We start from the raw sequence: 81,820 nt of genomic DNA, 5'->3' as shown, positions 1-81,820 counted from the left end.
TCATTACTGTTGTATGTCTTATGATTTAAATCATAAAGAATTGCTGGTCATATATTTTCTTGCTCTGTTTAATTTTCAAAGACCAAATTTCATTCATCACCTTTTAGCGACTTATTTATCTTACCATCATTATTTTTTGTTGTCAACATATTTTTTAAATATTTTAAAATGTTTTTAATATTTTTTTTATATTTAAATTATGTTGTGATGGTTTGTCGCACTCACAATTTGTATCAGCGACGTGTTTTATAATATCATGTTTTTCAATAAGTTTTTATTGTTAAATTACAATACTATGAATATATTCTTATATTCATAGCTTTTTCTACTAATTTCTTCTCTTTTCTATATATGACACACTAGGCATTGTGTTTATGCATATACAGTATATACCCAAATTATCTATATATTAAAATAGTCTAGAAACTTTTATTTAGTTTCTAGACTATCTAATTATATTATATTCTATTCTTCTAAGTTTTCTTCTTCATCAGCTCTTTCTAATAACTCATCTAAGCTATTATCATTAACTTCAGTTGACTCATTAGCATTTACATCAGTTGATTCATCATTAACTTCAGTATCTTCTTCTTTTTCACTAGCTGGTATTTTTGCTATAGCTACAACTTGCTCTTCTTCTAGAGTTCTCATTAGTGTAACACCCATAGTAGATCTACTTGTTACTGATATATCAGAAACATTTATTCTTATAGCTACACCACTACTATTTATAAGCATAAGTTCATTATCTGGTTTACATATAGTAGCTCCGGCAAGTTTTCCTGTCTTTTCAGCTATTTTATATGTTATAAGTCCCATACCACCTCTATTTTGAAGTTTATATTCAGTGATAGGTGTTCTCTTTCCAAATCCATTTTCACTTATTACAAGAACATCTTCTTCTGGTACAGCTATATCCATACATATAGCTATATCTTCATCCCTTAATGTTATTGCTTTAACTCCTGAAGCTGTTCTTCCCATTGGTCTTACATCTTTTTCGCTAAATTTAATTGCATATCCATTTTTAGTCACGATTATTATATGAGCATCTCCATAAGTTACCTTAACTCTTAATAGCTCATCACCTTCTCTAAGGTTTAATGCTATTAATCCATTTTTTCTTAGATTCTTAAAATCACTCAATGGAGTTTTCTTTACTATACCATGCTTAGTTGCCATAAATAGATATCCTTCTTGATTCATATCCTTTATAGCTAATACTGTTTCTATTTTTTCATCTTGTTCTACAGGTATTAAATTTATTAAATTAGTACCCTTAGCTGTTCTTCCTGCATCAGGTATTTCATATCCTCTTAATTTATAAGCTTTTCCCTTATTACTAAAGAATAATATATCTGAATGAGTAGATGTAATAAAGACATGTTCTACAAAGTCATCTTCCTTTGTAGTCATTGCTTGTATTCCCTTACCACCTCTTTTTTGAGCTGAGTAAGTATCTGCTGCTATTCTTTTTATATAACCGCTATGAGTTAATGTTATAACTACTTCAGACTCTTGTATTAAGTCTTCTATATCTATTTCATTTGCATTTTTTTCTATAGCAGTTCTTCTTTCATCACCATATCTATTCTTTATTTCTATTAACTCTTCTTTAATAACCTCTAATAATCTTATTTCACTACCTAATATTTCATTTAAGTAATCTATAAGCTTCATAAGTTCATTAAACTCTTCATCTATTTTATCTCTTTCTAAACCTGTAAGTCTTCTAAGTTTCATTTCCAAAATAGCTTGAGCTTGTTTTTCTGATAAAGCAAATTTTTCTATAAGTGTATTTTTAGCTATTTCTGAAGTTTTTGAACCTCTTATAATACTTATAACCTCATCTATATTATCTAAAGCTATTTTTAAACCCTCTAATATGTGAGCTCTTTCCTGTGCCTTATTTAATTCGAAAACAGTTCTTCTTGTAATAACTTCTTTTTGGAAAGTTATATAATATTCTAGGATTTGTTTTAAATTTAGAACTTGTGGCTCATTATCAACTAATGCAAGCATTATAACACCAAATGTATCTTGCATTTTTGTATGTTTGTATAGAGTATTTAAAACAACGCTAGGCGTAGCATCCTTTTTTAATTCTATAACTATTCTCATACCATCTCTATCAGATTCATCTCTCAGATCTGATATACCCACTATCTTTTTATCTTTAACTAAATCAGCTATATTTTCTACTAATCTAGCCTTGTTAACTTGATATGGTATTTCAGTTACAATTATTCTATGCCTACCTCTTTCATCTTCTTCAATTTCAGCCTTTGCTCTAGTTACAATTCTTCCTCTACCAGTTTCATATGCTTCCCTTATACCGTTAGTTCCCATTATTATTCCTGCAGTCGGAAAATCAGGTCCTTTTATATACGTCATTAAATCTAAAACTGTAGCTTCTGGATTGTCTATAAGCATTATAGTTCCATCTATTATCTCTCCTAGATTGTGAGGAGGTATATTAGTAGCCATACCAACAGCTATACCTGAAGATCCATTTACTAAAATATTAGGGAATCTTGAAGGTAATACTACAGGTTCTTCCTCTTCACCATCAAAGTTAGGAATAAAATCAACAGTATTCTTATTTATATCTCTTAACATTTCAACAGAAATTTTATTCATTTTTGCTTCTGTATATCTCATTGCCGCAGCAGAATCACCATCAACCGAACCGAAGTTACCATGACCATCTACAAGCATACATCTCATTGAAAAGTCTTGAGCCATTCTAACTAAAGCATCATAAACTGATGTATCACCATGTGGATGGTATTTACCTAAAACTTCTCCAACTATTCTTGCACATTTTCTATAGCCCTTATCGGGTCCTAAATTTAATTCTTGCATAGCATATAGAATTCTTCTATGAACTGGTTTTAATCCATCTCTTACATCAGGTAGTGCTCTACCTACTATAACGCTCATAGCATAATCTATATAACATTTTTTCATTTCATTTTTTATATCTACGGGTATAATCTTTCCCTCGTTTAAGCTCATCAACATCACCTCATAATTAGTACTAAATATCTAAGTTACTAACCTTCTTAGCGTTTTCTGTTATAAATTCTCTTCTTGGTTCAACTTTATCACCCATAAGGATAGTAAATATTTCATCTGCCGCCATGGCATCTTCAATAGTTGCCTTTAATAATATTCTATTTTCTGGATCCATTGTAGTATCCCAAAGTTGGGATGCATTCATTTCTCCAAGACCTTTATATCTTTGTATATTTACACTACTATCTTTTCCACCAAATTCAGAAAGGACAGTTTCTAACTCCTTATCAGAGTAAGTATATTGTTCTCTTTTTCCCTTTGAAACTTTATATAGTGGTGGTTGTGCTATAAATACATGCCCTTGTTCTACAAGATCTCTCATATATCTATAGAAAAATGTTAATAAAAGAGTTCTTATATGAGCACCATCAACATCAGCATCTGTCATTATAATTATTCTATTATATCTTATCTTCTCTATATCAAATTCATTACCTATACCAGCTCCTATAGCTGTTATAAGTGATCTTATAGTATCTGAATTAAGTATTTTATCAAGTCTTTGTTTTTCAACATTCATTATTTTACCTCTTAACGGTAAAATTGCTTGAAACTTTCTATCTCTCCCTTGCTTAGCTGAACCCCCCGCAGAATCACCTTCGACTATGTATATTTCACATTCCATAGGATCCTTAGATGAACAATCTGCAAGTTTTCCTGGTAATGAACTTCTCTCTAAAACTGATTTTCTAGTAAGTTCTCTAGCTTTTCTCGCTGCATCCCTAGCTCTCGCTGCAAGTAACGCCTTTTCTATTACTATTTTCCCAACACCAGGGTTTTCTTCTAAAAACACTGCTATACCTTCACCAGCTATACTATCAACAGCACTTCTAACCTCTGTATTACCAAGTTTTGTTTTTGTTTGTCCCTCAAATTGAGGATCTGTTATCTTTACAGATACAACAGCTGTTAAACCTTCTCTAATATCATCACCTGAAAGATTTTTATCAGTTTCCTTTAAGTGATTATACCTTTTAGCATAATCATTTATAACTCTAGTTAAAGCTGTTTTAAATCCTACTAAATGGGTACCACCTTCAACAGTATCTATATTATTAGCAAAAGAAAATAAATTTTCATTATAGCCATCATTGTACTGAAGTGAGACTTCTACTGTTATATCATCTTTAACTCCTTCAACATATATAGGCTCTTCATGAAGTATTTCTTTATTTCTATTTAAATAACTAACAAAAGACTTTATTCCGCCTTCATAAAGATATTTTTGATCTTTACCATTTCTCTCATCGTAAAGTTCTATATTTATTCCTTTATTTAAAAAAGCAAGTTCCCTTAATCTATTTGAAAGTATCTCAAAGTCATACTCTAATTCTTCAAAAATTTCAGAATCAGGCTTAAAGTGAACCTTAGTTCCATGTCCATCACTTTCACTTATCTTATTAAGACCTGATGTAACATTTCCTCTTTCATATGTCTGTTTCCAAATATAACCTTCTCTAGCTACTATTACCTCACATTGTTCTGAAAGTGCATTAACAACAGATGCACCAACACCATGAAGACCACCTGAAACCTTATAGCCTCCACCTCCAAATTTTCCACCCGCATGTAATATAGTCATTATAACTTCTACTGCTGGCTTTCCCATTTTAGGATGCATACCTACAGGCATACCTCTACCATTATCTTCAACAGTAACTGAATTATCTTGATGTATATATACTTTAATACTATCACAATAACCCGCTAATGCTTCATCAATACTATTATCTACTATTTCATAAACTAAATGATGAAGACCTCTTGAACTAGTACTTCCAATATACATACCTGGTCTTTTTCTTACGGCCTCAAGACCTTCAAGTACTTGTATTTGACTTTCATCATAGCTTTGTTTATTTTGTTCCAACATGTAACTCCTCCTATACTAAAAATACATTTTATTTAATCCCTAAAAAACCACCTTAATTAAAGTTAAATATTGGACTTCTTTAAAGATTATAATTAATATCAGTACGCTTTGTTAAAGTGGATGAAGAAATTGGAGATAGATAAATCTTGCTCATTTTATTTACTTCAGCTATAACAAATGACTTAGGTTGTTCTTTAGTTATTCTTTCGACAAAACCATCTTCTTCCGCCATTCTTAAAAATTGAATAGTATCTGAACTATACATTGTCGTTTGAAGATCAAATATACCAATAACATCTTTTATTGGTACTACTACGTTTTCTCCTAAATGTAAAAACATATTTATACCTCCCTTAGTGTTTATTTAATAAATCCATCCCTTACTCTAAAAACCTTTGAATTCTCATCTAAATAATCAGTTAGATCTTCTATTCCTGTACAAGTAATTACAGTTTGAATATTTTGAATTGAGCTTAGTATGTATCTTTTTCTACTAAAGTCAAGTTCTGATAATACATCATCTAATAATAAAACAGGATATTCTCCTGTAAGCTCCTTAATTATTCTAAGTGATGCAAATTTTATAGTTAAAACAGCAGTTCTTTGTTGTCCTTGAGAACCAAAGCTTTTTGCATCTATTGAATTTATAAGTATATTGAAATCATCTCGATGTGGACCTATAGATGTTATTTTTTTATCTAAGTCTTTTTTTCTATTCTGCTCTAATAATAAAATCATAGATTCTTTTATATTTTCTAAATCTTTTACAGTGGAAATATATTTAAATTCTATTTTTTCTTTTGAAGAAGTAATATCTTCATGAACCTTACTTCCATGATTATTCAGATTCTTTATATATTCTAATCTTGCTTTTATTATGTATTCAGCAAAATTTACTAGCTGACTATCATAAATATCAAGCATAGATAAATCTAAATTTTTAGTTTTTAGCATTGTATTTCTTTCTGCTAATACTTTATTATACTGAACTAAATTGTAATAATATTTTTTATTTAGTTGGCAAAGTTCCATGTCTAGAAACTTTCTCCTGAATCCTGGAGACTCTTTTACTATTCTTAAGTCTTCAGGCGAAAACATAACCACATTAAAGGTTCCAACTAACTCTCCAATTTTACTAATCTTTATAGAGTTTATTTTTATGGCTTTTTTACCATCCTTTAATATGGTTATATCTATTTTTTTATCTAATCTTTCTTTACCTATACTTAAACTTATAAATGATTTTTCTTTATCCCAAGATATTAATTCTTTATCTCTAGTAGTTCTATGTGATTTTGCAAAACCACAGTAATATATAGACTCTAAAATATTTGTTTTTCCTTGAGCATTATCTCCCATAAAAACATTCACATTCTTACAAAAGTTAATGTTAAGAGTTTCATAATTCCTATAATTAATTAATTGCAAACTTTTAATATACATAAAAAACACCTATATTAATTATAACACACTATCATGTATTCATGTTTATGTATTTAATTAAATTACTTTATAAATTTCTCCATTGAACTCAACACTATCTCCATGCCTTATCTTTTTTCCTCTTTGAGTACAAACCTCACCATTAACAAGCACTTCTCCATCTTGTATAAACATCTTAGCTTCTGATCCCATTCCTACAGCTCCGCACCATTTTAAAAAAGAATCTAATTTTATAAATTCAGTATTTATTTTAATTTCTTCCATTCTTGTAGAATATCCTTTCTTGTTTTAATTCAATTTAATTACAGCAAAGTGAATAAATCACCTTGCTGATTAATATATAACTATAAACATTCTAATATTTTCTATTATATCCAAAAAATTATTTTTTATTTAACAAGTCTAACAGGAAGTACAAGATATTTACTATTCTCGGCATTTTTATTTTTTATGATACAAGGTGAAATCGAACTTGTTAGTTCCATTTCAACTTCTCCATCTTCCATATTTTTAAGAACATCTAGAAGATATTTTGAGTTAAATGCAATTTGCATTCCTTCTCCTTGCATATTTGCAGAAACTTCTTCTCTTACTTTTCCCAATTGAGAATTAGATGTGATAACTATAGCATCATCATTTATATCAAACTTTATAAGATTAGAGTTTCCGTCCTTCGCCATAAGTGAAGCTCTTTCAATACCATTTTGGATTGCTTGTTTGTCTACTGTTACTAATAATTTATAATCTTGAGGAAGTAATGCATTATATTTTATAAATTCTCCTTCAAGAAGTCTAGAAATAACCTTAGTATTTCCAAGATTAAATAGAATATGGTTTGTAGTAAAGGTTATACTTACTACACATTCATTATCTTCTAATATTTTAGCTACTTCATTAAGGGTTTTGCCTGGTATTACAGCATTTATAGTATTATTAGTATCTATTAATTCGCTTTTCAATGCTAATCTGTAGCCATCTAAAGCAACTAAATTTAATTTAGAATTTTCAACTTCAAAAAGTATTCCTTGTAATATTGGTCTTGTTTCATCTTGAGCTACTGCAAAAGATGTACCTTTAATCATATTTCTAAGTAAATTTTGAGGAATACCAAAAATTATATTTTCGTTTATTTGAGGTAATCCAGGAAACTCTTCTGAATTCATATGAACTAAGTTAAACACTGACTTTTCACAAGATATTTGTATACTATTATTTTCTAATGTTTCTATTTTAACTTCAGAATTAGGTAATTTTCTTATTATCTCACCAAATATTTTAGCATCAACGACTATTTTGCCTTCTTTTAATACATCTGCTTCTAATTTTGTTTCTATGCTTACATCTTTATCCGATCCAATTAGTGTTAATGTATTTTTATTCGCTTCTATGTATAAACCTTCTAATATTGGCATAGTAGATTTACCAGTTATAGCTTTTTGAGCTATTGCTATTGCATCTTGTAATTTTGTTTTGTCACATATAAAAATCAATTTAAAAAACCTCCTTAGATATCAACAGTTATATTTATATAAATAGATAATAAATAGATAAAATTTTTAGTAATAATAGTAGTAGGGGCTGTGAGTTTGTTGAAAACTGCTATTAGCCCTTTAAAATCAACGATCTTAAATAAAAAAATATTGTGGATAAGTTAGTAACTATTTATTATACTTATCCACATTTATTAACAGGAAAACTCAAACCTTATATTATCCACAACCAATTCAGATGTTATTATATACAGTTGTGAATTATTTTTGGGTTAGTTTCTTAGTTAGCTCATTTACTGTGTTTTGCAGCATTTCATCATTTTTCAAGCCTTCTGAAATTTTTTCGTAAGCATGAATTACAGTAGTATGATCTCTACCTCCAAATTCTTCTCCGATTTTAGGAAGTGACATATCAGTCAATTTTCTACTTAAATACATTGCTATTTGCCTTGGATATGCTACATTTCTAGTTCTTCTTTGAGATTTTAAATCTTCAACTCTAAGGTTAAAGTAATTTGAAACAGTATCTTGTATTAAGTCAATAGTTACATGAGCGCCTTGTTTATTAGATATAATATCCTTTAATGCTTCAGATGCTAAATCGACTGTAATTTGTCTATTGGTAAGAGAGGAATAAGCAACTATTCTAATTAAAGCACCTTCCAATTCTCGAATATTAGATTTAATTTTAGTAGCAATATAAACCATAACTTCGTTGGCCACACTAAGTTTTTCAACATCAGCTTTCTTTTTTAATATAGCCATTCTAGTTTCAAAATCTGGAGCTTGAATATCGGCGATTAAACCCCATTCGAATCTTGATCGTAATCTATCTTCTAATGTAGGAATTTCTTTTGGTGGTCTATCTGATGATAATATAATTTGTTTATTTGCATCATGTAATGTATTAAAAGTATGGAAAAATTCTTCCTGAGTTCTTTCCTTACCACCTATAAATTGAATATCATCTATTAAAAGAACATCTACTTTTCTATATTTATTTCTAAATTCTTCATTATTATCATCTTTAATAGCGTTTATAAGTTCATTTGTAAATTTTTCAGATGATACATAAACTACTTTTGCTTTTGGATTACCTTGTAATATGTAATGTCCAATCGCATGCATTAAGTGAGTTTTTCCAAGTCCAACTCCTCCATATATAAATAAAGGATTATAAGCTTTGGCTGGAGACTCTGCAACGGCTAATGAAGCTGCATGGGCAAACCTATTACTATTACCTATAACAAAAGAATCAAAAGTGTATTTTGGATTAAGGGTTGCAGACATTTCATCATTTACAGTCACAGCACTATTTTCCTTTTTAACTACTTGTTGTTCTCCCATATTTTTGGACGCATCTAAGTCAGTCTCTAACAAAAAATCAATAGAGTAATTTTTTGATGAGACTATCTTCAATGCTTGAATTAAAAGGGATTTATATCTTTGTTCTAAGATATCTTTTGTAAAGTCATTAGGAACGCTAAGTTTAAGAGTATCATTGTCTATAGATAAGGGCTGACAGCTTTTTATCCATGTATTAAAACTTACTTCGCTCATTTCCCCTTTGATAATGTTCAAAGTCTGTTCCCAGATATTACTTAATTGGGCATCCATTTCTTATCCTCCAGTCAATAAAAATCATTAAAATAAAAAAAATTTTTCTTTAAAAATAAGGTTGAAAAATATATAATAACATTTTATAAACAAAATAATTAACAGCTAAATATGTTAAATAACTATGAGTATAATTTTATTCACATGTTAATAATAGTGTGGATATAAATTTATATATTATGTTATCCACAATTACTAATATATATTTTATAAACATAATTAACAAGGTATAATATTAGAATTTATGTCAAAAATATATGTGTTTAATGTAGATGGTGTGAAGAATTGCACAAGTTATGCACAATTATATCCACAGATGTGGATAACCTTTCGAGTTTTATAAATTTATACACAGTTCTTTTTAATAATAACACAAATAAACACTAGGGTTCAACAACTTATCCACAAAAAAATAAAAGCTTTCAAAAATAATCAACAAGTTTTGATTTTCTTGACAGACTATGCTTTCGAATATATAATTAAAAAGTAAAACCTAAATTAACTGAGAAATGTAATTTAGTATAGTTTATGACTATAAAAATATTTCGCCGAAGGGGGTGTATTTGAATGTTCATGACATACCAACCTAAAAAAAGACAAAGAAAAAAAGAACATGGTTTTAGAAAAAGAATGAAAACTAAAGCTGGAAGAAATGTTCTTAAGAGAAGAAGACTTAAAGGTAGAAAAACTTTGACAGCATAAGGGCCGCTTTTGTGGCCTTTTTCTGCAATTTAGCAGAAAATAAGGAGAATAGGATATCGTTATGTTAATAGAGAAGTTAAGAAAAAACATTGAATTTAGAAATGTTTATAGAAGAGGAAAGTCTTATTCTAATGACATACTAGTTTTGTATGTTTTTAATAACAGAAAAAATAAAGATAAAGAAAATTTCTTCTTTAATAGGATAGGAATTTCTGTTAGTAAAAAAGTAGGAAAAAGTGTAGTTAGAAGTAGAGTGAAGAGATTGATCTTAGAAAGCTACAGATTAAATTGTGCAAATCTTAAAAAAGGTCATGATTTTGTTTTTATTGCAAGAGTAGCATCTAAGGATAAGTCTTATATTGAAGTAGAAAGAGCTATGAAAAATCTTTTTAAAAAGGCAGGACTAAATTTAGATGAAAAGGATTTTAATACTTCTAATAAAATTTTATAGAAAATTCATCTCACCTTTAAAGAAACCATGTTGTAGATTTTATCCTACATGTTCACAATATGCATTAGAAGCTATTGAGAAATATGGGGCTTTAAAAGGGGGATTTATGAGTATAAAGAGAATCTTAAAGTGTCATCCATTTCATGAAGGTGGATATGATCCTGTTAAGTAATAGAATTACCTAGGAGGTTAAAAGTTTGAACGTAGAATTTTTAAAAGTGCCAATGGCAAAATTTTTTGAATTACTTCATAATTTTGTAGTAAATAATTTAGGAGTAACTGATGTTGGTTTAGGATACGTTTTATCAATATTCCTATTAACATTAATGGTTAGGTTAGTATTATTACCTCTAAATGTTAAACAATTAAAATCTCAAGCTAAAATGAATGAGATTCAACCAGAGGTAAAAAAATTACAAAATAAGTATAAAAGTGATCCGCAAAAGGCTAATATGGAAGTAATGAAACTTTATAAGGATAATAAAGTTAATCCTATGAGTGGATGCCTTCCTTTATTTATACAAATGCCAATATTAATAGCTTTATATTGGGTATTTATAGGAGTAAATGGTTTAGATGGAGCTTCATTTTTATGGATAGCTGATTTAGGTGCTAAGAGAAGTGGAATAGTACTACCATTATTATCAGCTGCTACAACATATTTATCATCATGGCTTATGACAAGTAATACTCCTAAGCAAGAAGGTGGTATGAACATGGGATCAATGAATATAGGTATGGCTATAATGATGGGTTTCATGGCAATTAACTTTAAACCAGCTTTAGTTTTATATTGGATAATGGGTAACATAATACAAATAGCTCAAACATATGTATTAGTTGTAAGACCAGCTAAAAAGAAAGCAGCTATACAATCTTAAAAATTTAAAATATTTTAGCTTTTATAGGGTGGTGAAAAGGGTATGAAAAATGTAGTAACGTTAGGTAAATCCGTTGAAGAAGCACTTAAAAATGCTTTGAATGAACTAAACACTACTGAAGATAAAGTGGAATATGAGATTATAGAAGAAGGTAGCAAAGGATTATTATTTGGTATAGGCTCAAAACCTGCTAAGGTATCAGTTACTTTAAAAAGAGATTATATAAGTGAAGCTAAAAAATTCTTAACTGATGTATTGGCTAAGATGGATATTAGTGCAGAGATTGATATTAAGGAAACTGATGATGTTATTAGTATTAACTTAACAGGGTCTAAAATGGGACTTATTATAGGATATAGAGGTGAAACACTAGATTCACTTCAATACTTAACAAGCCTAGTTGTTAATAAGTATCATGATATACCATATAAAAGGGTAGTTTTAGATACTGAAAATTATAGGAATAAGAGAGAAGAAACATTAAGAAGACTTGCTGATAAAACAGCATATAAAGTTAAAAAAACAGGAAAGCTATTTAAGCTAGAACCTATGAATCCTTATGAAAGAAGAATAATTCATTCCGCACTTCAGGGGGATGACACTATAAATACATATAGTGAAGGTGAAGAGCCATATAGAAGAATAGTAGTAGATATAAAGAGATAATTAAGAAAGAAAGCCAAATTTTTGGCTTTCTTTTGTTGATATAGAGTAAATTTTTTTATTTTTGATAGTTATAAGATAAAATTTTAATTTTTTATAATTTGAAGTTATAAATTTTTGAATTAAATTATTAAATTTCCTATTAATTTAAAGATAATATCTAATGTTAATACTATTTAAATATTACATATAATAAACTTTGACTATTGATTTATAGTTAGGTAAAATGAATATTAGTATAAAATAAGAAACTTTGTTTAAGCTTATATATAATAAATTTATCCTATCTACAATAATTCTAATGATTTATTTTGTTAGTGTAATTTCAAGAATTATATGTTGATGGATAAATTATTCTTGTTTCAATTTAAGGTAGATTTGAAGCTAAAAATCAACCTATAAGTTAAGGAGGATATATGAAAGAATTTGATACAATAGCTGCTATAGCTACTGCCATAGGTGAAGGTGGAATATCTATCATCAGGGTATCAGGATTTAAGGCATTAGAAATAGTAGATAAGATATTTAAGGCTAAAAATGGTTTAAGTATTTTAAATATGAAACCTTATACTATGAAGTACGGACATATTGTTGATATGGAAACCTCACAAAATATTGATGAGGTTATTATTAGTTTTATGAAGGGACCTAGAAGTTTTACGGCAGAGGATACTGTGGAAATAAATTGTCACGGGGGAGTTGTTTCTACTAATAAGGTTCTTCAAGAAGTTATAAAGGCAGGTGCAAGACTAGCAGAACCAGGTGAGTTTACAAAAAGGGCATTTTTAAATGGAAGAATAGATTTAAGTCAAGCAGAAGCAGTTATGGATATAATTACTGCTAAAACAGAACTTTCTATGAAGTCAGCAATGATGCAAAGTGAAGGTATTCTTTCCAGGGAAATAAATAATTTAAGAGCTAGAGTTTTAGATATAGTAGCACTTATAGAGTATGCGGTAGATTTTACTGAAGATGAAGAAGAGATAGATCCACAAATACCTATAGATGTTGCGAACAAGTTAAGAAACGTTATAAATGAGATAGATAAACTTTTGAAATGTGCAGATGAGGGCAAAATAATAAGAGATGGTCTTAATTTAGTTATAGTGGGTAAACCTAATGTGGGAAAATCTTCTTTATTAAATGCACTTTTAAAGGAAAAAAGGGCTATAGTTACAGATATACCTGGAACTACGAGAGATGTTATAGAAGAGTATATAAATTTAGACGGTATTCCTGTTAGAATAGTTGATACTGCAGGAATTAGAGAAACTGAGGATGTAGTTGAAAAAATTGGTGTAGAAAAATCAAAAGAAAAAATAAATGAAGCTGATTTAGTTGTATTCATGTTAGATACAAGTAGGGAGTTAGATGAGGAAGATAGAGAAATTATAGAATTCATAAAAGATAAGAAATATGTAGTTCTATTAAATAAAGTAGATTTAGATAGAAAGTTAAATTTTGATGCGCTTAAGGATCTTTCTAATTTTATAGAAATATCAGCTAAAACAGGTTTTGGTATAGAATTATTAAAGGAAAAGATAAAGGAATTATTCTTTAATGGAAGTATAGATTCTGAAAGTTTAATGATAACTAATACTAGACATAAACAAGCACTTTATAGAGCAATTGAAAATTTAGAATTAGGACTTACAAATTTAAATAATAACGAATTTTTGGATTTGATATCAATATATGTAACATCAGGATTAAGAGCTTTAGGAGAAATAACTGGGGCTGAACTTGAAGAAGATGTAGTAAATAAAATTTTTGCAGAATTTTGTTGTGGAAAGTAGGAGTTTGATAATAGATGAAGTATATAGCTGGAGATTATGATGTAATTGTAATTGGAGCAGGTCACGCTGGCTGTGAAGCAGGTCTTGCTTCAGCAAGAATGGGATGTAAAACATTAGTGCTAACTATGAATTTAGATTCTATAGCTATGATGCCATGTAATCCTAATATAGGAGGTACTGCTAAAGGTCATTTAGTAAGAGAAGTAGATGCTTTAGGTGGAGAGATGGGTGTTAATATAGATAATACCTTTATTCAATCTAGAATGCTTAATACTTCAAAAGGACCTGCTGTACATTCACTTAGGGCACAGGCAGATAAGAAGGCTTATCAAGATAGAATGAAACATGTTATGGAAGACACTGAAAACTTATATGTGAGACAATTAGAGGCTATTTCTATAGATGTTAAGGATGGAAAAGTTTGTGGAGTATTAACTAAGAATGGAGCTTACTATAACTGTAAAGCTATAATTTTAACTACTGGTACTTATTTAAAAGGTAGAATAATAATAGGTGATGTAAGTTATAGTGGGGGACCTAATGGATTATTTCCAGCTAATGATTTATCACAAAGTCTTTTGGACTTAGGTATATCATTAAGAAGATTTAAGACAGGGACACCCGCAAGAATAAATATGAGAAGTGTAGATTTTTCAAAAATGACAAGACAGCCTGGTGATAAAAGGATAGTTCCATTTTCATTTATAAGTAAAAACATAGATAGAGAACAAGTAGATTGTTGGCTTACTTACACTACTGAAGAAACTCAAGAAATTATAAAAGAAAATATACATAGGTCACCTATGTATAATGGAAGTATAGAAGGTATAGGTCCTAGATACTGTCCATCTATAGAAGATAAAATAATGAGATTTCCAGATAAGATGAGGCACCAGATATTTGTTGAACCTGAGGGAGAAAATACATTAGAAATGTATGTAGGGGGTATGAGTTCATCACTTCCTGAAGATGTTCAAGTAAAGATGCTTAGAACTGTTATTGGATTAGAAAATGTTGAAATATTAAGAACTGCGTATGCTATAGAATATGATTCAATAGATTCAACACAACTTAAACCAACTTTAGAATTTAAAAATTATGAAGGATTTTTTAGTGCTGGTCAGGTAAATGGAAGTTCAGGTTATGAAGAGGCAGCCGCACAAGGTATTATAGCTGGTATGAATGCTGCACTTATGGTGTTAAATAAAGAACAGGTTGTATTAACAAGATCTGACGGATATATAGGTGTCCTTATAGACGATTTAGTTACAAAGGGAACAAATGAACCTTATAGAATGATGACTTCGAGATCAGAATATAGATTATTATTAAGGCAAGATAATGCTGATTTAAGACTTACACCTATAGGTTATAAGGCCGGGCTCGTAAGTGAAGAAAGATGGAATATATTTAATGAAAGAAAAAATAATATAGAGTCAGAATTTGAAAGAATTAAGAATCTTCAAATAACTAATAAGAAGGAAGTTAATGAATTTTTATTAAGTATAGGTTCTGTTGAACTAAGAAAGCCAATATCAATGTATGAACTTATAAAAAGACCAGAAGTGGATTACTTCTCAGTGGCACCATTAGATCAAGAAAGACCAGAACTACCTTATGATATAGGGGAACAACTTAACATAATGGCTAAATATGAGGGGTATATAGAAAAACAATTAGAGCAAGTTGGTCAATTCAGAAAGTTTGAAAAGAAGCTTATCCCGGAAGCCTTGGATTATAACAACATTAAGGGGTTAAGAATTGAAGCAATTCAAAAACTTTCAAAAATAAGACCTATAAGCATAGGGCAAGCATCAAGAATATCTGGAGTTTCTCCAGCAGATATATCAGTGCTTTTAATATATTTAGAGCACCAATATAGAGTTAATAACTAATGGAGGATTAGTATGGAATTTTTTGAATTAATGAAATCAGCTTGTGATAAAGTTGAAATGAGTTTTGATGAAAAAACATATAATAAATTTATAACTTACAAAGATTTATTAAAAGAATGGAATGAAAAGATAAATTTAACTGCTATTACAGAAGATGAAGAGATAATAAAAAAGCATTTTATAGATTGTATAAATGCGTTTAAACTAGATGAATTTAAAAAATGTAAAAGTGTTATAGATGTAGGAACAGGAGCTGGATTTCCTGGGCTTCCTATAGCAATAATGAAAACTGACATAAATGTAACATTATTAGATTCATTAAACAAAAGAATAAATTTTTTAAATCAAATTAAAACATCTTTAAACTTAGACAATGTAGTAACTATACATTCAAGAGCTGAGGATGGTGCAAGACAAAAAGATTTAAGAGAAAAATTTGATATTGCAACGTCAAGAGCTGTAGCAAATATGAGTGTACTTAGTGAATTTTGTATACCATACGTAAAAGTTGGAGGATATTTTATAGCGCTTAAGGGTCCTTCTATTGATGAAGAATTAGAAGAGGCTAAAAAAGCTATAGGAATGTTAGGTGGAAAATTATTACAGGTGATTTCTGTAGATATAGAAGGAACTGATTTAAATCATAATTTAGTAGTTATAAAGAAAGTTAAAGCAACACCAAATGTTTATCCAAGAAAAGCTGGAACTATAACTAAAAAACCGCTAAAATAATAAGAGTGGGTTTATATAGAAAAATTAACTTTTTTGTCATAAATTTTTTGATAAAAAAGAAGGATTTTAGCTGTCAATAGAGAATATGTAAAATAATGGCAGCTTATATTCGAGATTGTTTATTGTAAGGGATGGTATGGGATATGCACAAAGAAATAATAAATGTTAGTGTGGAGAATATAATTCCAAACACTTATCAACCAAGAAAATTTTTTAATGAGGACGCATTGAAGGAATTATCTCAATCTATATCAGAGTTTGGAATAATTCAACCTCTAACTGTTAGAAAAAGAGGAGATTTATATGAGTTGGTAGCTGGTGAAAGAAGATGGAGAGCAGCAAGATTAGCATCTTTAGAAACAGTTCCTTGTACAGTAGTAGAAATAACAGACTCAGAATCAGCAGAAGTTGCATTACTTGAAAATTTACAAAGAGAAGATCTTAATTTTATAGAAGAAGCAGAAGCATATTTTAATTTAATAAAGGATCATAAATTTACGCAAGAACAAATAGCTGAAAGAATGGGAAAGAAGCAGTCTACTATAGCTAATAAATTAAGATTATTAAAATTAAGTGAAGAAGTGAGACTTATATGTTTAGAAAATGCTCTTACTGAAAGACATGCAAGAGCTTTATTGTCTTTACCAGATGAAAAATTACAATTACAGGTTATTAAAAAAGTAATAAAGCAAGGTTTAAATGTTAAGGCTACGGAAGATTTAATAAACAGAGAATTATTAAAGCTTGCAGGTGATGAATTAAATAACGAAGGAAAGAAAAAAATAAAAGGTATTTTTTCTTCTAAAATTTATGTTAATTCTATAAAACAAGTTTTTGATAAATTTAAAATACCAGCTGAATATAAATCAAAGGATTTTGATGAATATATTCAAATTACAGTTAAGATACCTAAAAAGTAGGTATTAGTGGAACTGTCGCATTAACAGATTTAAAATTTGTTAGCGATAGTTCCTTTTTTATTTTTAAGACTTTACAATTTTAATATTTCATTAATTATAGAATATTTAAAAATAAATTTTATGATGGTTATATATTTTGATTTATACTTATAAATTAAATATAAGTTTTAATTAAGTTTCTATATTTAGACTATCTATAAAATATAGCTCAATGTAAATTTTATAGATATAAATTATTTATTATAATCTAGAATTTTATTTTTTATCATTTTAGGCATATTTAGGATTAGTATTTATATGTTTCACGTGAAACATATAAAAAAATATATAAAATTCATATATATATAACAAGTAATCACTTTTATTATGTTAAATTTAAAGATATAATATTTATGTATGGAAGGAGGTTTTGATATGAAAACTATATGTGTTTTTAATCAAAAAGGTGGAGTTGGAAAAACAACTACCAATATAAATTTATGCTCTTATGTAGCTATGTTAGGGTATAAAGTATTAGCAATAGATATAGACCCACAAGGTAATACAACTAGTGGGTTAGGAATAGATAAAAGAAAGTTAGATAAGTCTATATATGATGTAATGACAGATAGTGATACATCTTTGAAAGATATAATTAAACAAAGTGAATTAGTTGAAAATCTTTATGTAGCACCAGCAAAAATGAATTTAGCTGGGGCTGAAGTTGAAATAATTGGAACAGAATCTAGAGAGCTTATATTAAAGAATAAAATAAAAGAAATTGAAGATCAATTTGATTTTATTTTCTTAGATTGTCCACCTTCTTTAGGTATATTAACAATAAATGCATTGACATGTTGTCAATCTGTATTAATACCAATACAATGCGAATTTTACGCATTAGAAGGTGTTGGACAACTTATAAATACTATAAATTTAGTTAAAAAGTCATTAAACAAAAATCTAGAAATAGAAGGAGTAGTAATGACTATGTATGATTCTAGAACTAATTTAAGTAATGAAGTTTATAAAGAAGTTCAAAAATATTTTAAAGACAAGGTATATAAGTCTACAATCCCTAGAAATATAAGATTAGCAGAAGCACCAAGCTTTGGTTTGCCAATAATGTTATATGATGATAAGTGTAAGGGTGCAGAAGCATATGAAATTTTAACTAAAGAATTTTTAAGTAGGCAAGGAGTGAAAATAAGTGAGTAAAAAGTTTGGCTTAGGCAAAGGGTTAGGAGCTTTAATACCAGAAGATGATAGTATTGAGACTAAAGAAGCTAAAAATACAAATACTATATCAATGAATAAAATTAAACCCAATAAAGAACAGCCAAGAATATATTTTGATAATGAAAAAATAGTTGAATTATCAACATCAATTAAAGAACATGGATTAATTCAGCCATTAATACTTAAAAAAGATGAGGATTGCTATTCTATAATCGCAGGTGAAAGAAGATGGAGAGCTGCTAAAATGGCCGGATTAAAAGAAGTGCCTGCAATAATTATGGATTTAGATGAGGAAAAACTTTTAGAGGTATCTCTTATAGAAAATATTCAAAGAGAAGATTTAAATGCGATAGAAGAAGGAAAGGCATATCAAAGATTATTAAATGATTTTAAATTAACTCAGGAAGAATTATCAAAAAAAATAGGAAAATCAAGAACAGCTATTTCAAATACAATGAGATTATTGCAGTTAGATAATAGAGTTCAAAATTATATAATTGAATCAGTTTTAAGTGAAGGGCACGGAAGAGCGTTATTAGGATTAGAGGACAAAGAAAATCAATATAAAACAGCTCAATTAGTAATAGACGAGAATTTGTCTGTTAGAGAAACAGAAAAAATTGTAAAGAAAATAAATGAAGAAGAAAATGAAAACAATAAAAGTAATGAAGAAAAAAAGATAAATCCATATTATAAAGACCTTCAAAATAGATTGCAAAATTATTTTGGCACAAAGGTTAAACTTAATAATAAAAATAATAAGGGTAAAATAGAAATAGAGTATTATTCTGAAGAAGATTTACAAAGAATAATAGAAATAATAAATTTATAATGTTTCACGTGAAACAATCAGGAAGGATGAAGAAGCTTGGAATTTTTAACAAACAATATACAAATGTATATGCCTTATATTGCAATAGCTTTAGCAGTAATTATACTTTTACAATTTATTTTGATAATTGTACTATTTAGATCAGTAGGAAAAGTTGAAAAAAAATATAGAAAAATGATGAGAGGTGTGAATAATAAAAATATTGAAGAATTAATTATTTCATATCTTGATAGAGTTGATGAAGCAAATAACAATTCTCAAAATGCTATAGAGCATGCTAACCTGTTAGAAGAAAAAATGAAAAGCTGTGTTCAAAAGGTAGCAATGGTAAGATATAAAGCATTTGAAGATGTTGGAAGTGACTTGAGTTTTTCAATTGCAATATTAGATGAAAATAATGATGGTATTATATTAACTGGTATATATGGAAGAAATGAAAGTACTTGTTATGCTAAGCCAATAGATAAAGGTATTTCTAGATATGATTTATCAGAAGAAGAAATGACAGCATTAAATAATGCAATAAATAAAGTAAAAACAACAGTATAAATATTGTATAAAAACCTCCTTATAGGTCTAGAATACCTAAAAAGGAGGTTTTTTTATGAGACTATATATAACTAGCGAATTAAAACAATTAAAAGAAGAATTATATAATAGAGGTTTTGAAATAGTTGATAATGCACAAGAGGATTATGACGCAGCAATATGTAATTTAAAAAGTATCAATACTGCTGAGTTAAACTATAAGTATAATAAAATTGAAGGAGCAATTATAATAGATAAAGGAAGTAAAGACATAAATGATATAGAAAATATATTGATGAATAAAAATAACAATTATTAAAGTTATTTAACTAGTATAATAATATTTAATTAATATATATTTTATAATATGTTTTTTATAAATTAGATTAAATACTATCTTTACTTTATGTTTAACAAGTGTATTAATATAAATGTAGATTTTAAACTATAATATATATAGGTTCTAATAAGTAATCTACATTCAGAACTTTTAGAGTAATTTACAATTTCGAACAAGTTGAGTGTAGAAATCATATTGCAACATATATATATTAATAATATTTAATTAGTATTAATTATACCTTCAATAGTGGCATTAATGATATTTTTTTTCTTACCAATACATTTTAAAATGCAATGACTTATTCCAATAGAAATAGAATCAGCTAATTTCATTACTGTATGAAGCCTAGTATTTTGTAATACCATAAATTCTAAACTTCCAGAAATATTAACTATACCAACTATACTTAAATCACCAACTGGGGGTAATTTCTTATTTACAGCCATACCTGGATATATAGGTTTTTCGCTTATAAAAATCTTACCTACATTTTCAAGAGCTCCAAGACAAGCATCTATAGCAACTATATATGCGTTGGGTAACTTTGTATTTATTTCTACTAATATATCTTCAATATTTTTAGCATGAACTGGATTTTCTAAATTTCCATAAATATAAACATCATTTCTAGGTAGATATTTGAGTTTTTCACCAACTAGTGGACCAAGAGCATCACCTGTAGATCTATCTGTACCTATACATATAAAAACTACTGATCTGTGTTCTTTAAAAATAGGTAATAGAATTTTGTGTAAGTAATCTCTTATACGAAAAGATGCATCAACGTCAGTTGCATCCACTACAAATTTTGATTGCATAGAAAAACCTCCTTTAATGTAATTATTTCCATAAAAAGAGGTATTTATTCAAAAATGGGCATTAAAAATAAAAATCCTAGTTAAAATAAACTAGGATTTTTAAGCTTAATAATTTTATTTATGCATTCTTTAAAGTATTTAATTTCTGAAACTGTATTAAAGTAACCAAGACTTATTCTAACTGTACCATTTGGAAAGGTTCCTATAGTTTTATGTGCTAGTGGTGCACAATGTAACCCAGTTCGAGTAACTATATTAAATTCTTTATCTAAATAGAAACCTATCTGAGAAGCATCAAAACCATCTATATTAAATGCAATTGTAGAAGTCTTTAAAGCTACATTAGTAGGACCATATAATTTTATTTTATCAAAATCTAATAGAACTTTCATAGCTTCATCACATAAGAATTCTTCTTTTTCTCTTATAGTGTTTAAACCTTCTTTTGATATAAAATCAATTCCGGCAGATAAGCCACTTATTCCAGGAGTATTTAAAGTTCCACATTCAAATTTATCAGGCATAAAATTTGGAGTTATTGTTGAATGTGAGTCGCTTCCAGTACCTCCTACCAGAACAGGTTTAGAAATTCTTTCTAAATCATCACTAATTAAAAATCCACCAATGCCCTGAGGCCCAAGTAAAGATTTATGTCCGGTAAATGCTAAAGCGCTTACATTTAAATCCTTCATATCTATATCAATTACACCAGCAGTTTGAGCTGTATCTAAAATTAAAAATATATCCTTATCCTTGCAAATTTGACCTAATTCTTTTATAGGTTGTATAGTTCCAACTAAATTAGAACTGTGGGATAAGATAATCAATTTAGTATTATCTTGAATTTTAGATTTAATTTTGTCAATAGATATTAAGCCAGTAGAATCTGCATTAACTATAGATAAATCTATGTTTAAGTCTTCTCTTAATTTAAATAAAGGTCTAAGTACTGAATTATGTTCCATAGAAGTTGATATAATGTGCCAGTCTGGCTTCACTATACTAAGTAAAAGTATATTTAAAGCTGTAGTAATATTATTTGAAAATATTACATTTTCTTCAATATTAAAGTTGAAGAAATCACATAACTTATGTCTACAATTATAAATTATGCGATTACTATCCATTGTAAAACTAGAAAAACCTCTTCCAGAGTTACCACCAAAACAAGTTAATGTTTGATTTATAGCTGATACAACTTCTTGTGGTTTAGGAAAAGATGTAGCTGCATTATCAAAATATATATTCATTAGTTACCACCCCTGAAATAATAGTGAAAATGTTCCGTAAGCAATAAAACCAACACCTAAAGCTAACATGATATATTTCATTATTATAGATGTTTTTTCTGATATATCATCTTTTAATATCTTAATACCTTTAGATGCCAAGACGTTTAAAATTGCAAACCAACAAAGGCCACCGATCATCATACTACATAAAGCTATTACGTAAAAGAGATATCCATTAGTTCTCCAAGTAGTCATTAGGGTCCCGCTTAAGACCAACCACATAGAAGGGGTCATTGGATTTAAAAATGTAACTAAAAACCCATTAAGCATACCTGAATACTTATGATTAGTAAGTCTATCTACTATAGGATGATCTGACTTGTGAGACATTTTATTAAATAAAATTAATATTATACCAGATATTATCCAAAATAATCCTTCTAATTTTTTATTTGCACTTAAAAGTGCAGAGAAACCTAAATTTATTAATAAAACATAAAAGTAATCTGCAATTATTGCGCCAACGGAAACCTTGAATCCTTCACGAAATCCATGAGATAAGGAACGTTTTATAGATTCCATTCCAGAGGGACCAAGTGGAATTGCAGCAACAAAGCCCCAGCCAAAGCCCGCTACAATTGCGTGTATAAAAAAGCTAATATTATTCATTTTAAATCTCCCTCAAAATTATTAAAAAACACTGCATCTTTAATTATAAAATAAATAGATAAAAATTTCATTACTTTATTATATATTAATATAATAAAACTATGTTAACAACTTTTATTATTATTATAATTGATATATACTATAAAAAGCTAAGGAATATTAGTAAGAGGTGAAAATTATGAAAAGATATATAATGGTATTTAAAAATACTAATGATGCTGTTAGGGGAGAAGAAATTCTTAAAAATAAATCTATTAATATGACTATGATGCCAACACCTACACAGATAACTCAAAGCTGTGGAATTTGTGCTTTATTTAATGAAGAAGAACTTGAAAAGATAAATAATATAATAGAAGATAAAAAAATATCGTTTAAGAATATATATGAAATAAGTTCAAATGGGTTTTCTATTTATAAATAATTAAAACAAGCCTACTTGGCATAATATAAATTAAGAGACTTTTTTAGGCGGTGATATATTGAATTTTAAAACTTTATTTATGCTAGATTTAGATAATAGACAAATTACAATTGGAGGTATACCGATAAGTATGGATACACTAGAACACATAGCAGAAAAGGCAGTACAAATAATAGGTATTTGTATACTTATGTGTATAACTATTAAAATAGGTAATTCAATTATTCAAAAGATGGTTGATAAACAAGTTGAAAGTACAAGAAGATTTTCGATGGATACAAAAAAGGCCAATACTTTAGGTGAGCTATTAAAAAGTATATTAAAATATACTGTTTACTTTTTTGGTATTGCGGCTATACTTACAAATATATTTGGAGGAATATCATTAACTTTTGCATCTATAAGTGGTGTAGCTGTCGGTTTCGGAGCTCAAAGCTTAGTTAAAGATGTTATAAATGGTATATCTATATTATTTGAAGATCAATATGCTGTAGGAGATAGCGTAACTATAGGAAATTTTAGTGGTGAAGTAGAATCTTTAGGTATAAGAACCACTGTTTTGAAAGATGCTTCTGGAGCAGTCCATATAATACCAAATGGTAGTATAACAACTGTAACAAATCATTCTAAAAGCGATAGTAGATTTATTGTGGATGTTAATATAGATTATACTGAAAGTATAGACAAGACTATTGAAATAATTAATAAAGTTTGTGATAGATACTCATTAACTAATGATAATATTACAGAAAATCCAAAGGTTTTAGGTATAAATTCTCTAAATGCTTCAGGTATGACTATTCGAGTTATGGGAAAAGCAAAAGCGTCCACACAAGCTGTAGCAGAAAGAGAAATTAGAAAAGAAATACTAGTTGAGTTTAATAGAAATGATATAAAAATGCCTTATGAAAAAAGATATATCATTAATGAAGGGTAAAAGAGGTGACTTAAGTGGTTGAAAATTTTGAACTTGGTGATATTGTAAAGATGAAAAAGCAACATCCTTGTGGCAGTTATGAATGGGAAATTATAAGAGTTGGCGCAGATATAAAAATAAAATGTGTTGGCTGTGGAAGACTTGTTATGCTACCTAGGGTTAAATTTCAAAAGGATGCGAAAAAAGTTATAAAGATAAGTGAATAGTAATTAAGTTAAGATTCCAATTTTTAAAGTTCAATTTAAAAATTGGAATTTAAAATTACTTGCAATAATTCAAAATAAGTGATAAAATCATATATTGTAATCCCTGCTGTGTAAAGCACAGCCATAGGCCAGAGGGAGGAGGTGAAAATGATGAGAAAATACGAAACTATATTCGTAATGCACCCATCATTAGATGCAGAAGCTAATAAAGCAGCTGTTGAAAAATTTAAGGGTGTTATAGAAAATGGTGGAGGAACAGTTGACAATGTTGATGACTGGGGTAAGAGAAAACTTGCTTACGAAATCAAAAAAGTTAACGAAGGTTACTACACTTTAATAAACTTTACTGCAGGTCCTGAATTACCAAAAGAGTTAGACAGAATATTCAGAATCACTGACGGTGTTATCAGACACATTATCGTTAAAGAAGAAAAGTAAGAGGTGGTATCTAAATGAATAAAGTTATACTTATTGGCAGACTTACAAAAGATCCTGATTTAAGATTTGCGGCAGGTAGCGGCACAGCTGTTACAAGATTTACTCTTGCTGTTAACAGACAGTTTAAAAGAGAAGGTCAGCCAGAAGCAGATTTTATAAATTGTATAGCATTTGGGAAAACTGGTGAAATGATAGCTCAATACCTAACTAAAGGTAGACAGTTAGCTGTTACAGGAAGTATTCAAACAGGTAGCTATGATGCTAAAGATGGAACAAAGAGATATACTACTGACATAATAGTAGATACTTTCGAGTTCATAGGTTCATCAAATGGTGGAGGAAGAGATTCTCAAAACCATAATAATTCAAATGGATTTACACCATCAGGTTTTGATACGCCAAATAACTCATTTAGTCAACCATCATATGATGATGATATGACACCAATTGATGATGGAGACATTCCATTCTAATTTTAAAATAGGTAAGGAGGGAAAAAAATGAGCAGAGAAATGAAAAAAGGCGGCCCAAGAGTTAGAAGATCTAAGAGAAAAGTTTGTGCATTCTGTGTAGAAAAAGCTGAAGCTATAGATTACAAAGATGTTACTAAACTAAGAAAGTACGTTACTGAAAGAGGTAAGATATTACCAAGAAGAATTTCAGGTACTTGTGCTAAGCACCAAAGACAACTAACTGACGCTATAAAGAGATCAAGAAACATAGCATTATTACCATTCTCAACAGACTAGGATGGTTTATAGCCCCTGACTTTGGTCGGGGGCTTTTATGTTAGGTTTAAATGAGTCTTGAAAACTATGTTTTTCAAGACTCATTTTCAATATATAGGGAATTATGAGATTTTTTATAGTTATATTGATAGTTCATAGTATTATAAAAGAAATAATAGATATTATAATAAAATTAATAAGTCTTATAAATATATATTGTAGTACAATTTCTACAGATTAAATTTAATGACATTTTTATTTTGTGTTTATGTGTTTAATAATTATATTAGGATAAATGTAGATTTTAAATTGTAATAAATATATTAAATTATTTTCAATCATTTAAAGATAAAAAGAGAAAGTAATAAGATTTTGAAAGAAGACCCTTAAAATAATAATAAAATATTATTATTTTAAATGTATTATTAGTAGATAAATATACTTATTGCATTAAAATGCAAAAATAACTAAAATATAAGTATACTATTAAGAAAATAGTATAACTTAAGGGGGTATTGGTATGAGGAAAGATGAGTTTAACATAATGTCAGATATAAAAATAATTGAACAACTAAAAGCTCAGCTTCTATGTGTTATAGGAGATTTATTTATGCTTTTAACAAGAGGAAGTAATGTTGCTAAAAATTCTATTCTAGAATGCATATCAAATGGAATAATAATACTATATATGCTTGGTGATAAACTTGGATATTCGCACATAGAAATAGATGAAACAATGAAGAAAAATTTAAAGGTAGGGATAGTTGAAGAAGATAACTTTGAAAAGGAAGGAAAAAATTTGACTAAGCTATACAATCATTTAAAAGAAAGAAATTAGATGGATTTAATTCGGAGGAAAAAATGGATAATATAAAAAATACTAAATCGATAGTAGAGGCGGCTATTATTTCAGCTTTAGTGTGTGTTCTGATAATTTTGTCTATGGGAGTACCTGGACTTTCAGGTATTGGAAAGTTTGTAATATCTATACCTATAACTATTTTATATATTAGACACAAGCATAGAACAACATTATTATCGTCTATAGTAACACTAATGCTAACTTCAATTATATTTAATCCTATAATAGCGGTTGGTTCCGTTATTATGTTTTATATTATGGGTATAATTTTGGGAATATGCATAGAACGAAATATGAGTGCTGGAAAAACATTGTTGTTCATGACATTAGCAATATTTTTAGGATCAGTTATTGATGGAGCTATATATATATATGGTTTTATTGGTAAAGATATATACAGTTTAATAAAAGAACAATTAGATTTGTTAAAAAGTTCTTTTGAATCAAGTAAGGCTTTAATCACAAATCAGGAACAATATAATATGACCTTGGAATTAATAAATTCTATTGATGTAAATACAATATTATATTTTTTACCAGGGTTTATTTTTATAAGTAGTATTTTATATGCGTTCTTGAATATTATAATTACTAAAAAAGTTGGGAAAAAGTTTGATATAAATATGAAACCTATGCCTAAATTCTCTAATTGGTATGTGGATAATAGATTAGGAGCAGGTATGATAGCTCTTTGTTGTATAGGTATTTTATTAATATCAAAAGATATTAATATTGGTAACTATATCTATAATAGTGTATATTTATCATTTGCTATTGTAATGGTGGTTCAAGGAATTTCAATTTTATATTTTATGTTAGTTGATAAACATAAAATGAAACAAGGACTATTTATATTCTTTATTGTTCTATTATTTATGACTCAAATGATTAAAATGACATTCTTCCTTGGTGTAATAGATTTAATTATAGATATAAGAGGTATTGATCCAAATAGTTTAGGAAATGCTATTAGAAATAAATTCAAAAATAAAACATTAAAAAAATAGGTTTTATAAGTAATGTTAAAAAGGAGACAGTTTATGAAAAGGAATAAATATAAAAAAAATAGAGTAAGGATTTATTCTATAATTATTCTAGGTATAGCTGTATTACTTTGGGTGTTTAAGCTTAAAGAAATATCATTACTTCTATTAGGTATGTACATTGTTTTTTTACAATATAGATGGAATATCTCTGTGTTAAATGAAAATAAATTAAAAGTTAAAGTTAGTAATATAAATAATACAATAGAAGAGTCTTTAGAAAAAAATTTATTAAATTATATATATCCATTAACAATAGTAAAACATGATGGAGAAGTTATTTGGTATAATAAAAAGTTTAGAGAAGCTTTTAATGTTGAAAATGGAATAGGAAGCAATTTAGCAATGCTAGCTAGAGGGATAAAACTAGATACTCTTTTAAAATGGGATAAAAAATATATTCAAAAAATAAAATTTAAAAAATCTATATATGAGGTATATGGAGATAAAATTAAAATAGATGATGATATTAACTTTAGTGTGGTTTATTTCAATGACGTAACTTATTTAACAGAAGGAACTAAGGAAAGTATAGTTTTAATAGAATTAGATAACTTAAACGAAGTAATTAAAACTATAGAAGAAATAAAAGCTCCATTGCTAATTGCAGAAATAGAAACAGCAATAAACAGCTATGCAAATAACTTAAAAGCAATGATAAAAAAATATGACAATAATAAATATATATTATCAGTAGATGATAAAGTTATTGAATCTGAAATAAATAAAAAGTTTGATATTTTAGATTCTATAAGAGACATTAATTTAGGAAATAAAATGGAGGTTACTTTAAGCATAGGCGTTGGTAGAGGAGGAGATACTCCAATGCAAAACCAGAACTATGCAGTAACGGCTAAAGAATTGGCATTAGGTAGAGGCGGAGACCAAGCTGTTGTAAAAAAGAGAGATAGCATATCCTTCTTTGGTGGAAATACTAAAGAATTAGAAAAGAGAACTAGAGTCAGGGTTAGGGTAGTGGCTCATGCATTAAAAGATTTAGTTTATGAGAGTAATAAAGTTTATATAATGGGTCATAAAAATCCTGATATGGATTGCTTAGGAGCAGCTGTTGGAATAAGTTCTGTTATAAAACAGTTAGGTAAACCATGCAAAATTATTTTAAATGAAGATATTAAGGCTGTAGATTTCTTTTTAGAAAAATTAAAAGTAAAGTCAGAATATGCAGATTTATTTGTAAAATCAGAAGAAGTTTATGGTAAAATAGATGATGATACATTAATTATAATAGTTGATGTACATAGTAAAAATTATGTACAGGATAAAGAAATAATTAATAAGGCTAAAAAGGTGGTAATAATAGACCATCATAGAAGAAGTCCTGACTACATTGAGGGGGCACTTCTTAACTATATTGAGGTCTATGCTTCTTCAACTTCAGAGCTTGTAGCAGAAATGGTTCAATACATGTTAGATAGACCAAAACTATCTCAAATAGAAGCAGAAGGATTACTTGCAGGAATTTGTATGGACACTAAGAATTTTCACTTCAAAACTGGGGTAAGGACTTTCGAAGCAGCATCTTTTTTGAGAAGACTTGGAGCTGATACTATAGACATTAAAAAAATGTTTAGTAATGATTTTGAAAGTTTTATTGCTAAAGCTAATATTGTTAAATCAGCAGAAGTGGAAAATAATATGGCAATTGCCGTTTGTCCACCAAATATAACACAAACTGTGTTGGCTGCCCAAGCTGCGGATGAACTACTAAATATTACAGGTATTCAAGCATCCTTTGTATTTGTTAAAATAGATAGTGACATATATATAAGTGGAAGGTCGCTTGGAGATGTAAATGTTCAAGTAGTTTTAGAAGCCTTAGGTGGTGGCGGTCATATGACAATGGCTGGTGCAAAGCTTGAAAATATAGATATGGAGGAAGCAAAAAACAGACTAAAAGATGCTATATCTAAATATTTAAAGGAAGGTGACTAGAATGAAAGTTATATTATTACAAGATGTTAAAAAGATGGGTAAAAAAGGTGATGTTATAAATGCATCTGATGGATATGCGAGAAATTATTTATTCCCAAGGAAATTAGCTGAAGAAGCAACTGATGCAAATTTACATGTATTAAATGCTAAAAAAGAAACAGAAAGAAGAAAGAAAACTGCTGAAATAGAAGCAGCTCAAAAATTAGCGGAAGAACTTAAAAACAAAGAAGTTACAATACAAGCTAAATCAGGGGAAAATGGAAAGCTATTTGGGGCAATAACAAGCAAAGATGTTGCAGAAGAAATAACTAAACAATATAAGATAGAAGTAGATAAAAAGAAATTAGTGATGGATACAATAAAGCTGGCAGGAACTTATAACATAGAATTAAAGCTATATCCAGAAGTAAGTGCAAAAATGAAAGTTGTTATTGTTCCTACCAAATAAGGAGGAAAAATTTTGAGTTCACAAAAAAATACTAATATACTACAAGAAATAATGAGTAGTGGTATAAATTTAGATGCACAAGTAAATATTCTTTTTGAAATAGCAAACAACATACTTGATAAAGGTGCTGTTCAAGCTAGAACTGTTAGATTTAAATTACAAAAATATGTAAAATCTAAAAATGCTTATGAAAGACTATATGGACTTAATAAAATAGTATCAGAAGGTAAGGGTTTATCCGCTATACCTTCTGATGAAAATGTACATGAAGCATTAGAAGATACCTATGGATGGATATCAGAAGAACTTGCTAGAAAGTATATTCAAAATAATATAGAATCTAAGGTTGAAGAGGCTTTAACGAAAAGACAAGAAAAATATGTTGATGAAATGAGACTTAATATTATTAATAAACAGAAGGGACCTGAAAATGCTAAAACCTTAAAGAAGTATGCAAAACTTGAGGTTTTAGATGCAAGAACGCCTAATAAAAATATAATGTCTCTTTTAAGACCAGCAGATTTTGATGAAGTAATAGGACAAGAAAGAGCTATTAAATCATTAATATCCAAAATGTCATCGCCATATCCACAACATATAATACTTTACGGACCTCCAGGGGTTGGTAAGACATCTGCTGCTAGAATAGCTCTAGAGGCAGCTAAAAAGCTTAAGTTTACACCATTTGATGAGAATTCTAAGTTCGTAGAGGTGGATGGTACTACAATGAGATGGGATCCTAGAGAGATAACAAACCCTCTTTTAGGTTCTGTACATGATCCTATATATCAAGGTAGTAAGAAAGATTTAGCTGAAATGGGAGTTCCAGAACCAAAACCAGGTCTTGTAACAGATGCTCATGGTGGAGTTCTATTTATAGATGAAATTGGAGAATTAGATGAGATTCTTCAAAATAAAATTTTAAAAGTTTTAGAAGATAAGAGGGTAGAGTTTTCATCGTCTTATTATGATCCAGATGATCAAAATATACCTAAATATATAAAGTATTTATTTGAAAATGGAGCACCAGCTGATTTTGTTCTTATAGGAGCAACAACTAGAAGTCCAGGAGATATAAATCCTGCGCTTCGTTCAAGATGTACTGAAGTATACTTTGAACCACTTTCAGCAGTCGATATTAGAAAAATAGTAAAGAATGCAGCTAAGAAATTAGAGGTAACTCTTCAAAAAGGTGTTGATGAGCTTATTGCAACTTATACTATAGAAGGTAGAAAGGCTGTAAATATATTAGCTGATGCTTATGGATATGCTCTTTACAACTATAAAGATGAAATGCCTAAAAAATTAAAGATAACTTTAAAAGACGTAGAAGAAGTTTTAAGTATTGGAAGATTTACTCCTTATGAAAGATTGGAAAATCTTGACAAGAGTGAAATTGGACAAGTTTATGGATTAGGTGTATCAGGATTTTTAGGTTCAACATTAGAGATTGAAGCTACAGTATTTGAAGCTAAGAAAAAAGGTACAGGAACTATAAGATTTAATGATACAGCGGGATCTATGGCTAAGGATTCAGTATTTAATGCTGCTTCAGTTATAAGAAGAGTTACGGATAAAGATATTAAAGATTACGATATACATGTAAATGTAGTTGGTGGTGGAAATATAGATGGTCCATCAGCAGGAACTGCAATAACTATATGTATAATAAGTGCTTTACTTGAAAGACCTATAAGGGGAGATGTAGCTATAACTGGGGAGATATCCTTAAGAGGAAAGGTTAAGCCTGTAGGAGGTATTTTTGAAAAAGTTTATGGAGCTAGAAGAAAAGGAATTAAACTTGTTCTAGTACCAAAAGATAATGAAAAAGAAATACCAAATGGATTAACCGATATAGAAGTTAGGACTATAAGTACAATAGAAGAAGTTATGGATATTGTATTAGAAAAATAAAGTTAGGCATTATAAAGAGGTTTAAATACTTTATATTATAAAAAAGTATTTAAATCTCTTTTTTAACTGGAATACAATTGCATATGGTAAATTGGAGTGAAAAATTAAGAATTACTATATAATGAAAAAGTGTTATCATATTATTATAGAGTAGAAATAAGAAAATTTTATTTCTAAATATGTATAAAATATAAGAAGATTTTAATAGATAGTTTAAATTTTATATTAGTATCGTATTGTAAAAAGGATATATATATTGCATAATAATATTATTGTAAAGCAATGATGAGCGAAAGGAAGTGATGCAGTTTTGGATACACCAATTATGAGAAGTTTACCTCAAAGTATTGAGGCAGAGCAGTCAGTTCTTGGTTCTATGATTATTGATAGAAATACTATAGCTCAAGCAGCGGAAGGATTAACTACAGAAGATTTTTATAGAGATGCTCATAAGACTATATTCCAAAGTATAGTTGAAATGTTTCAAAGAGATGAAGCTGTGGATCAAGTTACTTTATTAGAATATTTAAAATCCACAGGAAGGCTTGAAAAGAGTGGTGGAATAACTTATGTTACTGAGATAAGTGGTTCTGTTCCTACAACAGCTAACGTTGCAGATTATATAAAAATAGTTAGCGAAAAATCTATACTTAGAAAGCTTATAAAATCTTCAACTGAAATAATTGAGAGTTGTTATAATGATCAATCTAACGTTGAAGAAGTAGTTGATAAAGCAGAAAAAAAGATATTTGATATAGCTGAAACTAAAACAACTAGTGATTTTGAACCAATAAGTGCTGTACTTGAAAGAGGATTTAAGCAAATAGAATCTCTTTATAATAATAAAGGTAGCATAACTGGTGTTGGTTCAGGATTTAAGGACTTAGATGCCAAAACATCTGGATTCCAAAGCGGAGATATGGTACTTATAGCGGCTAGACCATCTATGGGTAAAACAACTTTTGCTCTTAATATATGTGAACATGCAGCATTGAGAGAAGGAAAAAGTGTAGTAATATTTTCTTTAGAAATGTCTAAAGAACAATTAGCATATAAGCTTCTATGTTCGGAGGCTAATGTTGACATGCTTTCACTTAGAACTGGTAACTTAGATGATAAAGATTGGGAAAATATAGCTAGAGCAGCAGGACCACTAGCTGCAGCTAAGATATATATAGATGATAGTGCTGGAGTTTCTGTAATGGAAATGAGAAGTAAGTGTAGAAGACTTAAAATGGAATATGGAATAGATTTAATAATGATTGACTATCTTCAACTTATGAGTGGTAGTGGAGAAAGCCGACAACAAGAAGTATCAGAAATATCAAGAAATATTAAAGCTATTGCAAAGGAAATGGAATGTCCGGTTATAGCCTTATCGCAGCTTTCTCGTGCTCCTGAGCAAAGAGCAGATCATAGACCTATGCTATCTGACCTTAGAGAATCAGGATCTATAGAGCAGGATGCCGATCTTGCAATGTTTTTATATAGAGATGAATATTACAATAAAGAAACGGAAGATAAGAATGTAGCTGAATGTATTATAGCAAAACAGAGAAACGGTCCAGTTGGTACTGTTAAACTTGCATGGCTTGGTCAATTCAGTAAATTTGGTAATCTTGATATAGTACACAATGAATAATTAATAAATTTTAGATATAAATAAACTAAGGGTGAATTAAGTTATAGAAAAAAAGAGGTGAAAATTTTTATGGAAGGCGAAGCCCAGAGTTGCTTAAAAATCTACAAAAAATTAAATAATAATAATAGTAGAAGGATTCTGTGGCTTTATTCTTAAATAAAAACCATTAATCCTTCTACTTAATGAGGAGGATATATAATGGAAAATCTAAATTCAACAGAAGAGCTAAAAATATCTTTACTTAGTTTAAATGAAAAAGAGCTTTCTGAGTTATTAGAGGAGATTCATCCAGCAGATATACTAGATGTTCTTAGAAAAGAAGAAGATGTTAGAGGAGAGATATTAGGAAGGCTTCCACATTGGCTTGTAGCAGATATTTTGGAAGAAATGGATGAAGAAGAGCAAACAGAATTTCTAGAGTTATTTCCAGAGCTTGAGCAATATAAGATATTTAATGAAATGAGTTCAGATGAGCAAGCCGATCTATTATCTAACTTAGAGCCTGAAGAGGTAGATAGATTTCTTGATAATATAGATGAAGAGGATGCTGAAGAAGTTAAAGAACTTATGAACTATGAAGAAGATAGTTCAGGTGGAATAATGGCTACGGAATTCGTATCTATAAGGGAGTCTATGACTGTTAAAGAAACTTTAAATTATCTTCAAACAGCTACTATTGAAGCTGAAACTGTATATTATTTATATGTATTAGATGAAGATGAGATACTTAAGGGAATATTATCATTAAGAGATTTAGTTACAGCTAAATTTGATACAGTAATAAGAGACATAATGACTGAGCAGGTTAAAAGTATTCCTGTAAATATGGACCAAGAAGAGGTTGCACAGATATTTGAAAAATATGGATTCCAGGCTATGCCAGTAGTTGATGAAAAGGGAGAAATGCTTGGAGTAATAACATTTGATGATATTATAGAGGTAGTCAGAGAAGAAGATAGTGAAGATATGTACCGTCTAGGAGGTCTTAATGAGGGAGAAATTATAGACGGGCCAGCAATAGAATCTGTAAAGAGTAGAGTACCATGGCTTTTTATAAATTTATTAACTGCATTTTTGGCAGCAGCGACTGTCAATCTTTTCTCTTCTACTATAGATAAAGTTGTAATACTTGCAAGCTTTATGCCAATAGTTTCAGGTATGGGTGGTAATGCAGGAACTCAAACATTAACATTAATAGTTAGAGGTATAGCATTAGGTGAACTTACAATAGAGAATGCTAAAAAAGTATTTTTTAAAGAGGCTCTTACAGGAATATGTAATGGCCTTTGTGTGGGGTTAGCTGTTGCTACGATAGGGTACTTATGGGCTGGAAATCCTGTATTTGGGTTAGTTATAGGCTTAGCAATGCTCCTTAATATGAGTGTAGCTACAATGGCAGGATATTTGGTTCCTGTAACTCTTAAAAAGTTAAATGTGGATCCAGCTTTAGCATCGGCAGTTTTTGTAACTACATTTACAGATGTTTGTGGATTTTTCTTTTTCTTAGGTTTGGCGACTATGTTCCTAAAGTTTTTAACATAATGTAATAAAAGAGTAGAAACTGAAGTTTCTACTCTTTTACGTATTATTAGATAATTAAAATATAATCATATTAAACTACACCCTCATTTGAATTATTGTTATTTTGGAGAGTACTATGTTTCCTTCCATAAGTAAAGTAAATAATTAATCCAATTATAAGCCATATACAGAAGGCTAACCAAGTTATAAGGTGTAATCTACTTATTAAAGCTACACAACATATTATTGTTATAATAGGGGTATATGGAACACCAGGGCATTTAAATAGTCTATTAAAGTTAGGCATTGTTTTTCTAAGTACTATTACTGCAAGAGATACTACTATAAAGCTTAATAAAGTTCCTATACTTAAAAATTGAACTATTACATCAAGTGGTAAGAATCCTGCTATTATAGCAGCTATAACACCAGTTAGTACTGTTGATATATAAGGGGTTTTATGTTTTGAATGAATTTTTGATAATGCTTTTGGTAGTAAACCATCCCTAGACATAACCATAAATATTCTAACCTGCCCATATAGCATTACAAGTAGTGTTGAAATCATTCCTAAAATAGCTCCAGTTCCGATTAGAGCAGCTCCCCAGTTTATACCTATAGAGGCTAATGCACCTGGTACAGCATTTTCAGATATAATTTCTTTAAAAGGAACAATACCTGTAAGAACTAAGGCAACACCAACATAAAGTAAACTTACTACTGATAAACAGATTATAAGACCTAGAGGTACATCTCTTTTTGGATTTTTAGCTTCTTCAGCAGCGGTAGATATAGCATCAAAACCTATATATGAGAAGAATATTGTAGCAGTACCTGCAAATACTCCTTTCCAACCAAATGGCATAAAAGGTTTATAATTAGCTGGATTAATATGTTTAACACCTAAGAATATAAATAAAAGAATTATAGCTATTTTAATTCCAACAATTACATTATTCAGTTTAGCACTTTCTTGCATACCGTAATAAAGTAAATAAGTTATCAATGCTACTATTAAAATAGCTGGTAAATCTACTACTCCTCCATTACTAGGAGATGTAGTAAGCATTTTTGGAACTGTTAAACCAACAGATTTTAATATTCCTACAAAGGTTCCTGACCAACCCGAAGCAACTGCACTACAAGCAACTAAATATTCTGCAGTTAAGCACCAGCCTATAATCATAGCTACTATTTCTCCAAATGTAATATAGGCATAGGAGTAAGTACTTCCAGCTACAGGAAACATAGTAGAAAGCTCAGAATAACAAAGACCGCATAGAGCTGCAACTATAGCAGCTATTATAAATGATATCACGACAGCAGGACCTGCTAGATGAGCACCTTCTCCAGTAGCAACAAAAATTCCAACTCCAACCACTGCACCTATACCTAATGCTGCAATATCTTTAGCTCTTAAATTTTTATTTAAGGCACTTTTTTCAGCACCTTTAAGCATTTCTTCAATTGATTTTTTTTTGAAAATCTCCATAATAATTCTAATTTAAAAATTAAAAGCAAATTTAATATTTTAATAATAATAAATTCCTTGCTTTAATTATAAATTAGAGCTTCACCCCTTCCTTTGTAAATTAAATAATATTTTATCGAAATTTGTAGTAATTTAATATTTTTTATAATTATATAAGAAATGGACAAGAAAATAAAGAGATTTTTATTAAAAAAATAAAAAAAAATATTTAGTTAAGATAAAATACTAAAAAATATACAAAAAAGTATTTAATTTAATATTATTTAGGTTTCTTTTTTATAATTATAGTTAACTCTCCTAAATTGTAATTTGAAGATAATGAATTTATATCTATATCATCTAAATAGAACATTCTTTTTTGCTCACCAAATACTCTTTCTTTTTTTAAAGTAGTTGAATTAGAAAAGTTTTCTTTTCTATCAGCAGATATAAGTAGAAAGTTATTTATATATTCTATAGAAATTTCATTCTTTTTTAAACCTGGTAAGTCTGCTTGAAGAATGTAGGAATCATCTGTTTCTTTTAAATCAACTTTAAAATTACATAATGTATTTGATAAAACAATATTTTTTTCACAAAATACATCGTTCCATATTAACTCGAAAAATTCTTTAGAATTTATTAAACTACTAGAATAAATGGGAAGCATACTAAACATAAATAAGTACCTCCTTAATCGAGAATCCAAACATTATATTTGGTTATTCGAACTTACTTCTATGAATGTAATGAATAGGAGTTCCTTTTATTCAAAGTTAAGATATATTATGATAGTAGTTTGTTATTATATAAAACAAGCTATACTATGATTTTTTTGGACTAGAATATAAATTATAATAATAAAACATAATATTTCTAACAAAATAAAAAATTTAGCAATTTATTTTTATGTATTGTAAAATATAAATATAAAAATTTTTTAAGGAGGGTTATATGAAAATTGGATTTATAGGCTGTGGAAATATGGGAAAAGCAATGCTTGGAGGTATAATAAAATCTGGAAAAGTTAAAAATGATGATATTATGGCTTCAGCTAAAAGTCAAAATACTATAGATAAAATAAAAAGAGAATTCAATGTTAAAACTACTTTAAATAATAGAGAGGTAGTAGTTGAATCAAATATTATAATACTTGCAGTTAAGCCGTATCTATATAATTCAGTAATAGATGAAATTAAAGATATTATGGATGAGAGTAAGATAATAATTACTATAGCTGCAGGGATAACAATTGATGGTGTTATAAAGAGGTTTGGTAAGAAAATAAAAGTTATAAAAACGATGCCTAATACTCCTGCTTTAGTATGTGAAGGAATGACAGCGATTTGTCATAATGAAAATGTAACAATAGAAGAAAAAAATAGTGTAATAGATTTATTTAAAGCGTTTGGAAAGGTAGAGGAATTAGAAGAAAAAGATTTTTATGCGTTTACAGCTCTTTGCGGATCATCCCCTGCATATGTATTTATGTTTGTAGAGGCTATGGCAGATGCAGCAGTTAAACAAGGGATACCAAGAAAAAAAGCGTATAGTCTAGCAGCTCAAGCTGTTTTAGGTTCAGCTAAGATGATATTAGAAACTGAAAAGCATCCAGGAGAGCTTAAAGATGCAGTCTGTTCACCTGGAGGAACAACAATAGAAGCTGTATTAGAACTTGAAAAATCAGGATTTAGATCAAGTGTTATAAATGCTATGAATAAGTGCGAGGAAAAAGCTAAAAAAATGTAATAAAACATATTGACAAAATTAAAAAATGGATATAAACTATAGATAGTGATAATCAATCTCAATTAGAGAATGGTTTTACGGCAAACACACACAAATAGCATTAACAAATAAAACTCCTCTTAATATTATTTAATCATCTAAAGTAGCTTGAGTAAATTTTACTCAAGCTACTTTTTAAGTTTAGAATATTTTTTTATTTTAGGGTAAAACTTATGTTGTAACAATTTTATTAAGAGGTGATAGTTATGGCGAAGAATAAAGGATTAAAACAAAAACAACAATCTCAGATGGCAGAAAGCAATGATTCAGCAAAGTCTAGAAATGGTTTTAATGAATCAGGAAATGCTGTTACACAAGGTGGAAATGCAAAGAATAAGAATAAAAGATAAAATGGGTGGTTTTAAAACCACCCATTTTATCTTTATTTTCCAAAAACCTTATTTTTAAGTTCTATCCCTGTTTTAGTAATAGCTAAACCACCCATAGCAGTTTCTCTAAGTTCACTAGGAAGTTGTCTACCTACCTTGTACATAGCTTCTACTGTATCATCAAAAGGTATTTTGCTATCTATACCTGCCATCACTAAATCAGCAGTAGTTAAAGCACTTACGGCTCCAGCAAAGTTTCTTTTTGCACAAGGGACTTCTACAAGTCCAGCTATAGGATCGCAAACAAGACCAAGGATATTCTTTATTACTATAGCAGCAGCATCTAAGCTCATTTTAGGAGTTCCACCCATCATTTCTACAACTGCGCCTGAGGCCATAGCAGCAGCAGAACCACATTCCGCTTGACAGCCTCCTTCAGCTCCAGCTAAAGTAGCATTTTGAGCTATTATAATACCAATTGCAGAAGATGCAAAAAGACCTCTTAGTATTTCTTCTTCTGAAAGGTTTAGCTTTTCTCCAGCTGTAAGTATAACTGATGGAAGGATGCCACAAGATCCAGCTGTAGGACAAGCTACTATTCTTCCCATAGAAGCATTAACTTCAGAGCAAGAAAGAGCTCTTGCCATAGCTTTAATCATAACATCACCAGTTAAATAATTACCTTTAGATAAGTAATTTTTCAACTTATAGGCATCTCCTCCTATAAGACCACTTACTGAGAAAACTTCTTTTTCTTGAGCTTCTGAGGCAGATTGTTGCATCACATGAAGTACGCTTCTCATCTCATCAAAAACTTGTTCTTTAGTTATATCTCTTTGTTCCATTTCATAATTTATAGCAAAATCGCTTAGTTTAAAATTATTTTCTTTACATATATTTAAAAGGTCAACACCAGTTCTAGCAATCATATTATTCACCTTTCTTTATTGGATTTATTATTATTAAATTTACTACAGCATCTACTTTTTTTATTTCGTCAAGTATTTCAGTAGATAATTCATTATCCATTTCAAAAACCATTTGAGCAAGTTTTCCTTTTTCATGTCTATAAACTTTCATAAAAGCAATATTTATATTACCTTTATAAACTATATCAGCAACTTTCGAAACAGCTCCAGGAACATCTTTATGACAAATAATCAATGTTGGATATTCACCAGTAAATTCTACTTCGTTACCATTAATATTAGTGATTTTTATACTTCCTCCGCCTATAGATGAACCTGTTATTTCGAAGTGTTCATTTTTAGAATTAAGTATTAAAAATTTAACAGTATTAGGATGTTCATCTCCTAAATCAGCTTCTTTAAAAGTAAATTTTAGACCTTTTTCAGTGGCTATTTCCATAGAATCTCTAAGATTTACATCGCTAGGTTCCATACCTAAGATACCCGCAACTAGCGCCTTATCAGTTCCATGGCCTTTATAGGTTTTTCCAAAAGAACCATGAAGTAAAAAAGTTACTTCTTTAATGCTTCCACCTGCTATTGCACTAGCTATTTTACCAAGTCTAGCAGCACCAGCTGTATGAGAGCTAGATGGTCCTATCATTATTGGCCCTAATATATCGAAAACTCCGTATTTTTTCATAAGATTTCTCCTTTGCTTTGGAAAGTATATTTCAATTTAATATTAATTTAGTTTAAGTGTTAAAGCAATAAATATTAATTGCCAAACATAGAAAGTGAACGTAAAAGTTTTCTTCAAATTAAATATATAAAATTAAAAATAATCGAAAATAATTAAAAGATAAATATAAATACATTTTAATTTGAAAATAGTTAAAAATATATATGAAAAAATATAAAACTGAATTTGAAATTTAAAGTTTAAAATTTAGAAACAATTTAAACATCTAAACAACAAATATAAGACTTAAACTTATAGTATAGCAAGCGTATTTATTGTTTAGGAGGTACTATATGAGTTTTAATGTAATAGAAGAAAAAAGTAGATTCGATTATTTAGATTTAGCAAAAGGTTTTTTAATAATATCAGTAGTTTTATCTCATGCGCCTTTTGATAATGCAATGTATATATACTGGTTTCATATGCCAGCATTTTTTATAATAAGTGGTTTATTAGCTAAAGAAAAAATAAATATTAAAGATCAAGCCATTAAATTTTTTGTACCATATTTAGCTTTTAGTATAGTTGATTTATTAATGTCTTATGCAGGAAGCTACGATAGTTTATCACTGCAAGGTTTTGTAGATGATTTGTCCAAATATATTTATGGAGGAAAAAATGTTGGTGGAGTATTTTGGTTTATTCCATGTCTTTTTTTAACAAAAATAATATTTAATAAATTAAGAAAATACTTAAGCACAAAGCAACTAATTGGAAGCATTATTATTTTATATATTTTGGCTCATCTTTATACAAGGTTTATAATGACCTATGATATAGGTGATATACCAAATTACCTAAAGTTCCCTTGGGATATAGATGTTTTGTTTATTACAATACCTTATTACGCTATAGGATATGGATTTAAAAATATAACAAATTTTATAACAAATAAATATACCTTTATTGTAACTGCAATATTAACTTTTGTTATTTATGCTAAAGACTTTATGGGGCATAATTATTTTTATATAAATCTAAAATTTTCTCAGTATAAAGATCCAATATTGGATTTAGTAATTCCAGTTACAATAACAATATGTATATTATCATTCTGTTCTTTAGTAAGTAAATTCGATATATTAAGTCCTATAAGATATTTAGGCAAGATATCTCTTATTGTAATGTATTTGCACAAACCTATATGTAGTCTTGTAGAAGACTATGTACCTTTAAATTTTGTGCAGTTTACAGTTATAGGTGTATTAATACCGGTTTTAATATATAATTTATTTATATCTAAGTTTAGCATTACTGAAATGATATTTGCAGGTAAAAGATTGGTTAAATCTAAAAATAATGTAGTAGATAAAAGTATAGTTTTAAATGCTTATAAATAAAATAGTGATCCGTAACATAGTTAATAATAAAAACTATGTTATGGATTTATTTTTTTAGAACTTTATTTAAATTTGTACAATATAAAGTTTTATAATAATATTAAAATATGGAGCATTAATTCAAGCTTCTATATAATAAATATGAAAAACTATAAACTTAAGAGGTGTTTTATGGTTAAAAATAATGGTTTAATAATTGAACAATCTCACAAAAGAAGTGAAGATTATGGAGTTGAAAAAAATACCTATCATTCAAGAAAAGTTTTAAATAATGACCAAATAGAGACCTTATTGAAGGTTAATAGATATTTAGTAGAAGTTGCTACGCCCTATATAAACATGATAAATTCAGCCTTAAATAATGAAGACTTTATAGTTGTGTTAACAGACAATGAAGGATGTATATTGTATATAGATGGACAAGAAAGTATTTTAAATGAGTTTAGTAAAATAGATTTAGTCATTGGGGCATATATGGATGAAAAGAGTATAGGTACAAATGCAATGGGAACGGCAATAAAAGAAGACAGACCTATTCAGATTACAGCAAATGAACATTATATTAAGGCTTTCCAATCATTAACTTGCTCAGCAGCTCCAATACATGATGATAGGGGAAAAATAATAGGAACTTTAAATCTTACGGGAAATAGTGATAAAAAGCATCCCCATACATTAGGCTTAGTAATTGTAGGGGTTAAGGCAATAGAAAATGAAATAGATAAAGAGAAAGCTAAGAATGTCTTAAATGAAACTTATAATTATATGGAAAGTATAATTGACAATGTATCTAAGGGAGTTATGATAATTGATAATTATGGGAAAATAAAGAATATAAATAAACTCGGAGAAAAAATATTTAATAAAGAAAAGGACATGCTAATAGATAGAGATGTATCCACAATAGTTTCTGATTGGTATAACATATTAGATAAATTTGAAAATGGTGAAAAAAGTTACACTAAAGAAGTTAAGGTGAAACATTCAAGTAAATATAAAACAGTACTAGATTTTAAACCAGTAAACTTCAAGGATAAGATAGTAGGAATGGTTGTATTAATGACAAACCAAGAAGACATAATAAGTGAATGTTCAACCAATACAGGAGCTTTTTATGATTTTGATGATATTATAGGAAGTAGTGCCATAATAAAAAATACTATTACAAATTGTAAAATAATATCAAACAGTCCCTCTACAGTATTAATTGAAGGTGAAAGTGGTACTGGCAAGGAAATTTTAGCACAATCAATACACAATTACAGTTATAGAAGAAACAATAAATTTGTAGCGATAAATTGTGGTGCTATACCAACGAATATAATAGAAAGTGAATTATTTGGATATGAAGAAGGAACTTTTACTGGTGGGAAAAAAGGTGGAAGAAAAGGTAAAATTGAATTAGCCAATGGAGGAACTTTATTTTTAGATGAGATTGGTGAAATGCCATTAGATATGCAGGTCAATTTACTTAGATTTCTTCAAGAAGGTAGAATTACAAGACTTGGAGGAGATAAGGAAATAGCTGTTGATGTAAGAATTATAGCTGCAACTAATAAAGATTTAAAAAAGGAAATATTAAAGGGAAATTTTAGGGAAGATTTATATTATAGATTATGTGTTATTCCTATAAAAGTGCCTTCTCTTAGAGAGAGAAAAGGAGATATAGAGGAACTTATAAATTATTTTATTAGAATAAAATCTTTAAAACTTAATAAAAGTATTCTTAATATAAGTGATGCTGTTTATGATACTTTAATAAATTATAATTGGCCAGGAAACGTAAGACAGCTTGAAAATTATATAGAAAGTTTAGTTAACCTAGATGGAAAACTATGCCTAGACTTATTAAATGAAGAGGAAATTGTTAAAAAATCAAGAGTTAAATTTGAAAGTGAAGAAACAAGTGAGTTAGTCACTTTAGAAGAAATGGAAAGAAGACTTATACTAAAAACCGTTAGATGTTTAGATAATAATATGACAAAAGTAGCAAGACAACTAGGGATAGGCAGAAATACCTTATATGCAAAAATGAGGAAATATGATATATATTAAAAATTGTTATTTATAAAACTGTATCAAAATAGAACAGTGTCATGAATTAGAACAATAAATTTAAAAAAGTGTTCGATTTTAGAACAAAAATATTAGGAAATAATACATGTAAAGCTTTGCAAGTTGCCATTTTAAAACGTTTTTCAAATTTGGCATATAAATTGCTGTTAATAAAAGTGTTAATTGTTTAACATACTTTTACTTAAAAACTTATATATTTAATTATAAGATATTAATATTTAGGAGGAGAACAAAATGGCACGTTTTACATTACCAAGAGATATTTATCATGGACAAGGATCTTTAGAGGTTTTAAAAACATTAAAAGGAAAGAGAGCAATCATCGTTGTTGGTGGTGGTTCAATGAAAAAATTTGGATTCTTAGAGAAAGTAGAAAATTATCTAAGAGAAGCTGGAATAGAAACAATTTTATTTGAAGGTGTTGAACCAGATCCATCAGTAGAAACAGTTATGAAAGGTGCTCAAGTTATGAGAGAGTTTGAGCCAGATTGGATAGTAGCAATGGGTGGTGGATCACCAATAGATGCAGCTAAGGCTATGTGGATATTCTATGAGTACCCAGATTTTACTTTTGAACAAGCAGTTGTTCCATTTGGATTACCAGAATTAAGACAAAAGGCTAAATTTATAGCTATTCCATCAACAAGTGGTACTGCTACAGAAGTTACTGCTTTTTCAGTAATAACTGATTATAAAGCAAAAATTAAATATCCTTTAGCTGATTTTAATATAACTCCAGATATAGCTATAGTTGATCCAGATTTAGCTCAAACAATGCCGGCTAAATTAGTAGCACATACAGGGATGGATGCTTTAACTCATGCTATAGAAGCATATACAGCTAGTTTAAAATCAAATTTCTCAGATCCATTAGCTATGAGAGCTATAGAAATGGTACAAGAAAACATTGTTAAATCATTTGAAGGTGATGTAGAAGCTAGAAACTTAATGCATGAAGCTCAATGTTTAGCTGGTATGGCATTCTCAAATGCTTTACTTGGAATAGTTCACTCAATGGCACACAAAACAGGAGCTGTATTCCATATTCCTCATGGATGTGCTAATGCAATATTTTTACCATATGTAATTGAATATAATAGAGTAGTATGTGAAGATAGATATGCAAACATTGCTAGAACATTAGGTTTAAAGGGTCAAACTGATGCTGAATTAACAGATTCATTAATAGAAATGATAAATGATTTAAATACTAAACTTAATATTCCACATACAATGAAAGAGTATGGAGTTACTGAAGAAGATTTCAAGGCTAATGTAGAATTTATATCTAAAAATGCTATAATAGATGCATGTACAGGATCTAGTCCAAGAGAAATAGATGCTAAAACTATGGAGAAATTATTTGAATGTACATTCTATGGAACTAAAGTAAATTTCTAATTTAATAATAAGGCATATTCTTAAAATAATAGGCTACCATATTTGCCTGATTTGATTTATTATTCTTTAAAAATGCCTAAAAGCTCTCTTTAAGAGAGCTTTTTATTAATTAAATAGAAAGTATACAAAAAATTAAAACATTAACATTAAATAGATATTTAGAGGAGATAAATATGTACAAGATAGTAAAAAAGAGAGAACTTACAAATAACATATTTTTAATGGATATAGAGGCTCCTAGAGTTGCAAAATCTGCAAATCCAGGACAATTTATAATAATAAAGAATGATGAAAAGGGTGAAAGAATTCCTTTAACTATAGCTGATTATGATAAAGAAGCTGGTACAGTATCAATAGTATTTCAAACTGTAGGACAAGGAACAAAACAGTTAGCAACATTTAATGAAGGCGATTATGTAAGAGATTTTGTTGGACCATTAGGACAACCAAGTGAATTTATACATGAAAATATAGAAGAATTAAAGAAAAAGAAATTAATATTTATAGCAGGTGGTGTTGGAGCTGCACCTGTATATCCGCAAGTTAAATGGATGAAAGAAAATGGAATAGATGTAGACGTAATAGTAGGTTCAAGAAATAAAGAGCTTTTGATATTAGAAGATGAAATGAGATCTGTTGCTTCAAATTTATATATTGCTACAGATGATGGTTCTTATGGTTTTAATGGAAGAGTTACAGATTGTTTAAAAGATTTAGTTGAGAATAAGGGAAATAAATATGATCATGCAATAGTTATAGGACCTATGATAATGATGAAATTTATGGTAGCCTTGACTAAAGAAATGGATATACCAACAACAGTAAGTTTAAATCCTATAATGGTTGATGGAACTGGAATGTGTGGTGCTTGTAGAGTTACAGTAGGTGGACAAGTAAAATTTGCTTGTGTTGATGGACCAGAATTTGATGGACATTTAGTAGATTTTGATGAATCAATGAGAAGACAAGCTTTATATAAATCAGAAGAAGGAAGAGCACAGTTAAAAATAGAAGAAGGAAGTACACATAATCATGGAGGCTGTGGCTGCGGAGGTGAAAAATAATGGATATGGCAGATAGAATGAAAAGAACTCCTGTAAAAGAACAAGAACCTAAAATTAGAGCCAAAAATTTTGATGAGGTTTGCTTAGGATATGAAGAAGAAAAGGCAATACAAGAAGCTAATAGATGTTTAACTTGTAAGAATCCAAAATGTGTAGAAGGATGCCCTGTATCAGTAAATATACCGGGATTCATAAGTTATGTTAAAGAAGGAAAAATTGAAGAGGCTGCAAAAGAAATAGCAAAATATAGTGCATTACCAGCAGTATGTGGTAGAGTTTGCCCTCAAGAAAACCAATGTGAAGGTAAATGTGTTCTTGGAATAAAAGGACAAGCTGTTGCTATAGGAAAACTAGAAAAGTTTGTTGCAGACTGGTCTAGAAAAAATAATGTTGATTTAAGTCAAACTGAACCTAAGAATAATAAAAAAGTAGCTGTAGTAGGAAGTGGTCCAGCTGGACTTACTTGTGCAGGAGATTTAGCTAAAAAAGGTTATGATGTTACTATATTTGAAGCTTTACACGAAGCGGGCGGAGTTTTAGTATATGGAATACCTGAATTCAGATTGCCAAAAGATGAAGTTGTTAAAGCTGAAATTGAAAACATTAAAAAATTAGGTGTTAAAATAGAAACTAACGTTATCGTTGGTAGAACAGTAACTATAGATGAACTTATAGAAGATGAAAAGTTTGAAGCAGTATTTATAGGATCAGGAGCTGGTCTTCCGAAATTCATGGGTATACCAGGAGAAAATGCTAATGGAGTATTCTCAGCTAATGAGTTTTTAACTAGAGTAAATCTAATGAAAGCATTTAAAGAAGAATATCATACTCCTGTAAAAGTAGGAAAGAAAGTTGCAGTTGTAGGTGGCGGAAATGTTGCTATGGATGCAGCTAGAACAGCTTTAAGATTAGGTGCAGAAACTCACATAGTATATAGAAGAGGGATAGATGAGCTTCCAGCAAGAGCAGAAGAAGTACATCATGCAAAAGAAGAGGGAATAATATTTGACGTCTTAACTAACCCAAATGAGATTCTTGTTGATGAAAATGGTTGGGTAAAGGGCATGAAATGCGTTAAAATGGGCTTAGGAGAACCTGATGCTTCTGGTAGAAGAAGACCGGTAGAAATTGAAGGATCAGAATTTATAATGGATGTTGAAACTGTTATAATGTCTCTTGGAACATCACCAAATCCATTAATATCTTCAACTACTGAAGGACTAGAAATAAACAAGTGGAAGTGTATAGTAGCAGATGAAACTACAGGTTTAACTTCTAGAGAAGGAGTTTATGCTGGTGGAGATGCTGTAACTGGGGCTGCAACAGTAATACTAGCTATGGGAGCTGGTAAAAATGCAGCAAAGGCAATTGATGAGTATTTAAAAAATAAATAATATATTTAATCCATGAAATAAATAATATATTTCATGGATTATTTTTTTGTAAAAAACTATTAAAATTTGTACAATATAAACATGAAGAGTAACGATATATAATTAAGAGCTTGAAAGGAGAAAAATAATGTTTAAAATTTTTGTAGTTGAAGATGATGAAAAAATAAAAGATATAGTTTTAGAAAATGTATCAAAGTGGGGATATGAAGGAAAAGGAGTAGAAAGTTTTCCTAATATTTTAAATGAATTTGTTGAGTTTAATCCACACATAGTTTTAATGGATATTAATCTACCAGCCTTTGATGGATTTTATTGGTGTAATAAAATAAGAGAAATATCTAAGGTGCCTATAATATTTATATCTTCAAGAAATACTAATATGGATATAATTATGGCTATGAATATGGGGGGAGATGACTTCGTTCAAAAACCATTTTCATTAGAAGTTTTAATGGCTAAGGTTCAAGCTATATTAAGAAGAACTTATTCATATACAAATGTTGAATCAAATGTGTTAGAGCATAAAGGAGCAATATTAAATTTAAAAGATGGAAATGTAATGTTTGAAGAAGAGAAAGTTGAACTAACTAAAAATGAGTTTAAGATTCTTTATATGCTTATGAAGAATAACGGAAAAGTAGTAAGTAGAGAAAAGATAATGAGGAGTCTTTGGGAGGATGAAAGCTTCGTAGATGATAACACATTAACTGTAAATATAAATAGATTAAGAAAGAAATTATCGGATATAGGTCTTGAAGAATATATATTAACCAAAAAAGGGCAAGGATATATAGTTTAGACAAAGGAAGTGAAGTAGTTGAGTTTTAAGAATTATGTGATAGATAAAATTCACCTTATATTATTTTATGTTTTTATTATTAGTTTAATATCTTTAGTTGTATTTTTATATGGAAATTATAACATGGGATTTGGTAGTATAATTTATTTAAATATATTATCGTATACCTTTTTTATTATATTTTTAGCTTACGATTTTTATAGAAATAAAAATTACTATGAAAATTTGAGCTATTTTTTAGAGAATGATGTAGAGGATATAAATTCTATGCTTCCTAAAGCAAATAATAGAGAGCAGATATTTATAAATAAAATTCTAAGAAACACTTTTAAATCTCAAAGTAATAAGATTGAAGCTTTATATTTAGATAAGGTAGAAAACATGGATTTTATAACTTCATGGGTTCATGAGATAAAGACGCCTATATCTGTTTCAAGACTTATTATAGAAAATAGTGAAGGCAAAGACATGGAAGATGTTTTAGATAGTATAGATGATGAATTAGATAAAATAGATAATTATGTAGAGCAATCATTATATTATTCAAAAATAGATGATTTTTCTAAAGATTATTTAATATCTGAGTTAGATCTAAAAAAGTTTATGAATGAGATAATTAAAAAGAATTCTAAAATGTTTATAAACAAAAGAATAGGTCTTAATATGCACGATATGGATAAAACAGTCCTAACAGATAAAAAGTGGCTTTTATTTATTGTAAATCAAGTGTTAGGTAATGCTTTGAAGTATACAGGAAAGAGTGGAAATATAGAAATATATGCACAAGAGCTTGAAAAAGAAAAAATGTTAATTATAAAAGATAACGGAATTGGGATAAAAGAAGCAGATTTAAGTCGTGTTTTTGATAAGGGTTTTACAGGGGAAACAGGAAGGGAATTTACTAAGTCAACAGGTATGGGGCTTTATTTAGCTAAAAAAATGGCAAATAAATTAGGTCATAACATAGCTATATATTCTAAGATAAATGAATATACAAAGGTAGAAATAGTGTTTCCTAAATTCCTAGAACATCTTAATGTTACAAAAATGTAATAAATATGCACAACATTGTTAGGTTATTAAATGGATGATGCTGTAAATGCGTTGTAAAATAGTCTCATAAGGTATATATATGGAGGTAATGAGAATGAACAACGTTTTAATAGCAAGAAATTTAAAGAAAGTATATTCATCAAAAGGAAATAATTATACTGCACTAAGAGATATAGATTTAGACATAAAAGAAGGCGAATTTATAGGAGTAATGGGACCTTCGGGAGCAGGGAAAACCACATTACTTAATATAGTGTCTACTATAGATACATTATCATCAGGTAGTGTAATTATAGATGGCGATGATATTGCAAAAATGAAAGAAGAGAAGTTAGCCAATTTTAGAAGAAACAAATTAGGGTTTGTATTTCAAGATTATAATCTTTTAAATACATTGACCATTAAAGAAAATATAATATTACCTTTGGCACTTTCAAAGATAAATTATAAGGAAATAGATAAAAGGGTAGATGAATTAGCAAAGAAGTTTGATATATATGATATTTTAAATAAATATCCTTATGAGGTATCAGGAGGTCAGAAGCAAAGAGCTTCAATATCTAGAGCTATTATAACAAAGCCTGCTTTAATACTTGCAGATGAACCAACAGGAGCACTTGATTCCAAATCTTCAGCAGAAATATTGCAAACATTAAGCGATTTAAATAAAAATGATAATGTAACTATAATGATGGTAACTCATGATGCATTTGCAGCAAGTTATTGTAAGAGGATAATATTTATAAAAGATGGTACAGTATTTTCAGAAATTATTAGAAGTGGATCAAGAAAAGAATTCTTTCAAAAGATTTTAGATGTGCTTTCAACACTTGGAAATTCAGTGGCAGATCTATAATTAAAGGAGGGATTCAGAAATGTCATTATTTGATATAGCGGTCAAAAACATAAAAAGAAATTTTAGCAACTATATGTTGTATTTTGTATCAATGGTATTTAGCATAATGATGTATTTCATATTTTCTACCATGCAATATTCTGATTCTGTAGATAAAGCTTTAAAATCCTCAAGTAGTGTAAAAGTTGCTGTTGGATTAGCATCTGGGGTATTAGTTTTGTTTGTAGCTATATTTATATGGTACTCAAACTCTTTTTTTACAAGAAAGAGAAAAAGAGAAGTTGGATTATATTCAATGCTTGGTGTTAGAAAAAAAGATATATCCAAAATGTTATTTTATGAGACTTTAGTAATGGGATTGATAGCATTAGTAGTAGGAATAATACTAGGAATACTTTTAGCAAACCTATTTATAATGTTACTTTTAAAACTTATGGATTTTACTAGTGTTAGCATAGGATTTGTAATATCCTTAAAAGCTATAATAAAAACTTTTATAGTGTTTTTTATAATATTTTTTATAGTGTCTATGAATTCTAAAAAACTAATATATAAATTTAAATTAATAGATTTATTTAAAGCAGAATCAACCGGAGAAACTGAACCAAAGGCATCAGGTATAAAGGCACTATTAGCTATTATAATTATAGGTGCAGGGTATATTTTTTCAACTAAGATATTCACTTTGGAATTTCTTAGTATGTCAACACTTACCTTAATTTTTACTGTAGTAGGAACATACTTATTATTCTCTTCATTTGTAGTGTTTGTAGTTAAATTATCCAAAAGGAATAAAAACAAATACTATAATGGAATTAATATGATAGGTACCTCACAGCTTTTATATAGAATAAAAGGAAATGCTAGAACTTTAGCAACTATTGCTATTTTAAGTGCTACTACATTAACGACTGTAGGTATAGCATATAGTTTTTATTATAATATAGAAACAACTCAAAGAAAGATTATTCCATATTCTTATATTTTTAAAGATAAAAATGATAATAATAAAAAGTTTGAAGATTTAGTTAGGAAATATCCTGAAAATGAAATTTTAGTAAATCGTAAACTTACTATATTAAATTCTAAGATCAGTATGGAAGGCTATAAGAAAGAATTTTTTACTCCTATAATATCATTAACTGATTATAATATGTTGGTTAAGGATATTAAAAAAAGTGAAGGAAGTTTAGAATTAAAAAAAGGACAAGCTTTTGTGGCAGATTCAAATTATGTAAATGGATTCTCTTCAGATTATAAAAATAAAAAAGTAGGTATAAAAGGTAAAAATCTAAATATTATTGATTTCGAAAAAGAATCTCCTATTGGGATACAAATATCAATGAATGAGCTTGTAGTTTTAAATGATGAGGCTTTTAAAGATGTTTATAACGAAAATGAAGTAATGCAATTTAATCTTTATAATGTGAAAGATGATAAACATGCAGAAGGATTAACAAATGATTTTAATGAGCTCATAGCAAAAGATATTAATTCTGAATTAAAACATAATGATAAGAAAACTGAATTTAATGGAATGGTGGCATATGCTACAAACTATTACGAAGGTTATAAAGCTTCGATGATGTTTACAGGAATATTTATTTTTATAGGTGGATTCTTGGGATTAGTATTTTTATTAAGTACAGGAAGTATAATATTTTTCAAGCAGTTATCAGAGGCTACAAATGATAAGGGTGACTATAAAATATTAAGAAAAATAGGGGTTAGCGAAAAAGAAGTTAAATACGCTATAAATAAACAAATATTCATAGTATTTTTATTACCTTTAATTGTTGGAGCAATACATGCTTATATGGCCGTTAGATTATTAGAACCTTTATTTAATAAGAGTTTAATAATTCCTATGCTTGTAACTTTAGGTGCTTACACAGCTATATATATAATGTATTATTTTTTAACAAGAAAAGCCTACTATAAAATAATATCTGAAAAGTAGTTAAGATATAGGTCGCAATTTAGCTTATACATTTAATTAAATATTCTTAAAAAGATAACTTAAAAATAATTTTTTAATTAGATTGTAGAAAACATATTATAAATAATATAATTAATAATAAACAAAAATAAGGATATAAAAGTTATTAAATAATAGATCAAATTTAAATATATTGATCTATTATTTTTTTGTATATCATTATAAAAAGTTTAATGTTACAAAATTGTAAGGAATAAAGTTTATTTTGTTAGCTTCATAAATGGTTAAACAAATAAAAAAAATATAAAATAAGAACATAGGATAAACATGAGGGAGGAAAAATAAATGAACAATGTTTTAGTAGCAAAAAATTTAAAGAAAGTATATTCATCAAAGGGTGTAAATTATACAGCATTAAGAGATGTTGATTTAGCGATAAAAGAAGGTGAGTTTATAGGTGTAATGGGCCCATCTGGAGCAGGTAAAACTACATTACTTAACATAGTATCAACAATAGATACGTTGACTTCAGGAACTGTAACTATAGATGGTGATGATATAACAAAGATGAATGAAGAAAAATTATCAAGTTTTAGAAGAAATAAATTAGGTTTTGTATTTCAGGATTATAATCTATTAGATACATTAACAATGAAAGAGAATATAGTTCTTCCATTAGCACTTTCAAAGGTTAATCATAAGGAAATTGACAAAAGAGTAGAGACGATAGCGAAGAAGTTTGGTATATATGAAATTTTAAATAAATACCCATATGAAGTTTCAGGTGGACAAAAGCAAAGAGCTTCTATTGCCAGGGCAATAATAACAAAACCAGCATTACTTTTAGCAGATGAACCAACAGGAGCGTTAGATTCTAAATCATCAGCAGAAATTTTACAAACTCTAAGCGATTTAAATAAAGAAGACAATGCAACAATAATGATGGTAACTCATGATGCTTTTGCAGCAAGCTATTGTAAAAGAATAATATTTATAAAAGATGGTACAATATTTGCTGAACTTGTTAACAGCGGTTCAAGAAAAGAATTCTTCCAGAAGATTTTAGATGTGCTATCAACTTTAGGTAATTCTGTAGCAGATTTATAATAAAAGGAGGATTTTAAAATGTCATTATTTGATATAGCAATTAAAAATATAAAGAAAAATTTTGATAATTACTTATTGTACTTTATATCCATGGTATTTAGTATACTTATGTACTTCACATTTGCTACTCTTCAATATACTGATAAAGTAGAAAAGGCCATAAATGCAAAAGCAAAACTTAGTAATGCATTTTCTTTTTCATCAGTAGTTTTAATTCTTTTTGCTACTATATTCATATGGTATTCAAACTCATTTTTTACTAGAAAGAGGAAAAGAGAAATAGGTCTTTATGCCATGCTTGGAGTTAAAAAAAAGGATATATCCAAAATGCTATTTTATGAAACATTAATAATGGGAATAATAGCTTCAATAGTTGGTATAGTATTAGGTATATTTTTATCTAACATATTTATAATGATTTTATTAAGACTTATGGATTTTACGGGAATAAGTATAGGTTTTGTAATATCTATGAAAGCTATAGTAAACACATTCTTAGTATTTTTAGTAATATTTTTAATAGTATCACTACATTCTAGAACATTAATATATAGATTTAAATTAATAGATTTATTCAAAGCAGAATCAACAGGGGAGAAAGAACCTAAGGCATCTGTAATAAAGGCTATATTTTCATTAACAATATTAATTTTAGGTTACTTCTTTTCAACAAAAGTATTTTCGGATAATTTTGCTTTAATGGCAGGACTTACTTTATTATTTACAATAGTGGGAACATATTTATTGTTTTCTTCCTTCGTAGTATTCATTGTGAAAATGTCTAAGAAAAACAAGAAAAAATATTACAATGGAATTAATATGATAGGAACTTCACAGCTTTTATATAGGATAAAAGGGAATGCAAGAACATTAGCTACAATAGCTATTTTAAGTGCAACTACATTAACTACAGTTGGTATTGCATATAGTCTTTATTATAATGCAGAAAATACAGTTAGAAATTCTCAGCCGTATTCATATAGTTTTAAAAATGATAATAATTTAGATAAAACATTTGAAGAAATAGTAAAGAAGTATCCAGAAAATAAAGTATTAGCAAAGCATAATGTAGACATTTTAGCTAAAAAGATTACTATGGACGGTGGTCGTGAAGGATCTATAGAATCTCCAATAATTTCAGTAAGCGAATATAATAGCTTAGCTAAGGACATTGATTATAAATCTGATGTTAAATTAAATAAGGGAGAAGCATTTTTTAATTTTTCATATTATGCACAAGGTTTCTCGCCTGACTATAAGGGGAAAAATTTAAAAATAGAAAATAAAAACTTTAAAATAATAGATTTTGCTAAAGCATCACCTATGGGTAATTCACTTTCAATGGAGGACCTAATAGTATTAAATGATGAAGATTTTAAAGAATTATATTCTAAAGATGATATAATTAAATTTACTTTCTTTAAAGTAGCAAATGAAAAGAAATCAGAAAAATTAACTAATGAATATAACCTAAAAATAGATGAAAAAGTTAAAGAAAATATGAAAGCTAGCAAAGAGACTAAAGAATCAGACCTTGTAAAAGGATTTAGAATGTATTCTTCAAACTTCTATGAAGGATATAAAGGTAGTATGGTGGCATATGGAATGTTAATCTTTATAGGTGGATTTTTAGGATTAGTATTCTTATTAAGTACAGGAAGTATAATATTCTTCAAACAACTATCAGAGGCGACAAATGATAAAGGAAATTATGCAATACTTAGAAAGATAGGTGTTAGTGAAAAAGAGGTTAAGAAATCTATAAATAAGCAAATACTTATAGTATTCCTGTTACCATTAATACTTGGTGCAACACATGCTTATATGGCAGTTAGATTATTAGAGCCTTTATTTAGTAAAAGCTTAATAATTCCTATGCTTATAACATTAGGAGCATATTCAGTTATATATTTAGTATATTACATTTTAACAACAAAAGCATATTATAAGATAGTATCTGAAAAATAATATAAAATTTAAAATATAGAAATATCCTTTTTAAGTTATAATAAAAATAATTTGGAAAGGGTATTTTTTTTGTATAAAAGTAAAACAGTTTAGATTTTTCAGTTGTCTAATAAGTGTAAGAAAAAATTACTAGTGATTTTAAAAAATCTAGATTTTAAGTTAAGGAGAATTTTATGAGTATAGAGAAATATGTGAAAGCAGCTATTAAAGGTGATGACAAAGCATTTAGCTACTTGATGGAAATAAATAAAGAGAGTTTATATAGGACAGCTTTTGCCTATGTGAAAAATAAAGAGGATGCATTAGATATATTACAAGAAACAGTTTATAAAGCTTATATATCTATAGATAAACTTAAAGAACCTAAATATTTTAATACGTGGATAACTAGAATACTAATAAATAATGCTATAAATCTCATAAGAAAAAATGGAAAAGTAATTTTATTGGTAGATAATATGAAAGAAAATGATGAGTTTGTATCAGATTCAAATAGTGATACAAAATTAGATTTGCTTAATGCTATAGATGGTCTAGATGATAGATATAAAAACGTAATAATCCTAAAATACTTTAAGGATTTAACTATAAATGAAATTGCAGAAGTTTTGGATTGTCCAGTAGGTACTGTAAAAACTCATTTGAATAAGGGATTAAGTAAACTTAGAGTATTTTTAGGGGAGGAGATTATATAGTTATGAATAATATAGATGACTTTAAAAAAAGTATAGAGATTCCAAGTGAAATAAACCTTGCTATAGAAAAGGGAATTAAAAGAGGAAAGGAAGAAAAAATTAAAAGAAAGGGAAAGTTTAAATATAAAAAGATAGTGGCAGTATCTGGAATTGCAGTAGCTATGATTTCAGTTATTGGGTTTACTAACCCACAATTAGTTGAGGCTTTACCAGGTATAGGTTCTATATTTAAGCAAATTACACATGGAAATATGGGAGAGCCTATTGATAAGTTTGAAAAATACGCTACTAATATTAATCAAACAGTTGAAGATAATGGAATAAAAATAAATGTTGATCAAGTTACAATAGATGATAATTCTTTAGCAATAACAGCTTTAATAGAAGGAAAAGATTTAAAACAAGATGAAGGAATAATGAGTAGTATGAAGTTAAACAATCAAGAGGTTAATACTCATAGTGATAAACAAAAAAAACTTGAAGATGGAAGTTTAATGGTAGTAACTTATGCTAATATATCTGATTTAAAAATAGATAAAGACATAAATCTTGATTGGAATATAGCATATGTTGGAGATAAAAAAGGTAAATGGGATTTTAAATTTAAAGTAAACAAAAATAAGGAAACAAACTCTAAAGTTATAAATATAAATAAAAAAATAAAAATACCTAATAGTACTTTAGAGGTACAAAATATAGTAGTTAGTTCACTAGGTAATAGTATTAATATAAAAGGTACCTATGATGAAGTTAATAATAGTAAAAGAACAGGGATAGAAGATTATTTAGTATTAGATGAAAAAGGAAATATTTTAATAACTAGACAAAACTCTTCATGTTCTACTGATAAGGAGTATGATATTAAACTATCAATATTAAGTGATGTAAAAGATTTTAAAAGAATAACACTAATACCTTTATTTAATACGTGGGGAACCCGAGGAAAAGAAGTTAATAATATATCTTATGACATATTACAATGTACTATAAATAATAATGATTTTAAAAATACTCCCCAAGAGATTGTACAAAAATCCAGACCTGCTACAGATAAGGAAAAAAAGGATGGATACGCTTATAATGAAGTAACTCATATATACAAGATAGACAAAAATAAAGACTTTAAACCGTTAAACGAACTTATTAATCAAGAAATAGTTCTGGGAGATAAGAGTAAAGCTATAATAAAAGGAATAGATTCAACAGATAAATATACAAAATTAACATTTAAACTTGAAGGATATTATAAATATGACTTTGTTAATTCAGTTGTTTTATTAGATGAGGATTTTAATGATGTGGAGAGAGCTGAGGATGGAGAAGCAGCTATTTTAGAAGATACTAAGAATAATATAGTAAGTATAAAACTATCACCTATAGATAATAAGAAAAAGTATAAAATAGCATTACCAATGATAAAAGATCCTGTTGTTGATGATAAATATAAGCTTGATATAAATTTAAAATAAATTTGTTAAATTGAAAAGAGTTAGACAGATTCTAGCAGGATTTTGTTTAATTCTTTTTTTTGTTTATTAAATTAAGATATAATTTAATAAAAAGTGGGAACCAAAAATCATTTTCTTATGTCTTATAGATGAATATGGCAAAGGAGTGATGATATGGAGTATGTAAAAAATATGTACTACGAGGAAGAAAGTATGAAAAATGATGATTTAATAATAGATGAGATTACTTTAGCTATTAATGGAGATAAAACAGCGTTTATAAACCTTATTGAAAAATACAAATTAGATATGTATAAGATAGGAAGAGGTCTTTTAAGTTGTGATGAAGATGTAGGAGATGCCATGCAGGAAACTGTAGTGAAAGCTTTTAAGAATATAGGAAAGCTTAAAAATAGAAATAGTTTTAAAGGTTGGTTATTAAAAATAATGGTAAATGAATGTCACAACATATTAAAAAGTAAAGGGAAATATATAGTCACGGAAGAGGCTATTGTAAATGCAAGTTATACTGATGAATATAAAGTTGAAACTGAGCATGTAAGAAAGGCTATCAAGAGCTTAGATGAAGAGTTTAGGGACGTAGTGATACTTTATTATTATAATGATTTAAATATTAATGATATAAGTAATACCTTAGATATACCAGAAGGTACGGTTAAGTCGAGATTATCTAGGGCAAGAAAAAAATTATTCAATCTATTAAGGGAGGAGAGATAGTTATGGAAGATAAATTAATAGATAAGATTATAAAGGATAAAGTAAATAACGAAGATATAAAAATCCCTGAGTCTATAGATTTGAAACTTAAAAATGCATATGAAATTATTGAAAAAACAGATATAAAAGTAGAAAAAAAGAAATTATACTCAAAGAAAAAGATAGTAAAAAGAACCGCTTTAGCAGCAGGTTTGATTTTTGGATTTTTAGGATTTGCAACAATTAATCCTGCATTTGCGGAAAATATACCAGGTATAGGATCACTAGTTAAATACTTAAACAATGCATATAGTTTTAATAGTAATATGGGAAAATATGCTGATAATAAAAATATAGTTCAGAATAAAAACAATATGGAAGTAAGTTTAGAAAGTGTTATATATGATGAATCGAGTTTAAAGTTCATTTATACAGTAACAAGTAAGGAAAAGTTACAGTGGGGTGTTCAAATGAGAAATACTTCATTGAAAATAAACGGAAAAGAAATAATGAAAAGAGACAAAACCGATTGGAGAAAAGATAATGAGGATCGTATTGATGATGTTAAGATAGAGGATATAAAAGATGGAGGGCAAAAATATGCAGTAATAAATAATTATGATATTTCTGATTTAAAACTTGATAAAGATATAAATATAGATTGGACTATAAATGAAATACATCTTCATGATGGTAAATATAATAAGGGACCTTGGAACTTTAAGTTTAAAACATCAAAAGAAAAGTTAATGGGTGATACTAAGGTTATAAATGTAAATCATGAATATGATGTGGAAGGATATAAATATACGTTGGATAAAATTATAATAACACCAATAGAAATGAAGGTATTAGCTACTAAGGATACAAGAGTTTTTGCAGATTTAGAAGAGGCAAAAAAGAAAATAGAAAGTAAATTTAAAGATGAAAAAGTAGATCCACATCAAATGTCTATAGAAAGAATTAATAGTATTATAGAAAAAATTGATAACACAAAGGAAAATCAAGAATTAATAGAAAAATACTATAAACTTAGAAAAGTAGAAGATAAAATGACTGGATTTCAAATGGGGTATTTCCTAAATGAAAAAGGAGAAATGGCAATACCATTAAGTGGTTCAGGAAGCAATGGTAAAAATATAGATTTATATAAAGGATTTAAAGAAACACCTAAAAAGATCACATTTATTCCAAGAAACAATGTTAGAGCATATGGAGATAATGATATTAAACAAAAAGAACAGATCTTTAAAGATAAGTATATAGAAGTGCCTATTAGTGATTTTAAAGCTGGAGCAGAGTTTAGACAGGGCGAAAATATGAGTATGTTGATTAAATCTGTAGAAAATAAAGATAATACATTAACATTAAGAGTGGATTATAAGGGTGAGTTTAAGAATTATAGAAGAGGATATGAGATTTTATTAGTACCTCCAAATAGGAGTTTAGAAGAAAAAATAGATAAAAACTTTTATGAGCAAAATGATGATGTCATAAGAGATAAAAGGTCTCTTAGTAATGAAGAAATTGGAAAGTATGAAGATGTTAAATATACTTTTAAATTAGAAAAAGGTAAAGAGTATAAAGTTTGGTTAGAACAAGAGGAGAAGGATAGCTTAGATAGAAAAAATCAAATTATAATTGATGTAAAATAAATTTAGAAAGCAGGTGATGGCTCAAATTCACCTGCTTTTCAAATTAAAATATAGTTTCAGTTTCCCCTAAATTTATAGCAATATTTTTCATAGAGTTTAACATAGTTATAATTTGGATAGATTTTCCCTTAGCTTTTTTGCTATTCTCTTGTGCTTGTGAGGCTTGGTTATTTTTAATATTATCCTCTACTAAAGCACCTATATTATGTAAATCTAGATGAATACTATCTATTTTATCCCAAATTTCTTTTATTTGAGGGTGAGTAGGTTTTACGATATTATAAAAATGACCAAATCCGCAACGATGTCCATTTATTTGAATTGGTTTAAGTTTCATTTCATTTGACATAGATAGTAAATTATCAACCCAGTTTGTATGGGCAACTATTGCTTTATCTAGATTTGTAAGAAAGTCTTCTTTTGAAACTTTTAAATATTCTTCCTTAGTTATTTCACCACTTAATTTAGCCAAATCGGATATTTCTAACTCTATTTCACCTATATCATTACCTATATTTTTAGCTAGAATAGATTTATCCCTAATCTTTTTAGACGCTTCAACGGTGTTTTCAGCATTTTTATTAATAAGATCCATTACTGCAGAAATTTCTTCGCTTGAGGCTGCAATTTCCTCAGATTTTGTTGCAATTTCTTGAACACCATTTATAACATATGTAATATCATTTTTTGATTTTGAAAATGAAGTCTTTAAGTTAGAACTTTTTTCATTAATGGAGTCAATATTTTTTAAGGTAAAGGAAACACTATCCAGACTCTTAAGTGAAGCTGTCTCTATAGTTTCCATAAATTTTTTCATCGTGTTTAATTGCTCAGTAGTAGTCTCAGAAAGTTTTCTAACTTCTTCTGCGACTATTGCAAAACCTTTACCATGTTCGCCAGCCCTTGCTGCTTCTATACTAGCATTTAAGGCTAATAAGTTTGTATTAGAAGCGACACTTTCTATACCACTTACTATAGTTCTCATTTCATTTATTATCTTATTTAAATTAGTAGTATCTTCTTCTATAGATTTTGCATTATTAGAAAGATCAGAATTTATAGAACTAATTTCATTTAAAATGCCATCATTTTTATCTATGTCATCAAATATTGAATTGGCCATTTGTGATACATTTGATATTTCATTTGCTGATTTATACATTACTGTAGATATTTCAGACATACTGTTATTAGTTTCTTCTATAGAATCAAAAAGGTTTTCAGAGTTTTTTTCTAACTCTGTAGATAAGTTTTCTAATTCTTTAGAAAAATGTAATAGTTGTACATTGAATGTGCTTACTTTAATAGCTACACCTAAAATTCCTTTTGTTAGTTTGGTTATTTTAGGTGAAATACTTCTGAAAATTTTCATAACATTAGCTGATAATTTTATTGATTTATTAGAGCTAAATTTGTTAATCTTTTTAAGACCTTCTAAATTATTAGAATTAAAATTGCTTTCAATTTCTTCAATGGTTTTAGCTATTTTTTGATTTTTGAACATAATACTTTATCCCCTTAAAAATATATATTTTAAATAAGTAGAAAATGGTTACAATGAAATTAAGAAAATTATATTATAAATATTTTAGTTGTACAAACAGTTTTTATTTTACAACAAATGAGTTTGATTTTCAAATGAAAAATTAAAAATAAGTTGTTTAGAGAATATTGACATAACGATTTCTTGATATTATACTAAAATCAACTACTATGTATAACATAATAACTAGCTAATAATAAGCTAGTTTAATTTTTAAAACAACTACTATGTTAAACAAAGTATGGAGGTAAGTATGAATGATAAATCACAATTACTAAAGGGTGTTTTGGAAGGATGCATATTAAAAATAATAAAGCATAAAGGCGAGGCGTATGGATACGAGATAGTTACTGAACTTAGAGAGTATGGGTTTGGCCAATGTACAGAAGGTACTATATATCCTCTTCTTACAAGAATAGAAAAGAAGGGGTTATTAAAATCAATAAAGAAGGAATCACCTTTTGGACCTATGAGAAAGTATTATTTATTAACAGAGCTTGGGGAAAAAGATCTAGAGGAATTCTATGATGTGTGGATAGAATTTAAGGGGTTTGTGGAAAAAATTTTTATTGATTATGAAAGGGGCGTTTAATATGAAAACTAAGGAGTTAATAAAATTAAACTATAAAAATAGTCAAAAAATAAACAAAGAGTATAGTGAGTTAGTAACAGACATAATAGCTTATGTAAAATGTGAGCTTACTCAGGATGATGGAGAAGAAGCTGTTAATGATATTTTAGATATCCTACTAGGGGCACAAGAAAGAGGAGAAGATTTAAATATAGTAGTCGGAGATTATAAGATTTTTTGTGATGAAGTTATAAAATCTTATAAAGATGATAATAAATTATATTTTTTAAAAAATGTAAAAGAATTTATTCAAATAGGATTAGGTATGGCTTTTTTCTTTATAGCATTAGATGTTATTTTAAAATTAAAAGATGTAAAAATAATAACATTAGATAACTTAGAACAAACAAATTATTCATTTACATTGGTACCAATTTTAAATACGATAATAAGTGTTATTTTTGCATATATTATAATAAAAGTGATTATAAGACTAGATGAAAAAAAACAATCAAGAAATATCTTAAAAAGTAAAAGTTTTTATTTAATGTGGATTATAAATATAGCTTTGATAGGAATTATGGTAGTTATAGGTTTAAAATTTAGAAATATTATATTGATAGCAATACCGAATTATTTAGTAGTTTTAACAGTAGCAATATTTGTTTTGGTAACTTACATTATTGTATTTGCTATGTTTTCTAGGAAAAATAAGAATATATAATTTTAATGAGGAGATATTTTAATGAGGGCTTTAATAGTAGAAGATGATGATTTGTTAAGAGAGAGTATAGCAGATTCGATTAAAAGATTATTTGAATGTGACTTTGCTAGTGATGGAGAAGAAGGCTTGTATTTGGCTTTACAAAATATATATGATGTTATTATTTTAGATATAATGATGCCTAATATGGATGGATATGAAGTTTTAAAATCTATAAGAGAAAAGGGAATAGTTACACCAGTTTTATTTTTAACAGCAAAAGATTCAATTGATGATAAGATAAAAGGGTTTAAGATTGGAGCAGATGATTATATAATAAAGCCATTTTTTTCAGAAGAGCTATTGCTTAGAATAGAAGCTATATTAAGGAGAAATGGAACTATATTAAAGGAAAACAAGATAAGGTTTCTAGAGCTTGAATTAGATATAACAAAAAGAAGTATGACTATAGATGGTAGTAATATAGTTTTAAAGGGTAAACAATTTGACCTCATGGAATATTTAATAAATAACAAGGATGTCATATTAACAAAGGAACAGATTTTTGATAGGATATGGGGATTTGATTCAGATACTACTGTTAATGTAGTAGAGGTTTATGCTAGTAATTTGCGAAAAGTACTTAAGACTAAAGGTTATGATAAATATATTAAAACTATAAGGGGAGTAGGGTATATTTTATCAGAGGATGTGCAAGATGAGGGGTAATAAGAAAAAAGTTATTATATTAGCTACAAACATAATAATTTATATAGTCTTATTTTCTATTTTTAGTTTGATAATTTATAAGTTTGTATCTAGTAATCAGTACGAAAGTGTAGATAAGGAACTTTTGAATTATAAAGATACAATGATTAAACATAAAAAAGGTGGAAAAGGTGGAGGCGGAAAACAAAATCCTAGAATAATAGTTGTTGCAAAAGACAGTTTAGGAAATATTAAGTCTTATGATTTTGCAAATGAGTTTATAATGGAAAATAGTTCAGAATTAAAAACAACTGATTTTGATAAAATACAGGATTTGAAAATAGAAGATTATTATTTTAGGTCTTTAAGTTTTAAAAGGTCTGATAATAATAAAGATGATATTATTCAATTATTAATAAACACAAATTCAGAAAATAAGTTATTAGAAAAGCTTTTTACAATACTTATTTTTGGAGGAACTTTTATAATAATATTATCTATAGGTGCTAGTTTTTATTTAACTGAAAAGAGCATGAAGCCTATATTAGAATCATGGGAAAAACAAAGACAGTTTGTTGAAAATGCTTCACATGAATTAAGGACACCATTAACTATAATTCAAACAAAATTAGAAGCATTACTTAAAGAACCTAATTCAAAAATAATAGATAAGGTAGAATATATAAGTATGCCATTATCAGAAACTAGAAGATTATCAAAACTAGTTTCAAGTTTATTAACTTTAGCAAGGGCTGATTCTAATTCAACAGAAATTGAGATTGAGAACCTTAATATTAAAGCTTTAATATATGAAATAGTAGAAACATATAAAGAAATAGGTGAACTTGAAGAAAAGAGTGTAAGGTTAGAATTTAACGGGGATGAGTTTATAAACTGTGATAAGGATAGAATTAAACAATTACTTATAATTCTTTTAGACAATGCTATGAAATATACAGATAGTAATGGTGTTATAGAGGTTATAGTAAACAATTCAAAAACAGAATTTATTCTTTGTATAGAAGACGATGGAATAGGGGTAAAAAGTGAAAATAGACAAAGGATATTTGAACGGTTTTTTAGAGAGGATAAAGCAAGGTCCAGAGAAACTGGAGGTTCAGGCTTAGGACTTTCAATAGCATATTGGATTGTAAAAAAACATGGAGGGAATATAATGTGTATAGAAAATAGACCTAAGGGTTCTATATTTAAAGTTATATTACCTAAGAAATAATTAATTGATTTAATAATAGTTAAGGTGTCTCAATTATGTTGAGACACCTTAATTATTTTATCCACTTAGAAGCCCAATTTTGTAGGCTATCCATAACAACTTCTAAGTCTTTACCCTTTTCAGTAAGTTCATATTCTATACGTACAGGGGTTTCTGGGTATACATTTCTTTTAACTATATCATTAAGTTCTAATTCTTTGAATCTTTCTGTTAACATCTTATCACTTAGCTCTGGGATGACAGCTTTTATTTCAGAGAATCTTTTAGGCCCATCTAATAAAACTTTTAATATAAGTCCAGTCCATCTTTTCCCTAATAGACTAAAGGCTGTTTCGAATTTAGGACATAGCTTTAAATCATTCATATTTTCACCTTCTTAATATATAAATAATCTTCTAATAGTATTTAATTATATACCACTTTAAATAATTTTAAAATTATTTCTTTAAAAAATAAATAAAAAAATTATTAAATAACTTGATTTTATATAATCAATTATGGTAATATACTTACATAAAGTAAGTAATAAAAATTATTAAGTAAAATATATTAGGGGGAAATTATTATGATTAATAAAAATTTTTCAGAAATTGTAGATGAGAGAAGATCAGCAAATAATTTTGAAGAAGGAGTGAAGATATCAAAAGATGAATTAAATGAAATCTTTAAAGAGGTTGCACTAGCACCTTCATGTTTCAATCTTCAGCATGCAAATTATTTGGTTATAAATAATGATAGTTTAAAGGAAGTTTTTAGAGAAAAAGCTTGCAATCAATATAAGGTACATACAGCATCAGCAGCTATTCTAGTCTTAGGAGATAAGGAAGCATATAAAAACGCAGAAAAATTATATGAGCCAATGAAATGGCTTAAGATAATGGATTCCATTCAATATGCTCAAACAGTAGATGCTATATACAAGTTGTATGAAAGTAGGGGCGAAAGCTTTATGCAAGAAGAAGCCGTTAGAAATGGAGCTTTGTCAGCTATGTTATTTATGTTAAGTGCTAAAAATAAAGGCTGGGATACATGTCCTATGATAGGCTTTGATAGAGAAGAAACAAGAAAATTATTCAAGATAGATGATAAGTATGAAATAGTGTTACTTATAACTATAGGTAAAGAAGATCAGAATAATAAAAGATTTAGAGGCTACAGAAAACCAATAGAGGAATTTGTAACCTATATTGAATAAAAGGGAGTGAAGTTTTATGGTCAAAAGATTGCCAGCATTATTTATAGCTCATGGTAGTCCTATGAATATTGCACTAGAAAATGAATACACAGAAGCTTTAAAAAAACTTGGACACAGTATAGAAACACCTAAAGCAATACTAGTCATATCAGCGCATTGGAGGACTAATGGAGCAGGAATAAATATATCTGACACCCCAAAACAGATTTACGATTTTTATGGCTTTCCTGATGAACTGTATAATATTAAATATGAAGTTACGGGAAGTAGAAAGTATGCTTTAGAGGCATTAGAAGAAGTAAAAGATTTAGGTGTTTTAGCTACTGAATCTTGGGGATTAGATCACGGTGCATGGGGAATATTAAAGCATATTTATCCTAAAGCTGACATTCCAGTATTTCAGCTAAGTTTAAATGCGTTAGAAGATGAAAATTATCATTATAAGTTAGGAAAAAAACTTAGTGAATTAAGAGATAAGGGTTTTTTAATAATAGGTAGTGGAAATATAGTTCATAGTTTTAGATATATGGACTATGATATGGATGCAGAACCACAAGATTTTGCTGTAAAATTCGAAGAGTATATAAAGGATGCATTATTAAATGATGACCATAAAAAACTCATAAATTATAAAGACTCTGGTGAGTTAGCATTAAAATCTGTACCTACAGATGAGCACTATGTACCTTTGCTTTATATAGCTGGATTAAAACAAAAGAATGAAAAAATAACTTTCATATATGAGGGGATTCAAAATGCTTCAATGTCTATGACTTCTTTTATGATTAGTTAACAATAAGGGATTATATTAAAATAGATTGGAGCATGAATTAATCAATAAGCTTAATGATTAATTACAAACTATAAATGATAAATTATAAACTATATTAGTAGATTTTAAGAAAACACAAGACTATTGGTAGATTTAAAGATACCAATAGTCTGTTTTAGTTTGTGGCTTAAATTGTTATTTTATCAAAACTAATTTTATAGTCTTTTTATACTAAATTGTAGCTACGCCACTCTTTATAGCTGCTTCTCTTACAGCTTGAGAAACCTTATTTTGAACATCTTTGTCAAAAGATTTAGGTATAACGAAATCTTCACATAAATCTTTTTCAGATACAGAGTTAGCTATAGCAAAGGCAGCAGCTATTTTCATATCTTCATTTATATCACTTGCTCTTACATCTAAAGCACCTCTAAATATTCCAGGGAAAGCTAAAACGTTATTTACTTGATTAGGGAAGTCAGAACGGCCTGTACCTACGACTCTAGCACCAGCTTCTCTTGCTACATCTGGGAAAATTTCTGGTGTTGGATTTGCCATAGCAAATATTATGGCATCTTTATTCATTGACATAACCATTTCTTTAGTAACTATATTGGGTGCTGAAACCCCTATAAAAATATCAGTATCCTTTATAACTTCAGCTAAAGTACCAGAAACATTCCTTGGGTTAGTTAAGTTAGCTAATTCCTTTTGAGCGTTATTTTTGAAATCAGTATTTTTGTGTAAAGCACCATTTATATCACAAACAACTATATCCTTAACACCTGTAGATAGAAGTAGTTTAGTTATAGCAGTACCTGCAGAACCACCACCATTAACAACAACCTTTGAATTTTCTAATTTTTTATTTACTATTTTTAGAGCATTTAAAAGTCCTGCAAGAACAACTATTGCAGTTCCATGTTGATCATCGTGAAATACTGGGATGTTCAACCTCTCTTTAAGTTTTTTTTCTATTTCGAAACATCTTGGTGCAGATATATCTTCTAAGTTTATTCCACCTAAACCAGGAGCTATTCTGACTACTGTCTCTACTATTTCATCAACTTCTTTAGTATCTAATACTATAGGAAAAGCGTCTACTCCACCAAATTCTTTAAATAATATAGATTTGCCCTCCATAACTGGTAATGAAGCTTCAGGACCAATATCACCAAGACCTAAAACAGCAGTACCATCAGAAACTACAGCTACTGTATTCCATTTCCTTGTGTATGTATAAGCTTTCGATTTATCTTTATGAATTTCCTTACAAGGTTCAGCAACTCCTGGCGTATAAGCAAGGCTTAAATCTCTAGCATCTTTAACTGGTACTCTAGAGATAATTTCTAGTTTACCTTTATTATCTTCATGAAACTTTAAAGCTTCTTCATAAATATTCATTAAATCACCTCATAAAAATTATTGATATCTAATTATAACATTAAATTAACGAATTATTTATACTTTTATATAAAAAATATTCGTTAATTTTGTTGACCATTAGCTTTTACTTTGATAGTATGATATAGGGAGTTATTATTTTTAATATACCCAAATAAGTAATTAATAAAATCTATATACTAATGTAAATAATAAAATAGTTAAAATTTTAAACAATTAGGTATAGATATAAAAGAATTTTAAAATTCTTTTAAGCGAGGAGGAAGTTATATGTCAGCATTTATCGTTTTAGGAGCTCAATGGGGTGACGAAGGAAAAGGTAAGATGACAGATTACCTAGCAGAAGAAGCTGAGGTAGTTGTTAGATTCCAAGGGGGAAACAATGCAGGTCATACTGTAGAAGTTGAAGATAAGCAATACAAACTTCACTTAATACCATCAGGAATATTACATGATGAAAAATTAAATGTAATAGGAAATGGTGTTGTAGTAGATCCAGAAGCTTTATTTAATGAAATAGATTATTTAGAAGGTTTAGGCGTAAAGGTTACTCCAGAAAAACTTATAGTAAGTGATAGAGCACACCTTATAATGCCATATCACAGAGTTTTAGATGCTTTAAAAGAAAGAGCAAGAGGAAAAAATGACATAGGAACTACAGGAAAAGGTATAGGGCCATGTTATACAGATAAAATTGAAAGATGTGGTATAAGAGTTTGTGACCTTATGCACGAAGATGTTTTTAAAGAAAAATTAAAAGAAAACATAGAAATGAAAAATGCATATATAACTAAAGTTTTAGGCGGAGAAGCTTTAAACTATGAAGAAATATGTGCTAAATATTTAGAATTTGCTAAGAGATTAAGACCTTTTGTTACTGAAACTTCAGTAAGAGTATATGATTCAATAAAAGCTGATAAAACAGTTTTATTTGAAGGTGCTCAAGGTATGCTTCTTGATATAGATTATGGTACTTATCCATATGTTACATCATCAAATACAACTTCAGGTGGAGTTTCAAATGGTGTTGGTATAGGACCAACTATGATAACAAATGCTGTTGGTATAACTAAGGCTTATACAACAAGAGTTGGTAAAGGACCATTCCCAACAGAACTTAATGATAAAGTAGGTGACTGGATAAGAGAAGTAGGTCATGAATATGGCGTTACTACTGGAAGATCTAGAAGATGTGGATGGCTTGACCTTGTAATAGTAAAAACTACAGCTAGAGTTTGTGGATTAACTTCTCTTGCAGTAACTAAGATAGATACATTAGCAGGTCTTGAAAAAATTAAAATATGTACTGGATACAAATTTAATGGAGAAGTTATAGATTACTTCCCTGCAAGTTTAGAAGACTTAGCTGTTTGTGAGCCAGTTTACGAAGAATTTGAAGGTTGGGGAAAAGAAGTAGCTGACGCTAGAAGCTATGAAGAACTACCTGAAAATGCTAAGAAATATATAAAGAGAATAGAAGAATTCACTGGGGTTAGAGTTTCTATAGTTGGTGTTGGACCAAAGAGAGACCAAACTATTAGAGTTGGAGAACTTTAATATAGAATTTTAAAAATGCTTCTTGTTACACCATTACATTATATAAGGCATATTATCATATTTGTGATAATATGCCTTTTTTATTTCTAGAAATCTTACTAAAGAGTAAGATTTCTAGAAATATTATAGTAAGACTAATATGCTAACATAAGTTTATAGAAATTAGTATTTAGGGGGAGATTAAATGAATGTTTTAAGGGTTGAGAATTTAAGTAAATATTATGGTGAAAAAGAAAATCAAGTAAAGGCTTTAGATGGTGTTAGCTTTAATATTAAAGGTGGAGAATTTGTTGCTATAGTTGGTGCTTCAGGTTCTGGAAAGAGTACTTTACTACATTTATTAGGTGGACTAGATAGACCAAGTGAAGGCAAAGTATTTATAGAAGATGAGGATATATTTAAATACAATGAGGAAAAACTATCAATTTTAAGAAGAAGAAAGGTCGGTTTTGTATTTCAGTTTTTTAACCTAGTTCCAATCTTAAATATAGAAGAAAATATATCATTACCAGTGCTTATTGATGAAGAAAAGGTAGATAAGGATTATTTAAAGGAAGTTATAGGTTTTCTAGGATTAAGTGAAAGAAAGAAGCATTTACCTGGAGAACTTTCAGGAGGACAACAACAAAGGGTAGCAATAGGTAGAGCTATTATTAATAAACCTTCAATAATACTAGCAGATGAGCCTACGGGGAATTTGGATTCTAAAAGTTCAAGAGAAATTTTAGAAGCTTTGAAACTTTCAGCTAAAAAATATAAACAAACATTAGTTATTGTAACTCATGATATGAATATAGCTAATGAAGCTGATAGAATTATAAGGATGCAGGATGGAATGATAGTTAATGATAAGTATTTAAGAGAAGTAGGTGAGCGTTAGTATGCTTAAATCATATAAAGACGTTACTATTAGAAGTTTAATTTTTAATAAGAAAAGAAGTATGTTTACCTTAATAGGAATAATTTTATCTATAATGCTTATTACTGCATTTTGCAATTTTTCAGCGTCAATGAAGAAAACAGCTATAGATAATATTAAACTCGAATCTGGTAAATGGCATTTAAACTTTTATGATACAGATAATAATCTAAAACAAATGGTTAAGGGAAGTCCTAAAGTTGATGAGTATGTATTTATTAAAAGCTATATGATAGTAAAAGAAAAGGGAATGGGTATCGATATAAAATGGTTTGATGGCAATTTGGATTATGGAGAGCCAATAAAGCTTAAGCAAGGAGAACTTCCTAAAAATGATAAAGAAATTGTTTTAGACGATTGTGCTATAGAAAGGATAAAAAAAGATGCTAAGATAGGCGAAACTATTGAATTTAAGAACAGTGAAAATAATGAACTGGTTAATTTTAAACTTGTAGGTATTTTAAGCGGATATCCTAATAGCAAGTTTGCAACAGCTTATAGTAAAAAAGATATTAGTTTGGAGAAAAATAGTTTTCTTTATGTTAAATTTAAAGAAAATAATAAATTAAATGATACTATAAATGAATTTAAGGATTTAGAAAAAAATAAAGATAAAGTAACTGCTAATAAGCCCTTATTAGATTTTTTAGGTATTAAAGAATATAGAGTAACTAGTAGAGCTATAGATGCTGTAACTGCAAGTGTTATAGCTATAATAATTTTAGCTACTATATCTATCATATATAATGCATTTAATATATCTGTAGTTCAAAGAACAAAAGAGTTTGGAGTATTTAGAATGCTGGGATGTACTCCAAGACAAATTAAAAAATTAGTATTACGAGAAGCAACTATTTTGGGTATAATAGCAATACCAATAGGTGTGTTATTAGGAATTCTAAGCTTAAAAATTGTTATACTCATACTTAATAATGTGACTTCAGGGATAAGAAGTTTTATCGGCACTGGAAATGTAGAAGCTGTTATTTCATATAAAGCGATTATTTTAAGTGCAATTATAGGTTTACTTACAGTATATATTTCTGTACTTTTACCAACAAAGTTAGCTAGTAGGATTTCACCATTAGTAGCTATAAGTGGTGGAAGATTTATAAAAAAGGAAAAGATAAAAAAGACCCGAGCTTTTATAGCAAAAAAATTATTAAAGGCAGAAGGTTTAATAGCCTATAAAAATTTAAAAAGAAATAGAAAGAGATATAGAATTACGGTTTTTTCAATGAGCATAAGTATAATATTAGTTATCTCATTCACAGCAGGAATGAGGGCTATAGTAGGTCTAGTAGAGAAAAAGGATAATGTATCAAGAAATATAGATATTATTACTTATATAGATGAGGAAAATAAAGATTCTTACCATAGTATTTTTAACAAAATTAAAGCTTTAGATGGAGTTAAATCAGTTTATTCAGAATATATAACTCCAGAGTATTCAGTGATTATAGATAGGGATAAGGTAAATAGCTCATTTTTAGATTGTATAGGAAATAAAAAAAGGGATTATTATAAATTGAATAATAAAAATGTAGAAAATATACCAAGCAGAATATCTGTATATGAAAAGCAAGAAGTTAATTTATGTAGTAGTAAGTTGCTTAAAGGAAATATAGATTTTGATAAAATGGAAAAGAAAGATGGAATAATAGTTATAAATAAAGGAACTTTTAAAAAAGATAAAAATAGATATAATGGCAATATTACTAATTTAAATGTCGGAGATGAAGTATTTATTAATTTTAATGGGGATATAGGTAGGAATGTTAAGAAGATATCTGATGATGGTGAATCAGGGGACTATAGAAGAATTAGTGAATCAAATACACCTAAAAATATAAAAACTAATGAAGTATATAAGCTAAATGTCTTAGCTGTTATAGATGATGCACCGTTTGACATAGAAGAAGGTGGAGTAAAAATAATAATGACACCGAAGACTGCTAACACTATTAATCAAAAGGTAATAGCTATGAAGTCTAAAGATAATAAATTTTCTAAAGAATATTTAACTACAATTCCAAGTGCTATTAATATTGTATTAAATGATAGAAATAAAACAGAAATTATGAATAATAAAATAAAAGAAGTATTATCTGAAAACAATGTATTGGGTGTAAATATTGATTTAGCAAAGAAAAATGCTAATGAAAAAAATATGCTAATGCAAATAAATATATTATTTTATGGATTTGTATCAGTTATAGCATTAATTGCAGCTGTAAATATAATTAATATAATTAATACCAATATAACTTTAAGGCTTAAGGAATTAGCTTGTTTGATGAGTCTTGGTATGTCTAGTGAAAGAATAAGAAAGGTTATATTTTTAGAGGGAGCATTTTACGGTATAGTTAGCGCCTTTTGGGGTGGGATTATAGGGAGTTTAATAAGTTATAAGATAGGAACAATTATAAATAAGGGTTCAAATTTCATAAGTGTAATACCTTGGTTCACTGTACTGACAGTTACACTTATATCGATATTAATAGGTATTTTGTCAGCTTTACCGGGGTTATTAAAGCTGAAAAAGATAAATATTATAGAAACTATAAAGATGGAAAGTTAAACAAAAAAATATATATATTAACAGGAAAATATATTAATATATAATTAAGTATTAAAATTGATAATTATCTTAAGATAATTATCAATTTTAATTTTGAATAATTTTTGGGGGTAAATTTATGAATGTACTTTTATTAGAGGATGATGAAGCATTAGCTATAGGTATAGAATTTACTTTGAGAAAAGAGGGATTTAATGTTAAAAAAGCTTATACTGTAAAAGATGCAATAGAAGTTATAGATAATGAGTCAATAGATTTAGCTTTATTAGATATATCATTACCAGATGGAACAGGATATTCAGTATGTGAGCACATAAGAGATAAAAGTGATATGCCAATAATATTCTTAACGGCTTTAGATGAAGAGGTTAATGTTATATTAGGACTTGAAATGGGTGGAGATGATTATATAACTAAGCCTTTTGGAGTAAGAGAATTAATAGCTAGAATAAAAGTTATATTAAGAAGAATAAATAAAAATTCTACAAGTTCGGATATACTTAAATCAGGAGATTTAGAGCTTGATACAAAGGATATAAAGGTTAGAAAAAACAATGAAGAAGTTTTGCTAACAGCTCAGGAATATAGATTAGTATCAATATTTATGAATAATCCTGGAATTGTTTTAGAAAGAGATTTAATATTAGACAAGCTTTTAGATGGGATGAGTGATTTTATAGATTCTAATACATTATCAGTTTATATAAGAAGGATAAGAGAAAAAATAGAAGATGATATAAGAAGCCCTGAATACATTACTACAATAAGAGGTATAGGATATAAGTGGAATAAAAAAGTTTATAAGGGGTAGGATTATGAGATGCTTTAATAACAGAGGATTTTGGATAGGTTTATTGATTGGGTTTTTAATAATGTTTCTGGGAATTGCAATAAATATTAAATTAACAGATAATAATGTTAGAACATTAGAAAAAAGTTATTTGGATATTCAAGCCAATTTAGTGGGAATTATAGGGGAAAAGGACAAGAAATACGCAGAAGAAGTGGCTATTTTACTCAAAGAAAATGATTTAAATCATAAGGAGTTAGGATATGAGATCATAGATAAATATGGATATAATGCAAGCTTAGATAAAGAGTTCTTAGAGCCTATAAATACTGTATATAAGAATTTGATTAACAATAATATAATTTTTCTAATAAGCTTTTCCTTTTGTCTAATATTACTAATGTCTATAATGTTAAATTATATTTATAAGAAAATGAATTTATTAGCTGTGAGTATGCAGGAATCTTTAGAAGATAGTTTAATTAGTAAGAAGTATAAATATTTAGAAGGTGATTACGGAAAGCTAGTATTTGCTTTTGACGATATAAGAAAGAGACTTCAGCAAAGTATATTAAATTTATCTAAAGAAAAAACTTTTTTAAAAAATACCTTATCAGATATATCACATCAACTAAAAACTCCTTTGGCAGCTTTAAAAATGTATAATGAAATATTAATTGATGAAAATTTATCAAATGAGGAAAAAAGTTTTTTCTTACAAAATTCTAAAACTCAAATAAATAGAATGGAATGGTTAATAAAAAATTTATTAAAGTTAGCAAAGTTAGATACAGGAACTATAGCCTTTAACATAAGAAATGAGAATCTAAAAGAAACTATTGAAGATTCCTTAGATACGCTATATTCAAAGGCTAGAGAGAAGAGTATAGTGTTTGATTTAAACCTTTGTAGTAGTTATATAAATCATGATAAAGAATGGCTTAGTGAAGCGTTTATAAACATAATAAAAAACGGATTAGAACATACTAATGAAAATGGAAAGATAGAGATAAGCCTAATTGACAATGCAATGTATTCAAAGGTTAGTATAAGAGACAATGGTGTGGGAATAGATGCAGAAGAATTGCCTAAAATATTTAATAGATTTTATAAAAGTAAAAACAATAAGAATAAAGAGTCTGTGGGGATTGGTTTGTCTTTAAGTAAATCTATAATAGAAGCAAATGGTGGAATGATAGAAGCTAGAAGTGAGATAAATAAGGGAACTGAGTTTATAGTAACTTTCATAAAGTAAATCTTATAAAAAATAATAGGTTTATTTTTCATAAAAGTTTGGTATAATGTAAATATAAAATGTAGAAGATAAAAATAGAGTTTAAAACATACGGCTAATATGTCTTAAACTCTATAGTATACAATTCTAGTTGCTAGGCAACTGGTATCACTATAATTTAATATTAAAAAATTAGTAGCATCCACTTGCGATTACGGGGCTACTATTTTTTTGAGATTTTTTCTATAAGCAGTACTATTAACGTTAATAGTGCTATTAAGAATAAACCGCCTTGAAATAGTAACATTAAAACGTCATTACTCATATGTATCACCTCCCTTCAACAAGAGGTCAGTGATACCAGTAGCCCGTATTCAACTATAAGTGAAACTCTAAATCTCTGATTTAATAAGTTGAACTTACTCATTCGAACGAATGTGAGAGGGAGTTTCATTAATTGTACCCCAAGATTATAGCATAACTTTTACAGGGTTACCATAGAAAATAATAGTAAAATGTTAGAGATTATCTACGTTTAAAACAGATTATAATTATTGAATAATTAAATGTAATATACTATACTTATGTAAGTAAGAGATTACGAATTTAAATTGAAAAGAGGTAGATTTTGATGATTACTAAGGATATGACAATAGGTGAGGTAGTTAGAGAAAATCCAGATAAAGCAGAAGTTCTAATGAGTTTTGGAATGGGTTGTGTAGGTTGTCCATCTGCTCAATCAGAAACTATAGAAGAAGCGTCCATAGTTCATGGATTAAACTTAGAAGCATTATTAGAAGCATTAAATAAATAATTTTTAATGGGTTAGTATTATTTACTAACCCATTTGTTTATCTATAGGCGGGAACATTTAGTATTTTGTCTATTGTTACAAATTCATATCCTTTAGCTCTTAAATCGTCTATTATAGTCTCTGTAGCCTTTAAGGTTTCATCTGTGGCAGAAGTATGCATAAGTATTACATCACCATTTCTTACGTTATCTTCAACATTTTTAACTATGTTAGTAGCTTCTTTCTGAGACCAATCTAATGTATCTATTGACCAAAGCGCAATTTTATAATTTTCCTTATCAAAATAATCATCTATAAGTTTAGCGTTTATATCTCCATAAGGTGGTCTTATTATATTGGGCTTTTTTCCTGTCAAATTTTCTATTAAGTTTTCAGTATCTAAAACTTCTTTTTTTACTTTATCTAAGCTTAGTTTTGTAAGTTCTTTATGTGAATAAGTATGGTTCATAGGAAGATGACCTTCATCAAATATCCTTTTAACTATTTTGGGATTAGCTTTGACTTTTTCGCCTAATAAGAAGAATGTGGCTTTTACATTTTTGTTTTTTAAAATATTTAGTAATCTATCTGTTCTACCTGGGTCAGGACCATCGTCATATGTTAAAGCTATTTGCTTTTTAGTAGTTATACCATTTGTAAATACAGAATCAGGATATTTTTTAGCTAGAGCAACTTGCTTCTTACGAGATTCAAGCATGTTATCCCATGATTTTCCTTTAATGTTAATAGAAACACCTTTAATATCATAAATCTCTTCTATAGTATCTTTGGGCTCAGATTGAATATCATTGGGTTTTTCTTTAGAGGATTTATTGACGTCATCTTTCACTATGTTAGAAGAACCTTTTTTATTAATAGAGTCTTTATTAGTTATATAAAATTTATAATAAAAAAAGGCAAGAGCTAAAGTTAGAAGTAATAGAATAAAAACTATAAATTTCTTCATTTAAAATCTCCTAAAATACAAATTTTTCCTCAACATAATTATATCACTATATAAATATATTAGAATAATACTTCTTAAATATGATAAAATATATTTAGATTTATTTACTAGGGGGTTTATTATGGCAAAAAGATACACAAGAGTTTATGATATAAATTACAATGATGTTGACTATAGGCTTAAAGCAACTATCTCAACTATAATGAATATATTTTGTGATATAGGAACAAGGCAGTCGAACAGTTTAGGGGTAGGATTATCAGAGCTCATTAGAGATAATATGGCATGGGTTTTCTATGCATATGATATAAAGGTTAATGAGTATCCTAAGTATGAGGATAGAGTCACTGTAAGTACAGAGGCGGCTGGGTTTAAAAAATTTTATGCCTATAGAAACTATACAATAGAAGATGAGAGTGGAAAAGTATTAGTAGAAGCTACTGCATTATTCTTTCTAATTGATTTAACAAAGAGAAGACCTATTAGAATTCCAAAGGATCAATATGAGGCATATGGACTTAATGAAGATTTAGAAAAGCTTATAGAAATGGACAAGATAACTAAGTTTGAGGAAGAATTTATAGAATCAGATTTTAAGGTTAGATATAGCGATATAGATTCTAATAGACATGTTAATAATGTAAAGTATTTAGAATGGGCAATAGAAACTGTACCTCTAGATATAGTTAAAGATTTTAGATTAAATAGAGTCAAGATTGTGTTTGAAAAGGAAATTACTTATGGATATACAGTAAAATCAAAGACAAAGATATTAGAATCAGGGGACAAAAATGTGATTTGTGCTCATAAGATAGAAGATGAAAATGGTAGAGAGATAACAATACTAGAAACTTATTGGGAGAAGTAAGTTTAGAGAAAAGGTGTGTTTTAATGGAACTAAAGAAGGATTGTTTGGATATACTGTTTTATCTAAAGGATAAAAATGATTTTATCAAGATTAGTGATATAGCTGAAAAATATAATCTCACAGAAAGAGCAATAAGATATAAAATAGATAAGATAGATAAGTTTTTAGTAAGAAATAAGTTTGATTATATAGAGAAGAAACATAATAAAGGAATTAAGCTATCTGAAGATGATAAACTATATGAATTTATAGATGAGTTTAGAGGCAATTATACACCATTTAAATATTCTTATAGTAAGGATGAAAGGTTTAAATTTATTGTAGCAAAATTGTTAGAAAGTAGTGAACCTGTAAATTTAGATTTTTTCGAGAGTATGTTATCTGTATCTAAAAATACTGTACTTAAGGAAATTGACATTGTAGAGGAATGGCTAAAGGCTAATAACTTAAGTATAAATAGAGGAAATAGAAGGGGTATGCTAGTTATTGGGGATGAAATAGACAAAAGAGATGCACTTAAAGAGGTTATGTCTCAAAGCTTTTCTAGTGAAGAGGTATTAAAGTATGTTGCAACAAAGAAGGGAACTTCAAAGATAGCTAATTTACAATTTTCATTATTATTTAGTGAAGAAATAGTAGAATTTTTAGATGAGGTTATAAGAGGGGCAGAAATTATCTTAAAAAAAGAGTTTACAGATGAATCTTATGGTGGGATATTTACACATTTAGCAATAATGATTAAGCGCATACAACTAGGTAAGGAGCTTTATATACCTAGCATAAATGAAGATTTTGTATTAGAATCTAATGAGTATAAAGCAGCGGAATATATAATAGAGAGAATAAAGAAAAAGTTTAATATAAATGTTCCAGATGAAGAAAAATCATATATAGTAGTTCATCTTTTAGGTGCAAGGGTTTTAAAGGATGAGGGAATATATTCAGACGGAAACAATAGAAAGATAGTTTCATCAATTAAGGATATAGTTGAAAAAATGACAGGGTATGTTGAAGAAAACTATGGTATAAGTTTTGGAGAAGAAAGGGAAAGACTTATAAATGATTTAGTTCTACATTTAAGACCTATAATATATAGACTTAAGTTTGGTAAGCCTTTAAATAATCCATTTTTTGAAGAAATAAAGTTAAATTATAAGGAACTTTTTCAATGTGTGAGGGTGGCAAGTAAGTGGCTTGAAGAGTTTATTAACGTAAAGGTAGATGAACATGAAATATCATATATAGTTATACATTATGCAGCTGCAATTAGAAATCATAATCTTAAGAAAAAGGATAAAACTAAGGTTGTTATAATTTGTGGTACAGGAATAGGTACAGCAAAGATGCTTGAGGCTCAAATAAAAGAAATGTTTTTTGTGAAGGTAGTAGCAACCTTATCTAGTAGAGCTATTAAAAATTTAAAAGATTTAGAATATGATGTAATAATATCATCTGTAAATATACCTGATATAGAAAGTAATGAGTATATAAAAGTAAACCCAATGCTCCTTAAAGAAGATATAGATAAATTGCAAGGAGTATTTAGACAAAAGAAGAAAAGCAAAGATTATGAGGATGCTACGTTAATAAAAAGAATTTTAAGTGTAGTAGAAAAATATTGTGATATAAAAGATAGAGAACAGTTACAATATGAATTGCTTTTTGAACTGAAAAGGGAAGCCTTTGAAAATAATAACAATGAAAAAATATCACTTAAAGATATAGTTAAACTAGATTCTATAATAACTATGGAAAATGTAAATAGTTTCAAAGAAGCATTAATTAAAGGATGTGAACCCTTGATTAATAGAGGGTTATGTAATTATTCATACACAGAAGAAATTTTATATAATTTAGATGATATTGGACCATATATAGTTATAGCTCCAGGTATCGCATTAGCTCATGGAAAAGGAGAGTCTTCGGTAAATGGTATAGGTATGTCTATATTAAATTTGAAGTATCCAGTTAAATCAGGGCACGTAACAAATGACCCTGTAAGACTTATAATAACTTTTTGTACAAATCATAGGGAAAAACATCTTAAGGCATTATCAGAGCTTATGGAACTATTAAATAATACTAAGGATTTAAAAAAGCTTATGACTGGAAATGATAAAAAGGAAATATTAGATACAATATATAAGTATTCAAAGTAAAATGAGACTTATTAAGAGTAATTTCTTAATAAGTTTTTTTGAGTTCATTTTTTCCGAATTAAAAAGAAAAAAACAGTAATGAAAACCTATTCAATAGGGTTTGTATATTTAATATAATGTAATCACAGACAGGAACTAAAGACAGAAGAGAGGAAAAGATTATGCTAAATAAATTATTAACTAAAGACTTTATAAGGACAAGTGTAAAATGTAAAGATTGGAAGGATGCTATATGTAAGGGCGTTAAGTTATTAGAAGATAAGAATTTAGTTAAAGAATGTTATAAGGATGCAATTTTTAGATGCTTTGATGAATTTGGGCCGTATATGGTTATAGCACCTGGTATAGTTTTATCACATGCAAGACCGGAAGATGGTGTTATTGAAAAGGGAATGAGTCTTATAACTTTAGATACACCAATTGAATTTGGAAGTGAGTTAAATGATCCTGTAACACTAATATTCACTTTAGCGGCTAAAGATAGTAATGCACATTTAGAAGCACTTAAAGAACTTATGGAAATACTTATTAATGAAGATGATTTAAAATCTTTATTTAATGCTAAAAATACTAACGATATTTTAAAAATATTAAATAAATAAAAATAAATTAATTTAAATATTTAGGAGGAATTTATTATGAAAATTTTAGTTTGTTGTGGAAATGGATTAGGAAGTAGCTTTATGATTGAAATGAATGTTAAGAAGGTTCTAAATGAACTTAATGTTGAGGCGGAAGTAAATCATGCTGATTTAGCTTCAGCTAAAGGAATACCATCAGATTTATATGTAGGAACAAGGGATATAGCAAGTCAATTAGAGGGGTTAGGTGGAGAAGTTGTATCTTTAAATAACATGATAGATATTAATGAACTTAAAAATAAGCTTGAAGAAGGATTAAAGAAAATAGGTAAATTATAAGATTAAAAATTATATAGGTCCCAATTGATTTTATACCTTCAAAGTATTTAAAACTATAGAGTGAGTTAAAACTCACAGATATAGATTATTTATTGGGGATTATATACAGATTGAATAAACAAATGAAGGGGATGGCATCATGTTAAAATTTATATTAGATATTTTAAGCTCACCGGCTATATTAGTTGGATTAGTAGCACTTATAGGGTTAGTTTTACAAAAAAAGTCGGCATCAGATACTATCTCGGGTACAATAAAAACTATAATGGGATTTTTAGTACTTGGAGGAGGAGCTACAATAGTTGTAGGGGCATTAGAATATTTCAGTAAGATGTTCCAAAAAGGATTCGGAATTCAGGGAATAGTTCCTAATAATGAAGCTATAGTAGCACTTGCCTTAAAAAATTATGGAACTCAAACAGCTCTTATAATGGCTTTAGCAATGGTAGTAAATATATTAATAGCTAGATATACAAAATTAAAATATATATTCTTAACAGGACATCATGCATTATATATGTCTTGTATGGTAGCAGCTATATTAATAGCTGGAGGTTTAAAAGGAACTCCACTTGTTATAATAGGGGCAATACTTATGGGTATTATAATGGCGGGTATGCCAGCATTAGCGCATCCAACTATGAAAAAAATCACTGGAGTTGATGATGTAGCATTTGGTCACTTTGGAACATTTGGATATATAGTATCAGCAGCAATAGGTAAAATTTTTGGAAAAAATTCTAAATCTACTGAAGAAATAAAATTTCCTCAAGGGTTAAATTTCTTAAGAGATACATCAGTAGCTATAAGTTTAACTATGGCTATACTTTATATAATAGTTGCAGTAGCGGCAGG

The 81,820-nt window shown here is 28.2% G+C and carries 79 protein-coding genes; 60 read left to right on the top strand and 19 right to left on the bottom strand.

The window, feature by feature from the left end; genetic code table 11:
* Positions 1-465: 465 nt before the first annotated feature.
* The 7 genes from gyrA to dnaA all read right to left on the bottom strand — a co-directional run bounded on the left by gyrA (position 466) and on the right by dnaA (position 9,501).
* Positions 466-3,018: a DNA gyrase subunit A gene (gene gyrA / locus BUB01_RS20050; RefSeq protein WP_072992639.1), complete on the bottom strand. Its 2,553-nt coding sequence runs from the start codon at positions 3,016-3,018 to the stop codon at positions 466-468.
* Between the two features lie 22 nt (positions 3,019-3,040).
* Positions 3,041-4,951: a DNA topoisomerase (ATP-hydrolyzing) subunit B gene (gyrB, locus tag BUB01_RS20045; RefSeq protein ID WP_278337161.1), complete on the bottom strand. Its 1,911-nt coding sequence runs from the start codon at positions 4,949-4,951 to the stop codon at positions 3,041-3,043.
* Between the two features lie 79 nt (positions 4,952-5,030).
* Positions 5,031-5,291 (bottom strand): extracellular matrix regulator RemB, encoded by a 261-nt coding sequence (remB, locus tag BUB01_RS20040; protein ID WP_072992637.1) that lies wholly within the window; start codon positions 5,289-5,291, stop codon positions 5,031-5,033.
* Between the two features lie 20 nt (positions 5,292-5,311).
* Positions 5,312-6,394: a DNA replication/repair protein RecF gene (gene recF, locus BUB01_RS20035; protein WP_072992633.1), complete on the bottom strand. Its 1,083-nt coding sequence runs from the start codon at positions 6,392-6,394 to the stop codon at positions 5,312-5,314.
* 57 nt (positions 6,395-6,451) lie between these two features.
* The gene (gene yaaA / locus BUB01_RS20030; RefSeq protein ID WP_072992630.1) at positions 6,452-6,658 is read right to left on the bottom strand and encodes a S4 domain-containing protein YaaA; all 207 of its coding nucleotides are present in this window, start codon (positions 6,656-6,658) and stop codon (positions 6,452-6,454) included.
* A 125-nt stretch (positions 6,659-6,783) separates the two neighbouring features.
* Entirely contained in the window at positions 6,784-7,884 is a 1,101-nt protein-coding gene (gene dnaN, locus BUB01_RS20025; protein WP_072992628.1) for a DNA polymerase III subunit beta, read from the bottom strand.
* A 261-nt stretch (positions 7,885-8,145) separates the two neighbouring features.
* On the bottom strand, positions 8,146-9,501 hold the full coding sequence (gene dnaA / locus BUB01_RS20020) for a chromosomal replication initiator protein DnaA (RefSeq protein ID WP_072992624.1): 1,356 nt from the start codon (positions 9,499-9,501) through the stop codon (positions 8,146-8,148).
* A 567-nt stretch (positions 9,502-10,068) separates the two neighbouring features.
* On the opposite strand from dnaA, the gene rpmH reads away from it, so the two are divergent.
* The 13 genes from rpmH to BUB01_RS19955 all read left to right on the top strand — a co-directional run bounded on the left by rpmH (position 10,069) and on the right by BUB01_RS19955 (position 20,438).
* Positions 10,069-10,203: a 50S ribosomal protein L34 gene (gene rpmH, locus BUB01_RS20015; RefSeq protein WP_072992621.1), complete on the top strand. Its 135-nt coding sequence runs from the start codon at positions 10,069-10,071 to the stop codon at positions 10,201-10,203.
* A gap of 61 nt (positions 10,204-10,264) precedes the next feature.
* A complete protein-coding gene (rnpA, locus tag BUB01_RS20010) occupies positions 10,265-10,654 on the top strand; it encodes a ribonuclease P protein component (RefSeq protein WP_072992617.1) in 390 nt (129 codons plus the stop codon).
* Positions 10,617-10,826 (top strand): membrane protein insertion efficiency factor YidD, encoded by a 210-nt coding sequence (gene yidD, locus BUB01_RS20005; protein ID WP_072992613.1) that lies wholly within the window; start codon positions 10,617-10,619, stop codon positions 10,824-10,826. The genes rnpA and yidD overlap by 38 nt, the downstream gene beginning before the upstream one ends.
* Positions 10,827-10,851: 25 nt before the next feature.
* The gene (yidC, locus tag BUB01_RS20000; protein WP_242958453.1) at positions 10,852-11,535 is read left to right on the top strand and encodes a membrane protein insertase YidC; all 684 of its coding nucleotides are present in this window, start codon (positions 10,852-10,854) and stop codon (positions 11,533-11,535) included.
* A 42-nt stretch (positions 11,536-11,577) separates the two neighbouring features.
* A complete protein-coding gene (jag, locus tag BUB01_RS19995; protein ID WP_072992609.1) occupies positions 11,578-12,201 on the top strand; it encodes an RNA-binding cell elongation regulator Jag/EloR in 624 nt (207 codons plus the stop codon).
* A gap of 413 nt (positions 12,202-12,614) precedes the next feature.
* Positions 12,615-13,994, top strand: coding sequence for a tRNA uridine-5-carboxymethylaminomethyl(34) synthesis GTPase MnmE (gene mnmE, locus BUB01_RS19990; protein ID WP_072992606.1), 1,380 nt, complete (start codon positions 12,615-12,617; stop codon positions 13,992-13,994).
* Positions 13,995-14,008: 14 nt separating this feature from the next.
* Positions 14,009-15,889 (top strand): tRNA uridine-5-carboxymethylaminomethyl(34) synthesis enzyme MnmG, encoded by a 1,881-nt coding sequence (gene mnmG / locus BUB01_RS19985; protein ID WP_072992603.1) that lies wholly within the window; start codon positions 14,009-14,011, stop codon positions 15,887-15,889.
* A 12-nt stretch (positions 15,890-15,901) separates the two neighbouring features.
* Entirely contained in the window at positions 15,902-16,621 is a 720-nt protein-coding gene (rsmG, locus tag BUB01_RS19980) for a 16S rRNA (guanine(527)-N(7))-methyltransferase RsmG (protein WP_072992599.1), read from the top strand.
* Positions 16,622-16,764: 143 nt separating this feature from the next.
* Entirely contained in the window at positions 16,765-17,541 is a 777-nt protein-coding gene (noc, locus tag BUB01_RS19975; protein ID WP_072992595.1) for a nucleoid occlusion protein, read from the top strand.
* Positions 17,542-17,955: 414 nt separating this feature from the next.
* Positions 17,956-18,738 carry a ParA family protein gene (locus BUB01_RS19970; RefSeq protein WP_072992592.1) on the top strand — a complete coding sequence of 261 codons (783 nt, stop codon included), beginning with the start codon at positions 17,956-17,958 and terminating at the stop codon, positions 18,736-18,738.
* Positions 18,731-19,591 carry a ParB/RepB/Spo0J family partition protein gene (locus BUB01_RS19965; protein ID WP_072992589.1) on the top strand — a complete coding sequence of 287 codons (861 nt, stop codon included), beginning with the start codon at positions 18,731-18,733 and terminating at the stop codon, positions 19,589-19,591. The genes BUB01_RS19970 and BUB01_RS19965 overlap by 8 nt, the downstream gene beginning before the upstream one ends.
* Positions 19,592-19,654: 63 nt before the next feature.
* The gene (locus tag BUB01_RS19960) at positions 19,655-20,140 is read left to right on the top strand and encodes a DUF4446 family protein (RefSeq protein WP_143152546.1); all 486 of its coding nucleotides are present in this window, start codon (positions 19,655-19,657) and stop codon (positions 20,138-20,140) included.
* Between the two features lie 55 nt (positions 20,141-20,195).
* Positions 20,196-20,438, top strand: a complete 243-nt coding sequence (locus tag BUB01_RS19955; RefSeq protein ID WP_072992584.1) for a YkuS family protein — start codon at positions 20,196-20,198, stop codon at positions 20,436-20,438.
* Positions 20,439-20,680: 242 nt separating this feature from the next.
* On the opposite strand, the gene yyaC is transcribed toward BUB01_RS19955, so the two are convergent.
* The 3 genes from yyaC to BUB01_RS19940 all read right to left on the bottom strand — a co-directional run bounded on the left by yyaC (position 20,681) and on the right by BUB01_RS19940 (position 23,181).
* Positions 20,681-21,280, bottom strand: a complete 600-nt coding sequence (gene yyaC, locus BUB01_RS19950; RefSeq protein ID WP_072992581.1) for a spore protease YyaC — start codon at positions 21,278-21,280, stop codon at positions 20,681-20,683.
* An 80-nt stretch (positions 21,281-21,360) separates the two neighbouring features.
* Entirely contained in the window at positions 21,361-22,530 is a 1,170-nt protein-coding gene (locus BUB01_RS19945; RefSeq protein WP_072992578.1) for an aminotransferase class V-fold PLP-dependent enzyme, read from the bottom strand.
* 3 nt (positions 22,531-22,533) lie between these two features.
* Positions 22,534-23,181 carry a LysE family translocator gene (locus BUB01_RS19940; protein ID WP_072992575.1) on the bottom strand — a complete coding sequence of 216 codons (648 nt, stop codon included), beginning with the start codon at positions 23,179-23,181 and terminating at the stop codon, positions 22,534-22,536.
* A 178-nt stretch (positions 23,182-23,359) separates the two neighbouring features.
* On the opposite strand from BUB01_RS19940, the gene BUB01_RS19935 reads away from it, so the two are divergent.
* From BUB01_RS19935 to mgtE, 13 genes are all read left to right on the top strand, one after another.
* Entirely contained in the window at positions 23,360-23,605 is a 246-nt protein-coding gene (locus BUB01_RS19935; protein ID WP_072992572.1) for a putative Se/S carrier protein, read from the top strand.
* A gap of 58 nt (positions 23,606-23,663) precedes the next feature.
* Positions 23,664-24,542, top strand: a complete 879-nt coding sequence (locus tag BUB01_RS19930) for a mechanosensitive ion channel family protein (RefSeq protein ID WP_242958452.1) — start codon at positions 23,664-23,666, stop codon at positions 24,540-24,542.
* A gap of 14 nt (positions 24,543-24,556) precedes the next feature.
* A complete protein-coding gene (locus BUB01_RS19925) occupies positions 24,557-24,748 on the top strand; it encodes a DUF951 domain-containing protein (protein WP_072992569.1) in 192 nt (63 codons plus the stop codon).
* Positions 24,749-24,898: 150 nt separating this feature from the next.
* Entirely contained in the window at positions 24,899-25,186 is a 288-nt protein-coding gene (gene rpsF, locus BUB01_RS19920; RefSeq protein ID WP_072992566.1) for a 30S ribosomal protein S6, read from the top strand.
* 14 nt (positions 25,187-25,200) lie between these two features.
* Positions 25,201-25,659, top strand: a complete 459-nt coding sequence (locus BUB01_RS19915; RefSeq protein ID WP_072992563.1) for a single-stranded DNA-binding protein — start codon at positions 25,201-25,203, stop codon at positions 25,657-25,659.
* Positions 25,660-25,686: 27 nt separating this feature from the next.
* The gene (rpsR, locus tag BUB01_RS19910) at positions 25,687-25,935 is read left to right on the top strand and encodes a 30S ribosomal protein S18 (protein ID WP_072992558.1); all 249 of its coding nucleotides are present in this window, start codon (positions 25,687-25,689) and stop codon (positions 25,933-25,935) included.
* 499 nt (positions 25,936-26,434) lie between these two features.
* Positions 26,435-26,752: a MazG-like family protein gene (locus BUB01_RS19905; RefSeq protein WP_072992556.1), complete on the top strand. Its 318-nt coding sequence runs from the start codon at positions 26,435-26,437 to the stop codon at positions 26,750-26,752.
* A gap of 23 nt (positions 26,753-26,775) precedes the next feature.
* Positions 26,776-27,783 carry a DUF2232 domain-containing protein gene (locus BUB01_RS19900; protein WP_072992552.1) on the top strand — a complete coding sequence of 336 codons (1,008 nt, stop codon included), beginning with the start codon at positions 26,776-26,778 and terminating at the stop codon, positions 27,781-27,783.
* Positions 27,784-27,816: 33 nt separating this feature from the next.
* Positions 27,817-29,772, top strand: a complete 1,956-nt coding sequence (locus BUB01_RS19895; RefSeq protein ID WP_072992548.1) for a DHH family phosphoesterase — start codon at positions 27,817-27,819, stop codon at positions 29,770-29,772.
* 1 nt (position 29,773) lies between these two features.
* Complete coding sequence (gene rplI, locus BUB01_RS19890; RefSeq protein WP_072992544.1) at positions 29,774-30,220, top strand: 50S ribosomal protein L9; 447 nt, start codon at positions 29,774-29,776, stop codon at positions 30,218-30,220.
* A 12-nt stretch (positions 30,221-30,232) separates the two neighbouring features.
* On the top strand, positions 30,233-32,134 hold the full coding sequence (lonC, locus tag BUB01_RS19885) for a Lon family ATP-dependent protease (RefSeq protein WP_423231131.1): 1,902 nt from the start codon (positions 30,233-30,235) through the stop codon (positions 32,132-32,134).
* Positions 32,135-32,444: 310 nt separating this feature from the next.
* The gene (locus BUB01_RS19880) at positions 32,445-33,776 is read left to right on the top strand and encodes a replicative DNA helicase (RefSeq protein WP_072992541.1); all 1,332 of its coding nucleotides are present in this window, start codon (positions 32,445-32,447) and stop codon (positions 33,774-33,776) included.
* Between the two features lie 198 nt (positions 33,777-33,974).
* Positions 33,975-35,318, top strand: a complete 1,344-nt coding sequence (gene mgtE / locus BUB01_RS19875) for a magnesium transporter (protein WP_072992539.1) — start codon at positions 33,975-33,977, stop codon at positions 35,316-35,318.
* Between the two features lie 70 nt (positions 35,319-35,388).
* Here mgtE and BUB01_RS19870 read toward each other — a convergent pair whose 3' ends face one another.
* A complete protein-coding gene (locus tag BUB01_RS19870; protein WP_072992536.1) occupies positions 35,389-36,789 on the bottom strand; it encodes an amino acid permease in 1,401 nt (466 codons plus the stop codon).
* Positions 36,790-37,048: 259 nt separating this feature from the next.
* Complete coding sequence (locus tag BUB01_RS19865; RefSeq protein WP_072992533.1) at positions 37,049-37,447, bottom strand: Hsp20 family protein; 399 nt, start codon at positions 37,445-37,447, stop codon at positions 37,049-37,051.
* Positions 37,448-37,722: 275 nt separating this feature from the next.
* On the opposite strand from BUB01_RS19865, the gene proC reads away from it, so the two are divergent.
* A complete protein-coding gene (proC, locus tag BUB01_RS19860; RefSeq protein ID WP_072992529.1) occupies positions 37,723-38,517 on the top strand; it encodes a pyrroline-5-carboxylate reductase in 795 nt (264 codons plus the stop codon).
* Between the two features lie 245 nt (positions 38,518-38,762).
* Positions 38,763-38,906, top strand: coding sequence for a hypothetical protein (locus tag BUB01_RS23350; RefSeq protein WP_159433283.1), 144 nt, complete (start codon positions 38,763-38,765; stop codon positions 38,904-38,906).
* Positions 38,907-38,938: 32 nt separating this feature from the next.
* Here the strand turns inward: BUB01_RS23350 and sdaAA are convergent, their stop codons facing one another.
* The gene (gene sdaAA / locus BUB01_RS19855) at positions 38,939-39,814 is read right to left on the bottom strand and encodes an L-serine ammonia-lyase, iron-sulfur-dependent, subunit alpha (RefSeq protein ID WP_072992526.1); all 876 of its coding nucleotides are present in this window, start codon (positions 39,812-39,814) and stop codon (positions 38,939-38,941) included.
* 1 nt (position 39,815) lies between these two features.
* Positions 39,816-40,496: an L-serine ammonia-lyase, iron-sulfur-dependent subunit beta gene (sdaAB, locus tag BUB01_RS19850; RefSeq protein ID WP_072992523.1), complete on the bottom strand. Its 681-nt coding sequence runs from the start codon at positions 40,494-40,496 to the stop codon at positions 39,816-39,818.
* A 332-nt stretch (positions 40,497-40,828) separates the two neighbouring features.
* Here sdaAB and BUB01_RS19845 point away from each other — a divergent pair, with 332 nt between their 5' ends.
* The 15 genes from BUB01_RS19845 (at position 40,829) to BUB01_RS19775 (ending at position 60,047) form a co-directional block, all read left to right on the top strand.
* Positions 40,829-41,875, top strand: a complete 1,047-nt coding sequence (locus tag BUB01_RS19845; RefSeq protein ID WP_072992521.1) for an acyltransferase family protein — start codon at positions 40,829-40,831, stop codon at positions 41,873-41,875.
* 171 nt (positions 41,876-42,046) lie between these two features.
* Positions 42,047-43,930 (top strand): sigma-54-dependent Fis family transcriptional regulator, encoded by a 1,884-nt coding sequence (locus BUB01_RS19840; RefSeq protein ID WP_072992518.1) that lies wholly within the window; start codon positions 42,047-42,049, stop codon positions 43,928-43,930.
* Between the two features lie 255 nt (positions 43,931-44,185).
* Positions 44,186-45,352: an iron-containing alcohol dehydrogenase gene (locus BUB01_RS19835; RefSeq protein WP_072992514.1), complete on the top strand. Its 1,167-nt coding sequence runs from the start codon at positions 44,186-44,188 to the stop codon at positions 45,350-45,352.
* A 173-nt stretch (positions 45,353-45,525) separates the two neighbouring features.
* Positions 45,526-46,416 (top strand): sulfide/dihydroorotate dehydrogenase-like FAD/NAD-binding protein, encoded by an 891-nt coding sequence (locus tag BUB01_RS19830; protein WP_072992511.1) that lies wholly within the window; start codon positions 45,526-45,528, stop codon positions 46,414-46,416.
* Positions 46,416-47,810, top strand: coding sequence for an NADPH-dependent glutamate synthase (gene gltA / locus BUB01_RS19825; RefSeq protein ID WP_072992507.1), 1,395 nt, complete (start codon positions 46,416-46,418; stop codon positions 47,808-47,810). Before BUB01_RS19830 ends, gltA begins: the two co-directional genes overlap by 1 nt.
* 127 nt (positions 47,811-47,937) lie before the next feature.
* On the top strand, positions 47,938-48,609 hold the full coding sequence (locus tag BUB01_RS19820) for a response regulator transcription factor (RefSeq protein WP_072992504.1): 672 nt from the start codon (positions 47,938-47,940) through the stop codon (positions 48,607-48,609).
* Between the two features lie 18 nt (positions 48,610-48,627).
* Complete coding sequence (locus BUB01_RS19815; RefSeq protein ID WP_072992499.1) at positions 48,628-49,662, top strand: sensor histidine kinase; 1,035 nt, start codon at positions 48,628-48,630, stop codon at positions 49,660-49,662.
* 94 nt (positions 49,663-49,756) lie between these two features.
* Positions 49,757-50,518: an ABC transporter ATP-binding protein gene (locus BUB01_RS19810; protein ID WP_072992496.1), complete on the top strand. Its 762-nt coding sequence runs from the start codon at positions 49,757-49,759 to the stop codon at positions 50,516-50,518.
* Positions 50,519-50,537: 19 nt separating this feature from the next.
* Positions 50,538-52,478, top strand: coding sequence for an ABC transporter permease (locus tag BUB01_RS19805; RefSeq protein ID WP_072992492.1), 1,941 nt, complete (start codon positions 50,538-50,540; stop codon positions 52,476-52,478).
* 324 nt (positions 52,479-52,802) lie between these two features.
* Positions 52,803-53,564, top strand: coding sequence for an ABC transporter ATP-binding protein (locus BUB01_RS19800; RefSeq protein ID WP_072992488.1), 762 nt, complete (start codon positions 52,803-52,805; stop codon positions 53,562-53,564).
* Between the two features lie 18 nt (positions 53,565-53,582).
* On the top strand, positions 53,583-55,532 hold the full coding sequence (locus BUB01_RS19795; protein ID WP_072992484.1) for an ABC transporter permease: 1,950 nt from the start codon (positions 53,583-53,585) through the stop codon (positions 55,530-55,532).
* A gap of 173 nt (positions 55,533-55,705) precedes the next feature.
* Positions 55,706-56,227, top strand: coding sequence for a sigma-70 family RNA polymerase sigma factor (locus BUB01_RS19790; RefSeq protein WP_072992482.1), 522 nt, complete (start codon positions 55,706-55,708; stop codon positions 56,225-56,227).
* A 2-nt stretch (positions 56,228-56,229) separates the two neighbouring features.
* Complete coding sequence (locus tag BUB01_RS19785; protein ID WP_072992480.1) at positions 56,230-57,696, top strand: DUF4179 domain-containing protein; 1,467 nt, start codon at positions 56,230-56,232, stop codon at positions 57,694-57,696.
* A 153-nt stretch (positions 57,697-57,849) separates the two neighbouring features.
* Positions 57,850-58,413 carry an RNA polymerase sigma factor gene (locus BUB01_RS19780; protein ID WP_072992478.1) on the top strand — a complete coding sequence of 188 codons (564 nt, stop codon included), beginning with the start codon at positions 57,850-57,852 and terminating at the stop codon, positions 58,411-58,413.
* A gap of 2 nt (positions 58,414-58,415) precedes the next feature.
* Positions 58,416-60,047, top strand: coding sequence for a DUF4179 domain-containing protein (locus BUB01_RS19775; protein WP_072992476.1), 1,632 nt, complete (start codon positions 58,416-58,418; stop codon positions 60,045-60,047).
* Positions 60,048-60,090: 43 nt separating this feature from the next.
* Here BUB01_RS19775 and BUB01_RS19770 read toward each other — a convergent pair whose 3' ends face one another.
* On the bottom strand, positions 60,091-61,551 hold the full coding sequence (locus tag BUB01_RS19770; RefSeq protein ID WP_072992468.1) for a methyl-accepting chemotaxis protein: 1,461 nt from the start codon (positions 61,549-61,551) through the stop codon (positions 60,091-60,093).
* Positions 61,552-61,843: 292 nt separating this feature from the next.
* On the opposite strand from BUB01_RS19770, the gene BUB01_RS19765 reads away from it, so the two are divergent.
* The 4 genes from BUB01_RS19765 to BUB01_RS19750 are packed head-to-tail and all read left to right on the top strand — an operon-like array spanning position 61,844 to position 64,806.
* A complete protein-coding gene (locus BUB01_RS19765) occupies positions 61,844-62,182 on the top strand; it encodes a PadR family transcriptional regulator (protein ID WP_072992466.1) in 339 nt (112 codons plus the stop codon).
* A 1-nt stretch (position 62,183) separates the two neighbouring features.
* Positions 62,184-62,885, top strand: coding sequence for a hypothetical protein (locus tag BUB01_RS19760; RefSeq protein ID WP_072992465.1), 702 nt, complete (start codon positions 62,184-62,186; stop codon positions 62,883-62,885).
* A gap of 21 nt (positions 62,886-62,906) precedes the next feature.
* The gene (locus BUB01_RS19755) at positions 62,907-63,593 is read left to right on the top strand and encodes a response regulator transcription factor (protein WP_072992463.1); all 687 of its coding nucleotides are present in this window, start codon (positions 62,907-62,909) and stop codon (positions 63,591-63,593) included.
* On the top strand, positions 63,583-64,806 hold the full coding sequence (locus BUB01_RS19750; RefSeq protein WP_159433282.1) for a sensor histidine kinase: 1,224 nt from the start codon (positions 63,583-63,585) through the stop codon (positions 64,804-64,806). Before BUB01_RS19755 ends, BUB01_RS19750 begins: the two co-directional genes overlap by 11 nt.
* A 52-nt stretch (positions 64,807-64,858) precedes the next feature.
* Here the strand turns inward: BUB01_RS19750 and BUB01_RS19745 are convergent, their stop codons facing one another.
* A complete protein-coding gene (locus tag BUB01_RS19745; RefSeq protein WP_072992457.1) occupies positions 64,859-65,170 on the bottom strand; it encodes a winged helix-turn-helix transcriptional regulator in 312 nt (103 codons plus the stop codon).
* Between the two features lie 201 nt (positions 65,171-65,371).
* Between BUB01_RS19745 and BUB01_RS19740 the strand changes: the two genes are divergently transcribed.
* Both BUB01_RS19740 and ygiD read left to right on the top strand, forming a co-directional pair.
* Complete coding sequence (locus BUB01_RS19740) at positions 65,372-66,001, top strand: nitroreductase family protein (RefSeq protein ID WP_072992455.1); 630 nt, start codon at positions 65,372-65,374, stop codon at positions 65,999-66,001.
* 16 nt (positions 66,002-66,017) lie between these two features.
* Complete coding sequence (gene ygiD, locus BUB01_RS19735) at positions 66,018-66,794, top strand: 4,5-DOPA-extradiol-dioxygenase (protein WP_072992453.1); 777 nt, start codon at positions 66,018-66,020, stop codon at positions 66,792-66,794.
* Positions 66,795-67,004: 210 nt separating this feature from the next.
* Here ygiD and BUB01_RS19730 read toward each other — a convergent pair whose 3' ends face one another.
* Positions 67,005-68,177 (bottom strand): NAD(P)-dependent malic enzyme, encoded by a 1,173-nt coding sequence (locus tag BUB01_RS19730; RefSeq protein WP_072992442.1) that lies wholly within the window; start codon positions 68,175-68,177, stop codon positions 67,005-67,007.
* A gap of 270 nt (positions 68,178-68,447) precedes the next feature.
* On the opposite strand from BUB01_RS19730, the gene BUB01_RS19725 reads away from it, so the two are divergent.
* The 5 genes from BUB01_RS19725 to BUB01_RS19705 all read left to right on the top strand — a co-directional run bounded on the left by BUB01_RS19725 (position 68,448) and on the right by BUB01_RS19705 (position 75,279).
* Positions 68,448-69,734, top strand: coding sequence for an adenylosuccinate synthase (locus BUB01_RS19725; protein ID WP_072992432.1), 1,287 nt, complete (start codon positions 68,448-68,450; stop codon positions 69,732-69,734).
* Between the two features lie 184 nt (positions 69,735-69,918).
* The gene (locus BUB01_RS19720; RefSeq protein WP_072992430.1) at positions 69,919-70,614 is read left to right on the top strand and encodes an ABC transporter ATP-binding protein; all 696 of its coding nucleotides are present in this window, start codon (positions 69,919-69,921) and stop codon (positions 70,612-70,614) included.
* 1 nt (position 70,615) lies between these two features.
* The gene (locus BUB01_RS19715; protein WP_072992427.1) at positions 70,616-73,234 is read left to right on the top strand and encodes an ABC transporter permease; all 2,619 of its coding nucleotides are present in this window, start codon (positions 70,616-70,618) and stop codon (positions 73,232-73,234) included.
* A gap of 118 nt (positions 73,235-73,352) precedes the next feature.
* Entirely contained in the window at positions 73,353-74,045 is a 693-nt protein-coding gene (locus BUB01_RS19710; protein WP_072992424.1) for a response regulator transcription factor, read from the top strand.
* A gap of 4 nt (positions 74,046-74,049) precedes the next feature.
* Complete coding sequence (locus BUB01_RS19705; protein ID WP_072992421.1) at positions 74,050-75,279, top strand: sensor histidine kinase; 1,230 nt, start codon at positions 74,050-74,052, stop codon at positions 75,277-75,279.
* Between the two features lie 202 nt (positions 75,280-75,481).
* Here BUB01_RS19705 and BUB01_RS19700 read toward each other — a convergent pair whose 3' ends face one another.
* The gene (locus tag BUB01_RS19700) at positions 75,482-75,583 is read right to left on the bottom strand and encodes a putative holin-like toxin (protein WP_010236926.1); all 102 of its coding nucleotides are present in this window, start codon (positions 75,581-75,583) and stop codon (positions 75,482-75,484) included.
* Between the two features lie 306 nt (positions 75,584-75,889).
* On the opposite strand from BUB01_RS19700, the gene BUB01_RS19695 reads away from it, so the two are divergent.
* Complete coding sequence (locus tag BUB01_RS19695; protein ID WP_072992419.1) at positions 75,890-76,072, top strand: DUF1858 domain-containing protein; 183 nt, start codon at positions 75,890-75,892, stop codon at positions 76,070-76,072.
* 37 nt (positions 76,073-76,109) lie between these two features.
* On the opposite strand, the gene BUB01_RS19690 is transcribed toward BUB01_RS19695, so the two are convergent.
* Complete coding sequence (locus BUB01_RS19690) at positions 76,110-77,018, bottom strand: polysaccharide deacetylase family protein (protein WP_072992406.1); 909 nt, start codon at positions 77,016-77,018, stop codon at positions 76,110-76,112.
* A gap of 121 nt (positions 77,019-77,139) precedes the next feature.
* Between BUB01_RS19690 and BUB01_RS19685 the strand changes: the two genes are divergently transcribed.
* From BUB01_RS19685 to BUB01_RS19665, 5 genes are all read left to right on the top strand, one after another.
* Positions 77,140-77,886, top strand: a complete 747-nt coding sequence (locus BUB01_RS19685; RefSeq protein WP_072992392.1) for an acyl-[acyl-carrier-protein] thioesterase — start codon at positions 77,140-77,142, stop codon at positions 77,884-77,886.
* 23 nt (positions 77,887-77,909) lie between these two features.
* Entirely contained in the window at positions 77,910-80,045 is a 2,136-nt protein-coding gene (locus BUB01_RS19680; protein WP_072992390.1) for a BglG family transcription antiterminator, read from the top strand.
* A 161-nt stretch (positions 80,046-80,206) separates the two neighbouring features.
* Positions 80,207-80,647 carry a PTS sugar transporter subunit IIA gene (locus tag BUB01_RS19675; RefSeq protein ID WP_072992388.1) on the top strand — a complete coding sequence of 147 codons (441 nt, stop codon included), beginning with the start codon at positions 80,207-80,209 and terminating at the stop codon, positions 80,645-80,647.
* 36 nt (positions 80,648-80,683) lie between these two features.
* Entirely contained in the window at positions 80,684-80,965 is a 282-nt protein-coding gene (locus BUB01_RS19670) for a PTS sugar transporter subunit IIB (protein WP_072992386.1), read from the top strand.
* Between the two features lie 139 nt (positions 80,966-81,104).
* Positions 81,105-81,820 (top strand): PTS transporter subunit IIC (locus BUB01_RS19665; RefSeq protein ID WP_278337160.1); only part of this gene is annotated, 716 nt, incomplete at its 3' end.

Source organism: Clostridium cavendishii DSM 21758, from assembly GCF_900141845.1.
In the GTDB taxonomy this organism is placed as follows: domain Bacteria; phylum Bacillota; class Clostridia; order Clostridiales; family Clostridiaceae; genus Clostridium_AG; species Clostridium_AG cavendishii.
The sequence above is the reverse complement of the archived record's forward strand: the minus strand, read 5'-3'. Positions and strand labels throughout refer to the sequence as shown.

Coding starts and splice junctions, on each gene's coding strand:
- BUB01_RS19935 (WP_072992572.1), top strand. CDS start 23,360: ATGAAAAGATATATAATGGTATTTAAAAATACTAATGATGCTGTTAGG.
- BUB01_RS23350 (WP_159433283.1), top strand. CDS start 38,763: ATGGCGAAGAATAAAGGATTAAAACAAAAACAACAATCTCAGATGGCA.
- rnpA (WP_072992617.1), top strand. CDS start 10,265: ATGTTAATAGAGAAGTTAAGAAAAAACATTGAATTTAGAAATGTTTAT.
- gltA (WP_072992507.1), top strand. CDS start 46,416: ATGGATATGGCAGATAGAATGAAAAGAACTCCTGTAAAAGAACAAGAA.
- BUB01_RS19710 (WP_072992424.1), top strand. CDS start 73,353: ATGAATGTACTTTTATTAGAGGATGATGAAGCATTAGCTATAGGTATA.
- jag (WP_072992609.1), top strand. CDS start 11,578: ATGAAAAATGTAGTAACGTTAGGTAAATCCGTTGAAGAAGCACTTAAA.
- BUB01_RS19960 (WP_143152546.1), top strand. CDS start 19,655: ATGTATATGCCTTATATTGCAATAGCTTTAGCAGTAATTATACTTTTA.
- remB (WP_072992637.1), bottom strand. CDS start 5,291: ATGTTTTTACATTTAGGAGAAAACGTAGTAGTACCAATAAAAGATGTT.
- mnmG (WP_072992603.1), top strand. CDS start 14,009: ATGAAGTATATAGCTGGAGATTATGATGTAATTGTAATTGGAGCAGGT.
- BUB01_RS19915 (WP_072992563.1), top strand. CDS start 25,201: ATGAATAAAGTTATACTTATTGGCAGACTTACAAAAGATCCTGATTTA.
- yidD (WP_072992613.1), top strand. CDS start 10,617: ATGAAAAGGATTTTAATACTTCTAATAAAATTTTATAGAAAATTCATC.
- BUB01_RS19895 (WP_072992548.1), top strand. CDS start 27,817: ATGAAAAGGAATAAATATAAAAAAAATAGAGTAAGGATTTATTCTATA.
- BUB01_RS19785 (WP_072992480.1), top strand. CDS start 56,230: ATGAATAATATAGATGACTTTAAAAAAAGTATAGAGATTCCAAGTGAA.
- BUB01_RS19805 (WP_072992492.1), top strand. CDS start 50,538: ATGTCATTATTTGATATAGCGGTCAAAAACATAAAAAGAAATTTTAGC.
- yaaA (WP_072992630.1), bottom strand. CDS start 6,658: ATGGAAGAAATTAAAATAAATACTGAATTTATAAAATTAGATTCTTTT.
- BUB01_RS19705 (WP_072992421.1), top strand. CDS start 74,050: ATGAGATGCTTTAATAACAGAGGATTTTGGATAGGTTTATTGATTGGG.
- BUB01_RS19940 (WP_072992575.1), bottom strand. CDS start 23,181: ATGAATAATATTAGCTTTTTTATACACGCAATTGTAGCGGGCTTTGGC.
- BUB01_RS19695 (WP_072992419.1), top strand. CDS start 75,890: ATGATTACTAAGGATATGACAATAGGTGAGGTAGTTAGAGAAAATCCA.
- BUB01_RS19690 (WP_072992406.1), bottom strand. CDS start 77,018: ATGAAGAAATTTATAGTTTTTATTCTATTACTTCTAACTTTAGCTCTT.
- sdaAB (WP_072992523.1), bottom strand. CDS start 40,496: ATGAAAAAATACGGAGTTTTCGATATATTAGGGCCAATAATGATAGGA.
- rsmG (WP_072992599.1), top strand. CDS start 15,902: ATGGAATTTTTTGAATTAATGAAATCAGCTTGTGATAAAGTTGAAATG.
- BUB01_RS19700 (WP_010236926.1), bottom strand. CDS start 75,583: ATGAGTAATGACGTTTTAATGTTACTATTTCAAGGCGGTTTATTCTTA.
- BUB01_RS19720 (WP_072992430.1), top strand. CDS start 69,919: ATGAATGTTTTAAGGGTTGAGAATTTAAGTAAATATTATGGTGAAAAA.
- BUB01_RS19840 (WP_072992518.1), top strand. CDS start 42,047: ATGGTTAAAAATAATGGTTTAATAATTGAACAATCTCACAAAAGAAGT.
- rpmH (WP_072992621.1), top strand. CDS start 10,069: ATGTTCATGACATACCAACCTAAAAAAAGACAAAGAAAAAAAGAACAT.
- yyaC (WP_072992581.1), bottom strand. CDS start 21,280: ATGCAATCAAAATTTGTAGTGGATGCAACTGACGTTGATGCATCTTTT.
- BUB01_RS19670 (WP_072992386.1), top strand. CDS start 80,684: ATGAAAATTTTAGTTTGTTGTGGAAATGGATTAGGAAGTAGCTTTATG.
- sdaAA (WP_072992526.1), bottom strand. CDS start 39,814: ATGATTGCTAGAACTGGTGTTGACCTTTTAAATATATGTAAAGAAAAT.
- noc (WP_072992595.1), top strand. CDS start 16,765: ATGCACAAAGAAATAATAAATGTTAGTGTGGAGAATATAATTCCAAAC.
- BUB01_RS19820 (WP_072992504.1), top strand. CDS start 47,938: ATGTTTAAAATTTTTGTAGTTGAAGATGATGAAAAAATAAAAGATATA.
- BUB01_RS19970 (WP_072992592.1), top strand. CDS start 17,956: ATGAAAACTATATGTGTTTTTAATCAAAAAGGTGGAGTTGGAAAAACA.
- BUB01_RS19870 (WP_072992536.1), bottom strand. CDS start 36,789: ATGGAGATTTTCAAAAAAAAATCAATTGAAGAAATGCTTAAAGGTGCT.
- BUB01_RS19725 (WP_072992432.1), top strand. CDS start 68,448: ATGTCAGCATTTATCGTTTTAGGAGCTCAATGGGGTGACGAAGGAAAA.
- BUB01_RS19810 (WP_072992496.1), top strand. CDS start 49,757: ATGAACAACGTTTTAATAGCAAGAAATTTAAAGAAAGTATATTCATCA.
- rpsF (WP_072992566.1), top strand. CDS start 24,899: ATGAGAAAATACGAAACTATATTCGTAATGCACCCATCATTAGATGCA.
- ygiD (WP_072992453.1), top strand. CDS start 66,018: ATGGTCAAAAGATTGCCAGCATTATTTATAGCTCATGGTAGTCCTATG.
- BUB01_RS19745 (WP_072992457.1), bottom strand. CDS start 65,170: ATGAATGATTTAAAGCTATGTCCTAAATTCGAAACAGCCTTTAGTCTA.
- BUB01_RS19800 (WP_072992488.1), top strand. CDS start 52,803: ATGAACAATGTTTTAGTAGCAAAAAATTTAAAGAAAGTATATTCATCA.
- BUB01_RS19900 (WP_072992552.1), top strand. CDS start 26,776: ATGGATAATATAAAAAATACTAAATCGATAGTAGAGGCGGCTATTATT.
- BUB01_RS19685 (WP_072992392.1), top strand. CDS start 77,140: ATGGCAAAAAGATACACAAGAGTTTATGATATAAATTACAATGATGTT.
- BUB01_RS19740 (WP_072992455.1), top strand. CDS start 65,372: ATGATTAATAAAAATTTTTCAGAAATTGTAGATGAGAGAAGATCAGCA.
- mnmE (WP_072992606.1), top strand. CDS start 12,615: ATGAAAGAATTTGATACAATAGCTGCTATAGCTACTGCCATAGGTGAA.
- BUB01_RS19845 (WP_072992521.1), top strand. CDS start 40,829: ATGAGTTTTAATGTAATAGAAGAAAAAAGTAGATTCGATTATTTAGAT.
- rpsR (WP_072992558.1), top strand. CDS start 25,687: ATGAGCAGAGAAATGAAAAAAGGCGGCCCAAGAGTTAGAAGATCTAAG.
- BUB01_RS19760 (WP_072992465.1), top strand. CDS start 62,184: ATGAAAACTAAGGAGTTAATAAAATTAAACTATAAAAATAGTCAAAAA.
- BUB01_RS19955 (WP_072992584.1), top strand. CDS start 20,196: ATGAGACTATATATAACTAGCGAATTAAAACAATTAAAAGAAGAATTA.
- BUB01_RS19675 (WP_072992388.1), top strand. CDS start 80,207: ATGCTAAATAAATTATTAACTAAAGACTTTATAAGGACAAGTGTAAAA.
- gyrA (WP_072992639.1), bottom strand. CDS start 3,018: ATGAGCTTAAACGAGGGAAAGATTATACCCGTAGATATAAAAAATGAA.
- BUB01_RS19770 (WP_072992468.1), bottom strand. CDS start 61,551: ATGTTCAAAAATCAAAAAATAGCTAAAACCATTGAAGAAATTGAAAGC.
- BUB01_RS19755 (WP_072992463.1), top strand. CDS start 62,907: ATGAGGGCTTTAATAGTAGAAGATGATGATTTGTTAAGAGAGAGTATA.
- BUB01_RS19835 (WP_072992514.1), top strand. CDS start 44,186: ATGGCACGTTTTACATTACCAAGAGATATTTATCATGGACAAGGATCT.
- recF (WP_072992633.1), bottom strand. CDS start 6,394: ATGTATATTAAAAGTTTGCAATTAATTAATTATAGGAATTATGAAACT.
- mgtE (WP_072992539.1), top strand. CDS start 33,975: ATGGAAAATCTAAATTCAACAGAAGAGCTAAAAATATCTTTACTTAGT.
- proC (WP_072992529.1), top strand. CDS start 37,723: ATGAAAATTGGATTTATAGGCTGTGGAAATATGGGAAAAGCAATGCTT.
- BUB01_RS19765 (WP_072992466.1), top strand. CDS start 61,844: ATGAATGATAAATCACAATTACTAAAGGGTGTTTTGGAAGGATGCATA.
- dnaA (WP_072992624.1), bottom strand. CDS start 9,501: ATGGATGCCCAATTAAGTAATATCTGGGAACAGACTTTGAACATTATC.
- BUB01_RS19905 (WP_072992556.1), top strand. CDS start 26,435: ATGAGGAAAGATGAGTTTAACATAATGTCAGATATAAAAATAATTGAA.
- BUB01_RS19830 (WP_072992511.1), top strand. CDS start 45,526: ATGTACAAGATAGTAAAAAAGAGAGAACTTACAAATAACATATTTTTA.
- BUB01_RS19715 (WP_072992427.1), top strand. CDS start 70,616: ATGCTTAAATCATATAAAGACGTTACTATTAGAAGTTTAATTTTTAAT.
- BUB01_RS19780 (WP_072992478.1), top strand. CDS start 57,850: ATGGAGTATGTAAAAAATATGTACTACGAGGAAGAAAGTATGAAAAAT.
- BUB01_RS19730 (WP_072992442.1), bottom strand. CDS start 68,177: ATGAATATTTATGAAGAAGCTTTAAAGTTTCATGAAGATAATAAAGGT.
- BUB01_RS19790 (WP_072992482.1), top strand. CDS start 55,706: ATGAGTATAGAGAAATATGTGAAAGCAGCTATTAAAGGTGATGACAAA.
- BUB01_RS19775 (WP_072992476.1), top strand. CDS start 58,416: ATGGAAGATAAATTAATAGATAAGATTATAAAGGATAAAGTAAATAAC.
- BUB01_RS19795 (WP_072992484.1), top strand. CDS start 53,583: ATGTCATTATTTGATATAGCAATTAAAAATATAAAGAAAAATTTTGAT.
- BUB01_RS19865 (WP_072992533.1), bottom strand. CDS start 37,447: ATGTTTAGTATGCTTCCCATTTATTCTAGTAGTTTAATAAATTCTAAA.
- gyrB (WP_278337161.1), bottom strand. CDS start 4,951: ATGTTGGAACAAAATAAACAAAGCTATGATGAAAGTCAAATACAAGTA.
- BUB01_RS19945 (WP_072992578.1), bottom strand. CDS start 22,530: ATGAATATATATTTTGATAATGCAGCTACATCTTTTCCTAAACCACAA.
- rplI (WP_072992544.1), top strand. CDS start 29,774: ATGAAAGTTATATTATTACAAGATGTTAAAAAGATGGGTAAAAAAGGT.
- BUB01_RS19750 (WP_159433282.1), top strand. CDS start 63,583: ATGAGGGGTAATAAGAAAAAAGTTATTATATTAGCTACAAACATAATA.
- BUB01_RS19680 (WP_072992390.1), top strand. CDS start 77,910: ATGGAACTAAAGAAGGATTGTTTGGATATACTGTTTTATCTAAAGGAT.